The organism is Xanthomonas sp. D-36-1 (assembly GCF_017746155.1).
Classification (GTDB): domain Bacteria; phylum Pseudomonadota; class Gammaproteobacteria; order Xanthomonadales; family Xanthomonadaceae; genus Xanthomonas; species Xanthomonas cissicola.
This window is the reverse complement of sequence record NZ_JAGHWR010000003.1, coordinates 1-115,343: the sequence shown is the minus strand read 5'-3', so window position 1 is coordinate 115,343 and position 115,343 is coordinate 1. Positions and strand designations below refer to the sequence as shown.

Genomic DNA, 115,343 nt, shown 5'->3' with positions numbered 1-115,343 from the left:
CGCTGCTGGCGCGCGCCAACGGCAATCCGATCAAGGCCGTGTATATCTACTCGCGCCCGGAATGGATCGCGCTGGCGGTCGGCAGGAATTCGCCGATCCGGCAGCTGACCGAACTCAAAGGCAAACGCATCGCCGCCACCAAGGGCACCGACGCCTACCTGTTCCTGCTGCGCGCGCTGCGGCAGGCCGGGTTGAGCAAGAGTGCGGTGGATATCGTGCATCTGCAGCATCCCGACGGACGCACTGCACTGGAACGCGGCGATGTGGACGCGTGGTCCGGCCTGGACCCGCACCTGGCCGCAAGCCAGATCGAGGCCGGCTCGCGCTTGATCTACCGCAACACCGCCTTCAATTCGCGCGGCTTCTTGAATGTCAGCGAGACGTTCGCCTCCGCGTACCCCGAGCAGATTCCGCTGGTGATCCAGGCCTACGAAAAAGCACGCCAGTGGGCGATCGCGCACCCGGGCGAACTGGCCGCGCTGATCGCCGCCGAGGCCCGGCTGTCGCCCCAGGTGGCCACGCTGCAGCTGCAACGCACCGACCTGCGCAATCCGGTCATTGGTCCGGAAGAGAGGGCGGCGCTGCAGAGCGCCGCGCCGATCCTGCTCGAAGAGGGCCTGGTCCGTCCCGGCACCGATCTGGGCAAGGTGCTGGCTGCGCTGATCGATCCCAGCTACGCCAAGCGCGCAGGCGTGGCGCAGGCCTGAGCACGACGATGAACGACACCTCCTTGCGCGTTTCCGCCTCCGTGGCCGGCACCCCGCCGCAACCGCGCCTCAGGCTGCCCGCCAGCAGCCTGGGCTGGCTACTGCCGCTGATCTTCTTCGCCGGACTCGAACTCGCCTCGGCGCTGGGCTGGACACCGAGTTACCTGCTGCCGCCGCCCAGCCAGATCCTGCGCACGCTTGCCGACGAGGCAAACCGCGGACTGGCCAGTCATGTTGGCGCCAGTGTGTTGCGGGTGCTGGCGGGCTTCTCCATCGGCGCCGGGCTCGGCCTGCTGGTCGGCGTGGCGGTGGGCCTGAGCCGCTGGCTGGAACGCCTGCTCGACCCCAGCTTCCAGGCGCTGCGCGCAGTGCCCAGCCTGGCCTGGGTGCCGTTGCTGCTGCTGTGGATGGGCATCGACGAAGCGCCCAAGATCACCCTGATCGCCATCGGCGCGTTTTTTCCCGTGTATCTGGACGTGGTCAGCGGCCTGCGCCAGGTCGACCGCACGCTGGTGGAGCTGGGCGAAAGCTACGGGCTGTCCAAACCACGCCTGGTGCGGCGCATCCTGCTGCCGGCGGCGCTGCCGTCCATCTTCACCGGGCTGCGCACCAGCCTGAGTCTGGCCTGGATGTTCCTGGTTGCCGCCGAGCTGATCGCTGCCACCCGCGGGCTGGGTTATCTGCTGAGCGACGGGCGCGAAACCTCGCGACCGGACATCGTGATCGGCGCCATCGTATTGCTCGCACTGCTCGGCAAACTCAGCGATGGCCTACTCAAGAGCATCGAATCGCGCACCTTGCGCTGGCGCGACAACCTGCAGAATCGCAGCGCGTCCGGCCACCCTGGGAGCCCTACGTGAGCAGCTCCGGCCTGCAGCTGCACATCGCCGGCAAACGTTTCGGCACCCGCCAGGTGCTGCGCGATATCGACCTGCAGCTGGCACCCGGCGAGATCGTCAGCTTGATCGGCGCCAGCGGCTGCGGCAAAAGCACCCTGTTGCGTATCCTGGCCGGCCTGGAACGCGACTACGCCGGCGAGGTGGCGCTGGATGGTGCCCGCGTGCGTGGCGTGGACCGGCAGATCGGCTTCATCTTCCAGGAGCCGCGGCTACTGCCGTGGCTGGATGTAGCCGCCAATGTCGCTTTCGCCGACGAGGCCGATCTATCGCCGGCGGCCGCGCGGCAATCTGCGCGCGTGCAGCAGTTGCTGGCCCAGGTCGGCCTGCTGGATTACGCAACCGCGCTGCCCAAACAGCTGTCCGGCGGCCAGGCGCAGCGCGTGGCGCTGGCACGCGGGCTGTACCGGCAACCGCGCGTGCTGCTGCTCGACGAACCCTTCAGCGCGGTGGATGCCTTCACCCGCATCAAGCTGCAGGACCTGCTGCTGCGCCTGGCCGGCGAACATGGCTTCAGCGTGCTGCTGGTCACCCACGACATCGACGAAGCGGTCTACCTGAGCGACCGCGTCATCGTCATCGGTGGCCAGCCCGGAACGATCGCGCATGCACAGCGTCTGGAGATGCCGCGTCCGCGCAATCGCCAGGCGCATGAGGCGGCGCTGCGGCAGGCCCGCCAGGACCTGCTTGCGGCCTTGCACAGCCTCCATGTGTTCTGAGCGCTGGCCGGCGCTGGAATGCCTTCCGGGATACGGCATGCCCAGCTGGCGATCTTCCGCACGACGTGCCGACCATTGTCCGGTCAGCGCCCCACTCCTTCGCATCTGCACAAGGCCACCGCGCATGACCAGCCGCCAACCGCAACCGACCCTGCTCAATCCGCTGCAGACCGCCCAGCGCCTGGCGGCCGGGTTCGCCGACACCGCGATCGAGCGCGATGCGCGCGGCGGCACTCCCAAGGCCGAGCGCGATGCATTGCGCGCCAGCGGCCTGCTGGCGCTCAGCATTCCGGTGCAGTACGGCGGCCTGGGCGCCAGCTGGAGCGAGGTGCTGCAGGTCGTGCGCACCTTCGCCAAGGTCGACAGCTCCATCGCGCATGTGTTCGGCTTCCATCATCTGATGCTCGCCACCGTGCGGCTGTTTGGCCAGCCCGCGCAGTGGCAGCCGTGGCTGGAGCAGACCGCGCGCAAGCAGTGGTTCTGGGGCAATGCGCTCAACCCCCTGGATACCCGCACCGTCGCCGTGCAATGCGAAGGCTGGCGCGAATTTTCCGGCAGAAAGAGTTTCTGTTCCGGCGCCATCGATTCGCAGATGCTGATCGCCTCGGCCCTGGACGAGCGCAGCGGCAACTTGTTGATCGGTGCGATTCCCACCGCGCGCAGCGGCATCACGCTCGGCCACGATTGGGACAACATCGGCCAGCGCCAGACCGACAGCGGCAGCACCACCTTCGAGCGCGTCCGCGTGGAAGAAAGCGAGCTACTGCTGGATCCCGGTCCGTTGAGCACTCCGTTCGCCTGTCTGCGCCCACTGATCGCGCAGTTGCTGTTCGCGCATCTGTTCCTGGGGATTGCCGAGGGCGCATTCGAGGAAGCGCGCAGCTACACCCTGGGCGAAGCCCGCGCCTGGCACCGCTCCGGGGTCGAACAAGCCAGCGAAGACCCCTACATCCTGGCCCATTACGGCGAGTTCTGGCTGGGCCTGGAAAGCGCCCGACTGCTGACCGAACGCGCTGCCGGATTGCTCGACGCCGCCTGGCGCAAGGAGCATGCGCTCGGCCGCGACGAGCGCGCGCAAGTCGCCTTGGCGGTGGCCGCCGCCAAGGTCGCCACCACACGCGTCGGGCTGGAGGTGTGCAGCAAACTCTTCGAGGTCACCGGCGCGCGTGCCACGCATGCAGCGCTGCGGCTGGACCGCTACTGGCGCAACCTGCGCACCCAGACGCTGCACGATCCGGTCGATTACAAGCTGCGCGAACTTGGCGAATGGGCGCTGCGGCACCAGCCACCCACTCCCAGTTTCTATTCCTGAGCCAGACGATGCGTCACCTGCATTTCCGACTCGGACCTCGCGTCCCGCCGTGTTGAACCGACGCCGCCTCGCGCCCTTTTCTCCCCCACGCACGAGCCCGTCCCATGTCCGAGGTCCGCTTGCTCACCCTGCCTGCAGCGCAGCAACACGTGCTCACCGGCAACGCCGTGCGCGCCACCGCGCACGTGTTCGAAGACCCGTCTTCCCAGGCATTGCTGACGCACCTCGAACGGGTTGCGCCGAGCGAGGCCAGCGTGCTGATCGTCGGCGAATCCGGCACCGGCAAAGAGCTGGTCGCACGTCACATCCATCATCGCAGCGCGCGGGCCCGCCATCCGTTCGTAGCGGTCAACTGCGGCGCCTTCAGCGAGTCGCTGGTCGATGCCGAACTGTTCGGGCATGAGAAAGGTGCGTTCACCGGCGCCCTCAGCGCCAAGGCCGGCTGGTTCGAGGAGGCCAACGGCGGCACCTTGTTTCTGGATGAAATCGGCGACCTGCCGATGCCGATCCAGGTCAAGCTGCTGCGCGTACTGCAGGAGCGCGAAGTGGTACGGCTGGGCTCGCGCCGCAGCGTGCCGATCGATGTGCGCGTACTGGCCGCCACCAACGTGCCGCTGGACCACGCCATCCAGCATGGATATTTCCGCCAGGACCTGTTCTATCGCCTCAACGTGGTGGGCGTGGAGCTCAAGCCGCTGCGCGAACGCCCCGGCGACATTCCGCCGCTGATCCGCCACTTCGTCGATATCTACAGCCAGCGCCTGGGACACGGCCGCGTGACCATCAGCGCGGATGCCGAGCACCTGTTGGTCGAGTACCCGTGGCCAGGCAATATCCGCGAGCTGGAGAACGTCATCCACCACACCTTGCTGATCCACCGCGACGGCGTGGTGCGCGCCGAAGACATCCGCCTGTCGCAACTGCGCTTGCCAGGCCAGGCAGGCGGCGACCCGCACGAAGACGGCCAGGCCCTGCTCGAACGCGCCTTCGACAGCCTGTTCGAAAGCGCCGGTGGCGCGCTGCATGCGACGGTGGAAGATCAACTGTTCCGTGCCGCGTATCGGCACTGCCACCACAACCAGGTCAAGACTGCCGCGCTGCTGGGGCTGAGCCGCAACATCGTGCGCGCGCGGCTGATCGAACTGGGCGAGCTGGTGGTGAACAAACGCCTGGGGTAGTCACGCCTGGCTGCTTGCGAGACGACGCTGCGCATAGCACGGCTCACATGACGCGCTGCTACGGTGCGGTCACCGCAGACGCAGCGCGCTTCGGTCGCTCACGCAAGGGCGTCAACGCCGCCGATAGTCCACATAGTCGAATGCGAACGCATGCCGGGCATCGGCCGCGTGCGATTCGCGCTGCACGGCCTCCCACAGCGCAGGATCGATCGGCGGGAAATGCGTATCGGCGCCATCCACTACCGTGTCTACTTCAGTCACCGCCAGCAGATCGGCACGTTGCATGGTCAGCCGATACACCTCGCCGCCGCCGATCACGCACAGCTCCTGCGCGCCATCCTGCGCAGCGCGCTCGATCGCCTGTTCCACCGATGCCACCGCATGCATGCCCTCGAACGGCACCTGCCCCGAACGCGTCAGCACCAGATTCACTCGCCCCGGCAACGCACGCCCCAGCGATTGCGCCGTTTTGCGCCCCATCAGGATCGGCTTGCCCAGCGTCAGCGACTTGAAGCGTTTGAGATCGTCCGGCAATTTCCACGGCAGATCGTTATCGCGGCCGATGGCGTTGTTGCGGTCGAAGGCGACGATCAGGGTCAGTTTCATCGGTCCGGATACAGCGTGTCGTAGATCTTCATCGCGGCGTGCCGGCCCATCATGCCAAGGCAGAAAGCCGCAAGGTACAACAGGGCAATCACCGCCAGCGCCGCCGAAGACTGCCCACCGAAGACGTTCGTCAGCTGCAGGGGTTCACCCTTGTACAAGGCAATACCGAAAAAGCCGATCGGTGCGATGAGCAGGATGCTCGTGAGATTCACCAACAGGCTGGCCTGCATTGCCATCAGCGAATCAGCCAGTTTTTCCCGTGCCTTGATCGAATGCTTGGCCATCACAGTGCTGTCGTCTCAAGTGGATACCAGCGGACCATGCCGCAACTCGCTCGTCACACCGCCACCGGCGCCTTGATCGCCGGATGCGGGTCGTAGCCTTCGATGGCGATGTCTTCGAAGCGGAACGCGAACAGGTCGGTGACCTCGGGATTCAGACGCAAGGTGGGCAGCGCGCGCGGTGCGCGCGTCAGCTGCTCGCGCGCCTGCTCGAAGTGATTGGAATACAGGTGCGCATCGCCCAGCGTGTGCACGAAATCGCCAACGCCCAGGCCGGTGGCCTGCGCCACCATGTGCGTCAGCAGCGCATAGCTGGCGATATTGAACGGCACGCCCAGAAAGATGTCGCCGCTGCGCTGATAAAGCTGGCAACTGAGCTTGCCGTTCACCACGTAGAACTGGAACAGGCTGTGGCACGGCATCAGCGCCATCTGCGGCAGCTCGCCGACATTCCAGGCGCTGATCACCAGACGACGCGAATCCGGGTTGCGCCTGATCTCATCCACCAGCCACTGCATCTGGTCGATCTCGACACCGTCCGGGCCACTCCAGCGCCGCCACTGCTTGCCGTACACCGGACCGAGATCGCCATTGTCGTCGGCCCATTCGTCCCAGATGCGCACCTGGTTGTCGCTGAGGTAGCCGATATTGGTGTCGCCCTTCAGGAACCACAGCAACTCATGGATGATCGAGCGCAGGTGCAGCTTCTTGGTGGTCACCAACGGAAAGCCGTCGTTGAGATCGAAGCGCATCTGCCAGCCGAACACGCTGCGCGTGCCGGTACCGGTGCGGTCGGACTTCTCTGCGCCGTGTTCCAGCACGTGCTGCAACAACTCCAGATACGGCTTCACTTGGCAGCCTCCACGCCCACGATCACCGGCAGCACCGGCTGCAACACCGGCGCGCGACGCGACATCGCCAGCAACACCAGGCCGACCGCAATCAACGGCAGGCTCAGAATCTGGCCCATCGTCAGCCAGTTGAAGGCCAGGTAGCCGATCGGCGCGTCGGGTACGCGCACGAATTCGACGATGAAACGGAACACGCCATACAGCAATGCGAACAGGCCGGAGACCGCATACCGTGCGCGCGGCTTCATCGAGAACGTCCACAACACCACGAACATCACTACCCCTTCCAGCGCAGCTTCATAGAGCTGCGAGGGGTGGCGTGCGAACTGATTCAAGGCGCCAGCGGCGTACTGCGCCTGGATCTGCGCGGGCAAGCGGTCGGCCAGCTCCGGCGCATGCGGAAAGATCACGCCCCAGCCGGCCTGGGTGAATTTTCCCCACAATTCGCCGCCGACGAAATTGCCGAGCCTCCCGAAACCAAGACCCAGCGGCACCAGCGGGGCGACAAAGTCCATCACATCGAAGAAGTGCAACCGGTGCTTGCGCGCCCACAACAAGCAAGCGATCAACACGCCAAGCAGGCCACCGTGGAAGCTCATGCCGCCTTCCCAGACCTTGAACAGGATCAGCGGGTTGGCCAGGAAGGTCTCGAACGCATAGAACAGCATGTAGCCGATGCGCCCGCCCAACACCACGCCAAGCATGCCGTAGAACAGCAGGTCGGAAAAACCATCCATGTCTACCCCGGGCAGGCGACCGCGCAGGATGCGCGAACGGCCCAGGGCCCAGGCCGAGAAAAACGCCGCCAAGTACATCAAGCCGTACCAGTGCACCTGCACCGGGCCGAGCGAGAAGGCGATGGGGTCGATGGCGTGCAGATAGATCATGCGGACCGCGTATCACGTAGAGCGAGGCCGCTATTCTGACACCTCGCACGCGCTCAACCTAAAATCCGCGGCCGGTCAGGTAGCTCGTCTTCATGCTGCGCCCCGTCACTGGCCGGGAAATGTTCGGCCAACAACTCGGTCACCGCCTCGATGCCGGCCAGGACAGCCGCTTCGTGCTGGCCTTCGCGCAGAAACTGCTGCATGCGCCGGCACACTTCTGCCCAACGCGCTTCCGGCACCCGGCTGCGCAGGCCGCGGTCCGCCACCACCTCGATGGCGTGGTCGGCCAGCAGCAGGTAAATCAGCACCCCGTTGTTGGCTTCGGTATCCCAGGTCCGCAGCTGGGCGAAGGCCTGCTCGGCGCGCTGCCGCGCGCTGTGCCCGCGCCACAACGCCTCCAGTGGCAGGTCGGCCTCGACCGCGACCATGATCTGGCCGGTGTGCGAGCGCTCGCTGGCCGTCACCGCCGCCGCAATGGCGTCCATGCATGCGGCTGGAAATGTGCGCTGCGCCGAGGGCGCGAAGATATGCCTGAGCCACCGCATTACCAGCTCCCCGAGGCGCCACCGCCTCCTGATGACCCGCCGCCACCGCCCCAGCCACCACCGCCGCCGAAACCGCCACGGCCGCCGCCGCCAAATCCACCGAAGCCGCCGCCGCCCCAACCGCCGCCGCCGACAAAGCGGCCCGGCGAGCCGGAGGACAGGCCCGCCAGCAAGCCGATCACCGCCGCACCCGCGCTGGCGAACAGCAACGACGTCAATAGCAATGCCGCACCGCCGGCGGCAACGCCGGTCAGCACGGCGCGCAGCGGGCGCGGCAGCGCGCCCAGGATGCCGCGCGCCACCATGGCCACTACCAAGCCGATGAACAGCGCCATGATCCAGCCGCCGCCGCCCGCGCCGTTGCCGCCCTCGGCATGCCCGCTGACCGGCGCCGGCAGGGCCTCGCCTTCGATCAGGCCGGCCAGGGTTGCGGTCGCCGCCGCGATGCCGCCAGCGTAATCGCCCTCACGGAAGCGCGGCGCCAGATACTCCTGGATGATGCGGTTGGCAGTGATGTCCGGAATGGCGCCTTCCAGGCCGTAACCCGGCTGGATGCGGACGCGACGGTCGTCCTTGGCCACCAGCAGCAGCACGCCGTCGTCCACGCCCTTGCGGCCGATCTTCCATTGGTCGAACACGCGCTGGGTGTATTGCTCGATCGCTTCCGGCTGCGTGGTCGGCACGATCAAGATCTGCAGCTGCGCGCCCTTGCGCTGCTGCAAGGCCAGCGCCTGTTGCTCGAGTTGCTGGATCTGCCCCGCATCCAGGGTGCCGGTGACGTCGACCACCGGCGAGCGCAGCGGCGGGATGGCAGCCAACTCCTGCGCCAGCAACGACGCCGGCAACAGCAACAACGCCATCATCCACACCACTCGCAAAGCCATTCGCCGCATTGCCAACTCCTAGGTGATGCGCGCCGATCGTCGATCAACGCTGGGTTTTGCCAAGCCCTCTCCCTGCGCGACAATGCCTCCTACAGAGAGAGGGTTTGCCCGAAGCGAAGCCACGGGTGGTTGGGACGATTACAAGGCCTGGCACCGTCCCCTCACCCAACCGCTTTCCCCGATGGAAGAGCGGCTTGCTCTCGCCTCAAACGTCCTGTTGGTGTGGTCCGCAGATCGTGCTGATGTGCCGCTTGGCATGCGTTGCTTTGGCTTGTGCCTGTGCGTCTTTCGACAGCGCGTGCTGCGCTTGCTGGCGACGACCGCACAGGCACGCACCGCCGCTGATTACTGCGCAGGCTGCGGCGCAGGCTGCGGCGCGGGTTGTTGCTGCGGCGTCTGCTGTGGCGCCTGCTGCGTGCCGAAATCCACCTGCGGAGCGCGCGAGATCTGCGCTTCGTTTTCCACGCTGAAATTGGGCTTGGGCTGGTATCCGAAGATCTTGGCCGTGATCACCTGCGGAAACGAGCGGATGTAGGTGTTGTAGTCCTGCACGGTCTGGATATAGCGGCCACGCGCCACGGTAATACGGTTCTCGGTGCCTTCCAGCTGCACCTGCAGGTCGCGGAACGACTGGTCCGACTTGAGCTGCGGATAGTTTTCGCTGACCACCAACAACCGCGACAGCGCGCTACCCAGCTCGCCTTGCGCCTGCTGGAACTGCTTCAACGACGCTTCGTCATCGGCGTTGACCTGGATCTGGCCGACGCGCGCGCGCGCATTGGTCACTTCGGTCAGGACCTGGCGTTCCTGCTGGGCGTAGCCCTGCACGGTGCGTACCAGGTTGGGAATCAGATCGGCGCGGCGCTGATACTGATTGAGCACCTCCGACCAACCGGCCTTGACGCCCTCTTCCTTCTGCTGGATCGCGTTATAGCCGCAACCGGACAGCGACGCGGTCAGGATCAGCAACACCAGGGCGCGAATCAGGACAGGCATGCAGGCGATTCCGTTGGAAGAGAGCCCGAGCATGCCACGTGCCAAGTCAAGCCCGCATGCACACGCCCCTGACCGGTTCCCTGCCCACCGTGCGTCACCACAGCCGCGGCAGCAGGATCAATCCCCAGCACAACAGCACATTGATCAGCAGCACGAATACCGCGGCCGAGCCCATGTCCTTGGCACGCCCGGCCAATACGTGGTGTTCCGGGCCGTAGCGTTCGATCACCGCTTCGATGGCCGAGTTCAGCAGTTCGGCAGCCAGCACGATCAACAGTGGTGCAATCAGTGCAATGCGCTCGAGTCCCGACTGCCCGAGCCACAGACCGAGCGGTACCAGCACCGCCGCCAGACAGACCTCCAGACGGAACGAGGATTCGTGCAGCCACGCCGCGCGCAATCCCTGCCATGACCAGATCGCCGCCTTGAGCATGCGGCGCGGGCCGCGCGGAACGTGCCCCAATTGATCGGCCATGCGTCAGTGCGTCCTGCCGCATGGGCGAAGAAGGGAACAAGTCGAACGCATGGCATTGTCGCTGCTGGGGAAAGTGCGAATCTTGCACCGTGGCGCCCCGCCCCGCCAGCTGCCGGCAGGTTTGCCCTCAGCTTCCAGCCTGGCGCACCATGGGAGCCCGCTTCACTGTCGAAGGTTCCTGCATGACCATCCATCGCCTGCGCAGCGTGCTGTGCGCCCTAGCCTTTCTGTCCGGCCATGTGCACGCCGACGCCCTGCACACCGCTCCGGCGGTGCCGGCGCAGGTCTCCAATGCCGCTTGGGAAGAAGACATGCAACGCTTCGCCGAAAGCGACGCGCGTCAGCCGCCGCCCAAGCACGGCATCGTGTTCGTCGGCAGCTCATCGATCCGGTTCTGGGAGACATTGGCACAGGATTTCCCTGGCAAGCCGGTGATCAATCGCGGTTTCGGCGGCTCGGAAGTGCGTGACAGCACCTGGTACACAGACCGCATCGTGATTCCATACGCGCCACGCCAGGTGGTGCTGTACGCCGGCGACAACGACCTCAACAGCGGCCGCACGCCCGAACAGGTGCGCGATGACGTGCTGGCATTCGTGGCACGTGTACGCCGCGACCTGCCCGAGGCACGCATCAGCTATCTGTCGATCAAGCCCAGCCCGTCGCGCGCGCAACTGCTGCCGGCCGTGATCACGGCCAACCGCCTGATCAAGGACGCGCTAGCCCCGCTGCCGCATGTGGACTTCGTGGACATCTATACGCCGATGCTCGATGCCAGCGGCAAGCCGCGCGCAGAACTGTTCCGCGCCGACAGGCTGCATATGACGGCCGATGGGTACGCGATCTGGCGCAAGGTCGTGGCACCGGTATTGGAACAACGCTAGAACACAACCGAGCCGATCCGGCGCCTGTCGCCGGATCGCCGGTCTGCAGGTGAGACGTTGGCTGCCGCTCCAGGGCAGCACGTTGCATCGTGGCGGCAAACTGCCGGGTGGCGGCAAACTGCCGGTCCTGTCCCACACAACTGACGTAGGCGTCTGCGATTAAGGCCCGCGGCGACCGCGTTGGCGGTGCGCGAGCGATGCCAGGCCTCTGCAACGTCGCCAAACACGCCGCAAGCGCGTACGCGTCGCGCGCTGCACTGTTGACGCCACGTTGCGCGTTCCGGCTGCCGAGCAGGAAACATAGCGGGCCACGCGGTTATCCAATACCCGTGCGGCAGCCGTTCGTCGTTTCCTGCCATCGCTGCCTGACTACTTGGCCGGCAGCAAGGCGTCATCAGCACGCGCCAGGACCACCGAATGCCGCCTCAGGCGACGACCACCGCCACGGACGTACCGACGCCGGCTTCGCTCTGCAGTTCGATACGCCAGCCGAAGCGATCGCACAGCCGACGGACGATCGACAGGCCAAGCCCAGTGCCTTGCGGGCGGGTGGGGTCGGCGCGGAAGAACGGCTCGAACGCGCGTGCCCGCGCTTCTTCGCTCATGCCAATGCCGGTATCGCGGACCACGATGCGGTCGTGTGTCACCTCGACCTCGATGCTGCCGGTATCGGTGTAAGCGCAGGCGTTGCGCAACAGATTGCTGAGCACCACTCGCATCACCCTGGGCGGGGCGAACATCTGAAGGCTGCGGTCGCCGACCATGCGCAACGACACCGGTTTATCGCCAAGCAGCTCACGCGCGCTTTTCAGTTCTTCGCTGGCAAGCTCGGCCACATCGAAGTTTTCGCTCTGCGGGTCGATCTCGGCTTCGCGTGCCAGGATCAGGAACGCATCGATCACCGCCTCCATATCGTGGCCGGCGCGCTGGATGCGGCGCAGGCTGCGCTGCGTGCGCGCGGACAATTCGTCGTCGGCCAAGGCCATGTCGCTGGCCACGCGAATCACCGTGAGCGGAGTGCGCAATTCATGGCTGGCATCGCGGGTGAAGTTGCGTTCGCGCGCAACATGCTCGCTGACGCGCAGCCCCAGCGCATGCAGCGCGGCGGCCAGCTGGCGCGTTTCGCCCTGCAGTTCGGCAGGCAGCCGCTCCGGAGCCAGTTCGTCCACATCCGGGTTGCGCGGGTCCCAATGCGACACGCGCCGGGCCAGCCAGCTGATCGGCGAGACCAGCCGCTTGGAAACCCGGTAGGTGAACCAGGACACGCCATAGATCGCCACCAACACCACAATCGCCGGCACCACACCGAACCACAACGTCAGATGCGCCGCGCGCGAGCGCGGAAACACCAGATACAGCCGCCCCTCCGGGCGTTGATCGACATACACCAGCGCATCGGCGGCAGCCACTTCGCTGAAGCCCGGAGACAGGTGACGCAGCGCGGCTGGAGCGGCCTCGGCGGCGGTACCGGTGGGCAAAAAATATCCCTGGATGTTGCGCGTATTCGGCGGCCGGTTGTCCGGCGCGCTCTTTTGCATCTGCCAGAAATGCACGGCCTCGTCGGCGAGCACGGTGCGCACCAGGCTGTATTTGATAACGAACGACACCAAGTACCCGGCTAGCACAAGCGCCAGGCTCGCCAGCGCGACCTGCAGCAGGAAGGCGAGACGTATTTTTCTCGGGAGCCCGTGTGGCATTGCTGCATCCAGGGAAGTGCGCCGGAGTATAGGCAACACTTCCGTGAGTCCTTCGTGCAACCAGCCGGCAGCACAGGAGATCGATCGGCGCGTGAGCGCCTGCACAGCGGCCGGCCGCCAGAACGGCGGCCGGCGCGCATGACATCACGCCATCGGTTGGGCGATGTCGGCGATGCGATAGCCGGCGCTCTGCACGGTGTGCAGCAGCGGACGGTCGAACGGCTTGTCGATGATCTTGCGCAGGTTGTACAGATGGCTGCGCAGGGTGTCCGAATCCGGCAAGCCATTGCCCCAGATTTCGCGCTCGATTTCCTGGCGGGTGACCACACGCGGCGACTCGCGCATCAGGATGGTCAACAGGCGCAGGCCGATCGGCGAAAGCTGCAGCTCGGTGCCGGCACGGGTGGCGCGCATGCTCACCGGGTCAAGCACCAGATCGGCGACCTTGAGCACTTCCGAGCCCACCTGGCGACGCTCGCGACGGATCAGGGCACGCAGGCGCGCTTCCAGTTCCTGAATCGCGAACGGCTTGGTCAGGTAATCGTCGGCACCGAATCCCAGGCCGGTGAGCTTGTCGTCCAGCGTATCGCGGGCGGTCAGCATCAACACCGGGGTGGACTTGCGTGCGTCGTTACGCAGGCGGCGACACACTTCGATGCCGTCCAGGCGTGGCAGCATGAGATCCAGCACGACCACGTCGTAGCTGTTCTCCGCTGCAAGACGATAGCCGTCCAGGCCGTCCTGCGCGTAGTCGACCTCGAAGCCACGGCCTTCCAGGTACTCGCCGATCATTTCGGAGATATTGCGGTTGTCTTCGACGACCAGCACGAGGCCGGACGTTTCCTTGGTCTGACGCATGGACTTTCCTCGGTCTTCAGCTTTGTGAAACATGCCGGATCGCCGGTGGAAAGGGCGTGAAGACTGGCTCACGTTTTGCGTTGTCCGGCAATTAGCGGCCGAGCAGCGGGCGCAACGCCGGCCACACCGTCTCCAGCACCTTCGGTTGCGCAGCGGCGGTGGGGTGCAGACCGTCTGCCTGCATCAGGCCGGGCTGCAGCGCGACCTTTTCCAGGAAGAACGGCACCAGCGCGGTCTTGTACTGTTTGGAAAGGTCCGCATAGGTCGCCTTGAGCCGCTCGCGGTAGGCTGGGCCGTAATTGGGCGGTACGTCGATCCCGAGCAGCAGTACCTTGGCGCCGGCTTGCTGACTGAGCTGGATCATCTTTTCCAGATTGCCCTTGAGCTGGGCGGGAGTCAGCCCACGCAGCGCGTCGTTGCCGCCGAGTTCGATGACCACCACCCCGGGGCGGTGCTTTTCCAGCAGGCCCGGCAGCCGGGTCAGCGCGCCGGAGGTGGTTTCGCCGCTGATGCTGGCATTGACGACCGCCGGTGGCGTCGCCATGTCACGCTTCAGGCGTTGGTCCAATAAAGTCACCCAACTGGACTGCACCGGGATGTTGTACGCAGCGCTCAGGCTGTCGCCGACGACCAGGATCGGCGCGGTGGCAACCGGACTTTTGGCAGAGGCGATCCCCGGCGCAAGCAGGGAGAGTGTCAGCAGCCACAGGACCAGCACGCCATATCGCAGTGTTCTTTCACGCATTCGGAGATTCCTCATCGACAGTCTGGCCCCCCGCTCTAGCACCCGCACCGCCATCGACGTTCGCGAGGTCGGCAAGTCCGTCAGTGGCCCGGAGGGAACGCTCCACATCCTCGACAACGTGAGCTTGACGGTCAGTGAAGGCGACAGCATCGCCATCGTCGGTGCGTCCGGTTCGGGCAAGACCACCCTGCTCGGCTTGCTGGCCGGGTTGGACCTGCCCAGCCGCGGCAGCATCGTGCTGGCGGGCCAGGACCTGGGCCAGCTCGACGAAGAGGCACGCGCCGCGCTGCGCGCCCGCGACGTCGGCTTCGTGTTCCAGAGCTTTCACCTGCTGCCGGCGCTGACTGCCGAAGAAAACATCGCACTGCCGCTGGAACTGGCCGGGCGCGAGGATTCCGCGCGGGTGCGCGAAGTCCTGGAGGCCGTGGGCCTGAGCGCACGTGCGCGGCATTATCCGCGCCAGCTGTCCGGCGGCGAGCAGCAGCGCGTGGCGTTGGCGCGTGCATTCGTGGCGCGCCCGCGCATCCTGTTCGCCGATGAACCCACCGGCAGCCTCGACCAGGCCACAGGCGCGCAGATCAGCGACCTGTTGTTCGCGCTCAATGCCACCAGCGACACCACGCTGGTCCTGGTCACGCATGACATGACGCTGGCGCAGCGTTGTCGCCACATCTACCGCATCGACAGCGGCCGCCTGCACGCACAGACCGGTCCGGCCGCATGAACGTCGTGCGACAAGCCGCGCGCGCAGTGCGCCGCGAATTCCTGGCCGGTGACCTGCTGACCGTGTTCGCCGCGCTGGTGCTGGGCGTGGCGGTGATGACCGCGGTGGGCACCCTGGTCGACCGGGTGACGCTCGCGCTGACCTCCAGCGCGGCCGAAGTGCTCGGCGGCGATCTGGGCGTGACCGGGCGGCAGGAAATCCCGGCCGACTTCGCCGAAGAAGCCAAACGACGCGGCCTGCAGAGTACGCGCATGGTCAGCTTCCCTAGCGTGTTGTTCCATGGCGATGCCAGCCAGATGGCCAATATCCGCGGCGTCGGCGCCGGCTACCCGCTGCGTGGGCAGTTGCTGGTGTCCAAGAACGGCACCGGGACGGAAGGCAGCGTCGCCAGCGCACCGCCGCCGGGCCAGGCCTATGCCGATCCGCGCCTGCTCGAAGCGCTGGGCCTGCGCGTAAGCGAGCAACTGGAATTCGGCGCCGGCCATCTGACCATCACCGGTGTGTTGCGCGCCGAACCCGATGCCTCCGGTGAGCTGATGCAACTCTCGCCGCCGCTGCTGGTCAATCGCGCCGATATCGAAGGCGCCGGCCTGCTCGGCCCCGGCAGCCGCGCCTCCTATCGGTTGATGTTCGCCGGCGCACCGGATGCCATCGCCGATTTGCGCGCTTGGTTGAAACCACGCGCCAGCGAGTATCGCTTGGTCGGTATCGAAGACACCCAGCGCGGCATGCGTGCAGCGTTTGATCGCGCCGGCCGCTTCCTGGCCTTGTCGGCGTTGCTGGCGGTGCTGTTGTCCGGCGTGGCCACGGCCCTGGCAGCGAACCGGTTTGCGATGCGACGCATCGACACCGTGGCGGTCCTGCGCTGCCTGGGTGCCCGCCAGCGCGACATCCTGGCGATGCTGTCGCTGCAATTGCTGCTGACCGCGATCCCGGCCTGCCTGGTCGGTATCGGGCTTGGCATGCTCGCGCAGGAAGGCCTGGTGCAGGCGCTGGGCAGTCTGATCCCGAACCGGTTGCCGCTGCCACAGGCCACCCCTGCCCTGGCCGGTGCCGGTATTGGCCTGGTGCTGTTGCTGGGCTTCGGCCTGCCGCCGCTGCTACGGCTGCGCAACGTGCCGCCGATGCGCGTGCTCAACCGCAGCTTTGCTGCAGTGCCGCCCAGCTCGCTGCTGGTGTATGGCGCAGCCCTGGCCGCCACGCTGGCGCTCACCGTCTATGCCACCGGCAATCTGATGTTGGCCGGCTGGGTGCTGGGCGGCCTGGCCGCGCTGGCACTGGTGGCGATGTTGCTGGGGCTGGCCCTGCTCGCGTTGCTGCGACCGATCCAGCACCGCCTGCGCGGGGCCTGGAAACTTGGCCTGGCCTCGCTGACCCGGCGCCGCGGCTTGAGCGTGGTGCAGCTGGTCGGGCTGTCGCTGTCGTTATGCGCGCTGTTGCTGCTGGCGGTGGTCGGCCCGGGCCTGCTCGGTCAATGGCGCGACCGCCTGCCGGCGGACACGCCCAACTACTTCCTGATGAACATCCAGCCCGAACAAACCCAGCCGGTGCTGCAGACGCTGCGCGGTCTGGGGGTGAACGATGCGGCCGTGGAGCCGTTCTCCACCGGGCGCCTGGTCGCCATCAACGACAAACCGCCGGTGCGCGGCGACCGCGACCCGGCCGACGATGGCGACGGCGACAACCGCCCGGTGAATTTCTCCTGGCGCCATGCATTCCCGCCCGCAAATACGCTGCTGCAGGGCAAGTTCTGGGCGGCCGACAGCACCGCGGCGGAAGCCTCGGTGGAAGAAGGCTGGGCGCAGCGCTACCAGCTCAAACTGGGCGATCGCATCACCTTGCTGCTGGGCGAACAGCAACGCACGTTCACCGTGACCAGCATCCGCAAGGCCGACTGGGATTCGTTCCGGGTCAACTTCTTCCTGCTGCTCAATCAAGGGTCGGTCGGCGATGCGCCGTACAACCTGATTTCCGCCTTCCACCTGCCGCCGGGCAATGCGTCCAAGCTGGCGGCGCTGAGTCGCGACTATCCGAACATTTCGTTGCTGGATATCGACGCCATCCTTGGGCGCGTGCGCGAGGTCATCGACCAGGTGGCACAGGCGGTGCAATTGGTGATGGGCTTCAGCCTGCTGGCCGGCGTGCTGGTGTTGCTGGCCGCGTTGCAGGCCACCGCGGGCGAACGCCGTTACGACAGCGCGGTGTTGCGCACCCTGGGCGCACGCCGTGGCCAGCTACGCGGTGCGGTGCTGGTGGAATTCGGCGCGCTTGGCTTGCTGGCGGCGACGCTGGCAGTGTCCGCTGCGGCCGTGATCGGCGCGGTCGTGGGGACGCAGGCGTTCGAGATTGCGTTGACGCCGGATTGGCCGCGACTGCTGCTCGGCGGCGCATTCGGGCTGGCGTTGAGCCTGTTGGCGGGTTGGTCGGGCACCCGGCGCATCTTGTCCACGCCGCCGGCGTTGGCATTGCGGAGCGAGTAAGCACGGGTAACACGCGTCGCATGCGGGCAACGGCGTGCGACGCGCGGCCTGGTAGCTGGGCTGCAGGCCAGGTAACGGACGCCGTGGCGCGCCGCGTGAGACGCCTCGCCCGTCGCTGAGTGCAGCATATGTCTGCAGCGCATAAGCACCTTGCAAATCGTACGTTCGCAGCGGTGGCACGACTGCCTACAGTGGTGTGTCCGGCCGCCGGCCCAGGCGGCCTTTCGTTGCCGTCGAGGTGCCACGCCATGGCCAGCATCACTTCCGCAGCGCGCGTGCACACGCCGCGCGATGCGTCCTCCCCCGTGCAGACCTCCAGTGTCCGGATCGTGCCCTTCGACGCGCCGCTGGGCGCTGAGGTGATCGGCCTGGACCTTGCGCAACCGCTGGATGCCGCCACCTTCGCGCGTATCCATCGCGCGCATCTGGATCACCACGTGCTGGTGTTTCGCGATCAACGCATCACACCGGCGCAGCAGGTGGAATTCAGCCGTCGCTTCGGGCCGCTGCAGATCCATGTGCTGCGCAACTTTCAACTGCGCGGGCAGCCGGAAGTGCTGGTGGTGTCCAACATCAAGGAGAACGGCGAGCCGATCGGCCTGGGCGACGCCGGGCATTACTGGCACTCGGATCTGTCGTACAAGCAAACCCCGAGCCTGGGGTCGCTGCTGCATGCGCAGGAGTTGCCCAGCGAAGGCGGCGACACGCTGTTTGCCAACCAGCACCTGGCATGGCAGACGCTGCCCGAATCGCTCAAGCGCACGGTGCAGGACCTGCGTGCCGAACACAGTTATCTGGCCAAGTACGAAGAGTTGCGCGCCCGCAATCCGTGGCGCCCGGCACTGACGCCGGAGCAGATTGCCGAAGTGACGCCGGTGCAGCACCCGGTGGTGCGCACGCATCCGGAAACCGGCCGCAAGGCGCTGTTCGTCAGCGAGCATTTCACCACTCGCATCGTCGGCCTGCCCGAGGACGAAAGCCGCGCGCTGTTGCAGACGCTGTTCGAACACTCCACGCATGCTGCGCTGGTGTATCGGCATCGCTGGCAGCCGCGCGACATGGTGTTCTGGGACAACCGCTCGGTGATGCATCTGGCTGCGGGTACGCCGGATCATCTGCGCCGTCGGCTCAACCGCACCACCATCGAAGGCGATGCGCCTTTTTGAGCATCACCTGTTCCCTCCCCCTTCTCGACTGGAGCGCCGCATGCGTTTGACCGTCTCTTCCCACGCTCCTTTGCCGCACCGGCGTTTTTCGCGGCGCATCGCGCTGTTGGTGTTGGCCACGTTGCCGCTGTTGCATAGCGCGCATGCGCAAGCCGAAGGCAAGCTGCGGATCGCCAAGCAATTCGGCATCGTTTACCTGCTGCTGGACGTGGCGCAGGACCAGAAGTTGATCGAACAGCAGGGCAAGGCCGCCGGCGTGGACATCGACGTGCAGTTCCTGCAGCTCTCCGGCGGGGCGGCGGTCAACGATGCGTTGTTGACCGGTTCGATCGATGTCGCCGGTGCCGGCGTCGGCCCGCTGTTCACCATCTGGGACCGCACGCGCGGCCGCCAGAATGTCCGCGGCGTCGCCTCGCTGGGCAATTTCCCGTACTACCTGATCAGCAACAATCCGCGCATCAAGTCCATCGGCGATTTCACGCCGAAGGACCGCATTGCAGTGCCGGCGACAGGTGTCTCGGTGCAGTCGCGGTTTCTGCAGCATGCCTCGCAACAACGCTGGGGCGACAAGGGCACCCATCAGCTCGATGCGCTGCAGGTCGCGTTGCCGCATCCGGATGCCGCCGCGGCGATCATCCGTGGGCGCAGCGAAATCACCGCGCATTTTGCCAGTCCGCCGTTTCAGGAGCAGGAACTGGCACGCAACCCGGCCGCGCATATCGTCACCAGTTCGTACGAGATCGAAGGCGGCCCGTCGTCGGCAACGGTGCTGTACGCCACGGAAAAATTCCGCAAGGACAATCCCAAGACCTATCGCGCATTTGTCGCCGCGCTGGACCAGGCAGCAAAGTTCGTCACTGCCCATCCGGAGCAGGCAGCCGATATCTTCCTGCGTCGTAATGGCTCGGGCATCGACCGCGCGTTGGTGCTGCAGATCCTCAAGGATCCGAAGGTGCAGTTCACCGTGGCGCCGCAGAACACGCTGGGGCTGGGCAAGTTCATGCAGCACAGCGGGGCGATCAAGCAGGCACCGGGCAAGGTGGGCGATTACTTTTTCGACGACCCGCTGATTGCGGGCGGGAGCTGAGCGATGTCGACGCCCCTGCTGCAGGTCGATCATGTCAGCCTGGAATATGCCTCCGCCCAGCGCGTGGTGCGCGCGACCCATCGCGTGCGCTTCGATGTGCACGAAGCCGACCGCTTCGTGCTGCTCGGGCCATCGGGCTGCGGCAAATCCACATTGCTCAAGGCGGTTGCCGGTTTCGTTACGCCGCGCGAAGGACAGATCCGTCTGGAGGGGCATGCGGTCACCGGCCCCGGGCCCGACCGGGTCGTCGTATTCCAGGAATTCGATCAGTTGGCGCCATGGAAAACCGTGCGCGAGAACGTGGTGTTCGGGCTGCGCGCGGCGCGCAAGCTCGGCCGCGCCGAAGCGCGCGAGCGGGCAGACGAAAGTCTGGCCCAGGTCGGGCTGAGCGGATTTGCAGATGCCTACCCGCACACCTTGTCCGGCGGCATGAAGCAGCGCGTGGCCATTGCACGCGCCCTGGCGATGCGTCCGCGTGTCCTGCTGATGGACGAACCGTTCGCGGCACTGGATGCGCTGACGCGTTCGCGCATGCAGGAGCAGGTGCTGGAATTGTGGGAACAATTGCGCTTCACGCTGCTGTTCGTCACCCATTCCATCGAAGAGGCCTTGGTGGTCGGCAACCGGGTCTTGCTGTTGTCGCCGCACCCGGGCCAGGTGCGCGCCGAACTCAACGCGCACGCCTTCGGCCCGCACAGTGCCGGCAGCGTGGCATTCCAGCAGACCGCGCAGCGTATTCACCGGTTGCTGTTCGATCTGCCCGATGAAACGCTGGATGACGACAAGGTGGCACCGCTGCGTCGCCCGTCCCTGCGCCAACGCGAGGCGCTGACATGAGCCGCAGCACTGCAAGCGCATTGCCGCCGATTCCACCGGTGCGACCCGAGTACGAAGTGGCGCTGACGCCGCTGGACCCTGCCCTGGTTGCCGCGACCACGCCCACGCGTTGGCAGGCACCACCGTGGCTGCGCAAGGCACTGGTGCTGGCGGTCTTGGTCGCGGCATGGGAAATCGCCGCGCGGCTGGTCGGCGACGATCTGATGCTGCCCGGCGCAGGGCAGACCGCGCGCGCGTTCTACGACGGGCTGCTGTCCGGCGAACTGCTGCGCCGGGTCGGTGCCTCATTGCGCGTGCTGGCGCAGGGTTATGCGCTGGGCGTGCTGCTGGCGTTCGTGCTGACCGCACTGGCCGCTTCCACACGCTGGGGCCGCGATGTGCTCGGCACGCTGACCGCCATGTTCAACCCGCTGCCGGCCATTGCGCTGTTGCCGCTGGCCTTGCTGTGGTTCGGGCTGGGCACCGGCAGCCTGGTGTTCGTGCTGGTGCACTCGGTGCTGTGGCCGCTGGCGCTGACCACCTACGCCGGCTTCCAGGCAGTGCCGGACACGCTGCGCATGGCCGGGCGCAACTACGGCCTGCGCGGCCCGCGCTATGTGGCGCAACTGCTGATTCCGGCAGCGCTACCGGCGATCCTGTCCGGGCTGAAGATCGGATGGGCGTTCGCCTGGCGCACCTTGATCGCTGCCGAACTGGTCTTCGGCGCCACCTCCGGCCAGGGCGGCCTGGGCTGGTACATCTTCCAGAACCGCAACGAGCTTTATACCGACAAGGTGTTCGCGGGGCTGGCGATGGTGATCGTGCTGGGATTGCTGGTGGAGGGCGTGGTGTTCCAGGCGGTCGAGCGGCTGACGGTGCGCCGCTGGGGCATGCAGCGCTAGAGCGGCCTCGGCGGTCCGGTCGCGTGCGCTTAACGAGGTTGGCTTATGCTTCGGCCCCCATTCTCTGCCGCTCGCCGCCATGCCCACTGCCCCCTTCACCGCCTACCTGTATCCGGTCCTGCTGCTGATCGCCAGCAACGTGTTCATGACCTTCGCCTGGTACGGACACCTGAAGTACAAGACCACGCCGCTGATGATCGCCATCCTGGTCAGCTGGGGCATCGCGTTTTTCGAATACTGCCTGCAGGTGCCTGGCAACCGTCTGGGCAGCGCGGTGTATTCGGCGCCGCAGCTCAAGGGCATGCAGGAAGTGATCACGCTGCTGGTCTTTGCCGGTTTCTCCACCTTCTACCTGGGGCAGTCGCTGAAGTGGAACCATTGGGCCGCGTTCGGCCTGATCCTGGTGGCGGCGTTTTTGATGTTCAAGGAGTAACGACAAGCGCCGTCTCGCTCCTAGGAGCGCACCCGGGCGCGACCTCGCAAGCGCGTCCCGCGGCGCGATTGGCCTTATCGGGAATGCCATGTCGCGCCCGGATGCGCTCCTGCGGCATCGGGGTGCCTAGTTCGCCGCCTCGACCCACTGCGCGAACACCGCATCGATTTGCGCGTCCTTGACCCGCTTGCCCTTCTGCACTGACTCGGCCTGCTCGAACATCGGCACGATCATCGCCATGCCGTCCGGCTTGGTTTTCAGATGCAGGCCCGGTGGTGTTTGCAGGAATGAGGCCCAGCGCGTGCGCACCCGGGCCCAATAGGCTTGGGTGCCCTTCCAGTACGCATAGGCCGGGGCGAAGTCCACCTCGGTGGTCTTGCGGTAATCGTTGAAGCCGAACTCGCGCGCAATCGTTTCCTGGGTGCCGTCGGGCTTGCGCAACACCTTGGTGTTGAATTGTTCGTGGGTCCAGCCATTCGGCGTCAGCGTGTGCCGGTTGATCACCGATAGCGCGTTGTAGTCGCTGCGCTTGGTGTACTCGCGCCGCGGCAACGGGCGCCAGCTTAGATCGCTGGTCCAGGTGGGGTGGCCATCGGCGTAGTCCCAGCGGCCGGTGCCGCAATAACGTGGCGCGTCGCTGACTTCATACACGCATTGGGTCCAGGCACCGGCGCTCACGGCCGGCGGCAGCGCGTGCACCGTCCAGGTCTGCTCGGCGGTGAATTCAAACCGTTGCGGTGCCTCGAAGGTCCAGTCCTGCCGCCAGTGCTTGGTCACATGCCCGGTCTTTTCGTCGACCAGCACGTGCTGCAGCACCAGCTTGCGCGGCGAATCCTCCACCACGATGACCACTTCGCTGGCGCCGCTGCGCATCGCCGAGGCACGCTCGTAGCCGGGCTTGAGCAGCACGGTTTCGTCGAAGGCAAAGTCCACCGCGTATTCGCCCTGCATCGCCAGGATGCTTTGCCGATCACGCTGAGCATCGGCGGCGGCAAGCAACGGCAACAGGCTCAGTGTGGCGGCAACACAGCGGGAGAACAATCGGCTCATCGGCACTCTCGGTTTTCATCGGGGAACATCAGGGGCGTGCGCGCAGCAGCAACAGTCGTCCACGACCACGCGGCCGTCGATGCCCTCTTCGCGCGCCAACCGTGCAGCAACCTCAGCGCCCAGCGCAGAGACGGTGGCCAGGCTGGCGGTGATGGGATGCTCGTGGCTGGCCGCAGGCTGCAAGCGCAGTGCGCTCAAGCGCCATGCATCGCCGCGCATGCGCCCGGCCAGGCGGCGCCATAGCCGTTCGCCGACGCCCAGTTGGTGCGTGTCCATTGGCAGTGGTGGCAGCCGCGAGACCAGGCGGTCCCAGCTCAGGAAATCGCTGTCCGGCAACAGGCAGAGCCGCCAGCAGCAGTGTCCTGCGACATCGAAGAACCAGATGCTTTCGTGCACGCCGTCGCTATCCACCCGACGGGACGCGGCCGCAGCGACTGCGTGCTGCCAACCATCCAGTTCGTTGCCCAACGCTGGCCGATACAGGCAGAGTACCGTCCCCAGGGCAGCCAATTGCTGTGGTCGCGGCAGTGCCGCGCAGGTCGCGCGTGCATGCAAGGACAACGGGACTGCGCGGACGTTGGGCATGGCCGCTACCAGTTCACGGCCAGGCTGACCGAAGCGGTGCGCCCGGCGCCGGTGAAGCGGTCCAGCACCGTGCTGCTGGCCAGCGTGCCGTTAGGCAGCGCGTTCCAGTCCACGTAACGGCGATCGGCCAAATTGAAGATGCCGGCAGTGACCTTGGCGCCAGGCGCGAATTCCCAGTGGCCCATCAGATCCAGCGTGGCGTAGCCGGCCGGAGCGTAGTAGCTGTCCAGCTGCGGGCGACGTTTGCGGGCCACAAAGGTGCCGATCAATTCCGCCCCCCAGCGCTCGCCGTCGAAGGCCACGCCAAGCGTGCCGCGCAACGGGTCGACCGAATTGAGCGGGGTGCCGTCGGTGAGGTTGTCGCCTTCCGCATAGGCAACCGCACTGTTCACCGACCAGCCCTGCCAACCCGCCAGCGCGCCCAGATCGATCCCGCCGCGCGCTTCGGCGCCCTTGATCACTACATCGTCCACGTTGCGTGACTGGAACAGCGCCAGCCCGTCGGCATTCACGCCAGCCGGCGCATACGATTCGATGAAGTTGCGGTAGTCGGTGTAGTACACGGCGAGCCCGAAATAGCCGACCGCATCGTTGAAACGCAGGCCAAGTTCGCCACCGCGACTGGTCTCCGATTTCAGGTCCGGATTGGCGATGGCGGTATAGCGCGCCTGCAGATTGGTGAAGCCGATATTGACGTCGTTGTACGGCGGCGCGCGAAAGCCATGCGCATAGTTGGCGTACGCCGACCACGCATCGGAGAACCGCCACACCGCGCCGAACTTGGGCGAGAGCTGGGTGTCGTCGAGAGTCTCAGCGGCCACGCCTGGATTGTCCTCGCGGAAGATATCGTCCACCTGCGGCGACAGGCGGAAATCATCCACGCGCACGCCCGGCGTCAGCGACAAGCGGCCATCGAGCAGGCCGATTTCGTCCTGCGCATACAACCCGAGCTTGGTGGTTTCGCTCATGGGAAAATCGCGCACCGGGAACACGTCCTGACCGACGCGGTTGGTCACCACGCCATTGGCCAGATTGACCGAATAGCCGTCGCGCTTGGCCCGCGTGTCGGTCCAGGTGCCATCCAGGCCATAGGTGATCTGGTGACTGAGCGTGTCGGTGTCGATGAATTTATGCGCGTTCACCAGCAGCCCGTAAACACGCTGATCGAAGGTGTGTTCGTTATGCCGGCGCGTGTTGTTGCCACGCAACTCGTTGGTGCGCTGCAGGCTCTCGCTATCCTGGCGATACAGTTGCCACTGCAGATCGTCGGCCAATGCGGAATCCAGCGCATCGATTTCATGCCGCAGCGATACCCGCGCACGGGTCTGATGATCGCGTCCCTGCTGCGACAGGATGCGCAGCGAAGCAGTCGGGCTACGCGTGTCGACTCCCGTCAGCGCGTCGATGCGGCCGTAGTCTTCGTTGCCTTCGACGGTGAATTTGAAGCGCTGTTGCGCGCTAGGCGCGTACACCAGTTTGGCGAGCACGCTGCGGCCATCGATGCGCTGCGGATTGGCCGCGGTGCGGGTGAAATCGCGGCTGCGGTGATCGCCCTGGTTTTGCGTTTCCTGACCCTGGCGATGACTCACCGCCACCATGCCGCTCCAGCGTTCGCCACCGAACGCGCCGGTGGCACCGGCGAACAATCCATTCCAGTCGCCTTCATAGCCGAACTTCAGGCCGACGTAGCTGTGCTTGGCGGCGCTCAGATAGTCCGACGGATCCTTGGTGACGAAGGCGACCACACCGCCCAATGCGTCCGAGCCGTACAACGAACTGGCCGGTCCGCGTACCACTTCCACGCGCTTGAGCGTTTCCAGGTCGACGAAGTTGCGGTTGGCGTTGAGATAGCTGCCGAAGCTGAAGCTGTCCGGCACCGGCACGTTATCCACCAACATCGCCACGCGGTTGCCATCCAGCCCGCGGATGCGGATGCCGCTGGCACCGGTGAAGCGGCCGCTGGTGCTGGTGACCGATACCCCCGGCGTGTAGCGGAACAGGTCCTTGAGTTCGCGCACCAGTTGGTTGTCGAGCTGTTCGCGATCGATCACATCCACCGTGCTGGGCACATCCACCAGTGCGCGCTGGGTGCGTGTGGCGGTGACCTGTAGCCGATCGAAGTCGTGCACCTCACGCGCAGCCTCCGCTCCGGCATCGCGTTCGGCAGCACGGGCACACAGGGAAATAGCAGGCAGCGCCAGCGACAGCGCGACCACCAGCGGATGCAGGCGGATCATCCGGAACCTTTACGCGTCCCCGGCAGCGCGCGTTGCGGCATAGGCCGCGCGCGGCAGGGAAGAGGGAGTGGAGTGGCGGGCGGCGGCGGCAGCGCCCGCTGCGATCTTTGCGCACACGCATCGAGCGAGTGCGGCAGATGGGATGCGATGGCCATCGAGCGTTGCGCGCGGAGCAGGATCGCGTCATCGGCACTCAAGGCGCACGATGAGCGTTGCGGCAGCGGCTGCGCACAATGGCTGTGCGCAGCCCAGCTCGTGGCTGGAATTACTTGGTCAGGATCAGCTTGTCGTTGCTGGTGTGGCGCAGGCGATAGACGCGATCGCCGTGCTGGATCAGCACTTCACGCCGGCCCTTGAGCAGCGCCTCGCTGCTGATGAGGTCTTCGGCGGGCACGGCACGCGGCGTGGCGCGGTCGCGCAGATTGACCGGTTCGGAGCGAAGCAGCACGGGGTGAGCGGTCATGATCTGGTTCTCCAGTCGGTTGGCCAGACAAATAATAACCATTCTCATTTAATGATCAAGAGCCATTCTCATTTGATGAGCCTGATCTTTGAATTGCTCTCTGATTTTCGATTCATGACACAAATCGATGGGTGTCGATGGTTCAGCTGCGGCGACCGCCACAAGACATCCACCGCAGCACGCGATCGACCCAGGCTCAGCGCGTGCTCGACTCCACCCGCGCCCAGCCGGCGTCATCGACCTGATCCAGGGTGTCCAGGGCACCGAGGTTTTCTTCCAGCTGCGTGACCCGGCTCGCGCCCAGGATCACGCTGGACACATGCCGGTTGCGCAGGCACCAGGCGATGGCCAACTGCGCCGGCGACTGGCCAAGCTCGGCCGCCACCGCACAGAACGCGCGGGCGCGCTCCAGCCGGCGCGCTTCAGGCGCGCCCAGCACTTCGTCCTGCAACCATTGGTTGCCCGGCTGGCCCAGCCGGCTGTCGGCCTCCACGCCCGCGTTGTACTTGCCGGTCAGCAGGCCCGAGGCCAGCGGCGACCAGATCGTGGTGCCCAGCCCGTTCTCGCACAGTGGCGCGTATTCGCGCTCCAGCCGCTCGCGGTGCAGCAGGTTGTATTGCGGCTGTTCCATCGCCGGCGCATGCAGATGTTCGCGTTCGGCAATGGCGAAGGCCTCGCGCAACTGCGCGGCGCTCCATTCGGACGTGCCCCAGTACAGCACCTTGCCCTGGCGGATCAGCGCATCCATGGCGCGTACGGTTTCCTGGATCGGGGTCTCCGGATCCGGTCGATGGCAGTAATAGAGATCCAGGTACTCCACGCGCAGGCGCTTGAGCGCGGCGTGACAGGCATCGGTGACATGCTTGCGCGAGAGCCCGCGCTGGGTCGGCCGCGGGCTGTCGACCGCACCGAAGAACACCTTGCTCGACACGCAAAAGCCATCGCGCGGCAAACGCAGATCGGCGATCACATCGCCCATCACTTCCTCGGCGCGACCGCGCGCGTAGACCTCGGCGTTATCGAAGAAGTTGATGCCGTTGTCCCAGGCGGCAGCAATCAGATTGCGCGCTTCGCTGCGCCCGATCTGTTTGCCGAAAGTGACCCAGGCCCCGAACGACAAGGCCGATAGCTGCAGCCCGGTGGAACCCAGACGACGGTAAAGCATGGCGAACTCCCACAACCTCCAGGGCACCTGCCCCGGACCGGAGTGCGCAGTGTAGTCGGGCAGGCACAGCGCGCGACGTGTACGGCGCCGTACATCGACCTGTTCCCGGCTCGACTGCCTGTTCGCAGCACCGCCTGCACTGCGCATGCACCGTGATCGGTGCTTGCGTCGGTGCTGGTCTGCCGTTGGTGGTTACCTGCACCGAATGCTTCGGCTTGCATGGGCGTTTCCACACCTACATGCGTGATGCGTCACCATCAATCCACAGGTGACAGACGCGACGCCTTGCTGCAGCGACTGCTTGCCGGTAACAGGCAAAATCGCCGGCGTGTGGCGTCGCAATCAGGGTGGGGCCATTGGTGGCATGCATGCGCCAGCCAGCCGCATGGACGGATTGACGGCGTGCCCCGACACCGGATGCGGCACCGTGCCTGGATACACCAGCGCATGACGCCGGCGGACATGCGTGCAACGGTCAGCAGCACTCGCGCACAAACGCCAACAGTCCCAGGCCATCTGCGCCAGAGACACCCCGCCCAATGAAGCGGATACAGCAACGACAGCCGTAGCAGTCGCAGCAGTAGATCGAATCACGCGCTTCAGCCACTGCAGGCTGCGCGGCAGTTCCCCCGAACGCTGACGCATGACGGTGAACACCTCATTCGGGCGCGGCCACGACAGCCGCCAGCCGCGCCGCCACGCTGTGAAATGCCGCCACCTCGTCCAAGCGAACTCCCGACTTTGCGCAAGCACGGTCCCACGGCGCGCCAACGCGGGCCTGCCCGAGCCCGCCGCCTCTCGCCTGTGGGTCGACCGAGGCCATCTGAATGCCCCTCGCCTTGCCCCCTGTCACCCCCTGCTCTAGGCTTCCCGTTTTGCCATCAGCAGCCCGGGGATTGGAATGGTCGAAGGTTTGGGAAGGATCGGTTTCGGCCTGTTCGGTCTGGCGGTGCTCATCGGCATCACCTGGCTGTTTTCGAGCAACCGCCGCGCGATCGACTGGAAGCTGGTCGCCACCGGTCTGGCCCTGCAGATTTCGTTCGCCGCACTGGTGCTGCTGGTGCCGGGCGGGCGCGACGTGTTCGACGCGCTGGGCAAGGGCTTCGTCAAGGTGCTGAGTTTCGTCAATGAGGGGTCCACCTTCATTTTCGGCAACCTGATGAACATCGACAGCTACGGCTTCATCTTTGCGTTCCAGGTGCTGCCCACCATCATTTTCTTCTCGGCGCTGATGGGCGTGCTTTACCACCTGGGCGTGATGCAGATGGTGGTGCGTGCGATGGCGTGGGCAATCACCAAGGTGATGCGCGTTTCCGGTGCGGAAACCACCAGCGTGTGCGCCAGCGTCTTCATCGGCCAGACCGAAGCGCCGCTGACGGTGCGCCCGTATATCCCCAAGATGACCCAGTCCGAGCTGCTGACGATGATGATCGGCGGCATGGCGCATATCGCCGGTGGCGTGCTGGCTGCATACGTCGGCATGCTCGGCGGCAGCGATCCGGCGCAGCAGGCGTTTTATGCCAAGCATCTGCTGGCCGCCAGCATCATGGCCGCGCCCGCCACGCTGGTGGTCGCCAAGCTGTTGGTGCCGGAAACCGGCACTCCGCTGACCCGCGGCACGGTGAAGATGGAAGTGGAAAAAACCACCAGCAATGTCATCGATGCGGCTGCGGCCGGTGCCGGCGACGGCCTGCGCCTGGCGCTGAACATCGGCGCGATGCTGCTGGCCTTCATCGCGCTGATTGCGCTGATCAACGCACCGCTGACCTGGCTGGGCGAGGTCACCGGCGCCGCCGCGCTGCTGGGCCGCCCGACCAACCTGTCGACGATCTTCGGCTACGTGCTGGCGCCGATCGCCTGGGTGATCGGCACCCCGTGGGTGGATGCCACCACGGTCGGTTCGTTGATCGGTCAGAAGGTGGTGATCAACGAGTTCGTCGCCTACAGCGAGCTGTCGCGCATCGTCAAGGGCGAATTGCCGGGCGTGGGCCTGAGCGCCGAGGGCCGCCTGATCGCCACCTACGCGCTGTGCGGCTTCGCCAATTTCAGCTCGATCGCGATCCAGATCGGTGGGATCGGCGGGCTGGCGCCGGAACGTCGTCACGATCTGGCCAAGTTCGGCCTGCGCGCGGTGCTCGGCGGTTCGATCGCCACCTTCATGACCGCTACCATTGCCGGTGTGCTGTCGCATTTCGGTTGAGGCGGTGCGGGTTCATCGGCGTGACGGTCTAATCACTGCACGCCGCGTTTCATCCAGTCATTCAAGTCAGTCATTCAAGGCAAGGTATTTATGAGTTCGGTCGTCGTTGTCGGGTCCTTCAATGTCGATCACGTGTGGCGCTGCGATACCTTGCCGGTGCCGGGCGCGACCATCGCCGGGCGCTACAGCACCGGCCCGGGTGGCAAGGGCTTCAATCAGGCGGTTGCGGCCGCACGTGCTGGCGCCAAGACGCATTTCCTGTGCGCACTGGGCGATGACGCCGGTGGTGCGCTGGCGCGCTCGCTGGCCGCGCAGGACGGCTTTGCGCTGATCGCCGAGCCCAGCAACGAACCGACCGGCACCGGCGGCATCTATGTCGACGGGCATGGCCGCAACACCATCGTGATCGGTGCCGGCGCCAACGCCGTGTTGAGCCCGGCCTTCATCGAGAATCAACGCCCGCTGGTCGCTGCGGCAAAGGTGCTGCTGGCGCAGCTGGAATCCCCGGCCGAGACGGTCGAGTCTGCCCTGGCGTTGGCGCACGAATGCGGCGTGCTCACCGTACTCAATGCCGCACCGGCCAATGCACCGACCTCGATTGGCCTGCTCAAGCTTTCGGATGTGCTGACGCCCAACGAAACCGAATTCGCCGCACTGCTCGGTCGCCATGTCGGCGAGCGCATCAATGCCGACGACGTCGCCGCGCTGGACGGCAATACGCTGCATTCGCTGTGCCGCAAGCTGCTGCCGGGCGGTACCGTGGTGGTGACGCTGGGCGCGGTGGGCGCCTTCATTTCGCACGCCGAAGAACAACTGCGCGGCGACACCCAGGCGCATTACCGCGTGGGCGCGGAAAGCGCGCAGACCATCGACACCACCGGTGCCGGCGACGCGTTCAACGGTGCGCTGGTTGCCTCGCTGGCGCAGGTACCGGCTGCAAGCTTCGCCACCCACGTGCGCTTTGCCACGCGTTATGCGGCGCGCTCCACCGAAGTGGAAGGTGCGGCGGTATCGATGCCGCGGCTACGCGCGGACGAGTGAGACCGCGGCTCATTGCGATTGGCGTGCCCTGGTTTTCTGCAAGCATGCGCGCGCATGTCTCGTACCAACGATGACTGTGGCTAGCGGCTAGCGGCCTCTTACCGCGTCGAGTCGAGTCGAGTCGAGTCGCGTCGCACCGCATCGCGCCGAGCGATGTGACACTGCCATGACTGCATATCTGTTTTCGCCGCGCTGCGCACGCGCTGCTGCCGACCTCACGCCACCAGCTGCGCCATCGCAGCGCCACGTGACCCAGCGCTGTTTTCTGTGTTCGAAAAGCGAAAGCGCATCGCATAAAGCGCGCTGACCGGCTGCACGCGCTAGCGCGTTGTCTGCGCTTGCCTACTATCGCCGCACCACCGGGCGCACCACGACCATTGCCTGCTGTCATGCGAGGACGCTCCTGGCGGCGCGGCTTGCCGAGATGCGGCTGCATCGTCGACTGGCGCACCACCGCGTCACGCAATGCAGTCACGCGTGTGCCTGGCCCTGCCCCCTCCCAAGCTCAACGGAACAACCGATGATCCTGCGTCGATCGCGCTCGCCATTCCTGCTGCCCTGCGTCTTGCTGCCCTGCCTACTCAGCTCCTGCGGCGGCGAGGATGCCGCCGATGCCGTCGCCGCTGCGACCCCATCGCCGGCGGCGACGGTCACCGTGAGTGCCCCGCGCGCCATGCCGCCAGCCACGACGCAGGCGTCCACGGCAACGGCGAGCGCCAGTACCGACCCGGCATTCCGGCGCAGCCTCGCGCCCGACAAGCCGATGTTCGTGATCCATGCCGACACCTGGAACGCCGCCGATCCGCAGAAGATCATCGACCTGATTCCTGCAGACCTGCGTCCTTACACGGTGCTGCTGATCTCGCTCTCGATCAGTCACAACGGCGCCACCAACAATCAGTGCAACTGGAACCAGGTGGAGAACGGCATCGAGACGGCACGCTCGTGGATCAAGACCGCGGCAGCCAACGGCGTCTGGGCGATGGTCCAGCCTTCCAGCGGCGGCTTCAGCCACTTCCCCGACTATCCCAACGGCACCGATCTCGAATCGACGGTGTACGGTGAATTCTTCCGCGACTATCCGAACTTCCTTGGCTTCAACTATGCCGAGCAGTTCTGGGGATTCGATCAACCGTGCTCGGTGTCGGCGGCGCAGCGCTGGGAGCATTGGGCCAACCTGCTCAAGCTGACCAACAAGTACGGCGGCTATCTGGCGGTGAGCTTCACTGGCGGCTTCTGGGGCGCCAACATCAATCCGCTGGCGATGGTCAAGCGTAACGATGCCTTGCGCAGCTCGCTCACCAGCTATGCCAAGAACTTCATCATCGAAGAAAAGTTCACGATGAACTATGGCTACCACGACATCGAAAGTGTCAGCCTGGGCATGTTCTTGTCGGGATTCGCGGGCCATTACGGCATCCGTCCGGACAGCAGCGGCTGGTACGCCGCCGATGGCAGCGCCTATCCGATCCCGGCAGGCGCCCCGCATCTGATCGAGCACCTGACGCTGACCGGCGAAACCTACTTCGACGGCCCGGAACTGATCTGGACCGACAGCGTGCAAAGCCTGCCCAACGGCACCACCGCCGACGGCTACAACACCCGTCGCTGGCAGTTCTTCCCGCAGTTCAAGAACATCCACATGGATGTCTATCGCAAGATCCTCGACGGCACCTTGCACATCCTCGATCGCCAGCAGGTCATCGACCGCACCAAGGTCGTGGTGGTCGACGATGTCACCACCGGTAACGACCGTGCCGTGTACGCGACGCCAGAGACGCTGTTCTCCGGTCTCTACCTGATGGATGACGACGGCACGTACCTCAACCAGCACAGCTGGTACAAGAAGACCGGGCGCTACCCCGCCATTCCCACCGTGTGGCAGTTGAACGACGACCTGGCCAAGTCCTTCCCTGTACAGATCAAGCGCAGCGCATACGACAGCCGCTGGCCCTCCATCGCCGCCAAGACCCAGGAATTGAATGCGCTGTTCCCGCAGGAATCCACCGGCGACCTCTACGTCGGGCGCCAGGACAACACCTGGGTCACCTACAACCCCTACAAGACCAACAAGACCAACAAGACCAACAAGACCGCCAGCGGTGCGTTCAACCTCAAGTACAACAGTTGCGCCGCGCTCAGCATGACGTATGGCCCCTACACCACGGGCGTGGTCAAAGAGTTCGCCAACTCGGTGTCGATCTACCTGACCAATTTCGATTCCGAAACCGGCCCGCTCAAGACCGACACCATCGCCATCAGCGGCGCCAGCAGCACGCCGACCTATACGTTTACCGATCGCGGCGAGCACCAGCCCAGTAGTGTGACCGCCACACCCAGCAACGGGGGTCTGACTCTGAACGTCGCCCACAACGGGCCGCTGGACATCACCATCCAGTGCTCCGGCGCGGCTACCGGGCGCGCAAGTGCCGCGGCGGTCACGCCACTGCAGGCACCGGCCGCGCCGCCGGCCTATACGGGCGTGCGGCAATACGAGGCGGAGAACTTCGACTTCCTGCGCATCGGCAGCCTTGTCGCCAATGGTGTCTCCGGCGCGGTGCACAACTTCCAGGGCCTGGGATATGTCGACTTCGGCGGCAATCCCGGCGCACGTCTGCGGACCACCATCAACGTGCCGCAGGCCGGAACCTACACGTTGGCCACGCGCTATTCCGCACCGGGCGCCAGCGTCGCCACCGTGGACCTGTACGTCAACGGCGTGCGTGTCGGTACCCCGGCCTTCGCCCAGACCAGCTCGGCCAGCGATTGGGCCAGCAGTCCGCTGACGGCGACCTTGAATGCCGGCGATAACGTGGTCGAGTACCGCGCCAGCGCGGGCACCCAGGCCAAGCTGTACCTGGATAATTTGGCCGTCTCGCAGTAGGCGATACCAGCGGCGGTGCCGGCCCGGCCGCCGCAGGGTTGGCGGTACGAAGGGCTGTCACCGCTGACGTTACACTAGCGCCATGCAGATCGGCCCCTACTCCATCGCTCCGAAGGTGATCCTCGCGCCCATGGCGGGCGTCACCGACAAGCCGTTCCGGCTGCTGTGCAAGCGGCTGGGCGCGGACCTGGCGGTGTCGGAAATGACCATTTCCGACCCGCGTTTCTGGGGCACGCGCAAATCGCTGCACCGCATGGATCATGCCGGCGAGCCGGACCCGATCAGCGTGCAGATCGCCGGCACCGAGCCGCAGCAACTGGCCGAGGCAGCGCGCTACAACGTCGACCACGGTGCGCAGTTGATCGACATCAACATGGGTTGCCCGGCCAAGAAGGTCTGCAACGCCTGGGCCGGCTCGGCGCTGATGCGCGATGAAGACCTGGTGGCGCGCATCCTGACCGCGGTGGTACAGGCAGTGAACGTGCCGGTGACGTTGAAGATCCGCACAGGTTGGGATTGCGACCACCGCAACGGCCCGACCATCGCGCGGATCGCGCAGGACTGCGGCATCGCCGCGCTCGCCGTACACGGGCGCACCCGCGACCAGCATTACACCGGCAGCGCCGAGTACGCGACGATTGCGCAGATCAAGGACGCGCTGCAGATCCCGGTGGTTGCCAATGGCGATATCGACTCGCCGCAGAAAGCCGCCCAGGTGCTGCGCGACACCGGCGCCGATGCGGTGATGATCGGCCGCGCCGCGCAAGGCCGCCCGTGGATCTTCGGCGAAGTGGCGCATTTCTTGGCCACCGGCGAGGTATTGCCGCCACCGTCGCTGGCGTTCGTGCGCGACACCTTGCTCGGCCACCTGGAAGCGCTGCACGCGTTTTATGGCCAACCGCAGGGCGTGCGCATCGCACGCAAGCATCTGGGGTGGTATGCCAAGGACCATCCGCAAAGCGCCGACTTCCGGGCGGTGGTCAATCGCGCCGAAACCCCCGACGCGCAGTTGATCCTGACGCGCGATTACTTCGATGCCTTGATCGCCGGCGTACCGCCCGCACTATCGGACGCTGCCTGAGGTTTTCTGTCCTGCTGGAGCCGCACGCATGAGCGCACCGAGCGACACCCCGACCTATCTGCACGGCTTTTCCGCCACCGAACAGGCCCGTCTGCTCAAACAGGCACGCTTGCTGGAAACCACGCTGTTCAATGAGATCGACTACAGCGGCGCGCGGCGCCTGCTGGAAGTGGGCAGCGGCGTCGGCGCACAGACCGAAATCCTGTTGCGCCGTTTTCCCGAGCTGCATGTCACCGGCGTGGATTTGAGCGAAGCGCAACTGGGCGCGGCACGCGCAAACCTCGAGCGGCTGGCATGGTGCCGCGCGCGCTACACCCTGCAACAGGCCGATGCCAGCGACCTGCCGTTCGAAGCGCGCCAGTTCGATGCGGCGTTTCTGTGCTGGGTGCTCGAACACGTGCCCTCGCCTGCGCGCGTACTCAACGAAGTGCGGCGCGTGCTGCTGCCCGGCTCGCCGGTGTATGTGACCGAGGTGATGAATGCCTCGTTCCTGCTGCACCCGTATTCGCCCAACCTGTGGCGCTACTGGATGGCCTTCAACGATTTCCAGCACGACCAGGGTGGCGACCCGTTCGTCGGCGCCAAGCTGGGCAACCTGCTGCTGGCCGGGGGCTTTCGCGATGTGCACACCCAGATCAAGACGCTGCACTTGGACAACCGCGAACCGGGCCGGCGCAAGACCATGATCGGGTTCTGGGAAGAAGTGCTGCTCTCGGCGGCCGACCAATTACTGCAGGCCGGCGCGGTCGAGGCCGCCACCGTGGAGGGCATGCACCGCGAGCTGGCGCAGGTGCACAGCGACCCGGACGCCGTGTTTTTCTATTCGTTCGTGCAGGCGCGCGCCACGGTCTATTGAGTGGCCGATGCGGGCGCGGCGACCGGGGGGCCGATATGTTCCAGGTCGCCGGTCAGCACGGTGCTGCGCGGTTCGTGCCAGATGCGATGCCACATCTGCCCCAGCACCGCGCCGATCTGATCGCGGGCCACCGGCGCACGGTACGCCGCCTGCACCTGCCGCGGCACGATCGGCTGCCAGGTTCCGTTGTCGCGATGGGCCACCACGAAGTTGAAGTTGTAGTCCGGTTCCAGGCCCATGCGCAGGTCGCTGAGCATCAGGTCATCGTCGACCAGGCGCGCGCGCATGAAGCCGCGATTGAACCAGGTCAGCCGACGCACCGAATCGAAGCTGGCCACTTCGCCCAAAGCCTGGGTGTTGCTGGAAAACCCACGGAAGTGCATCGGGCCGGTGTCGGCCACCAGCGAACGCTCGCCGATGACATAGCCGTTGGGCGTCATCGCCACCACGCGCCACAGCAAGGTGTTGAGCGGCATCGGGACCGAGAACCGCGGCGCATCGGCCAGGCCCATCGCCGCCAGCGCACGGTCGGCCTGGCGGTCGACCAGTTGCTTGGCAATCAATGACCAGCCCAGATACGCGGTACTGGCCACCAACCCGATCACCAGCACGTGTTGCGCAAGCGGGCGCGCACGCGCAAACCAGGCCACCGCACAGGCGAGCAACAGCCACAACGTGTAGGCCGGGTCGATGATGAACACGCTCGACCACATCGTCGGATGCGGCTGCAACGGCCACCACAGCTGGGTGCCGTAGACAGTGAACGCATCCAGCAGCGGATGCGTGATCAAGGCCAGCTGGATCGCCCAGAACCAGCGCGTGGGTGCGCTGGCCACGCGTCCATTGCCGTAGCGGCGGAACAGCCACCAGATCAACCAGCCCACCAGCGGCAGCACGAACAACGAATGGCTGACGCTGCGGTGCACGGTCATCAGGGTGACCGGGTCGTCGGTCAGCGGCAGCAAGGCCAGCGCGTCGAGGTCGGGCAAGGTGCCCAGTGCCGCGCCGGCCAACAAGGCGGCGCGCCGCTGTCCGGGCGGCGCGATGGCGGCAGCGATGGCGCCGCCAAGAACGATCTGGGTCAATGAATCCATCGGCCGATGCTAGCAGGCCGGACATGCACGGATCGGGATGTTCGACGCGGCATACGGCCGGCCGGCACCGCTGCGTCACCGGCCAGTTAATCGTCACCGCAATGCACAGGCCCGTGCTTCCGGCCAGGGGACCGACGTCGGCTTAACCCCAAAGCGATCCATTCAGGCGCACAATGCAACCGACACACGGGGCGTGTATCATCCGCACCCATCTTTTCATCCGAATTAAGGGATATAAGCCTGATGTCCAGCTACCTGTTCACCTCCGAATCGGTCTCCGAAGGCCATCCGGACAAGATCGCCGACCAGATCTCCGACGCAGTGCTGGACGCCATCCTGGCCCAGGACAAGCGCGCCCGCGTGGCCTGCGAGACGATGGTCAAGACCGGCGTTGCGATCGTGGCCGGCGAAGTGACCACCAGTGCCTGGATCGATCTGGAAGCGCTGACCCGCAAGGTCATCCTGGACATCGGCTACAACAGCTCCGAGGTCGGCTTCGACGGCGAGACCTGTGGCGTGCTCAACCTGATCGGCAAGCAGTCGCCGGACATCAACCAGGGCGTGGATCGCAAGAACCCCGAGCAGCAGGGTGCGGGCGACCAGGGCCTGATGTTTGGCTATGCCACCAACGAAACCGACAGCTTCATGCCGGCGGCGATCCACCTCTCGCACCGCCTGGTCGAGCAGCAGGCCAAGATCCGCAAGAAGAAGAACTCGGCGCTGTCCTGGCTGCGTCCGGACGCCAAGTCGCAGGTCACCCTGCGCTATGAAGACGGCGTGGCGACGGCGATCGATGCGGTGGTGCTGTCGACCCAGCACGACCCGGGCGTGAAGCAGAAGGACCTGATCGAAGCGGTGCGCGAGGAAATCCTCAAGCCGGTACTGCCGGCCAAGTGGCTGCACAAGGGCACCAAGTTCCACATCAACCCGACCGGCAAGTTCGTGATCGGCGGCCCGGTGGGCGATTGCGGCCTGACCGGTCGCAAGATCATCGTCGACACCTACGGCGGCTGGGCGCGTCACGGTGGTGGCGCGTTCTCCGGCAAGGATCCGTCCAAGGTCGACCGTTCGGCTGCCTATGCCGCGCGCTACGTCGCCAAGAATGTGGTGGCCGCCGGCCTGGCCGACCGTTGCGAAGTGCAGGTCTCCTACGCTATCGGCGTGGCCGAGCCGACCTCGATTTCGGTCACCACCTTCGGCACCGGCAAGATTGCCGACGAGCAGATCGAAAAGCTGATCCGCAAGCATTTCGACCTGCGTCCGTTCGGCATCATCCAGATGCTCGACCTGATCCACCCGATGTATCAGCAGACCGCGTCTTACGGCCACTTCGGCCGCAAGCCGAAGGACTTCACCTACACCGACGGCACCGGCGCGCAGCACAGCGCGACCTCGTTCTCGTGGGAAAAGACCGATCGCGCCGACGCACTGCGTGCGGCCGCCAAGCTGAAATAATCGCCCCGCTCCTGCGGGAGCTAGGTAGACGCATAACGACTGGGCCGCTGATGCGGCCCAGTTGCGGTTTTGGGGTCGTCGGTGGGTTGCCCACGCCAGGAAGTGGCAGGTTGCGAAGGCATCGGCTAACGGCGGACCCGCACGCGTACGGGCGTGACGAAATAGAGTCTCTCTCCCCGCGTGAGAGAGATTGGGGTGAGGGTAAGGGGCGAAGCCACTCACCTGCCGAATCGCACGTGGCTGCGCACGCGCCCTCATCCGCCCCTACGGGGCACCTTCTCCCGCCTTGCGGGAGAAGGGACAACGACACCATCGCCGCTCAAGCCCCTCTCCCCACGGGAGAGGGGTTGGGGTGAGGGTACGGGCGAAGCCACTCATCCGCCCAATCACACGTGGCTGCGCACGCGCCCTCATCCGCCCCTACGGGGCACCTTCTCCCGCCTTGCGGGAGAAGGGACAACGACGCCGCCGCCGCTCAAGCCCCTCTCCCCGCGGAAGAGGGGTTGGGGTGAGGGTACGGGGCGAAGCCACATGCCATGTGGACCACCGCAGAACAGCGGTCGCGAACCTGTTGCTATCGATCGAGCTGTAACTGCTGTTCAAGCGCCATCGCAAAATCCGCCAATGGGCAGGCCATACGTTGCTCCGGAGCGCACAAGCCCAGCGACAGTTCCTGCTGCAACGGCGGATGGGCCAGATCCAGCGGTGCCAGGGTGCGCAGTTGATCCAGCGATTGGGCCAGGTATTGGGCGCGCACCACCCGCTCGCCGCCGGGTTCGCGCCACAGACCAAGCAACAAGGCGCCGCCCGGTGGCGGGTCGTCGGCGCCGTAGCCGGGCAGATGGAAATGCACATCCAGCAGGCCGCTCAACGCGGCGATGTGGGTGTCGCTGCCGACGAACACCGAGACCTTCGGCGCCTGCGCGTCGCCGAAACGTTGCAAGACCTCGCGCGCCAGCGGTGCGCCCGAACGCGAGGCCATGTAGTGCGGCCGTGCGTAAATGTCGAACAGCAATGCGTGCAAGCGTGAGACCTGGGCCAGGCGCTCGGGCGTCGCACGGCCCCAACCGACCTGCGCGAGCGGCAGGCCCTCTGCGTATTGCAGCAGCAACACCTCGCCGGTGCCGGAGGTCAGGTCAATGGGCCCACCTAACTTAAGCCCGCGCCCGTTTGCCGACGGCGCCAGCGTGGAAGGCATCTGCGCGAAATCGCAGGGCGTGCGCGTACAGCCCAGAATCTGCTGCAGTGCCTGCAGCTCGGCAGCATGGCCTTGCAGCAAGGCGGCAGGGCCTCCGGTCTGTTGCTGGATCGATGCGACCGCTGCCGCCGCATCGAACGGCAACGTGCCGGCTTCGATCGGTCGAAACAGCGGGTCGTTGCTGCCAGCCTCCCGATGCCCGGCGACGACGCCGCAGCCGGGTGCGAGCGCGTCGGCCAGCAGGGCGCCACTCTCGATGGTGCGTTGATCGGTATTGGCCCACACCGACATGCTGCCGGTTGCCGGACACCCGCTGCGCGGCAACAGCGCCTGCTGCACCAACCACTGGCGCAGATACTCGCCACTCAAACGCACGCCTTGACGACCATGCGGAGTGAGCAGGCTGGCAGGCGTGGACCACTGCGGCCAGGGTTGGTCGGCATAGTGCGCGGCGGCCGCCTCGCCTTGCAGCGGCGCGCGCACGCCATGCCGGAACACCACCACGACGCGCTCCAGCTGCGCGGTCTGCGCGGATGCCGGCGCTTCGGTGCCCACCTGTTTGCCGGCGGTGCCGTTCGATTGATCGCCACTGCGTGTGGATGCGCGCGCTGTGGACACGCTCGGGATCGATGCGGTGCAGCCGCCCAACGCCAACGCAGCCGCCAACACCAGGCACAGCACGCTGCCGGTTGCCACCGGCGTGCCACGGGGCGTACAAGCCCTCGGTGCAATGCCGACCCACTGCCTGCGCCTTGCCTGCCGCGTGGGTGCCGCGATCCCCATCGCGGCACCCACGCTCGCGACAACGCGGGCAGCCCATCCCAGCTCCCCACCGCTGGCCGGCAACGCGCGTTGCAATGCCCACTGCCCCGTTCCATCGCAAGCGCGTGCGCGGTCTGCGCCATGCCGCGCGTCCGTCATGACATCTGCATCTTGCTGCGCGCCTGGCAGGTCGGCGCATGCGAATCGTGCGCGCTCAGAACACATACTTGGCGGTCAACAGGCTGGTCATGCCGGAATCGACGATGTCGGAGATCGCATCGGTCTCGTGGCCGACGTGTGCCCAGTAGCTGTGCTGCTTGGTGAGGTTGGCCACCGACAGATCCACGCGCAGGTGATCGTTCGGTGCATAGCCCAGATGCAGGTCCACGCGGGTGATCGGCTTGATCCACAGGTTGTCCCAGTTTGCGCCCTGATTGAGATAGTCGTACACCGACACGTATTGGCCGGAGTAGTGATAGCTCAGGTTGACCGACCACGGCCCCTTTTCGTAGAACAGCTCCGCATTGGCGAGCAGGTTCGGCGCGTTCTGGATACGTTCGTGCGCGAAACCTTCTTCTCCCAGGTCCACCCGCGTGGTCTGGCGGGTAATGTTGGCACCGATGCCGAAGCCATCCAGCGGTGCGGGCAGGCCCTGGAAGGTTTGCCGCACGGCCGCTTCGATGCCCAGCACGCGGCCGTCGCCGCCGTTTTGCGGACGCACGAAACGGATAGTGCCGCTTTCGCTTTCGCCGGCATTGGCGGCGTTCGAACCGCTCTCGTAGATGTAATCGGTGAGGCGCTTGTAATAGCCGGCCAGCATGGCGTGGCCGCCGCTGTCGTTCTGCCATTCGCCCGACAGGTCCACGTTGAGCGACTTGATCGGTTTCAGATCCGGGTTGCCTTCGGTGATGGTGGTCTGGCCATCGCTGGAGATGTCGGTGGAGCGGCCGCCGCCCAGTTGTACGAAGGCCGGGCGCGTGTAGCTGGTCCACACCGAGCCGCGATACACCGCGCCATCGCCATCGGGCCGGTAATTGACGAACACGCTGGGCAAGGCGACGTTGTAGCGCGTGTGGTTCTTGGCGAATGCGCCGACCTGCTCGGCACCGTTGATGGCGGCCGGCTGCGCCCAGAACGTGTTGGTGATGGCGGTATGTTCGAAGCGTACGCCGGGCAGGATTTCCCAGTTACCGCTGCGCAAGGTGGCCATTGCATAGGCAGCGCTCACCGCTTCGGTGGCGCGCATGGTATTGCAGTTGAGGTTGTTGATCGCCAACTGGCCGCAACTGTCGAAGCTGGCGGGGGTGAGCGTGCGTGCGATCAGGTCGTTGAGCGCTGCATTGCTCAGGCGCACGGTGGGAAACGCGTATTGGCCTGGATAAACCGCATCGTAGCGCTGCGCGATCAGGCCGGTATCGCGCAACAAGGTACCGTCGGTGTACTTGGCATTGGTCCAATCGCGATCGGTAAAGCTGCGCGAGCTGTCGACATACTTCACGCCAAAGGCAATGCGGCTGAGCAGCCCCGCATCGACGTCATATGCCACGTCGAACTTGCCGCCGCCCTTGTCCTGGCCGCTGTATTGCTTGGAAATCTGCCCGGTGCGTCGCGCATACAGGCTACCCACGTCCGAGGCCTGCGCCTGCATGGCCGGGGTGAGCAATGGAATCGGGAAACCATCGCCGTTGTAGCTGATGAAACGGTTGGCGCCGTAGGCGAAGTTGGTCGAACTGTACTGGTCGTTGCGCGCGGAGATTTCCACGTGATCCGGGCGGTCGTTATTACCGGTGCCGTAGAAGATGTTGGGCGCGAATGTCCAATGTCCAAACTGCTTTTCTGCGCCGAACTGCACGGTGGCAAGGTCGGCCTGTTCCGGGTTGGTTTCGTACCAGTAACGCACTGCGACGCGATTGATCTGCGGCTGATACACGCCGCTGCTGCCGATTTGCGTGAAGCTGACATTGGCCGGCACGAACTGCGTGTAGCCGGTGTTCTGCTCGGTCTTGGCGAAGGCGTAGGTCATGCGTGCATACAGATGCAAGCTGGGATCCACGCGCCAATCGAAGGCCGCGTTGCCGCCGTAGCGGCGTGTATCGCCCTGCGAGTAACCGATATTGACGCCAGTGCTCTGCAGGACCTCTTGCGGGTCGGCGCCGGCGGCCAGATTGCCGCTGGCATCGGCACGTGCGAATTTCCATGCGCCATCGTTGCGTGCAGCCGAGGCAGAGGCCACTTCGCTGTTCACGAAATGGCGCTCGTCGTAGTACGCACTGACCGACACGCCGAACTGCCCGGCATCGCCGAAACGCGCATGCCAGTCGCCGGCTGCGCCACTGCCCAGCCCGGAATCGCCGTAGTCGCGTGCACGGCTTTCCAGGCGTCCACTCAAGGTCACGCTGCCGCCCTGGCGATCGGGCGAATCGAATGCGCTGGGCGTGCGGTAATCGATGGTGCCGCCGATCGCATCGCCGTCCATGTCGGCGGTGGAGGTCTTGTTCAACACGATGGTCTGCAGGCCCGAAGGCGGCAGCAGGCTCAATTGCACGCCGCGGCTGTACGGCATGCCTTGCGCGACGTTGATGCCGTTGATCAGGTTGACGTTGTATTCGGCATTGAGGCCGCGCACCGATGAGAACATGCCCTCGCCGCGCGCGGCGCCGTCGATGCCGCCGAAATACGACTGCCCGGTATTGATCACGTTGACGCCCGGCATCAGGCCCAGCGCTTCGGCGACGTTGTGCACGGCGGTGGTCTTGAGATCATCGGCCGACAACACGTTGACCGTATTGGTGGCGGCCATCTGCATGTCGGTCGCGTTATAGCGCGTGGCGGCGACAGTGACCTTGTCCAGCGTGGCCATCTCGCCCTGTGCGGGCGTGGTGGCCTGCGTCTGTTGGGCCGCAGCATGGCCGTACAGGGCGCACAACGACAAACACAGCGCCTGCGACAACCGCGAAGGACGCAACAGCGAACAACGAACGATCATGAGCGAATCCGATGAATGCAGCAGCGCACCAAGACTGCGCCGCCGCGAATGTGAGGAAGCGACGCAGCCAGCGGAGGCGGAACTGCATCAGGCCTGCAAGCAGGCGCCGCGCATGGTGGTGATGCGGCATGTCAGTTTGGTGACCGTAATTGCGAACATGACAAATGCGCGCAACGCATGCGCAAGTCCGCACAGTCGTTGCCGTATGGAGGCGAAAATTGTCGACGGAGTGCGCTGCCTGCCTGGCGCATACATCCACCGACAGCAGGGCATGCGCGCTGGCGACGCGATGCACGGGCCCTGGTTGTGGCGCAGACGCATCTCAATCATGTGATGGTTGCGCACGCGGACGGCGGGTGTAGCCGGCAGCCTCCGGCCACCAGCCAGCCTGCGACCGACGCGCGTCACGGTGCACGCGAGGCAATCGGCACCAACGCGGTCAAGCCCGCTCCGCGCCCGCCACGCCTGCGTCAGGTACGCAGGAAGATCTCCACCCGTCGATTGAGCTGCCGCCCGCCCGGGTTGTCCTGGCCGTTGACGGTATTGGGCGCCACCGGCTGCGATTCGCCATAGCCCTTTGCGTTGGCCGACTGCGCGGCGCCACGGGCGCGCAACGCCGCCAGCACGGCATTGGCGCGGCGCTCGGACAGCGCCTGGTTGTAATCATCGCTGCCCTTGGCATCGGTGTGCCCGCGCACCTGCATGTCTTTTGCCGTGACCTTGCTCAGTGCGGCGCCCAGGGTGTCGAGCACGCGCGCCGCGTCGGCGCGGATGTCGGATTTGTCGAAGTCGAACAGGATGCGGTCGTTCAGGGTGATCAGGTAACCGCAGGGTGTGCCGGGCGGCACGAACTTTTGCAGCGGCGGGAAGCGGCCTGCTGGCGGCACTTTCGGTAATGGTGGCATGCGGACTTCGCGCGGCGGCGTACCGAGCGTGCCGGTGCCGTCGCCGCGGTTCTGCACCAGGCCATCAGGACCGTTCCAGGTGCCCGAGCCGTCGGCGTTGATGGTGACCAGCCCGCGTGGCCCGTTCCAGGTGCCGCTGCCATCGCCCCGATTGTCGACAAGCCCGCTCTTTTCGCTGTTCCAGGTGCCGGCGCCCTTGCCGTCCAGACTGATCAAGCCGGCCGGGCCGTTGTAGGTGCCGCCACCATCAGACTGCACATCGATGAGCGCCCCACCGGACCCACCGTCGCCGGTCGCATTGATGGTGCCGCTGCCATCGGCATTGACGTTGACCAACCCGCCCTCGAAGTTGGCGGTGCCACTGCCGTCGGCCTTGAGATCGAACAGGCCGCCCTCGCCATTGCGCACCAGGTTGCCGTTGGCGTCGACGCTGGTGATGCCGGCATCGGTGATCAGGTTACCGCCATCGCCGCAGCGTGCCGGGGCCAGGCTGACGCCTTGGATCGGGTCGAGAATGTCCTGCAGCGATGCTTCCAGTGCACGTTGCGCGGGAGTGACGCCGACGATGTCGGGCACCACGATGGTCGGGATGGCCGGAAATTCCGGTGCGGCCTGGTCGACCGCCGCTGCAGCGTTGGATGCGCCCGCAGGCTGCACCGGTGCAGGGCCGGTTGCACTGACAGCAGCGCTGGCGTCCTTTGGAGCTTCGCCATGCCCGCATCCGACCAACAACACCGGCACCCACAACATCGCCGACCGCTTGCGCATCGCCTCTTCCTTGTTCGAGCCTGTACGAGACCCGCCTGGATAGCACGCGCGCGGTCAACATGGCGCTAAGACACGGGGCTCGCGGGCTGCATGCCGGTGCCGCCAGTGGAGCACGCGAATCTGGATCGGCCGACCTGCAGCCTAGCGGCCCGGCGCGTGCGAGGCCTGTTGCTCCGCCTGCAACTGCACATGCAGGATGCGGCGAATCTCCAGAATGGCCTGCGGCGTTTCCTGCACGCTGTGCCAGGAGGTCACCACCAGTTCCGAGGCCGCGCCATCCAGATGCGCGCTGCGATACGGCACCAGGCCGTCGTCGGAATCGGCCAGTGGTACCTGCGGCTTCTCGCGCCCGATGATGGTGTGGTACTGCACGTTTGGAGAGATCGGCAGGTCCATCGTGGCGCGCACGAACGGATCGGTGTCGCGCAGGTTGTCGATGCTGGTGGGCACCAGCGCGCGGTCTTTGCGGCGGGGAGCGCCGCCCGGATCGTCGCGTTCGCTGTTGGCCAGGTCCTGCATCACATCGCCGAAGCGATCCAGCAACGCGCCCGGCAGGCGTATCAATTTACCGACAAACCGCCCCAGCCCGCCCTCGGCCAATGGCGTACCGCGATGCGGCGCGGCGATGAAGATGGCGCGGTCGACTTGCGGCATCGGCGAGAAGTGCAGCAATGGCCACAACTTGGCGCGGATACGCGCGCCGCGTTCGCCGTCCAGCCGGTAGTTCTGCAGCAGCGAATCCCACAATTGCTCACCAGAGGACGACACCAGCAACCGCCCGATCACCCCGCCCATGCTGTGCCCCACCAACACCATGTCGTGCGAGGCGATCGCACGGCCGGACGGATCGAAGTGCTGCAGGCTACGGTCCACCAGCGACTGAATTTCCGCACGAGTGATCGCCATCGGCGCATTGGTCGGGTAATACACCTGCCAGATCTGGTAACGCTGGCGCAGCGTTTCATCGCCCATCACTTCGTTGGCCACATTGACCCAGGCCTCCGGGCTGCTGGCCAAGCCGTGCAGCATCAGCAGCACGCGTCGGTCGGGATCGTAGGGCTGCATCAGATACAGGTGCGGACGATCGATACCGCGTGCGCTGCCCAGCATCGACCGCAGCGACTGCTCCGCAAATCCGGATTTGGCCAGCCACAATCCATACGCGGCAGTGAAGTTGCCGGACAGCGGCACCCGTTGACCATGCAGCACCACTTCGTTCTGGCGATACGGGTCGTACGGCACCACGGTGACCAGGTGGCTGCGCAACACCTCGGCGAGCGTCTCGCCCTCGAAACGCAGCAAGATCGTTGCCGGCGCGTACGGCATTTCGCTGAACGTCGGTAACGGGCGATCGGTCGCCGCACCCGCCGCGACAGCCTGCTGCAACGCCAGCCCAGCGGGGTCGCCAACCACTTGCGGGTCCACTTCCGCGACTAGCTCGGCGCCGAATCCATCGCGCCGGTAGGTGCTGCGCAGGCCATTGAAGCGCAGCGCCGAGGCGGCAAAGATCGCACGTGGTGCATTGCCGTCACCCGGCAGCCGGTAGGCGGACAGATCGACGTCGAGCTGCCAGCGCCCGACCGTGGTGGATGCCGGGGTGGTTTCGCCGGCTTGTTGCGACCGTGCGAACAGGCGCTCCACCACCTGCTGCACGGCGTAATTGTAGTAATCGCGCACCTGCGACTGGCGGTTCTCGAACGCCCGCGCGCTGGGCGCGCGCGCGGTAAAAAACAGGTACGCATACGCATGCCGCGCTGCTTCCAACCAGGCCTCCACCGCGGCATCGCTCATCGTGGTGGGGTTGCGCCCGCTCAGCGCGATGGCACGCGCGGTCCACAATTCCGCCTGCGTGGCCAAACGCCGCTCATCGCCGATACCGGCCTCACTGGTGAGCTGCTGCAGGCACGGCAGCGGTGCGGTGCGGCAAGCCTTGGGCTGCAGGCCGGCAACCTGCAAGGTCTCGCTGCCGGACTGACTCAATTCACCGGTGCTCAGCACATCGCCACGCGTTTGCGCGATGTAGTCGCCGCTGTTGCGCGACTGCACCGTCACCATGGCGCAGCCGCTCAACCACACACTTGCCAGCACTCCCGCCAGGAATGCGGCGGCACGGGACCGGGGCATGCGCGGCATCATCGTGGCGTGGTCGCTGTTGCGCCTGGCGCCGGCGCCGGCGCCAGCGGCATGCCGGCACGGATGCGCGCCGAAAAATCCGTGGCCTTGTCGGCGGCGATCGCACGCGCGGTGAAATGCCCGTGCTGCTTCAAGGTGGCGAAGGAATAACCGGGCATCAGGCCGTGATGGTCGTAGGCGTATTGGTCAACATAGCCGGACAGCAGCAGGCGGTGATCCAGCGGCAATGTGGGCTGCAATTGCCGCACCAGCGCAAATACGATCGTGGTGCAGTTGCTGGTGAGCGTGTTGTAGAACGCCGGCTTGCGATCGAGTTCGTTGGCCAGCTCCACGTAACCCATGAACATGCGGCGCAATCCGGCCTTGGGAATCACCAGGCGATACAGGTACATGTCTTCGCCACGCACGTTGGTGCGTACGCGCAGGATGTCGCGTTCGTCGGCGGCCACCAGGGTTTCTTCGAAACTGCGGAAGAATCCGCCCAACGCGGAAAACGATTCGCCACGTTGCTTGCGGATTTCCAGCGAAAACACCACGTGCGAACCGTCATCGAAGCCGAACGACACCAGCGTGTGCGCAATCGCCGGTCCCATCCAGTACGAGAGCGCAAGATCTGCGCTGACCAGGCGGTTCAGATCGTAGTGCCGCGTCTCCCAATGCGGCACGTAGTCGGTCTCGCTGCGCCAGTCGAAATTGCGCACGTTGTGCAGGGTGACGATGCTTCCCTGCACCTGCGGCTGCAGACGCTGGGCGACATCGTCGGCCCAGTCGCGGTCCTGGCTGGGCTGCATCATCCACCACGACACCGCAAGCACCACGAATGCGGCACTGAAGATGCCCACCAGGGCCCAGTTCTCGCGGCCGCGACGCAGCCCCCATAACGCTGCCACCGCCATCGCGCACCACGAGGCCACCCACCCGGCGCGGACGAAGGCGTTGCCGCTCAGTGCGTAATAAATCGCCAGGCCACCCCATCCGGCGGCCAGCACCAGCGCAACGCGCAGTGCCCAGCGACCGATGCGGGCGCGGGTGGCCGGTGTCATCGCGTGCCGCCTACGGGCACCTGCATGCCCAGCGCATGCATCAACAGATCGGCCGAGCGATGCGCAAGCCGTTTGCGTTCTGCCTCATCGTTGCCGCGCAGACAGCTCCCCAGCATGTCGATCACCAACAGCACTTGCTCCTCGTCGACATCGGCCCGGCACAGCCCGGCGTCGCGGGCGCGATGGACGAATGGCAGAAAGATGCCGACCGCACGCCGATCTGCTGCCTCCACCGCCGGGTGCGCGCGTTCGATCGAGCGCCAGAAATCCACCAGCGGCGACGACTGGGCGATGTGCTCGGCGACATCGTGCAGCAGCACCGCCAGGCCATCCGGACGGTCGGCGAGGTCGGCGGCAAGGCGCTCCAGCCCATCCAGGCCACGCGCCATCAATGCCGTCATCAGCGCCAGCCGATCGGGGAAATTGCGATAGAGCGTGGCGCGCCCCAATCCGGCGCGCTCCACCACCAGCTCTAGCGGGGCATTGACGCCATGTTCGCTGAACACCTCGTCGGCGGCATCGAGAATCTGCCGGCGGCGCAGCGCGGCATCGGGGCGGGAAGTCATCATGCCGGCATTATCGGACAGATTTGTCCGTTAACGCCAGAGTCCGCTTGCCGTGTGTGCGCGTTCTCCGACCAACGGCATGGTCGCCGTTGGCTTGCGGTGGATCTGTTCCCTGCCCGCCCCTGCAGCCGGGCCTGCAATCAGCCGGTGTTCTGCACGCCTTGCGAGACGCCATTGACGCAGGCCACCAGCGCACGCAGCAGCGCTTGGTCTTCGCCATCGGTGGCGCGCCAGCGTTGCAGCAGATCCACCTGCAGCACGCTGATCGGGTCGATGTAGGGATTGCGCAGGCGGATCGACAACGCCAGCCGCGGGTCGTGCTGCAACAGCGATCGTTGTTGCAGCAGCGCCTTCACCCAGCCCTTGGTCAATGCCAGTTCGTCGCCAATCAGCGGGAAAAACCGCGTGTGCAGGTCGCCGGACAAGCGCGAGAACAGCTCGGCGATGTTCAGATCGCCCTTGGACAAGACCATGGCGATGTCGTCCAGAAAGGTGCGGAAGAACGGCCAGTCCTGCGCCATTTCGCGCAAGGTATCTTCATGCCCGGCATCCACCGCCGCCTGCAGGCCGCTGCCCACGCCGTACCAGCCGGGAATCACCGCACGCGCCTGGCTCCACGCAAATACCCATGGAATCGCACGCAGGTTGGACAGCGCCGCGTCCTGGCCCAGCCGCCGCGACGGGCGCGAACCCAGCGTCATGCGTTCGATCACATCGATCGGCGTGGCCAGGCGGAAGTACTGCATGAACTCCGGCGCGCCAACGAAGGCGCGATACGCGACCGTGCTGCGTTCGGCCACCAGATCCATCACCGGGCGCCAACGCGCCTCCCGCGGCTCGGGCGCACGCGGGCGCAGGCTCGAGAGCAACACCGCGCCGGTCATCTGCTCCAGCGAGCGCAACGCCAATGCGCGAATGCCATATTTGCGGTGGATTACCTCGCCCTGCTCGGTGACGCGCAAGCGTCCATCCACGCTGCCGCGCGGTGCGGCATCCAGCGCGCGGCTGGTCTTGCCGCCGCCGCGCGCGATCGAGCCGCCCCGGCCGTGGAAGAAGGTGAGCCGTACGCCCAGCTCGGCGGCCGCTTCCAGCAGCTCGACCTGCGCGCGTTGCAGACCCCAGCGCGAGGCGGCGATGCCGCCGTCCTTGCCGCTGTCCGAATAGCCCAGCATCACCATCTGGGTATCGCCGCGCGCGGCCAGATGCTGGCGATAGACCGGGTCGGCCAGCAGGTCCTGCACGGTGCCGGTGCCACCACGCAGATCGTCCACGGTTTCGAACAGCGGCACGATATCCAGCGGCACAGCGCCGGCGTTGTCGACCAGGCCGCCACGACGCGCCAGTGCCAGCACGGTCAAGACGTCGGCGCGGTTATGCGCCATCGAGATGATGTAGCTGCCCAATGCATCGGCGCCGTGGCGCGTACGTGCATCGGCAAGCGCGGCGAATACCGCATCCAACCGTGCATTGCCTTCATCTTCCACGCGCGGCAAGGGGTCTTGCCCTGCGGCATACGGGCCGAGCACGGCGGCGCGCTGGGCGGCGTCCTGTGCGTCCCAGTCGGTCTGGTCCAGGGCATCGGCCACTGCGCGCGCATGCACGCTCGATTCCTGGCGCACGTCCAGCCGCGCCAGATGGAAACCAAAGCTGCGCACGCGCCACAACAGGCGTCGTACCGCGAACCACCCGGCATGCAGGCCCTTGTTGGCCTGCAGGCTGTCCAGGATCAGCTGCAGATCGTGTTCGAGCTCCGATGGAGCGGCATAGGCACCATCGGCATCGTCCAGGGTGGCCTGCAGGCGCGCGCGCATCAGGTCGTTGAGCAGGCGGTACGGCATGTCGCCATGGCGCGGGCGCGAACGCGCTGCGGCGTCGGGGAGCAACGCGCGGTAGCGTTCCAGCTGCGCGGTGAGTTCGCCGCTCACCTGCACCAGCGTGGTCGATTGGCTGAGCAGGCTGGCCAACTGCCAGAGTTCTTTTTGATAGCGGTCCAGCACCGCGCGCCGCTGCGCGTCCAGCGTCCCGGCGATGGTGGTGGCATCCACGTTGGGATTGCCGTCCATGTCGCCGCCCACCCAGGTGCCGAAGCGCAGCAGGCGCGGCAATGCCGGCACGCTACCGTAGGTTTCTTCGATGGCGTGTTCGAGCGTTTCGTACATCACCGGGACGATGCGGTAGAGCACCTGGGTGAGGTAGAAGCCCACATGCTCGCGCTCGTCGTCCACGGTGGGGCGCACCGGCGAGGAATCGGCGGTCTGCCACGACGCGGTCAGGGCCATGCGAAAGCGCGCGGCATCGCTGGCGCGTTCGTTGGGCGTGCGCATGCCGTCCAGGTTGTCGACCAGGCTGGCGACCATCAGCTGCTCTTTCTCCAGCAGCGCGCGCCGTACCGCCTCGGTGGGATGCGCGGTGAACACCGGCTCCACGTCGATGCGCGGCAACCATTGGCTGAGTTCGTCCAGGGTCACGCCCTGCGCCTTGAGCCGGCGCAATGCGTCGTGCAGGCCATCGGGCTGCGGCGTGTCGGTGCCGCTCCGCTGGTATTCGCGACGGCGGCGGATGCGGTGCACGCGCTCGGCGATATTGACCACCTGGAAATACGTACTGAATGCCCGGACCAGCGCTTCGGCGTCGCGCGGCTCGCGCCCGGCCAATTGCTCGCTCAACGTGGACGGCGGGGCATCGCTTTCACGCCGCGAAATGGCGGTGGTGCGCACGCGTTCGATTTCATCGAGGAATTCCGCAGAGACCTGCTCGGCGAGCAGATCACCCACCAGTGCACCGAGCCGACGCACATCGTCGCGCAAGGGAAGATCGGGGGTAGCGAACACAAGACTGCTGCGGTACTCGTTCATCGGAAACGCACACCCTCTTCAAGCGCAAAGTCGTCGAAGACTAACCCAAAAGGATTAGATGATCGCGACGCGCAGGACGGTTTCAGACCAAACCATCCTGCATCAAGTGCCGCCCACGTTCGTGCGCGCCATTGGAATCCGTCGCCCGGCGCCGGCAAGCAATGCGTAGGAGCGCACCCGGGCGCGATGGAGCTTTACCGGTAACGCCTGGTCGCGCCCGGGTGCGCTCCTAGGTGCGGTGCGACGATCCGAGTTGCGTTCGCACCGCATTGCGCGCGCCGACGATCAACGCTTGGACGGCACTTCCGCCTGCGCGGGATCGCCGACATTGGTCTTCAACCACTGCTCGCTTTCGGCCAGCATCTGCATGATCGATTGCCGCGCGCGGTAGGCATGCGATTCGTTGGGCAACAGTACCAGGCGCGCAGTGCCGCCCAGGCCCTTGATCGCGGCGAACATGCGCTCGCTCTGGATCGGAAAGGTGCCGGTATTGTTGTCGTCCTGGCCGTGGATCAGCAGCAGCGGGTCCTTGATCTTGTCGGCGTAATTGAATGGCGACATCGCCTGGTACACCGATTGCGCCTGCCAGTAATTGCGCTCCTCGGCCTGGAAACCGAATGGAGTGAGCGTGCGGTTATAGGCGCCGCTCCGTGCGATGCCGGCCTTGAACAGGCGCGTGTGCGCGAGCAGGTTGGCGGTCATGAAGGCACCGTAGGAATGCCCGCCGATGGCGATGTGCTCGCGGTCGGTGACGCCGCGCCGCACCACTTCGTCCACGGCCGCCTGCGCATCGGCGATCAGCTGCGGCACATAGGTGTCGTTGGGTTCGGCATCGCCTTCGCCCACGATCGGCATGCTCGGGTTGTTGAGCACCACATAGCCGATCGCCAGAAACGCCTGCGGCCCCCAGTAACTGATCGCGTTGAAACGGTACGGCGAGTCGGTGACCTGGCTGGCGGTGTCGGCGCTTTTGAATTCGCCCGGGTAGGCCCACATCAGCAACGGCCGTGGGCCATCGCGCTTGGGGTCGTAACCAGGTGGCAGCAAGAGTGTGGCAGTGAGGTCCACGCCATCGGCACGCTTGTAGCGGATCTGCTCCTTCTGCACGCCGCGCAATTGCGGCAGCGGGTGTGCGAAGTGCGTCAACGCGCGCACCGCGGCGGCGCCATCGCCCAGCGATTGCACGACATAGTTGGCCGGTTCCTCCGGCGATTCGCGGCTGAGCAGCAGTTGCGTGGGCTGCGCGTCCAGCAAGGCCAGCGGTGCCGAATAGGCCGGCGCCTGCGAGTGGAACAGCCGTGTGGCCTGCTTGCTGCGCAGATCGAATCGATCGACGAAGGGGCGATCGCCTTCCGGCGAAGCGCCCTTGCCGAACAGGAACAGACTGTTGCCATCGCTGCTGGTCTGCAGCAGCGGGTGGCCCTTGCCGTCGGCCACCGTCGCCGGCGTGCCCGGGTCCTTGTAGCGGTCCTGCGAGGAGCGGTCCCACAACAGTTCGGGCGCGCGTTGCGGTTGATCCGGTGCGATGCGCCATTGCTTGGTGCGGCAAGTCTTCCACCAGCTTTCGCTCAAGATCGCCAGATCGCCGCGGCCCCACTGGATGCCTTCGAACCGGCTGCCCAACTGCGCCAGCGTCACCGGTGTGCGGTTGAACGGCGCGGCCTGCATCCGCACCGCATCGCGGACCTTGCTCTCGCGTGCCGGGTCGCCACCGTCCTGCGCTTCGGCCCACACCAGCGTGGCCGGTGCATCGTGCCGCCAGGCGATATCGCGCACCCCGACCGGTACCGCGTCGTTACCGGTCGGCAGGCCTTCCACCAACGACAGCTGCGCGATCTGGCGCACCAGTTTGCCCTGCAGGTCCAGCACCTCGATGCGGCGCGCGAAGTTGTCAACCGGCACCAGATACGAGAACGGCCGCTCGCTGCGTTCGCTCAGGATGTAACGGCCATCCGGCGACACCGACAGGTTGAGATAGATGCCCGGCGTGGCGATCGGGCGCACCTGCCCGGCCACCGTGACGATGATCGGCTGGCCGGTGGCGTAGTACTCGAACACGCGCGCATCGGCTTCATTGCGCAGCAGATCCTGGTAGGTGGGCAGCGAGCGCACCCCGGCGGCCGCACTGGTCTGCTGGGTGGCCGGGCCGGTCGGCGTCGCATCGCGGCTCGGTGGCGTGCCCTGCCCGGCGACTTGCTGCTGCAGCAGCAAACCGCTGCCATCGGGCAACCAACGCACGTCGTCGTTGACGCTGGTGTTCAAGCCGGCCACCAGCCGCCGCGCCTGCCCGGCCGCCACGTCTACCAGCCACAGTTCGTTGGCACCGCTGGCAGCATCTTCGCGGCGGAACGCCAGATGGCGTTGGTCGGGCGACCAGCTCAGATCGGCCAGCGACAACGGCGAGGGCAACCCGGCGATCTGCCGCTCGCTGCCGTCGGCCACCGATAGCAGCCACAGCTTGCTGGCGAACGAAAAGCGGCTGGCCGCGAAGGTCTTCGGATGGATGCGCAGGCCGGCCAGCTTCAGCTCCGGCTGGGCCACCTCGGCGATGTCCGGCAGTGCCGGCAGTTGCAGCATCGCGGCCAGATCGCGCCTGGGCGAGAGCTGCAGCAGCGGCGCACGCGGGGCGTCCACCACCGCCTGCAGCGCCTTGGAGGGCAGTTGATAACCGCCGCCTGGCGCAGGGCCTGGTTGCACGACTGCCACATTGGTCGCGGCCGGGCTAGCCGCCCCGGCCATCACCGGTGCGCTCAATGCCAGCGCCCCTGCCAACGCCCATGTGTGCTGCCGCCAGCCTTGCGCATGCCGTTTCGCCCGCATTGTCCGTCCCCGCTGATGATCGACTCCGGACCATAGCAGCCGCCTGTCGGCCGCTCCCCTGCCGTTGGTAGGGGGTCGGCCGCAATTCATGCCACGCGGGGGTGCTGCCGATATAATCGGGCCCTCTCGTCGAGGGGCGCTGCGACCGGTAGGGCGGACTGATCCGCTCACTGCACCACAGGTGCAGGTACACGGCCAGGCTCGACCAGCAGTTACCGTTCAACGGCGCCCGGCATTGCAGACATTCGTTTGCCTACCGGAGCCATTGCATGAACGCTGTCACAAAGATCACCCCGCACACCGACTACAAGATTGCCGATATCTCCCTGGCCGATTGGGGCCGCAAGGAGCTGGACATCGCCGAGCACGAAATGCCGGGCCTGATGTCGATCCGCCGCAAGCACGCGCAGACCAAGCCGCTGAAGGACGTGCGCATCACCGGCTCGCTGCACATGACCATCCAGACCGCCGTGCTGATCGAAACGCTCAAGGACATCGGTGCCGATGTGCGCTGGGCCTCGTGCAACATCTTCTCCACGCAGGACCACGCCGCCGCGGCGATCGCCGCGACCGGCACCCCCGTGTTCGCCTGGAAGGGCGAGACGCTGGAAGAGTACTGGGACTGCACCCTGGACGCGCTGACCTTCACCCTGCCCGACGGCACCCTCACCGGCCCCGAGCTGGTGGTGGACGACGGCGGCGACGTCACCCTGCTGATCCACAAGGGCTACGAGCTCGAAAATGGCAGCACCTGGGTGGACGAGCCGGCCTCCTCGCACGAGGAGGGCGTCATCAAGGCGTTGCTCAAGCGCGTCGCCGTGGAGCGCCCGGGCTACTGGGGCCGCGTGGTCAAGGACTGGAAGGGCGTCTCCGAAGAGACCACCACTGGCGTGCACCGCCTGTACCAGATCGCCGAAGCCGGCAAGCTGCTGATCCCGGCTATCAACGTCAACGACTCGGTCACCAAGAGCAAGTTCGACAACCTCTACGGCTGCCGCGAGTCGCTGGCCGATGGCCTCAAGCGCGCAATGGACGTGATGCTGGCCGGCAAGGTCGCCGTGGTCTGCGGCTACGGCGATGTCGGCAAGGGCAGCGCTGCCTCGCTGCGCGCCTATGGCGCCCGCGTGATCGTCACTGAAATCGACCCGATCTGCGCATTGCAGGCGTCGATGGAAGGCTTCGAAGTCAACACCATCGAATCCACCCTGGGCCGTGCCGACATCTACGTCACCACCACCGGCAACAAGGACATCATCACCGTCGAGCACCTGCAGGCGATGAAGGACCAGGCCATCGTGTGCAACATCGGCCACTTCGACAACGAGATCCAGGTCGATGCGCTCAAGGCGCTGAAGGACGTGCAGAAGATCAACATCAAGCCGCAGGTGGACAAGTACGTGTTCCCCAACGGCAACGCGATCTTCCTGCTGGCCGACGGCCGCCTGGTGAACCTGGGCTGCGCCACCGGCCACCCGAGCTTCGTGATGTCCAACTCGTTCGCCAACCAGACCCTGGCCCAGATCGACCTGTGGGAAAAGCGCGACACCTACGAGAAGAAGGTCTACATCCTGCCCAAGCACCTGGATGAAGAAGTCGCGCGTCTGCACCTGGAAAAGATCGGCGTGAAGCTGACCACCCTCACCAAGGACCAGGCCGACTACCTCGGCGTGGACGTGACTGGCCCGTACAAGCCGGATCATTACCGCTACTGATCCATCGGCAAACCATCGCCATGCACACAAAACGGGCGCCGCAAGGCGCCCGTTTTGTGTGATCAGCGGGAACCATGCCTGACTGAGATGCTGTGCCACACCTGAGCTAGGTCAGCCTACCCCTCACCACCGCAAGCCCGTAGAAGCATCACCACAACCATCGGCCTGCCGGACTAGCCACCTTCCACCGCTTGCAGCGAAACAGCACCAGGGCCTCACTGCATGACTGTATCCGCCAACACGTACACCGAGATCTGGATGCGGCTGCGCGCGTCATACGGCTCGCGGCCCCAACCGCCCCATCGAGCGTGCAGTCGCAAACCCGCGATCTGCGCCATCAGGTCGAGTTCCGACGGCCAAACGTAGCGTCGACGCTCGGAAAAGATGCGCGTCCCATCCTCGCTCATGACGACCACCCGTTGATCGATTCGCTGTTTCACCGGATCGGGTTGCGAGCACACCAGCATGACGGCGGCGCCCTCGCTCTGCGTCTCCGGAAGGTCGAGCACCTGGCTTATCTTTCCGCTACCGTCGAACACTTCGGCGCCAGGGACCGCGCTCTGGATCACGAGCATGCCGTCGGGCGCAAGGCAACGCGTGGCATTGACGACGCAGCGCAACTGCTCGGCCTGGGTGAGCAGGTACCCAAACGAATTCACCGTGTAGATCAGACCAAACGCCCCACTCAACGGCATGTCGGCAAAATCAGCGCAGATCAGTTGTAGCTGATCGCTGCCAGGTTTGGTACGCAATACGTCGAGCATTGCGCGCGCATTGTCGATGCCGGTCACTGGCACGCCACATTGGGCCAACGGCAGTGCGATACGCCCGCTGCCGATGCCCAACTCCAGCGATGCACGTCCATCGGCGAGGTCGGCCAGGGTTTGCACGCATCGCTGCAGTGCCTGTGTCGGCCAACGATCATGGAAGCCATCGTAGAACGCAGCCATCCGATCGTATTGAGAATTGCCGGGCATACTGCGCGCTCGCGTTTAAAACAGTATGGCGATAGTACGCGGCGATGAAGCTGGGGCGTTCGCGGCGGAGACAATGAATCGAAATACTACGTCTACCGCGACGGGTTTGCGCAATCGGGTTTGACCAATGCAGGTCATAGCTAGTCTATTGACACGTCGCTGGACAACCATTCGTCCTCAACGACATTCCACAAATCAGCATGCCGTTGACTTCGACCTTACAAGGAGACCGTGATGAAACGTCTTTTTCATGCTCTGCGGCGCTGGATCCAGGCCATCGGCGGCCGCAAGCTCGGTTACATCTACACCTATTAACCTCCCACGCTGTCACGGGGGAGAGGCCTCCCGTGACAGCGTGGTATCGCTGCTGGTCCGCTCTGCGTCCATATAGCGCACCGCCTGCTGGGTCGTCGGCAACAGCCAAACACGCATGAACTCAGGTCGCAGGCACGCACTTCCCCCTGGCCCGGTTGGACACTGGGCATTCGGCAACCGCCGGCAGTTCTCTGAAGATCCCTTGGCGTTCCTGCAATCGTGCGCGCGCATGCATGGCGACGTGGTCAGGGTCGCAAGACACACGTATCTGCTCGCCGCACCGGCCACGATCGCTACGGTGCTGAGTGATGACGGGACGCTTTACGGCAAGACCGATCCTGACCCGAGCGCACGACGCGCGGCATTTCCCGCTTCGGTGATGAATAGCACTGGCTCAGTCTGGCGGCACAAGCGGCAGATGCTGCAGCCTGCGTTTCGTGCAGCCCTAGTGCGCGACTCTGCAGCACAGGCATCGGCTGCCACGATGGCGCTTCTACGCGACCAGTGCCAGTGCGTCGCTGCACAGGACATGCGCGCGCTGATGACTGAACTATGCGCGCAACTGGGCGCCGGCTTTCTGCTTGGGAATCCGGCACATGCACCTGACCTGCTGCGCATGCTGCCGATGGTCGATGCGATTCTGCAGCAGACGCGCGATCAATCCCCGGCGCCGGCATGGTGGCCATCGGCGCATCGACAGCGCATGCGCCGCGCACGCGCGGATCTCGACATGGCGCTGGAACAAATTTTGATGCGCGCCAGGCAGCAGCCCCCACATCCGGCATCGGTCCTGTCTCTGTTACTGGCCGACGCTGCACAAGGTGGCAGCGGCTGGTGCCGCGACGAGGCAGCGGCGATGCTGATGTCGGCGCTGGAACCGATGGCGGCCGCACTGACCTGGACCTTGCTGCTGCTTGCGCAGCATCCAAACGTGGCACGGCACGTTGCACAGGAAGCAGACGGACTGGACGACGCTGATACCGGCATCGGGTTGCTCGACCGCTTGCCGCAGGCGCGGGCCTGCCTGAAAGAGGCCATGCGCCTGTATCCGCCAGCCTGGATGACCGCGAGGATTGCGCAACGCGACACCTCTCTGGATGGCTTCCACGTCCCAAGCGGCACCCAACTGCTGATCAGCCCGTGGGTCGTACACCGCGACGAACGTCATTTTCCCGATCCGGAGGCTTTCCTGCCCGCACGCTGGCTAGACGACAGCGCCACCCATTCGCTGGCACGCTACAGCTACTTCCCATTCGGCGGCGGCCCACGTAGTTGCATCGGCAGCATGCTGGCCCTGACCCAGATGACCGCAGTCATCGCCACCGTGTTGCGTGCGCGCAGCCTGCATCTGGCTGCCGACGCTCACCCCACGCCGTTCCCTGCGCTCGTGTTGCGGCCACTGGATGTACGCATCGCACTGCGGCCACGACCCGACGACATCGCGTCTCGCTAGGCACCGCCACATGAACGATCCACAGATTCGTAAAAAGAGCAGGGAATATCCAAACCGATTCTTCGACTCCAGCGTCTGGAACGATCTGGCCCTGCGCGAAGGCGATATCGTGATCGCCAGTTATGCCAAGGCTGGCACGACCTGGCTGCAGCAGATCGTGGCGCAACTGATCTTCGGCGGCGAAGCGCAGGTTGATGTCTCGGCCATTTCACCCTGGGTCGACGGCGTTTATCCGGATAAGGCGAGCAAGCTCGCGCTGCTGGACGCGCAGAGGCACCGACGCTTCATGAAGACACACCTGCCAGCTGATGCACTGGTCACCAGCGCGCGTGCCAAGTATCTGTACATTGGCCGCGATGGACGCGACATTGCGCTGAGTCTGTATGACCACCAATGCGCGTTGAGCCAGGAGGCGCAGGCACGTCTGGATGCCGGCGGTGCCGAGCCCGGCAAGCTGCGCGTGCCGCCGCCACCGCGTCTGACGCGCGATGCCTATGTGGCGCATTGGCTGGAACATGATGGCGCGCCCTTCTGGCCGTTATGGGAAGGCGTCCGTTCGTGGTGGGAGCGGCGCGAAGATGCGAACGTGCTGCACCTTCATTACAACGACCTGCTCGACGACCTGCCCGGCGAGGTCCGCCGCATCGCCGCCTTTCTCGACATTCCAGTTCCACCCGGCCAATGGGACAGGATCGTGGCGCACTGCCGCTTCGACTACATGCGACAGCACGCCGCGCGCTACGTGCCGCACGGTACCGGGCTGTGGCGCGAAGGCGGCAAGGCATTCTTCAACCAGGGCCGCTGTGGCCGCTGGCGTACTGTCCTGCCGAGTGCACTCAGTCGCGCGTATGTGCAGCGCGCACATGCGGAACTCGGCGGAGACGCCGCGCAGTGGCTGGCCCACGGCCAGGCGCGAACGTCGTGAGCCTCCAACTTATTGGCGCCGGTCTGGGCCGCACCGGTACCCTCTCCCTGAAGCTGGCGCTTGAGCGGCTCGGTGTGGGCCGCTGCTACCATGCAATGGAACTGGCAGCGAATCTGCGTCAACACTTGCCGCGCTGGGAGGCGGCGATCGACGGGCACCCGGATTGGGACGCACTGTTCGCCGGCTATGCGGCGACGACCGACTACCCCGGCTGCTGTTTCTGGGAGGAATTGTCCGCGCACTTTCCGCACGCCAAGGTGATCCTGACCGTGCGCGATCCCGACGCGTGGTTCGATTCGGTCAGCGCGACGATCTTCTCCGGCGACGGCAGTGTGCCGTCGCTGTTTGGCGCCGATGGCCAACGCTTGAGTCGCTTCTTGCGTCGCGACATGGAGGCACGCCTCGGTGACCGTGCCTTCATGACCGATTACTTCCGTCGCTGGAACCAGAGCGTGATCGAGCGAGTACCGGCGCCTCGCCTCTTGCTGCTCGATGCCGACGCCGAATCGCACTGGGAACGCCTGTGCGCATTTCTGGGCTTGCCAGTGCCGGCGCTGCCGTATCCCCGCGTCCATGCCCGCGGCGTCGGTGGCGCACAGGCGCGTCGGCTGCCAACGGAGCCGGCACTGATCGAACACTGCATGCGCAACTATCTGGAACGGCTCGCCGAAGAGGCCTTCCTGCCACCGGCCGCCCCGTAACTGCTGCGGCGAGCATGGATCATGCTAGGCCAAACGCAGCGTCCAACGCGGCGAGCGCAGGCAGATGACACCAATCAGGTCTTCCATCAAAGCCGCTGCAGTCATGGACTGGTGGTGAACCACACCGGTGGCCTGTGGCGATCCGCCATTGCACTGCCAGCGGACGAGTCAGGGCCGCCAGTTCGCGTTCGCTTCCCAGAACGCGACGCTACGCCGATACGCATCGCGGTCCAGCGGCGTACCCGAGCCACCCTCTTCCACGCCCAGGGCATTGCGCAACATGGTGATCGGTGCCATCGGAATCTCGTCCGGCTCTGCGGTGTAGAGACAACCGACCACACCCCAGTCTGCCTCGACGGGCGTGCCTTCCTTGGCCAACTGCTCGCGGCTGTAGAGGATGGGCAGCAGATAGGCGGCCACCGGTGGCTCGACACCTTCGAACCAACGCACCAGCACGGCCAATTCCTGCGTGCTGCGCGCCTCGTAGCCGGAACGCAGCAGGTGCCGGTTGTCATCGGTGATGGGAATGGTGAGGCGGCGGGTCGAAGTCCAGTTGCGGTGCACATGCAATTGGCAAAACGGCGCATAGCCCTCGATCACGCGTAGCGGCGCCTCGTCGTTGAGCCGCTGGATGAACTGCTCAGGCCTGCAGTCCTGGATGGCATTGCGACGCCCATCGCGCGGAAACAGGCGGGCGCGGGCGAACGGGGTCAAGACGATCGACATGAGCAGACTGTGCGGCGACAAAGAGCGCCAGGGTAGCGCGCATGCGTTCGCACGACTACGTTGAATCACCATCAACGACCGCGCGGCGATCGGACTGGCCCGAGTGCTTAGGATGGTTCCCAGCAGTCACCAAGCACCCACCGACAGCATGCAGGTACGCATCACGCAGCGGTGTGGCGCATGCGGTGGAGCTGGATCCGTCTGGCAACCACCCAATGCGGGGGTTCGCCGGCGCTACCAGATCAAATCGTCCGGCACCTTGAACTGGCTGTAGTACTCGTCATCGCTGTCGGGCGCGGCCGGCGCGCTGTTGCGTCCGTGGTCCAGCACCACGGCATCGGCATCGCGGCTGTAAACCTTGTCGGCGGCCGCGCGCGGAATCAGCTCAACACCATCACCGTACCGCACGATCACCAGCGCGCCGCTGGCCAACTGGCTGCGCAACGCCGTGTTCACCAGCACGCTGCGGATCACGCTGCCGTCGTTGAAGCGGTAATCGATCTCGCCTTCGCGCTTGACCTTGTTGGTCTCCACGATCTGCCGCACCTGGGCAAGCACTTCCTGTCGGCGCACCTGCACGTTGCGCTCTTCGGCCAGCGCACGATCGCGCTCGGCACGTTCGGCTTGCAGGCGCGCCGCATCAACCTTGTCCGTCGCCGCCGGCTGCACCGCCGCGCCCTTGGCATGGCGCTGCTTGACCTGTTCGCGTGCAACCTTGTCCACCTGGGCTTTTTTCACCAGGCCGGCCTTGAGCAGCTGTTCTTGCAATGGATTGCGCATCGGGAGGCTGGGGCAGTGGACTGGCGGCTAGTTTAACGCGGCCAGCGCCGCCCCATCGTCGTAGCCGGGCCGAGCCGTTGGCAATGCCGGTGGTCCGGATCGTGGCCGTGCCGCTGCCAGCCGCCCATTCCGGCTTTCGCCGATGCGGTGGGCCATTGACGCGCGGCGCGATACCGGCGAAGCACCTGAGGCACGCGATGGTCACCTTGGCATTGCCGCACAAGGGCGGCGAGGCGTGCAACGGTGACGTGCACGCTGCCGGCAGCAGCGCGAAGCAGCTGACCTATGTCACCAGCGACGGTATGGCGAGATGCCGCCGTCGTACGCGCTGCTTGCCGACGATGAGCTTGGCCTATCGCCAGGCCTTGATTGAGATGGCCGATGCGGTGGATTGCAACGCCCGCATAGTTCACTGCTTTTTTGCGACCAATCGCGCCGTTGGCGCCGAACCCTGCGCCCAGTTTGCCGGACCTCGGCAGTGAATACGTATGCACAACACCAATGCTGCGCCGCGATGCGCGCTTAGCATCACCGCGCGCTGCACACCGTGCGCGCGCTTTCCGGAACAGGGGCCGGAAGCCTTGATGCGGGCATCGCGCAGTGCGCGTCGGCCTGCGCTTACCACTGGAGATCGATCCAATGCGCAACACGCCTGCTCATGCTCCACCTTCACTGATACAACGCAGTGTCCGTCTCTTGCTGACTGCATTGGTCCTGCTGGTGACCACCGCCAATGCGCAGGCCGATGTCATCCTGCACGCCTTCAACTGGCCGTATGCCACCGTCGAAGCCCGCGCCAAGCAGATTGCCGATGCCGGCTATCGCAAGGTATTGGTCGCCCCCGCGTACCGCTCCGAAGGAAGTGCCTGGTGGGCGCGCTATCAACCCCAGGACATCCGCCTGATCGACAATCCGCTCGGCGACACCGCTGCATTCAAGAAGATGGTCCAGGCGCTGGCCAGCAACGGCGTGGAAACCTATGCCGACATCGTGTTCAACCACATGGCCAACGAAGCGGCCACGCGCGCGGACCTCAATTACCCAGGCAGTGCGGTCCTGTCGCAGTACGCCGCAAACCCCGGCCGTTACGATTCGCTGCGCTTGTTCGGCACGCTGCAGTCAAACTTCCTCAGCACCAGCGATTTCGGCCCGGGGCAGTGCATCAGCAACTACAACGACGCTTACCAGGTGCGCAATTACCGCATCTGCGGCGGCGGCAGCGATCCAGGCCTGCCGGATTTGCTGGGCAACGACTGGGTGGTGCAGCAGCAACGCGCCTATCTGCAGGCGCTCAAGAGCATCGGCGTGACCGGCTTCCGGGTGGATGCGGCCAATCACATGACGTTCGACCATCTCAATCGCGTCTTCGATGCCGGCATCCGATCGGGTGTGTATGTCTTCGGCGAAGTGATCACCGGCGGCGGTACGGGCAATGGCGATTACGACCAGTTCCTGGCGCCGTACCTGCAATCCACCCCGCATGCGGCCTACGACTTTCCGCTGTTCAATGCGGTGCGCAACGCGTTCGCCATTGGCGCCAGCATGCAGCAGCTGGTGGATCCAGCCGCGTCCGGACAGGCATTGCCGGGCAATCGCGCCGTGACCTTTGCAGTGACCCACGACATTCCCAACAACGCCGGATTCCGCTATGCGATTCTCGACCCGGTAGATGAAACGCTGGCCTACGCGTACCTGATCGGTCGCAACGGCGGAATGCCGATGCTTTATACCGACAACAACGAAAGTGGCGACAACCGCTGGGTCAACGCCTATCTACGCGACGACCTGCGCCGCATGATCGGCTTCCATAATGGCGTGCAGGGCACCGACATGCAGGTCTTGTCGTCCAGCTCCTGCCACATCCTGTTCCGTCGCGGCAGCCTGGGCATCGTGGGCATCAACAAGTGCGGCAACCCGGTCACCACCACGGTGGGAATGAACAACAGCGTGTTGTACTGGAATGCCGATTACGTGGATGCCTTGGGCTCGGGCAACGTAGTGCGCATTTCCAGTAGTTCCTACACCTTTACGCTGCCGGCGCGTGGCGCGCGCATGTGGCGCCGCTGAGCGGCCACCACAAGATGGCGATGACACGACGTTGCAGTGTTCTCGTCGCTTGAAACGGTGACTGCGACGTGCCTTGCGACTTCGCACGACGATGCTGCAACACGATCAAGACCAGGCACCCGACGCGAACCGGCGTCGGGGCTTCGTTGTTCCTACGAGCTCGCGTCGATCGACTGCGCCAGGATGCCGTTGGGTGCAGCGCACATACGCGCTCGCATCGATGGACCGCTCCACGCGTTGCAGCCGGCGCGTTTCGTGCGGCACCACGCACTGCGGTGGGCGAACGAGGCTGGCAGCGGCGCACGACTTGTGCGCGCCGAACCCAACTTCTGCAGATGGCGTACGGCCGCAGGACTGCTGGCGTTGACTGGCGTTGACCAGCGGTGTTCACCGTTGGGCAAGCGGATTGACCGACCTACCAGGCGAACGGTGCGGTGACCTGGCGTGCGCCGAGCATGAACGCATCTGCCACGTGCACGAATGGTGCAATATCCACTTCCGATTGGCCCGCGCGCACCAGCTGCACGAAGCGCCCATACAAGCCGTCGTATTCGCTGGACGCAGGCAGCGCCTGCAGTTGCCCCTCGATGCGCAACGTGGCTCCGCCTTCGCTGAGCATGAGCATGCCCGCGGTGGTTTCCACTTCGATATCCCAGCGCTGGTGCCCGGTCTGCAGGAAATCGAATTCTGCCGTTACCGGGAGTCCTGCGGTGTCGACGAACGCGAGCCTGGCATACAGCGGCGCCTGACGGTTCTCCGGAGTGTGCAGTTCGGCATCGCGCAGCGCCAAGCTGCGCGGCAGCAGATGGGTCGCGATGGAGAGCGCATTGATGCCGGGGTCGAACACACCCATGCCGCCGGGTTCCAGAATCCAGTCCTGGCCCGGATGCCAGTGGCGAATGTCTTCCTTCCAGGTGATGTGCGCCCGCACGAGTTGCTTGTCGGCCAGCCATGCACGGGCAGGCTCGACACCGGCGGCGCAGCGCGAATGCCAGCTGGTGAACACGGTGCGTTGTGCACGCTGCGCCACGTCTTGCAGATCATGAATTTCGGCGAGCGTGGCGGCCGGCGGTTTTTCCAGAAACACGTGGCGGCCGGCCATCAACGCGGCCTGCGCCAATGCGTGCCGTCCGACCGGTGGTGTGCACAAGGCCACCGCCTCGATCTGCGGCTGGGCGGCAAATGCGTCTTCCAGGGTGTGATAGGCGGGCACACCGTCGACCGTGCCATGCCGGCTCACGGTGGCCACCAGCTGCACATCGTCGCGCGCCGCGATGGTCGGCACGTGCTGGTCGCGGGCGATCTTGCCGATCCCGACAAGGGCAATACGCAATGCGTCTGGATGCTTCATCGAAACCTTCGTGCTGGTAGGAGGTGGCAAGCGGCGCAAGCACCTGCTCACGCACACGGCTTGGGCAACGCTGCAGGGGCGCGATGCGGGGAGCCCACGCGACGGCGCAGTGTAAGGTCAGGGCGCGACCCACCGCGAGACATCGCTCCTGCTTGTTTTGCTATACCTGCGCTGGTCGTTGCGTACGGGCCGGCCTGCTTGCACCACCAATGGCGTGGAGGGCTGCAGGCGCACTGGGCACGGCAGCGACGCGTGGCGCCACTGACCACCACGCCACCGACACGCCATTGACGCTGGCCCGCATGCAGACCAGCATCGCCACGGCACGCCGCTGTGCCGTCACCCTTGCAGGCTGCACCGATGTTGCATCACGTTTCGCTGGGCGTTCGCGCAATCGACGCCTCGGCAACCTTTTACGACGCGGCGCTGGGCGCGCTTGGCTATGTGCGGGTGTGGTCGGATCTGGAGCCGGGCACGCGCGACCAGGCGGTCGGCTACGGCAGGCCCGGCTGCGAAGACTGCCTGGCGTTGAAGCAACGTCAGGCCGCACGGTGCGCTCCGGGGGCCGGCTTCCACCTGGCATTTTCGTCCACCGATGCGTCAGCGGTGGACGCCTTCCATCGCGCTGCGCTACAGCACGGCGGCCGCTGCAATGGCGCGCCAGGCTTGCGACCGGACTACGGCGACGATTATTACGCCGCGTTCGTCATCGACCCCGACGGGCACCACATCGAAGCGGTGGTCGCCCGCAAGCCGCCACGCTAGGCGTCAGCATCGTTACCCAAGACCGGAATGGCGGTGGTTGGAGTCCCGCACGCGCGGCACGCTCACCGCGCAGTGAAGGTCATGGCGATGCCTGCGTCAGGAACCGGTCGAAGTCGCCGATGTTCATGCTGCCCCAGCCCGACGCGAAGTCCCAACCGTAGCTCGCGTTGTATCCATCGCGATACAGGCCATTGCTGCCGACCACGACGTCATGGGCGCGCTGCGCATCGTGGCGCTGGCTCGCATACTGATAGATCTGCGGCGCGACGAAGCCCAAATTGGGATGCGACTGCAACAGCCGGGCGATATAGCCGGCGAAGGTCGGGGTAGCGGCACTGGTACCCCACACATACCAGGCAGCCTCGTTACCCTGCGCATCGGTGCCGCGGATCTGCGCACTGCTGTAGAACGAGCCGTTGAAGCTGACATCGGGTACCGCGCGGTAGCCGGAGGCCGTCTGCCCCGGCAGCAGGGTGCGCTGCCACTGCGGTGCATAGGCAATCTTGCTGACGCCGCCCTGGCTGAGTTGGCGGCCGACACCGGCATTCCAGACGCGCTCGGAGGCGTAGCTGCCGGGATTGCCGCCCTGGGTCAGCAACTCGGTGGCGCCCACCGCAATCGCGTAGCGGTGCGACGCCGGCCAACCGACCTGGCGCAGGTCCGGGCGCCCCGCCAGCGTATCGTAATAAGGCGCGTTGGCGCGTGCGCTCAGCGGCAGGTAGACGCCGTCGTCGCCGCTGCAGATCACGAAATTCTGCCCCTGGCGCACCGCCTTGGTCAGGCTGGCGTCCATGGCCTGGAAGACCGCGTCGTTGACCTGGATTTCCTGCCCGTAGATCGACATGCTGACCACGCGGGCCAGGTTGTCGTCGGCCGCGCGTGCCATACCATCAATGATGCTCTTCCAGGAAAAATCCGGGATGTTGTAGATGACCAGGCGTTTCAACCCGCCGGCGCTACCGACCAGCAACTGGGTATCCATGTCCCACTCGACTTCGGAATCCTTGCTGGCAGCATTGGACTGATAACCCGGTGCACCGGGGTCGCCCACCATCACTACCGCGACCGGGGTGTGCAGGCCGTGCAGTGCCTGGAAGCTCTGCAGCCGCGCGAGGGTATTTTCCAGATTGCCGGCGGCAATGACCGCGCCGACGATATCGCTGGCCGGTGCCAGCGTATCGGCGCCGTAGGCGCTATTGAGCTCTTCGATGCTGTGGCGCACGACTTCTGCGCCGCTGCTCTTGGCGGCCACCACGGCGCTGCTGTTCAACAACGATGTGCGCGCGGCGGCTAGCGGCGCCCCGTGCGGCGCGACTTTTGCGCCGGCGGTACCGTCCAGGCCAACCACGCCTTGCACCACGGCCTGCAAGCCGGCCGGCACTGCGACCGCGCCCTGCGCGGCGGCAACGCCGACGCGGCCATCGGCACTCACTACACGCAGCGGGGTGCCAAGGGCGGCCTGCAACGCCGCCGCTGTTGCACGGACTTGCAGCAAGCGTCCATCGGTGGCCTGGCGCACATCGGTGATGCCATACCGGCTCAGATAGGCCTTGACCTGCGCGATCGCGCTGGTGGAAGCAGCCGATGCGCGGGCCAGTTGACCGCGCAATAGCGGATCGCCGCCATCGCGCATCAACCACTGCTCCACCGCAGCATGTTGCTGGCGCATGGCCACCTGCGGCTTGAGCACCAATCCCACCTGCAGGATGCGTTGCGGCGCCAGCGCGCCACCGACGCCAAGTTGCGCAGGTGCCTGTTCGGCTGCCTGCGCGATACCGGTCATACCCAGGGCGACGGCGCAGGCCAGGACGGCCTGAGAGAAAGAGCGCGTCATCATTCGTTTGCCGCCATTGATCGTGAGTTAACAGGCTGCGGATTCTCACGAGGCGGCAGTGGTTTCAGACGCAACAGTGCGAACTCTGTGTGCGTGAAACGATGCGGCCGCGAACTGACACGCGAATCTCGTGCCGAGCGCCCTGTCCGATTGCGCGCCAGGGCGCGGCCGCGGCTTGTCGATCGCCGGGCGCACGGCGCCTGCAGCCGCTGGCGCCGATCCTGGCGATGCCAGTGGCTGCGTCCTACATCTCCAGCACCACCTTACCCAGGTGACTGCCCTGCTCCAGGTAACGATGTGCCGCAGCCGCTTCGCTCAGCGGGAAGCGCTTGTCGAGCAACACGCGCAGCTTGCCCTGTTCGATCCAGGGCCACACCACGCGTTCCACTTCTGCGGCCAACCGGGCTTTCTCATCGGCATGGCGCGGGCGCAGCGTCGAGCCGGTAATGACCGCCTGCTTGCGCATCAGCACCGGAATCGGCACCTCGATGGTGGCGCCGGCCTGCGAGGCGATGTAGACGATGCGTCCGCGCGGGTTCAGCGCTTCCAGGGTGTCGGCGAACACCGCAGCGCCCACCATGTCGAGCGCAACGTCCACGCCGCCGTGCGCCTTGGCCACCTCGACAAACGACGCAGTGGTGGAATCGATCGCCACATCGGCGCCCAACTCGCGCGCCTGTGCCGCCTTGCTGGCCGAGCGCGCGGTGGCCAGCACGTGTGCGCGCCCGCCGCCTTGGCCATCTGGATCGCCGTGACGCCGATGCCCGAGGTCGCACCATGCAATAGCAGCCATTGGCCTGCCGCGAGCCGACCGTGTTCGAACAGATTGGCGTAGGCAGTGAAGATGGTTTCCGGCAACGCCGCCGCGTGCACCAGATCCATGCCGGCGGGGATCGGCAGGACGTGACGCGCATCGACGGCGGCGTATTGCGCGTAGCCGCCGCCACCCAGCAGTGCGCACACGCGGTCGCCTACTTTCCAGCGACCGGCCGGTTCGACGATCTCGCCAGCGATTTCCAGTCCCAGCGTCTCCGGTGCGCCAGGCGGCGGCGGATAGTGCCCGGCGCGTTGCAGCAGATCGGGGCGATTGATGCCGGCGGCATGCACGCGGACCAGCACCTGCCCTGGCGCAGGACGCGGGCGCGGTTGCTCGGTGGCGTACAGCGCGTCGGCGTCGCCCTTGCCGTCGCGGATGGCGATGGCGGTCATCGTGGTATCGCTCATGAAGGCGCTCCATGGAAAGTGCGCCCAGTGTAGGCGGGCAGACGTCAACGCCTGGCGCAGATGCACCCCACGGTTTCCAGCAGGCATTGCCGCAGCGGCGGCAAGCGAGCGAGCGATGGTGTGTCTTCGATGACGTCGTGGTGCTCCGTCGTGTTCGAAGGGACAGTGCGCACTGGACAAGCGGTCATCGTCGACAGCATCGCAAGGATGCACGCCCACAATCGGGCGGCTGCAGCCAGGCCATGCACTCGCAATGCAGATGCCGTCTACCTTGTCTTCGTCGAATCGACAGCCGCCAACGCCACATCGCACGCAGTGGTTGGCCGGGTTTCGACGACAGGCCTGAGAAAGGTAACCGCCATGCGGCAACATCGCTCAGCAGCGTGGCGCCATCCACCTTGGGTTGCGCGGCCAATGCAGGCACAAGGTCGTCGACGCTGTGCGCCAACGCGCCCTTAGCCGATGCCAGGATTCGGCGCCAAGCCCACCGCCTCTTCTTGCGTGTCGCATTGCGACCAAATGGCGCGAAATGCTTGCGCTCACCGAATGCGCCGCAGGTTCAAGCACACAAGCGGCGCGCGATTGCAGCCACGATGCCCCAGAACCGGATGCGATTGCCCGCAAGCAACCCCAACCAGGCAGATGCTGCGCGGCCGCCCGCACTTCGGTGTCCCGGCCTATGCTGGTGTCTTGCTGACCACCAGGAGTCGCCATGCAACTGCCATGGAACGCGCGCGTCATCGCCCTCTACATGCTTGCACTATCCGCGAGCACGCAGGTAAGCGCGGCGCAGGTGCGCATTGCGCAGGAAGCACACGGCTACCGCTTGTTGGTGGATGGCGCTCCCTTCGTGATCAAGGGTGCCGGCCTGGGCAATGGCAGCATGGAAACGCTGGCCGCACGCGGGGGCAATGCATTGCGCACCTGGCGCGTGGATCCAGACGCCCAACGCCAGCGCGCCCTGCTCGATCGCGCACAACGCAACGGCCTGAAAGTGGCGGTCGGCATCGAGCTCGGCAACCAGCGACATGGCTTCGATTACGACGATGCAGCGGCGGTAAAACAGCAACTGCAGCGCGTCCTCGCGCAGGTACGGCAATCGGCGGCGCATCCGGCGGTGCTGATGTGGGTGGTCGGTAACGAACTCAATCTGGATTACACCAATCCCAAGGTCTGGAACGCGGTCGGCGAGATCGCCGAGGCGATCCATGCCATCGACCCGGATCATCCGGTCACCACCACGCTGGCCGGTTTCGACAAGCAACTGATCGACCAACTCAAGACGCGCGCCCCGGCACTGGACCTGATCGCCGTGCAGCTTTACGGCGATATCGCAGCGCTGCCGCAGAAGCTGCACGAGAGCGGGTGGCGCGGCCCTTACGTGGTCACCGAGTGGGGCCCCACCGGGCATTGGGAATCGCCGACCACTCGCTGGGGCGCACCGATCGAGGACGACAGCACGCGCAAGGCGCTATTGCTGGAACAGCGCTACCGCAGCTACATCGCCAGCGACACCCGCCAGGGGCTGGGCTCGTTCGTGTTCCTGTGGGGCGACAAGCAGGAGCGCACGCCCACCTAGTATGGCTTGTTCCTGCCGTCGGGCGAGGCCACGCCCAGCGTGGACACATTGCAACTGCTGTGGACCGGCCGGTGGCCGGCCAGCCGTGCGCCGGCGGTGTCGGCACTCACGCTGGCTGGCCAACGCGCTACCGACAGCGTGCGCCTTCGCCCGGGCCAGACCGTGATCGCAAGCATTCGTGCCAGCGGCGCATCCGTACTTCGCTACGACTGGCATGTGCGCACCGAAAGCACCGCGCGCAGCATCGGTGGCGATCCCGAGACGCTGCCACCGCTGGTCGATGCCGCCATTGCGCCAAACCGCGTGGCCGGTGATCGCAGCGGCGCACGCGGTACGGCCGAGGAGGTGCGTTTGATCGCGCCAGCGCCGGGCAACTACCGTTTGTTTGTGGAAGTGCGCGATAACGCCGGCCGCGCCGGCTATGCCAACCTGCCGTTCCGCGTGCTGCCGCCCTCGCCCGCCCCGCGAAAAGGCGCGTCGGAACCGTCGCAGCAAGATATGCATTCATCGCGATGAAGCGATATTATCTCCAGACGATCCGCCGGAACCGCCGCGATGACGCATCTCAGTTTCGAGTTCTATCCGCCCAAGACCGATGATCAGCGCGCGCAACTGGACCGCACCGCAGCCAGGTTGAAGGGCTACGCGCCGGAGTACGTGTCGTGCACCTTCGGCGCCGGCGGCTCCACGCTCAGCTACACCTCCGAAACGGTGCGCCACCTCAAGCAGAAGCATGGCTTCGAAGCGGCGCCGCATCTGTCCTGCGTCGGCGGCAGCCGGCAGGAGATCCGCGAGCTGCTCAAGCTGTATCGCGCCATCGGCTGCACCCGCATCGTCGCGCTGCGTGGCGACCTGCCCTCGGGCATGGGCCATCCCGGCGACCTGCGTTACGCCTCGGACCTGATCGCCTTCATCCGCGCCGAACACGGCGATGCGTTCCGGATCGAGGTCGGCGCCTATCCGGAAACCCATCCGCAGGCGGCCGACGCGCTCAGCGACCTGCGCTATTTCAAGGCCAAGGTCGATGCCGGCGCCGATGCGGCCATCACCCAGTATTTCTACAACGCCGATGCCTACTTTCATTTCCGCGACGCAGTGCAGCGGATGGGCGTGGAGATACCGATCATTCCCGGCATCATGCCGATCTCCAATTTCTCGCAGCTGCGGCGGTTTTCCGAGCAGTGCGGCGCAGAGATTCCACGCTGGATCGGCAAGAAGATGCAGTCCTACGGCGACGACGCCGACGCGGTGCGCGCCTTCGGCGCAGAGGTCGTGGCGGCCTTGTGCGAGCGCCTGATCGCAGGCGGCGCGCCGGCATTGCATTTCTACACCCTCAATCTGGCCAAGCCGACCACGCAGGTGTTGCAGCTGCTCGGACGCTGAGCACCTGCTTCGCATTCCAGTCCTCGCCCTCGCACACCCGCGCGCATGCATGTCGCCAGCTCACACGCGCCCGGCTACGCTGCGCCGATGCATCGCCTTCTGCCCCTGGTGTTCTCGCTCTGCGCCTGTCCCGCCGCGCGCGTGCAGGCGCAGGAAATCCATCGCTGCGTCGCGCCGGACGGGCAAACCCTGTTCACCGACCGGCGCTGCGAAGACGTCGGCGCGGCCAGCCGCGCACCGCCTGCCATCCGCCCGCAGGGCAGTACCGGCCTGTATCGCTACGGCTGCCCGCGGCGGCTGAGCGAACTGGTGTCGTTGCTGCAACTGGCGGTCGACAGCCGCGACGTCAACCGCCTGTCCAGCCTGTATCTATGGAGCGGACAATCCGATGCCGCCGCCAATCAGGTGCTGAGCCGCCTGGAAGCCATCGTGCAGCGCCCATTGCTGGACATCGTGCCGATGTATCCGCAAAGCGACACCCCGACCTGGGACGCCGACACCACCACGCCCACACCGTCGCTGGATGGCAGCGCCATCGACGCGCCGCTCCCTACTCCGCCCAGCCGCCCGCGCCCCTGGGGACTGCGGCTGGAACAGAACCTCGCCAGCGGCACGCCGGCGCGCAGCGTGCTGCGGCTACGCCGGCAATACAACTGCTTCTGGGTGACGTTCTAGCGGCGTCTGCGTGGCATCGGGGCTGCGCGCGCAACCACCGCTGGATCGCTGTACGCCGCGGCAGGTAGCGAGGGCATTGCGCTGGCGGTTCGGCGGTCAGACGCTGCGGTGCACTCATTGCGGCCAGAGCGCGCGGATCGCCGCGATGCCCTGGCCGCCATGCGAGCGCGCCTTCCGCACATCTTCGATCTGCATGCCGCCGAGCGCGTAGATCGGCAGCGAGACCTGTTCGCGCAAGGTCTCGAAACCGTCCCAGCCGATGGGTGTGGCGCCCGGATGCGATGCGGTCGCCTGCACCGGGCCCAGCACCGCGAAGTCGCAGCCGATCCGTTGGGCGTGGCGCAAGTCGTCCAAGCCATGACATGACGCAGCCACGAGTTGCTCTGCGGGCAGCGGGCGTTCCTGCAAACCGGCCAGCTGCTCCGATCCCAGATGCACGCCGATACCAAGATCCGCGGCCTGGGCGATATCGCGATTGAGCAACAGTTGCGCACGCGCGCGGCCACGCAAGCGCATCGCCTGCTGCAACAGCGCCTGCCAACGCGCAGGCGCAAGCTGCCGCGCACGTAGCTGGATCCGCGTGATCCCGTTGTGCAATGCGAGCTCCAGGCCCTCCAGCCAGCGCGCGTCGTCCTCCGGTTCGGGCGTGATCAGGTAACGGTCGGGCTGACGTAGCGCGCCCACCACCGGCACGTCGGCCGGCGGCATCGAATAACGCGCCAGCTTGTCTGCCGCCACCCAGGTCATGGCCTGCCCTTCGCGGCCGCGCGGGCTGCCTTTCCAGCTCGTGATATGACGCACTTCCAGGCGCAGCCGCTTGTCCGGATAGAGCTGCGGCACATCCATCACCCAATCGCCCACCTGCGCCTCGATGCCGAGCTCTTCGTTGAGCTCGCGCACCAGCGCTTGTTCGGAGGTCTCGCCAGGCTCGCGCTTGCCGCCCGGAAATTCCCACAGGCCAGGCATGTCGCGAGTTTCGGTGCGGCGGGTGAGCAGGATGCGCCCGCGTGGGTCGGTGATCACGCCGGCAACGACGTGAATGGATCGAAGAGAATCAGGCATGGCTGCAAGAGTGCCGCGAGTGGGCCGTTCGGCGCAATGAGGCCGGGACGCGGGATTCGGGATTGGCTAACGCAGGCGTTGCACAGGTATCGCCAATACCAATGCCGAATCCCAAAGTCCTAATCTCCGCCTCAGCGGCGAACCAACGCCGCACTTACCGCCCAACTCCCCGACTAGCAAAAAACTATCGCCGTATTCCGAAAGCAAAGCCCCCTTGGTAAGGGGGGCGCGCCGAAGGCGCAGGGGATCGGAAGCAGCACCGTGAGCCCGCTATCCGCAACGCGGATAGCGGGTGAGCAGCCCGCAAAGCGGGCTGCTCCACGGTCAACTCAGCATCAGCTGAGTTGACCGTGGCAGTGCTTGTACTTCTTGCCGCTGCCGCAGGGGCATGGGTCGTTGCGGCCCACCTTGGGTTCGTCGCGAGTGACCTGCGAGACCGGGACCGGCGCGTTGCCGCCCTGCATCTGCTCCACTTCCTCGTCGGCACCGTAGCCGCCCGCCTCCTGGTGCTGGAATTGCGAGGCCATCAAGCGCGCCTGCGCCTGCAGCCGTTCCTGCTCTTCCAGTTCGGCCACTTCTTCTTCGCTGCGAATGCGCACGCGCGCCAGCAAATTGATCACCTCGCGCTGGACGTTCTCCAGCATCTCGGAGAACAGCTCGAAGGCTTCCTTCTTGTATTCCTGCTTGGGCTGCTTCTGCGCATAACCGCGCAGATAGATGCCCTGGCGCAGGTAATCCATCTTGGCAAGATGCTCCTTCCAGCCCTGGTCCAGCACGGTCAGCATCACGTGCTTTTCCAGCGCGCGCATGGTGTCCGCGCCGATGGCGGCCTCCTTCTCGGCGAAGTGCGCATCCACCGCTGTCTGCACCTTGGCAGCGATCTGCTCGGCATCGATTTCTTCCTGCGCGCGCACCATGTCTGTCAGCGACAAGGTCATGCCCAGCTCCGACTCCAGCGTGGCCTCCAGGCCCTTCAGGTCCCACTGTTCGTCGACCGAATTGGGCGGCACGAAGCGTGCGACCAGGTCGTAGATCACATCGCCGCGAATGCCGTCGACATTGTCCTTGACCGACTCGGCGTCCAGCAATTCGTCGCGCTGTGCGTAGATCACCTTGCGCTGGTCGTTGTTGACGTCGTCGAAATCCAGCAGGTTCTTGCGAATGTCGAAATTATGCGCTTCCACCTTGCGCTGCGCCTTTTCGATCTGCCGGCTGACCAGGCGATCTTCAATGACGTCGTCTTCCTTCATGCCCATCATGCGCATCGCCTTCTGGACCCAGTCCGAGGCGAAGATGCGCATCAGATTGTCTTCCAGCGACAGATAGAAGCGCGACGAACCCGGGTCGCCCTGACGACCGGCGCGGCCGCGCAGCTGGTTGTCGATACGCCGCGATTCGTGGCGTTCGGTACCGATGATGTGCAGGCCGCCAGCCGCCTTGACCGCGTCATGACGACGCTGCCAGTCGGTCTTGATCTTGAAGCGCGCGTCTTCGGTGGCGTCTTCGCCGAGGGCGTGATACTCCGATTCCAGCGAACCGCCCAGCACGATATCGGTACCACGACCGGCCATATTGGTGGCGATGGTCACCGCGCCAGGCTGGCCGGCGTTGGCCACGATGGTGGCCTCGCGCTCGTGCTGCTTGGCGTTGAGCACTTCGTGCTTCACCCCGGCCTTGCGCAGATGCTCGGACAGCATCTCCGAGGTCTCGATCGAGGTGGTACCCACCAGCACCGGCTGGCCGCGCTTGGCGCAGTCTTCGATGTCGGCCAGCACCGCATTGAACTTGCCCTTGCGGTTGAGGAACACCTGGTCCGGATGATCCTTACGCACGGTCGGGCGGTTGGTCGGAATCACCACCACTTCCAGGCCGTAGATGCTCTGGAATTCGTAGGCTTCGGTATCGGCCGTACCGGTCATGCCGGACAGCTTCTTGTACATGCGGAACAGGTTCTGGAAGGTGATGCTGGCCAGGGTCTGGTTCTCGCGCTGTACCGGCACGCCTTCCTTCGCTTCGACCGCCTGATGCAGGCCGTCCGACCAGCGACGCCCGGACAGCGTACGGCCGGTGAATTCGTCCACGATCACCACTTCGCCATCGCGCACGATGTAATCCACATCGCGCTGATAGATGGCATGCGCGCGCAGCGCCGCGTTGAGGTGGTGCACCACGCTCAGGTTCTGCGCGGCATACAGCCCGTCTTCGGCGTTTTCCAGGATGCCGGCCTGCAACAGCAACTCTTCGGCGTGGCCCATGCCCGCCTCGGACAGATGCACCTGCTTGCCCTTTTCGTCGATCCAGAAATCGCCTTCGCCTTCTTCGCTTTCCTGCCGGGTCAGCTGCGGCACGATGCGATTGACGCGGATGTACAGCTCCGGCGACTCGTCGGCCGGGCCGGAGATGATCAGCGGGGTGCGTGCTTCGTCGATCAGGATCGAGTCGACCTCGTCGACGATCGCGTAATGCAGGGTGCGCTGGTAACGGTCGGCGCGCGACAGCGCCATGTTGTCGCGCAGGTAATCGAAGCCGAATTCGTTATTGGTGCCGTAGGTGATGTCCGCGCCGTAGGCCTCGCGCTTGTCGCTGTGCGGCATGCCCGGATACACCACGCCCACGCTCAGGCCCAGCCAGTTGTACAGCTTGCCCATCTGCGCAGCGTCGCGGCGCGCCAGGTAGTCGTTGACCGTAACCACATGCACGCCCTCGCCCTGCAGCGCGTTGAGGTACACCGGCAGCGTGGCCACCAGGGTCTTGCCTTCGCCGGTGCGCATCTCGGCGATCTTGCCCAGGTGCAACACCATGCCGCCGATCAGCTGCACATCGTAATGGCGCATGCCCAGCACGCGTCGGCTGGCCTCGCGGCATACCGCGAAGGCTTCGGGAAGAATCTTGTCCAGGGACTCGCCGGCGGCAAGCCGCTGCTTGAACTCCGGAGTCTTGGCTTGCAGCTCGGCGTCGGAGAGCTTCTCGATCGTCGGCTCCAGCGCATTGATCTGGGTGACGAGGCGGTTGAGCTGGCGCAGCTGGCGTTCGTTACGACTGCCAAAGACACGGGTAAGCAGACTGTTGATCATTGAAGAAACCGGTTGAAAAGGAACGGTTTGACCGACGCCGGTCCCCACAGACCCGACCGCCGTAAACGAAACAGGGCGCACTGCGCCCTGTCGATGGCAACACCCTATTGTAGCTTGGGGCGGGCCTTCACGAATCAAGCGCGGCCCGCGCCCTCGTCAACCACGCCCCTGACGTCCCACCGGCGTGGTTTCCCCCAGGAATTTGCGCGGATTGACCACGCGCCCGTCCGCCCACACCTCGAAATGCACGTGTGCACCGGTGGAGCGGCCGCTGGAACCGGCACGGGCGACCTGCTGGCCGGCGCGCACCAGATCGCCCACCTTCACCACCAGGCGCGAGTTGTGCGCGTAGCGGGTCACATAGCCGTTGCCGTGATCCACTTCGACCACGTTGCCGTAACCGCCGCGTACGCCGGCGTAGCTGACCACGCCATCGGCAACCGACAGCACCGGGTCGCCCACGTTGGCATGGAAGTCCACGCCCTTGTGGAAGGCCGAACCGCCGTCGAACGGGTCGGCGCGACCGCCGAAACCGGAGGTGATGTAGGTGTTGCGGATCGGCATCCGCGAGGGCACCGAATTCTGCTCCAGCTGATGATCGAACATCAGCGAGGCCAACACGTTCAATTGCTGGCCCGAGGCGGAGAACTGCTGCTCCACCTGCCCTAGCGTTTCCTTGAAGTCTTGCACCGGCATGTCGCTGACCGGCTCATCGCCGCCACCGACGCCGACCGGCTCGTCGAAGTCGAACTCGCCGTCCTTCAACTTGCCCATTTCGGTGAGGCGCTCGCCCAACGCGTTGAGGCGGGTGGCCTGCGCCTGCAGCTCGCCCAGACGGGCGGCCAGCGCATTGACCTGCGCCTGCGAGGCGCGCTGCGCCTGGGCCAGCTCGACCTGCTGCTGCGCAACCTTGGCCTGCAGCGCCGAATTGGTCACCATGCCCGTGGCGGTGCTTGCACCGACGCCGATCAACATGCCCAGGCCCAGCACCGCGCCAAGCACCACCATCGGTCGATCCGCTGCAAAGTCCTGGAACTGTCGGGCCACACGCTGCGCCCGGGTCTGCCGCGATTTGATTACAACTTTGTTCAACGCCATATGAGTGTCATGTCCAAGCCCAAGTCCAACGCACGCAACCCTTCCACTCCACAACCGGCCATCGAGGCCGCGCTGGGGGAAAAGGCTGGCGACCCCTTGCGCCGAGCCTTGTGGCTCGATGCGCTGGACCGGCAGTTGCGCCCCCTGTTACCACCTCATGTGTCCACCCGTTGCCGGTTGGCCAATGTCCGAGGCGAACAGCTCGTTTTTCTGGTGGATTCGCCGGTCTGGCACGCCAAGGTGCGGCTTGCCGAAACCCAAATCCTGGATGCCGCCCGATCCGTCGGACTGAAGGCCACCGCGGTGACCGTCAAGACCGCAACCGTGCCGCTGCATTCCCCAACGCAGCAGAACCGCGACCGTCCCAAACCTGTATCCGAGGCGACGCACAAAGGCTTGCGCGACGCGTTGGCTTCTCTGCAGGACGTCTTACCGACCAAACGGTGAAGCCTCGCCGCCCATCCGGGGCGGCCGCCAGTGCGTGAAAGAGTTGCGAAGACCGCACATGACCCGACGCATCCTAGCGGGCATGTGGCCCGCAGGAGTTAGAGAAGCCTTAAATAAATGTTAAGAACGGGCCGGAAATACGACCGGGTTCACACTTCGAACGCCAACCAGGGCATTCCCTGAGATCAAGCGTAGACAGGGCTGGCGTAGGTCACCGGCGGCTGCTCGGTGCCTTCCGGGAAGCTGACCCATTCCCAGGCGGCCTGGTCGGCCAACAGCGCACGCACCAGTTTGTTGTTGAGGGCATGGCCGGATTTGAAGCCTTCATAGGCGCCGAGGATGGCGCCGCCAGCCAGATACAGGTCGCCGATGGCGTCCAGAATCTTGTGCCGGACGAATTCGTTGGTGTAGCGCAGGCCGTCTTCGTTGAGCACGCGGAACTCGTCCAGCACGATGGCGTTGTCCATCGAGCCGCCCAGGCCCAGATTGCGCTCGCGCATGTACTCCAGGTCGCGCATGAAACCGAAGGTGCGCGCGCGCGAGATTTCCTTGACGTAGGCCGAGGTGGAAAACTCGATTTCCTGGCGCGACTGCTTGGCCGGAATCATCGGGTGATTGAATTCGATGGTGAAGCCGAGCTTGTAGCCCTCGTAGGGCTCAAAGCGGGCCACCTTGTCGCCGTCGCGCACTTCCACGGTCTGCCTGATCCGGATGAAGCGCTTGGGCTTGTTCTGTTCGACGATGCCTGCCGACTGCAGCAGGAACACGAACGGGCCGGACGAGCCATCCATGATCGGCAACTCGGCCGAGGACAGTTCGACGATGACGTTGTCCACACCCAGGCCCGCCAATGCGGACATCAGATGTTCGACGGTCTGGATCTTGGCGCCGTTGCAGGTCAGCCCGGTGCACAGCGTGGTCTCGGTGACCAGTTCGGCATCTGCGGGGACTTCGACGACCGGTTCCAGGTCCACCCGTCGGAACACCACGCCATGATCGACCGGAGCCGGCCGTAACGTCATGTACACCTTGTCGCCGCTGTGCAGGCCGACGCCGGTGGCGCGAATGGTGTTCTTGAGAGTGCGTTGCTGGGTCATATGCGAAGTCTGGATGAACAATGCAGACAGACGCTGAACCGACTGTCTAATCCGCTGAGATTATCCGAATTTTAACAAGTCGCGCGTGACGGCAACCGTAATCAGTCAGTCACGCGATGACAAAAGCTGCTGGGTCGGCCCCGACCCGGCAGAAATGACATGACATGGCAGTGCAACCCGAAGCGGGCTTCGGGCAGGGCGGGCTGCGCCACCGTAGCGACGCAGCCGGCGCTCCTCAGTCGGCCTGGCGGCGCAAGAACGCCGGGATATCCAGGTAATCGTTGGGCAGGTCTGCCGCCGGTGTCGAGGAGCCACCGCTGTTGTGGCTGCCGCTGCCGACCGAGTCGCTGCTCGGACGACGCAGGCCCAGCCCCATGCTGCCGCCGACCGCCTTGGAGACCGCGTCGCCGCTGGTGGTGTCGAAGTCGCCGAATTCCGGCTGGCCGGTGGTGGCATTGCGCACCAGCTTGATCGGTGCACGCTGATCCGGACGCTGGGTCTGACGGGCAACCGCACGGTTCAGGCCGGTGGCCACCACGGTCACGCGCACTTCGTCCTGCATGTCCGGGTCGAGTACGGTACCGACGACCACGGTGGCATCTTCCGACGCGAAGGCTTCGATGGTGCGGCCGATCTCGTCGAACTCGGACATGGTGAAGTCCGGGCCGGCGGTGATGTTGACCAGGATGCCATTGGCACCGGCCAGGTTCACATCGTCCAGCAGCGGGTTCTGGATGGCGGCTTCGGCAGCGGCCTGCGCGCGATCATCGCCGCGTGCCGAACCGGTGCCCATCATGGCCAGACCCATTTCCGACATCACGGTGCGCACGTCGGCGAAGTCGACGTTGATCAGGCCGGGGCGCACGATCAGGTCGGCGATGCCCTGCACGGCGCCCTGCAGCACGTCATTGGCTGCGCGGAACGCCTGGATCATAGTGGCGTTGCGGCCCAGCACGGTGATCAGCTTTTCATTGGGGATGGTGATCAGCGAGTCGCAATGCTGGCTCAGTTCCTCGATGCCCTTCAGCGCCACCTGCATGCGACGACGGCCTTCGAACGGGAATGGCTTGGTGACCACGGCCACGGTCAGGATGCCCATCTCCTTGGCCAGCTGCGCCACCACCGGTGCGGCGCCGGTGCCGGTGCCGCCGCCCATGCCGGCGGTGATGAAGACCATGTCCGCACCCTGCAGCGCGTCCATGATGCGCTCGCGATCTTCCAGCGCAGCCTGACGGCCGACTTCCGGATTGGCGCCTGCGCCCAGGCCCTTGGTGACGTTGGTGCCGAGCTGCAGCTGCAGCTTGGCGCCGCAGTTCTTGATCGCCTGCGAGTCGGTGTTGGCGGTGATGAATTCCACGCCATCGACGTTGGTGTTGACCATGTGCGCGACGGCATTGCCACCGCCGCCGCCGACGCCAACCACCTTGATGACCGCGTTGGGAGCCATTTTTTCAATCAGTTCGAAATGTGCCATGTCAGTGTCCTCTTGAGCCGGGATTGGGAAATGGGGATTGGGGAGTCGCAAAAGCGCTGGTCCCTGCCCCACTCCGCATCACGGCGAGTGTTGTTGTTTGAAAGTCGGGATTCGTGTGCCTGGGCCATGGATGCGCTGTTGCGCTCTACGACTCACCGCACCTACTCCTCGACGCAATGCCTGCAAAAAATTTTACCGCCTACCCGCTCGCCGCTCTCCACTTAATCGTTGCTGCCACTCTGCTTTTCTTTCGCTCTTGCCAATCCCGAATCCCGAATTCCCAATCCCGGCGCCTCAGAATTCCCCGCGATACCAATTCTTCAATTTCTTGAACAGGCTGCCTGCGCGCCCGGTCGGAATCGATGGCCGGCGCGGGTGTTCGATCTGGCTGCCCATCAGCAACAGGCCAACGCCGGAGGCGTGCACCGGGTTGCCGACGACTTCGCCCAGGCCGGTGACGTGCTGCGGGATGCCCACGCGCACCGGCATCTGCAGCATTTCTTCGGCCAGTTCCACCACGCCTTCCATCTTCGAGGCGCCGCCGGTGAGCACCATGCCGGCGCGCACCATTTCCTCGAAACCGGAGCGGCGCAGTTCGGCCTGCACCATCTCGAAGATTTCTTCGTAACGGCCCTGTACTGCCTGCGCGAGTGCGTGGCGCGGCATGCGTCGCGGCGGGCGGTCGCCCACCGAGGGCACCTGGATGCTTTCTTCGGCGGTGGCCAGCTGCGCCAGCGCGCAGGCGTAGCGGACCTTGATCTGCTCGGCTTCCGGCGTGGGCGTGCGCAGCATGTGCGCGATGTCGTTGGTGACGTGGTCGCCGGCGATCGGCAACGAAGCGGTGTGGCAGATCGCGCCTTGCACGTACACCGCCAGATCGGTGGTGCCGGCGCCGATATCCACCAGCACCACGCCCAGCTCGCGTTCGTCGGCGGTCAACACCGCCACCGACGATGCCAGCGACGACAGCACCAGATCGTCGACCTGCAGGCCGCACTTCTGTACGCACTTGGTGATGTTGGCCGCCGCCGACTGCGCGCACACCACCAGGTGCGCATGCACCTCCAGGCGCACGCCGGTCATGCCGACCGGGTTGCGGATGCCTTCCTGCGAATCGTCCAGCACGTACTCGCGCGGAATCGCATGCAGGATGCGCTGATCGGCCGGAATGGCCACGGCCTTGGCGGCATCGAGCACGCGCTCCAGATCGCTCCAGGTCACTTCGCCATCGCGGATCGGCACGATGCCGGGGGAGTTCTTGCACTGCACGTGGTTGCCGGAAATCGAGGCGTACACCGAGCGGATCTCGCAGCCGGCCATCAGCTCGGCCTCTTCCACCGCGCGCTGGATCGACTGCACGGTGGATTCGATATCCACCACCACGCCGCGCTTGAGACCGCGCGATTCATGCGAACCGATGCCAATCACTTCGATCGGATTGCCGGGCGAGTATTCGCCGACCAGCGCGACGACCTTGGAGGTGCCGATGTCCAGTCCAACGATGAGGGATTTGTCGCCTTTGCGGTTCATGTCTTAAAGCCGGGATTCGAGATTCGGGATTCGGGATTGGGAGAACGCGGGAGAGCCAGGGCGACGGGAGGTCCAGAAGATGCTGCGCGATGCCGGGGCTGCGCTTTTTCCAATCCCGAATCCCCACTCTCCAATCCCCGCCGTTCAACGGTAAATCCGTTGGTGTAGCGCAAGTCGGCGCGGGCGATCGGGCGCAGTGGGTCGGACAGCTGCGGCAGCACGCGTGCGAAGCGCTGCAGCCGTGCGCGTGCATCGTCGCGGCCGACCACGATCTGTACGCCATTGCTCAGCCCTAGCGACCAGCTGCCGCGCGCGTCCATCTCAAGGCGCTCCACATCCAGCCCGGTCGGTGCGAACAGGGCGCGTGATTCGTTGTACAGCGCCACCACATCCTGGGTCTTGCTGTCCGGACCACCCAGCTGCGGCAACTTGAAATCCTTCAACAGCGGCGGGGTGCGAAACAGCCGGCCCTGCTCGGACAGCATGCGGTCGGTACCCCAGCGCGCGAACGGCTTGTGCTCGGTCACATGCACTTCCAGCACATCTGGCCAGCGCTTGCGCACCTGCGCACTTTCCACCCACGGCAAACGCGCGATGGCATCCTGCGCCTGCTGCAGTTTCACCGCGAAAAAGCCGGCACGCGCATACGGCAACACCACTGCACGCAACTCTTCGGCCGGCACCCGCTTGAAGTCGCCGGACACACGCAACTTCGCCAACGGCCAGCGCTCGGCACCCACCCAGCCATTGAGCACAGCCACCACCGGCAGCGCGACCAACGCCAGCGCGAGCAACCAGGCCAGGATGCGCAGGGTGGCGTTCATGGGCGCGCTCCGCGCGCGGGAATTGGGAATCGGGAATAGGGAATCGCAACGGCAACAGCGCATCCGCTGTTACCCATTCCCGATTCACGATTCACGATTCCCGGCGTCACAGCGTCTGCTCCAGCACGCGCCAGACCAGCGTTTCGAAATCGATGCCGAGCTGGCTGGCAGCCTTGGGCACCAGCGAGTGGCTGGTCATGCCGGGAGCGGTGTTGACTTCGAGCAGATACAGCTGGCCACTGCTGCCATCACGCATCACGTCCACGCGGCCCCAGCCACGGCAGCCGGCCGCGTGGAAAGCGTCCAGCGCGAGTTGGCGGATCTGCGCTTCAGCCTCGCCTTCCAGCCCCGGGCACAGGTACTGCGTGTCTTCGGCGATGTACTTGGCGTTGTAGTCGTACCACTGGCCCTTGGGCACGATGCGGATCGACGGCAATGCGGTGTCGCCGAGCACGGCCACGGTGAGTTCGTCGCCTTCGATCAGTTGCTCCATCAACAGCGCGCCGTCGTAGCGCGCCGCCAGGGTCACCGCTTCTTCGAGCTGTGCCTGGTCGAACACGCGGCTGACGCCGACGCTGGAACCTTCATTGGCCGGCTTGACGATGATCGGCAACCCGATCTGGCGTGCAGCGGCATGAATGTCCTCTGCGCTCGCGCCGGCGGCCAGCCGCGCATAGCGCGGCGTCGACAGGCCCAGCGACAACCACACCTGCTTGGTGCGGATCTTGTCCATGCTCAGCGCCGAACCCAGCACATCCGAGCCGGTATATGGCACGCCGAAGGCTTCCATCAGGCCCTGCACGATGCCGTCTTCGCCGCCGCCGTTATGTCCGTGCAGCACGTTGAACACCCGATCGAACTGCTGCGCGACCAATGCCTTGGCCAACGCCGCAATGCCATCCACCGGCTGCGCATCGACGCCGCGTGCGCGTAGCGCTTCCAGCACGTTGCTGCCGGAATTCAACGACACCTCGCGCTCGGACGAGGTGCCGCCGAGCAGCACGGCGACACGGCCAAAGGTTGCCGGATCGCTGGTGCGGGCGTTGCCGACCAACGCGCTCATGCCTGCTCTCCGACAAACCCGTTGTTGATGATGTGCTGGGCCACATAACCGATATCGCCGGCGCCCATCATCAACAGCAGATCGCCGTCTTGCAGGACGTCCGGCAACACTTCGGCTAGACCGGCAATCTGGCCGACCACCACCGGTTCGCTGCGGCCGCGCGCACGGATGGCGCGCGCCAGTGCGCGCGAGTCGGCACCCGGAATCAGCGCTTCGCCGGCGGGGTAGACCTCGCTCAGCACCAATGCGTCGACAGTGCTGAGCACTGCGGCAAAGGCATCGAACTGATCGCGGGTGCGGCTATAGCGGTGCGGCTGGAAGGCGACGACCAGACGCTTGTCCGGCCAGCCGCCACGTGCTGCAGCGAACACGGCTTCGAGTTCGCGCGGGTGATGGCCGTAATCGTCGACCACGCGCACGCGCGCGCCTGTGCCGGTGGTGACTTCGCCCAGATCGTTGAACCGACGGCCGATGCCGGCAAAGTTTTCCAGCGCGCGCGCAATGGTGTCCGGCGCCACGCCGAGCTGCCAGCCGATTGCGGCAGCCGCCAGCGCATTGAGCACGTTGTGGCGGCCCGGCAGTGCAAGCGTCACCGGCGTGGTGGTGCCTTCGGGCAGGCGCAGCGTAAAGCGCATGCGCGGGCCGTCCTGCACCACATCTTCGGCGCGCACGTCGGCGTTTTCGCTCATGCCGTAGCTCATCACGTGGCGCGGCGTCTTGCCGGCCAGTGCAGCCACTTCCGGGTCGTCGATGCACAGCAACGCCAGGCCGTAGAACGGCAGGCGCTGCAGGAATTCGGCGAATGCGGCCTGCACGCGGGCGAAATCGTTGCCGTAGTTTTCCAGGTGATCCGCATCGATGTTGGTGATGACCGCCATCAACGGATTCAGGCGCAGGAAGCTGCCATCGCTCTCGTCGGCTTCGGCCACCAGCCATTGGCCGCCACCGAGCTTGGCGTTGGCGCCTGCGGCCAGCAGTTGGCCACCGATCACGAACGTCGGGTCCAACCCGCCTTCGCTCAGCACCGCAGCCGCCAGGCTGGTGGTGGTGGTCTTGCCGTGCGTGCCGGCCACCGCAATGCCGCGACGGAAACGCATCAGCTCGGCCAGCATCGCCGCGCGCGGCATGATCGGAATACGCTGGCTGCGCGCTTCCATCAGCTCGGGGTTGTCTTCGCGGATGGCGCTGGACACCACCACGCAATCGGTGCCCAGCACGTTGGCCGCCGAATGGCCGCGCATCACGCGCGCACCCAGCTTGGCCAGCCGGCGCGTGGCCGCGTTGTCGGCGTTGTCCGAGCCGGACACTTCATAGCCCAGCGTGAGCATCACCTCGGCAATGCCGCTCATGCCGGTTCCGCCGATGCCGACGAAATGCACGCGCGGGAACGCACGCACCAGATCGCCACTGTCTTGCAGACGGCGGATCACGCTGCACCTCCTGCGGTGGCGCAAATCGGGAATCGGGAATCGGGAATCGTATGGAGCTGAGCGCCAGCGGCGACGGATGCTTGGTCGGTGCGCTTGTCTGCGTGCATCAAGATGTGTTCCTGCGTTTGTTCTGAGCTCTGCCCATTCCCCATTCCCGATTCACCACTCCCGGCTTCTTGCAGAATGATGTCGGCGATGCGCTCGGCGGCGTCCGGCTTGGCCAGGGTGCGGGCGGCGATGGCCATCGACAGGCGCCGGGCCGGGTCGGCGAGCAGGGTCTGCAGCACCTGCTGCAAGTGCACTGCCAGGCTGTCGTCCTGCTTGAGCAGCACGGCGGCGTTGGCGCCGACCAGGTATTGGGCATTGCGGGTTTGATGGTCGTCGACGGCGGCGGCAAATGGCACCAGCACGCTGCCGACACCGGCGGCGCACAGTTCGGCCAGGGTGGACGCGCCGGCGCGGCACACCACCAGATCTGCCCAGGCATAGGCAGCGGCCATGTCGGCGATGAAGGGTTCGACGCTGGCGTTGACGCCTGCCTGTGCATAGGCCGCTTCGGCCTCGGCGCGCAGCTTTTCGCCGCACTGATGGCGCACCTCGATCGCCGGATGGCCGAGTGCGACCAGCGCAGCCGGCAGCGCCTGATTCAACACGCGCGCGCCCTGGCTGCCGCCCAGCACCAGCACGCGTACCGGGCCGGTGCGACCGACCAAACGATCGGCCGGCGCAGGCAATGCGGCGATCTCCGCGCGCACCGGGTTGCCCACTGCTTCTTCGCCAGCGAAGCTGCCCGGAAAACCGGTCAGCACGCGGCGCGCGAAACGCGACAACACCTTGTTGGTCATGCCGGGTGCGCGATTCTGTTCGTGCACCAGCAATGGCGCACCGAGCAGGCGCGCGGCCAGGCCGCCCGGGCCGGCCGCAAAGCCGCCAAAGCTGATCACCGCACGCGGTTGGCGCTTGCGCAGCACGAAGCCGGCAGCGCGCACCGCGCGCATCACCCGCACCGGCGCACCGAGCAACTTCACCACGCCCTTGCCGCGCAAGCCGCTGATGGCCAGCGTATCGATGGGAATATCGTGCTGCGGCACCAGGCGGGTTTCCATGGCGCCATCGGCGCCCAGCCAGGTCACCGGCACGCCGCGCGCGCGCAGCACCTTGGCCACGGCCAAGCCCGGGAAGATGTGCCCGCCGGTGCCGCCGGCCAGAATCATGACCGGCCGCAGCACCGCAGATGGCTGTGCGTGCGTTTGCGCGGCATTGGCAGAAACGCTCACGCAATCCTCCCGAACGTCGGTTCCACACGCGGTTGCATGCGGCTGGTGCCGCGCAGGATGGCCGACGCCGGCGCTACGTAGGCGGCGGCAACCGGGGCGGCGGCCGGTGCGGGCGCGGCGGCAGTGTCGCGTTGCGGCCTGTGCGCAGGCGCGTACGCCGGCGGCACCGAATCGACCACCGGCTCGGCCGGCTCGGCTGACGAGCTGGCCGCGCCCTGCGGAGACAACTTGCTGCGCAGGCGCTCGGCGCGATCGGCCTCGTAGGACACCCGCAGCAGCACGCCCATCGCAAGACAGGTCATCAGCACCGACGAGCCGCCTGACGAAATCAGCGGCAGGGTCAGTCCCTTGGTCGGCAGGATGCCCAGGTTGACGCCGATCGACACGAAGCTCTGCATCGCGATCCACAGGCCGATGCCGAAAGCGATGTAGCCGGAGAAGTGCCGCTTCATTTCCACGCAGCGCATGCCCAGCCAGAAGGCGCGACCGACCAGCAGCGCATATAGCCCGATCACGCCGCACACGCCCACAAAGCCCAATTCCTCGGCGATCACCGAGAAGATGAAGTCGGTATGCGATTCGGGGAGATAGTTGAGCTTCTGTACCGAAGCGCCCAGGCCCACGCCGGTCCACTGGCCGCGGCCGATGGCCATCAGCGCGTTGGACAGCTGGTAACCGGAGCCCAGCTGATCTACCCACGGGTCCATGAAGGAGGTCACGCGCCGCATGCGGTACGGCTCGAAGATCACCAATGCCACCAGCGCCGGCAGCAACAGCAGGATCGGCAGGATGATGCGCCCGATCGGTGCACCGCCGAGCACGAGCATGCAGGCGGTCACGCTCAGCAGCAGCATCGAGGAGCCGAAGTCCGGCTGCAGCAGCAACAGGCCGACCAGGAAGCCGACCACGAATACCGGCTTGAGCATCGCCTGCCAGGTCGCGTTGACCTCGTCGCGGAAACGCACCAGATAGCTTGCCAGCCAGATGATGTAGAACACCTTCACCGATTCGACCACCTGGAACCGCGACACGCCCAGGTTGATCCAGCGCTTGGCGCCATTGACGGTGCTGCCCAGGCCAGGCACGAACACCACCACGAGCAGCACAAAGCAGGCCAGCAACAACATCTGGTTGTGCTGTTCGATGGTCTTCAGCTCGGTGCGCATCGCCCAGAATGCCAGCGCGATGCCGCCCCCCAGGAACAGCAGGTGGCGGGTCAGGTAGTAGAACGGGCTGGCTTCCAGCTCGATCGAACTGGACGCCACCATCACCACACCCAGCGACGCGAGCGTGACTGCGGCCCCGAGCAGCCACGGGTCGTAGCGGCCGCCGATGGCGTCCAGTCGTGTGGCCTGGCGGGACATGTCGTTCATCAGCGCACCTTCAACGTGGCAAGGCCGATCAGCACCAGCACCACCGAAATGATCCAGAAGCGCACGATCACGCGCGGCTCCGGCCAACCCTTGAGCTCGAAATGATGGTGGATCGGCGCCATGCGGAACACGCGCTTGCCGGTCAGCTTGAAGCTGGCCACCTGGATCATCACCGACAGCGTTTCGATCACGAACACGCCGCCCATGATCACCAGCACCATCTCCTGACGCACGATCACCGCGATGGTGCCGAGCACCGCGCCCAGCGACAGCGCGCCGATGTCGCCCATGAACACCATCGCCGGGTAGGTGTTGAACCACAAAAAGCCCAAGCCTGCCCCCGCAATCGCCGAGCAGATGATGATCAGCTCGCCGGCACCTGGAATCAGCGGAATTTTCAGGTATTCGGCGAACACCACGTTGCCCGACGCATACGCGAACACGCCCAGCGCGCAGGCCACCAGCACGGTCGGCATGATGGCCAATCCATCCAGGCCATCGGTGAGGTTCACCGCGTTGGAGAAGCCCACGATCCAGAAGTAGGCGATCACCACGAAGCTCACGCCGGCCAGCGGCAGCGCGATCGACTTGAACATCGGGATGTAGAACGTGATCGCCGCCGGCACGTCGGCGGTGTAGTACAGGAACAAGCCAGCGGCCAGACCGAAGATCGACTGCAGCAGATACTTCCAGCGCGACTTCAAACCATTGGGATCGCGTTTGACGATCTTGATCCAGTCGTCGTACCAGCCGATCGCACCGAAGCAGATCATGACCGCCAGCACCAACCACACGTAGCGGTTGCGCAGGTCGCCCCACAGCAGCACCGACAAGGTGACGGTGAGCAGGATCAGCGAACCGCCCATGGTCGGCGTGCCGGCCTTGGAAAAATGCGTTTGCGGGCCGTCCTGGCGGATCGGCTGGCCGCCCTTGAACTGGGCGAGCTTGCGGATCACCGCAGGGCCCATCCACAACGACAGGAACAGCGCCGTCAGCGCAGCCAAGATGCCGCGGAAGGTCAGATAGTTGAACAGCCCGAACAGGCTCTCCAGTTGCTGCAGCCAACGGGCCAGCTCAAGCAGCATGGGATGCGCCCTCCGCCGATGCGAGCAGCGCGGTGACGACGCGGTCCATCGCGCTACCGCGCGAGCCCTTCACCAGGATCGTGATGGGGGCGGCGCCGGAAAGAGCGGCCACAGACGGCGATTGCTGTTCTTGATTCACTGCATGTTCCTGCGTATTTCCTGATGCGTGTTGCTGCATTTGCTGTTGCTGGCTGGCGGCTCCGACCAGATCCGCCTGCAAGGCGTCGATCAACTCGGCATGCGTGGCGAACACGCGGCCACCTTCGCCGAATGCCTGCGCCGCGGCGGCGCTAAGTTCGCCCAGCGCGTACAGCCGCTGCAGCTTGGCCGCACGCGCGCGACGTCCCGCAGCGGCATGCAATGCGACGCCTTCGGCACCGAGTTCGCGCATGTCGCCCAGCACCAGCCAGCCTTCGCCCGGTGCCGCGGCCAAGGCGTCGATGGCCGCATCCAGCGAGCCCGGGTTGGCGTTGTAGCTGTCGTCGATCAGTACCGCGCCATTGGGCAAGGTCTGTGCGATCTGCCGGCCGGCGACCGGGCGCGCCTGCGCCAGACCGGCCGCGATCACCGGCAAGGCGATGCCGGCACCGAGTGCAAGGCCGGTTGCCGCCAGTGCGTTGAGCACGTTGTGGCGGCCCGGCAACGGCAGCGCAATCTGCGCTTCGCCCTGCGGCGTCACCAGGGTGAACTGCGCACCGCCAGGGTGCAGACGCAGTTGCCGCGCAGTGATCTCGGCACTGGCCTGCACGCCATAGCGCAGCACGCGACGTCCCTGCACCGGCTGGCTCTGCAACTGCTGTTCGAACCACATGCCGAAAGCGTCGTCGGCGTTGATCACCGCCACACCATCGGCGGGCAATGCGGCGTAGATGGCGCCCTTGGTCTGTGCGACGCCGAGCAAGCTGCCCAGGCGTTCCAGATGCGCGGGCGCGATGTTGTTGACCAGTGCCACATGCGGCTGCGCAATCTCGGTGAGATAGGCGATATCGCCCGGCTTGCCGGCGCCCATTTCGTAGATCGCAACGTCCGCATCGTCGGGCGCGGCAAGCACCGCCAGCGGCAGGCCGATCTCGTTGTTCCGGTTGCCCGGCGTGGCGTACACGGTGGTGCCATCCACGCGCCCGGCTTCCTGCAGGATCGACAGCAGCAGCGCCTTGACGCTGGTCTTACCGTTGGAGCCGGTCAGCGCGAGCACGCGCGTGGCACGGTCGCGCTGCATGCCGGCGGCGATGCGCGCCAACGCCAGCTCGGTGTTGTTCACCACCACCTGCGGCACGCTCAGCGCCGGCAGCAGGCGATCGACCAGCACACCGCTGGCGCCGCACGCCACCGCCTCGGCGGCGAAGTCGTGCCCATCGAAGCGCTCGCCGCGCAGCGCCACATACAGGCTGCCGTCGGCGAGCGTGCGGGTGTCGTTGCCGACCGCATCGATCATGGCGTCGTCGCCGTGCAGCTCGCCGCCGGCCCAATGGGCAATCAACGACAGGGGCGTGAGCTTCATGGGCGCACTCCCAACACGGTCCGCGGCAGCAGCGCCTGCGCCGCCACGAGGGCGTCGTCGAAGGCGTGCCGCACGCCGGCAACTTCCTGATACGGCTCGTGGCCCTTGCCGGCGATCAACACGATGTCCGATGGGCTGGCCATGCCGATGGCCTGATGGATCGCAGCGGCGCGGTCGCGCTGCACGATGGCCGCATCCGGTCGCGCGAAGCCGCGCAAAATATCGGCCACGATCGCATTGCCGTCTTCGCCACGCGGGTTGTCGTCGGTCACGATCGCCACGTCGGCCTTGAGCTCGGCGATCGCCGCCATCTGCGGGCGCTTGCCGGTGTCGCGCTCGCCACCGCAGCCGAACACGCAGATCAGGCGGTCCTGCGCATGCGAGCGCAGGCTGCTCAATGCCTGCTCCAGCGCATCGGGCGTATGTGCGTAATCGACCACCACCAACGGTGCGCCATGTGCGCCACCCAAGCGGTTCATGCGGCCATGGATGGGCTGCAACTGGCCGAGCACGCTGGCGATCTGCGCAGGCGCAAACTCCATCGCCCACAACGCGCCGGCCACGGCCAGCAGGTTATCCACGTTGAAACGGCCCAGCAGCGGCGAATGCACCGGATGCACCTGGCCCCGGATATTGAGCGCGAAATTGATGCCGTTGTGGTCCAGCTGCAGTGCCTGCGCGCTCACGCTGGCGTCGGCATGCGCGCGCGAGCTCACACCGATGGCGCGCAGCGCGGGATCGAGCGCCGCGAACAGGGTGTGGCCGAATGCATCGTCCAGGTTCACCACGGCCGCTTTCAACCCCGCGCGGGCGAACAGCTTGGCCTTCGCCGCGCCGTACTGCGCCATGTCGCCGTGGTAATCGAGATGGTCGCGGGTGAGATTGGTGAACACCGCCACGTCGAAATGCACCGCATCCACACGGCCCTGATCGAGCGCGTGCGAGCTGACTTCCATCGCCACGGCCTGCGCGCCGTCTTCGCGCAACTGCGCCAGCAAGGCATGCGTGGGCAACACCAGCGGTGTGGTGAATCCGGTCGGCACGGCCGCGCCATACAGGCCGACGCCCAAGGTGCCGAGCGTGCCGGTGGGCGTACCGAGCAGCGTCAATGCCTGCGCCAGCAGCTGCACGGTGGAGGTCTTGCCGTTGGTCCCGGTGACGCCGACCATGCGCATCGCCTGCGACGGCCGGCCATGGAATTGATCGGCCATCACGCTGAGGCGCGCGCGCAAACCGGGCACGGCAATCGCATCGGCCGGGACCGGCAATCCATCGGGAGCCGGCGGCTCGAACAACACCGCCGCTGCGCCATTGGCGCGCGCCTGTTCGACAAAGCCCAGACCATGCGCACCGAAACCGGCGATTGCCACGAATGCATCGCCCGGACGCACGGCACGGCTATCCATCACCAGCCCGGACACCTGCACGTCGTGCGTCAACGCCACGTCCGGCAGCAACTGCGAGAGCGCCATGGAGCGGATCACTGGCGGCTCTCCTGCAACGGCGCGGGCTGCGCTGGTGCGGCAGCCGGCGCAGGCGCCAGGGCGGTCGGGATGCCGGCAGAGACTTCATCCACCGGGTCCGGCACCAGCGCCGGGTCCGGATCGACCGACTGCGGTTTGACCACCGGCTGGCCGGTCTTGCCGGCAGCCTGTGCGGCCAGCCACGACTGGATATCGTCCGGCGGCACGTCCATCAAGCGCAGCGCGCCTTCCATCACGCGATGGAACACCGGCGCCGACACCAGGCCGCCGTAATACACCTTGCCTTGCGGATCGTTGATGACGATCACCGTGGCAAAGCGCGGGCGCGTGGCCGGCACCAGCCCGGCGAACAGGGCGTTGTAATGCCCGCGCTCGTAGCCGTTGGCGCCGTTCTTGCGCGCCGTGCCGGTCTTGCCGGCCACGTGGTACCCCAGAATTGCCGCACCCTTGGCGCCGCCCTGGGTCACCACGGTCTCCATCATGTCGATGACCTGACGCGCCACTTCCGGCGTGATCACCTGACGGGTTTCGTTGTGCTGGCCGCGCACGAAGGTCGGCGGGGTGAGCTTGCCGCCGTTGCCGAGCGTGGCGTACGCCTGCGCAATCTGCAGCGGCGTCACCGACAGGCCGTAGCCGTAGGACATCGTGGTCTTGGACGGGCCGCTCCAGCGCGCCGGCTGCAGCACCACGCCGGCCGATTCGCCGGGGAACCCGCTATGCGGCGCACTGCCGTAACCGAAGTTGCGGATCGACTGGTAGAAGGTCTGGTCCGGCACCTTGGCCGCGATCTTGGCCGCACCGATGTTCGAGCTGCGGGTGATCACGCCGGTGACGTTGAGCACGCCGTTGTTGCGCGGCACATCGCGAATGGTGAAGCGCCCCACCGACATGTAGCCGGGGTTGGTATCGATGACGGTGTCCTTGGTCACCACGCCGGCGGTCAGCGCGGTGGCCACGGTCAGCGGCTTCATCGTCGAACCCGGCTCGACCAGATCGGTGACCGCACGGTTGCGGCGGGCCGACGGATTGATGCCGGTGACCGAATTGGGGTTGTAGGTGGGCAGGTTGACCATCGCCAGCACTTCGCCGGTGGTCACGTCCATCACCACCATCGAACCGCCGGCCGCGTTGTTTTCGACCAAGGCATTGCGCAGTTCCTTGTAGGCAAGGAACTGGATGCGGCGGTCGATGCTCAGCGTCAGGTCCTTGCCCGGCTGCGCCGGACGCACCAGGTCCACGCTTTCCACGATGGCGCCGCGCGCATCGCGCACCACCTTCTTGGAACCGGGCTTGCCGCGCAGCCATTCGTCGAAAGCCAGCTCCAGGCCTTCCTGGCCACGGTCGTCGATGTTGGTGAAGCCCAGCACATGGGCCATCGCCTCGCCTTGCGGATAGAAGCGACGGAACTCGCGCTGCGAGAACACGCCAGGAATCTTCAGATCGACAATCGCATGCGCCTTGTCCGGATTGATCCGGCGCTGCAGGTACATGAATTCCTTGCCGGCCTTCTGTGCCAGCTTGGCGTTCAAATCGTCCAGCGGCTGCCCCAGCGCTTTTGCCAGCTCGGGAATGCGGTCCGGGTTGCGCAGCAGTTCCTGCGGATTGACCCAGATCGATTCCACCGGCGTGGACACCGCCAGCGGCTCGCCGTTGCGGTCGGTGATCATGCCGCGCGAGGTGGCGATGGGCAGTTCGCGCAGGTAACGCGCTTCGCCCTGACGCTGGTAAAAATCGCGATTGACCAGCTGCACGTAGGCCGCGCGCCCGATCAGCGTCACCGAGCACAGGCCGAGCGCGATACCAACCAGGGTCAGGCGACCACGGAGATTGAAATTGCTACGGGGACGGTTGCGGCCGGTTTTCATGGCGCACCTCCGTGTGCGCCACCCTGCGGGCAGCTGCGCTGTGCAAAACGGCTGTCCTGCCGTTTTGTCATGGCGGCACCTGCAGAAGCGCCACCCTGTGGGCGGCTGCGCCGTGCAAAACGGCTGTCCTGCCGTTTTGTCATGGGCGCACCTGCATAAGCGCCACCCTGCGGGCGGCTGCGCCGTGCAAAACGGCTGTCTTGCCGCATGCTCATGGGCGCACCACCACGATGTCGTTGGTCTCCGGGAACTTCATCCCGATGCGCGCACGCGCGACCTGGTCGACCCGGTTGCTTTCCGCCCACGTGGCCTGCTCCAGCTGCAGCCGGCCGAATTCGATATTCAATTCGTCGCGTGTGTGTTCGAGCTTGGACAACTGCACGAACAGCTTGCGATGCATGTGGCGCATGTACACCACACCGATCGCCGAGGCGATGCTGCAGGCAAGCAGCACGACGAGCAGCAAGCGGCTCATTGGGCGTCTCCTGGAGACGCCGGGATTGGGGATTGGGGATTGGGGATTCGCGCAGAGCACCTCTCCAACCCCGAATCCTGAATCCCGAATCCCAGCTTTTCAGCCACCCGCAATACCGCGCTGCGTGCGCGCGGGTTGACGTGCAATTCGGCGTCGTCGGCCTTGATCGCGCCGCTCACCAGTTGCAGCGTGGCAACGAACGGCTGGGCTTCGGGCAAGCGGCGGTTGCTCGGCGGCGCCTTGGCGTAACGAGCCATGAATTGTTTGACGATGCGGTCTTCCAGCGAGTGGAAGCTGATCACCGCTAGACGGCCGCCCGGCTTGAGCGCGCCCAGGGCGGCATCCAGCCCGGCTTCCAGATCGGCCAGCTCGCGGTTGATGTGGATGCGGATGGCCTGGAAGCTGCGTGTGGCCGGGTGGGTCTTGCTGTCGCCGCGCGGCATCACCGAAGCGATCAGGTCGGCCAGTTGCGCGGTGCGCAGCAGCGGCTGTTCGGCGCGCCGCGCCACGATGGCGCGCGCGATACGGCGGCTCTGGCGTTCTTCGCCATAGGTCCACAGCACATCGGCGATCTCGCGGTCGCTGGCCTGCGCCAGCCACTCGGCTGCGCTCTGGCCGCTGTCCGGATCCATGCGCATGTCCAGCGGGCCGTCCTTGCCGAAACTGAAACCGCGCTCGGCCACGTCCAGCTGCGGCGAAGACACGCCCAGATCCAGCAGGATGCCGTCGACGGTGGCGGCGGCAACCACCTGGCCGAGTCCGGCAAAACTGCCGCGATGGATGGACACGCGCGCATCGCCACCGAAGCTGTGTTCGGCCACCGCGATCGCGTCGGGGTCCTTGTCCATCACCAGCAGTCGACCTCCCGGGCCAAGGTGTTCCAGCACGCCGCGCGCGTGCCCGCCACGCCCGAACGTGCCATCCAGATACGTTCCGTTTTCGGTCACTTGCAGGCCATCCAGCACCTGCGTGTACAGCACCGGCACATGGGCCGCCGGGGACTGCGACACCGGGTGACCGGGCTGCGCTTCACCGCGCATCCGGGCACCCCGGCTCACAACCTGAGATCGAGCAATTCATCGCCCAGATCCCCGTCAGACAATGTCTGCTGGATCAGTGCGCGATGTGCCTGCTCGCTCCAGAGTTCGAACTTGTCGCCCATGCCCAGCAGCACGGCTTTTTTCTCGATGCCCACTGCATTGCGATGGCTGGCCGGAATGCTCAGACGGCAGTTGGCGTCCAGCTCGAGCACCGCCGAAGAACCCACCAGTTTCTGCTGCAGCGTGCGGACCACGCGCTGGGTATTGGGCTTGGACATCACGTCGTCGCGCACCCGCTCCCACTCCTTTTCCGCATATAGCCACAGGCATCCGGCTTCGAACGGGTTGTAGGTGAGGACCAGACGGTTGCCGCTGACACGCGCAACGAGGTCGCGGTATGCGGTTGGCACCGCCATACGCCCCTTGTCGTCCACCGTGATGGCAGTCTCGCCCTGAAACACCGAATGCAACCTCGAATACCCGCTGGGGGATCATTGAACCACGAAAAACCACAAAACACCTGGTTTTCCCTCCGTTGCCCACCTTAGCAGCGCGTCAAAGGTTGTCAACAACTTTGAGGACCACAAATCGCCAGTCGCATCAATGAGTTGCGGCACTCTTTAGAGACTTGTTCAAAGGTTATCCACAAGTTGCTGTTTCATCTCATATTTTGAGATTGAACGGAAATTCAGGGCGGTGAAGGCCATGTAAACCCGACTGCCGTCTCACTTCACATTGCGCCAGCTACGTATCTCAACTGCGCAAACAAGGTGACAATCGGCGACATGTGTCTGGTCGCTCTTGCCTGGAAGGTCCACCCGCGCTGGCGTTTGCTGCTGGCAGGCAACCGTGACGAATTCCACGAACGTCCCACTGCGGCACTGGCGCGCTGGGCGGCGCCGGCCGACAACCTGCTGGCTGGCCGCGACCTGCGCTCCGGTGGCAGTTGGGTTGGCCTGGGTCGGGACGGACGCGCTGCGGTGGTCACCAATGTGCGCGACCCGCTCGCCACTTCTTCGGGGCACTCGCGCGGGCATCTGATCGCCGACTATCTGTCCGGCAGCCTGGGCGCTACCGTGTACGCCGACGCACTGGCCGGCGCCGCCCACGCCTTCCCACCGTTCAACCTGTTGCTGTGCGACGCCGACCGTTGCGAGCACCTGAGCAACCACCCGCCACTGGCGCGGCAACTGGCTGCGGGCATCCATGGCATGTCCAACGGGCCGCTGGATGCGCCGTGGCCCAAGACCGCTGCGCTGACCCAGGTGCTGCACCGCTGGTGCGCCGACGGCGATGAAGACCTGCAGCCGCTGTGGGCCGCCCTGGGCAACCCGGCCATCGCCCCCCACGCTGCGCTACCGCAGACCGGCGTGGACCTGGTGACCGAACGCCTGCTCTCGGCCGCCTTCATCAGCGGCCCCAGCTACGGCACCCGGGCCAGCACCATCGTTGCGGTGGACCATCACGGCCATGGCTTCATCCACGAACGACGCTTCGGGCCGAATGGGATTTTCCAGGGCGAGGCGCGCCTGGAGATCCCTGGCTCGCGTTGACAAGCCACACTCATGCGCATAGCCGAGGAGTCGGCGCATGAACCCACTATTCCGCTGTTTCTGCGCCAAAAAACCATCGAATCTGGCCACCAATGCCGACCTGGCGGCGCAAGTCCGCGCGATTCACCCGCTCGTTCGGCTAGCGCCAAACACGGCGGCAGGCGTTACGAATTGCGTGCCCCCATCCGCCCTTCGGGCACCTTCCCCCGCAGGCGGTGGAAGGGAGTCGATCGCATAGCGAGAGCCTCGACCAACGGCCTACCTGCAAGTCCCCTTCAGTCAAGGGGGCGCGGCGACAGCCGCGGGGATGTGGCATGCCCGGAGCCGGGACCCGCGTTTTGTACCGCCTGCGCAGTACGAAGCGTGGCCGCCTTTTTTAGGCCTACGCCCAAAAAAGGCGGCGGAGCCGGCCGATAAGCCGGGTTCTGTCGTGGACAGTCATTCGTCTAGGCGCTACGTCACCGCAGCGCTCAAGCAACCTACCCGGATCCAGCGCGGGCCACGCCAATGGATCCCTATTTGGTCTTGCTCCAGGTGGGGTTTGCCGTGCCGGTCCGTTACCGGACTCGCGGTGCGCTCTTACCGCACCATTTCACCCTTACCGGCCCCTCGCCACCCCTCTGCGGCCTCCGGGCGCACTTGGCGATGCGATGCATCGCCGGCACGTTCCAGCGGCGGCAGAGGGGTGACGAGGGACGTAGGCGGTATCTTTCTGTTGCACTTTCCGTCGGCTTGCGCCGCCCAGGCGTTACCTGGCACCTTGCCCTATGGAGCCCGGACTTTCCTCGGCACTCTTGCGAGTGACGCGACTGTCTGGCCGACTCCGCCGGGGCGCATTCTACGCTATCGCTGCCGTGCAGAACGGCGCGGCAATTTCAAGCTTGCCATTGCCCTGCAGTAGCGCACCCGGGCGCGAGAGGCGGTACCGATCAACCACCGTCGCATCCAGCCACGGTCCTGCGATGACCGCATTAGCCGCCATACAACGCCTTCCGCGGCGCGCCCGTGAGCTCGGCAGCGAGCTTGGCGGCGGTGGACGGCGGGAGGTGCTCGGCGAGCTTGGCGTAGACGCGGCGGCCTTCGGCGAGCTGGCCTTCGGCGGCGTCGGCGGCGCCCTGCACCATCACCACGAATTCGCCCTTGCGCTGGTTGTCGTCGGCTTCGACCTGGGCCTGCAGCTGCGCCAGGCTGCCGTCGAGCACGGTTTCGAAGAGTTTGGTCAATTCGCGGGCGATCACTGCCGGGCGCTCGTCGCCGAAGGCAAAGCGCAGGTCGGCCAACGATTCGACGATGCGGTGCGCCGATTCGTAGAACACCAGGGTGCGGGTCTCCCCTGCCAACCGCGCCAGGCGCTCGCGACGGGCGGCGCTCTTGGCTGGCAGAAAGCCTTCGAAGCCGAAGCGGTCGCTGGGCAGGCCAGCCACGCTGAGCGCAGCGATTGCCGCGCAGGCGCCCGGGACCGGGCTGACCTTGATGCCGGCGGCGCGCGCGGCGCGCACCAGTTTGAACCCCGGGTCGCTGACCAGCGGGGTGCCGGCGTCGCTGACGATGGCCAGCGACTCGCCTTCGCGCAGGCGCGCCACGATGCGTTCGGACATGGCGTCTTCGTTGTGGTCGTGCAGCGCCAGCAGCGGGCGGTCGATGCCGAAATGGCCGAGCAACTGGCGGGTATGGCGGGTGTCTTCGGCGCAGATCGCGGCCACGCCACGCAACACCTCCTGCGCGCGCGGCGACAGGTCGGCCAGGTTGCCGATCGGCGTGGCGACCACGTGCAGGGTTCCAGGGGACGTCATCAGCGGTTTTCCGGGGGCAAAGGGTAGAATCGTAGCGTTTTTAACGGTCCGCCCCGGCGGCCCCTGTCCAATGGATCTGAAATGAACAAGCGTGTTGCAAGGATCTCTGCCCTTTCGCTGATGATGATGCTGGCCGCCGGTTGCGCCACCAGCAGCGTCACGCCGACCGCCTCGCCGACGCAGAGCGCAGCGCTGGCACTGCTGGATCAGGGCAAACCGCGCGACGCCGCGCAGCAGCTGGAAGCCGAAGCTGCCAGTGCCAGCGGCGCGCAACGCAGCCGGCTGCTGGCTGCCGCGGCGTTCGGCTGGCACGACGCTGGCGACGATGCGCGCGCCCGCACGCTGCTGGCGCAGGTCAACGCGCGCCACCTGAGCGGCGAGGAGCGGGCCCGCTTCGGGCTGCTCACCGGCGAGCTGGCGGTGCTCGACAAGCAGGGCGCACAGGCATTGCAGGCCCTGGGCGACAGCCCGCAGGGGCTGACCCAGCCGCTGCAGACGCGCTGGCTGGTGGCCCGCGCTGCGGCGCTGGAAGCCACCGGCGACCTGTTCGGTGCCGCCGCCGACCGCGCGCGCGCCGATGCCAGCCTGACCGGCACCGCGCGCAGCGACAACCAGCGCGCCATCGTGCGCCTGCTTGCCGCGCTCGACGACGCCACCCTCAAGGGCCGCACCGCTGCGTTGCCGGCAGGCGACCCGTTGTACAACTTTGCCGGGCGCGCGTTGATCAGCCGCGGCCTGGCATTGCCGCGCGCCTTCGAGCGCGATGCACAGTGGGGCTTCGACACCAGCAAGCGCCCACCCGCCGAGCGCGATGGCTACCGCCCACCGGTCAAGCTGGGCGTGCTGCTGCCGATCACCGGCAACCTGGCCACCGCCGCCGCGCCGGTACGCGATGGCCTGCTGGCCGGCTACTACGCGGAAACCCGCCGCCGCCCGGAGGTGCAGTTCTTCGACACCGCCGGCACCGCCGCCGGTGCCAATGCCGCCTACGACAAGGCGGTGAGCGCCGGGGTGGATTACGTGGTCGGCCCGCTGGGGCGCGACGAAGTCAGCGCGTTGTTCGCGCGCGGCCAGCTGGCGGTGCCGGTGCTGGCACTGAACCGTCCCAGCGACAACAAGGCCCCGCCCACCGGCAGCGCAGGCTTCTCGCTGGCGCCGGAAGACGACGGCATCATGGCCGCCGAATACCTGCTCTCGCGCGAACGCCGCAACGTGCTGATCGTCGGCACCAGCGACGACAACGGCAAGCGCACCATCAAGGCCTTCCGCGACCGTTTCAGCGAACGCGGCGGCACGGTGGCCGGCAGCATCAGCGTGGCCGACGCGCCGGGCGACATCGGCGCGCAGCTGCGCAATTACGGCACCGCCGACGCGGTGTTCCTGGCGGTGCGCGGCAACACCGCGCGTGCTTTGGCGCCGCAGCTGGCGCTGGCCGGATTCGCCGGCAAGTCGCGCGTGGGCACCTCGCAACTAGTGGCCGGCACTGGCAAGGTCGAAGACGATCTGGCGCTGGATGGCATCGTCTATCCGAGCGAAACCTGGACCGCCCTGGGCGTGTCCGGCCTGCCGGCGGTCAGTCAGGTGGCCAGCACCCTGCCCAGCGCACGCGGCCCGGCCGCCCGCCTGTTCGCGTTCGGCTACGACGCCTGGAAGATCACGGCGTACCTGGAGAAACTCGCCACCGGCACCGATGGCGGCCTGCGCGGCGCCACCGGCACCCTGCACCTGGATGGCTTCGGCAACGTGCTGCGTACGCCGGCCTGGTCCACCTTCAGCGGTGGCCGCCCAACGCCGATCGCCGACGGCCGCTGAGCCATGCCGGTGGCGCGTCAGCAGCGTGGTGCGGCGGTCGAGGCGGCCGCACGCGCGTTGCTGGAGCAGGCCGGGCTACGGCTGGTGGTCGGCAACGCCAACTACCGCGGCGGCGAACTGGATCTGGTGATGCACGATGGGCCATCGCTGGTGTTTGTGGAAGTGCGCTACCGGCGCGACGACCGCTTCGGCGGCGGTGCGGCATCGGTGGACTGGCGCAAGCGTCGCAAGCTGGTGTTGGCCGCGCAGTTGTTTCTTGGCGCTCACCCGGCCCTGGCGGCGCTGCCGTGCCGCTTCGATGTGGTCGATGCCAGCGGCGAACCGCCGGTATTGCACTGGATCCGCGACGCGTTCCGCGCCGACGATTGCTGACCGCCACCGACGCTCACGCCAACGTTTCTTATGCCAACCATCATGACCCATGCTGCCGTGCCATTGGCGCTGTGGTGGGCCAGCGAACGCGGCCGCATCTCGCCGCTCCTGCTCGCGGCCGGCGTGGCGGCGGCGATGCTGCCCGATGCCGATGTGCTGGCGTTCGCGCTGCACATTCCCTACGCCGATGCATTCGGCCATCGCGGCGCCAGCCACTCGCTGTTGTTCGCCAGCGTCATCGCACTGCTCGGCGCCGCGGCGCATCGCAGCCTGCGTGCGGATGCCGTGCAGGCGTCCGTATTTTTGTTCGTCTGCGCCGCATCGCACCCGCTGCTGGATGCGATGACCTCCGGCGGCCTGGGCGTTGCGCTGGGCTGGCCGTGGAGCCAGACGCGCTGGTTCGCACCATGGCGGCCGATTCGGGTGTCGCCATTCGCGACCGGCTTCTTCAACGCGCGCGGCCTGAGCACGTTGCTCTCCGAGCTGCGCTGGGTCTGGTTGCCGCTCACCGTCGCCGTGCTGGGGTGGAAATGCATCCAGCGCGCGGCACCACAGGATCGCATGTCATGACCGATGTACTTCCCACCGCACTTGCCGAGGTGTTGGCCGCGCGCCTGGGTACCGATGGCTGGTTGACTGGCGACGATGCGCGCCGCCGCTATGGCGAAGACGATTCGCGCCGCTGGGCACTGCCCGCCGCGGTGGCGTTGCCGCGCGACACCGACGAGGTGGTGGCGATCGTGCAGGCGTGCCGCGCGCACGGCGTGCCGATCGTGGCGCGCGGCGCCGGCACCGGCACCACCGGCGCGGCGGTGCCGTTTTCCGGCGGCGTGGTGGTGTCGATGGCGCGCATGCATCGCCTCATTGCGCTGCGCCCGGAAGACCGCTGCGCGGTGGTGCAACCGGGCCTGCTCAATGGTGACCTGCAACAGGCGCTGCAGCCGCATGGCTTGTTCTGGCCGCCGGATCCGTCCAGCGCGGAGATCTGCAGTATCGGCGGTAATCTATCCACCAACGCCGGCGGCCCGCGCGCGGTGAAGTACGGCGCCACCCGCGACAACGTGCTCGGCCTGGTGGCGGTGACCGGCACCGGCGAGGTGATCCGCTGCGGCGGCGCGTACACCAAGAACTCCACCGGTTACGACCTCACCCATTTGCTGGTCGGCAGCGAGGGCACCCTGGCGATCATCGTCGAGGCGACCTTGAAGCTGACCCCGCGCGCGATTGCGCAGGCCGGCCTGCGCGCGCTGTACCGCGATGCGTCCAGCGCCGCAGCCGCGGTGTCGCGGCTGATGGCGCAGCCGACCACGCCGACCATGCTGGAATTCATGGATGCCAGTGCGATCGCGCTGCTGCGCCGCAATGGCAGCGATGTGCCCGACGCCGGCGCCATGCTGTTGATCGAAGCCGACGGCGATCACGACACCTTGCCGTACGCGCTGCAAGCGTTGCACGACGCCGCCGATGGCGAGGGTGTCTTGAGCCTGGACGTGGCCACCGATGGCAGCGCACGCGACAAGCTGTGGGCCGCACGCCGCGCCTTGTCGCCTGCCCTGCGCACCATCAAGCCGGGCAAGATCAACGAAGACGTGGTGGTGCCGGTGTCGCGCATCCCCGAACTCGTCGCCGGCGTGGAAGCGCTCGCTGCGGAATTCGCGCTGCCCATCGTCGCCTTCGGCCATGCCGGCAACGGCAACCTGCACGTCAACATCATGTACGACCCGGCCGATGCCGACGAAAATGCCCGTGCGCATGCCGCCCTGCCGCGGCTGTTTACGCTGGTGCTGGCGCTGGAAGGCACGCTCTCCGGCGAGCACGGTATCGGCGTGGCCAAGCGCGATTTCATGAGCCAGGCGTTCAGCGCACCGACCTTGGCGGCGATGCGCGCGATCAAGGCCGCGCTGGATCCGGATGGGATCTTGAATCCGGGCAAGGTGTTGCCGCCCGCTTAGTGGCGCGCCCGGATCAGCGCGTGACGCCGATAAAGCGCAGGCCCACGCCGAGCTCGGTGACGATGTAGTGCGGGTCGGCGGCATCGTCGTGCAGTTTCTGGCGCAGCTTGCCGACCAAAATGCGCAGGTAATGGGTGTCTTCTTCGTGGGTCGGGCCCCACACTTCGCGCAGCAACTGCGGTTGGGTGACCACGCGGCCGGCGTGTTTGAGCAGCAGTGCGAGCAGGGCGTATTCCTTGCGGCTCAGCGGCACGGGCTCGCCGTTGAGGGTGACCTCGCGCAGGCCCAGGTGGATATGCAAGCGGCCGTCGTCGAACACGCTTTCTTCCACCGTGCTGCCGGCGCCGGCCTGGCGCAGCAGCGAGCGGATGCGGGCCATCAATTCCTGCACGCCGAAGGGTTTGGTGACGTAGTCGTTGGCGCCGGCATCGAGCGCGGCGACCTTTTCGGTTTCGCCGGCGCGCACGGTGAGCATGATCACCGGCACGTTGGACCACTGGCGGATCTCGTGCAGCACTTCATGCCCATCGCGATCGGGCAGGCCGATGTCCAGCACCACCAGTTCGGCGCCCTGCCCGGCCAGCAAGGCCAGGCCTTCTTCGCCGGTGCCGGCCTGCAGCACACGATAGCCCTGCGCACGCAGGCTGATGTCGAGGAAACGGCGGATCTGCGGCTCGTCGTCGACGATCAGCACGCGGGCGGGCGGGATGGCGGTGAGGTCAGTCGGCATCGGGGCGAGGTGGCGCGGCGGGAACGAGCAACGGCAGCGTAATGCGGATGGTGGTGCCGTGACCATGCGCGCCTGCCAATGCTTCCACGCTGCCCCCGTGCGCGCCGATCATGCCCTGGCAGATGGCAAGACCCAAGCCGGTGCCGTTGCGCCCGCGGTCGCCGCGCTCCACGCTGTAGAACATGTCGAAGATCCGCGCGCGCTCGTCTTCGGGAATACCCGGACCCTGGTCGCCGATGTCGACCTGCAACGCGCCGGCACGCAGCTGCGCGTGCACGGTCACCGGCACGCCGGCTGGCGAAAATTTCGCCGCATTTTCCAGCACGTTGAAGATGGCCTGTTCCACCAGCGCCGGATGCACCCAGATCGCCGGCAGGTCGGCGGCCAGGTCCAATTGCAGGCGCACCTCTTGCTGGTAGCGCTGCAGGCGGCGGGCGGCCGAGCCAATCAATTCGTCGACGCCGATCCAGTCGCGATTCAAGGTCAGGCCAGTGTGGCCGAGCCGGGTCATGTCGAGCAGGTTCTGGATGTAGCGATCCAGCCGCTCGCCTTCGAGCTGGATGGTGTCGAGCAGACTGTGGCGGTCGTGCGCGTCCATCGCATCGCCGTAGCTGGCCAGGCTGCTGGCCGAGCCGATCATCGAGGCCAGCGGCGAGCGTAGATCGTGCGAGACCGACGAGAGCAAGGCAGAACGCAGGCGCTCGGTTTCGCCGCTGACGCGTGCGCCTTCCAGATCGGCGACCAGGCGCGTGCGCAGCGCTGCCTGGCCGATGTCTTCCACCATCGCTTCGGCCAGGCGGCGTTGTTCCAGGCCGGGCCGTTGCAGAGCCTGTCGAAAGCGCAGCGCGGCCACACCCAGGGTGCCGCGCTCGTGGCGCACCGGCAGGCACCACCACTGCGCCCCGGCCAGGGTATCGGTGAAGCGGCCGGCCGGTTGGCCGTGGCGCTGGGTCCAATCGGCGGCGCTGCGATCGAGCGCACCGAAGCTGCTGGGTGCGTCGCTTTCGCGCTGCTCCAGGCGTAGCCAGACCTCGGCATCCAGCGCAGTGGTCAGCGCGCGACGGCCGGCTTCCAGCACCTGCCCCAGATCGGCGGCGGTGCTGAGTTGGCGGGCCAGCGCCTGCAAGGCGTTGGCATGCGCATTGGCCGCGCGCAAGGCCAGGACCTGGCTGCGCAAACGCGAGGCCAGCCGGCCGGCGACCAGCGCGGCGATCAGGAACATGCACACCGTCACCACGCCCTGGCGTGCGCTGATCTGCAAGGTGAAACGCGGCTCGATGAAGAAGAAGTTGTAGGCGACAAAACTCAACAATGCGGCAACCACCGCAGCGGCCATGCGCGTGCGCGACGCCACCAGCACCACCGCGACGATGAACACCATCGACAGGTCGTCGATATCGGTCCAGCGTTGCAGCAACCACGCCACCCCCACCGCACCAGCGGCCGCGATCGCAGCGAACGCCATGTCGTAACGCTGCAGCCATTGGCGCGGGTTGCGCCAGCGTTGGCGCGCACGTGCGCGCGCATCGGCGGAGCTGACGATCACCAGTTCGTAATGCGCGCCACGTTGCAGCAATTGCTGGGTCAGCGTGCGGTTGAACATGCGCGCCAGCGGGCGCTCGCGGGTGCGCCCCAGCACCAGGGTGGAGATGCCGTTTTGCGAGGCGAAATCCAGCAAGGCATCGGCGACGTTGGCGCCGTGCAGCAGCGCGGTGTCGCCACCGAGGCGATGGGCGAGCGCGAATGCGCGATCGATTTCCAGCTGCCAGGCTGCATCGGTCACGGTGCGGGCCTGCACGGTGACCACCGTCCACGGTGCATCGCGCCGCTCCGACAGACGCCGCGCCACGCGCACCAGATAATCCGAGCTGCCGCGGCCATCGATGGCCACCACCACGCGGCGTCGCAACGCGGCGGTGCCAGGCAGGCCGCGCGCGGCCTGGGTATCGCGCAGATCGCTGTCGACGCGGTCGGCAGCGGTCTGCATCGCCAGCTCGCGCAACGCGGTGAGGTTGGAAGGCGAGAAAAACTCCTGCAATGCCTGCGTGGCCTGCTCGGGCAGATACACCTTGCCCTGCTGCAGGCGCTCGATCAGTTCGCGTGGCGGCAGGTCCACCAGCACGATGTCGCGCAGCCGGTCGAAGACGGCATCGGGCACGGTCTCGGACACGCGCACGCCGGTGATGCGCAGCACGATGTCGTTGAGGCTTTCCAGGTGCTGGATATTGACCGTGGTGTAGACGTCGATTCCGGCATCGAGCAACTCTACGATGTCTTGCCAGCGTCGCTCATGGCGGCTGCCGGGCACGTTGCGGTGCGCCAGCTCGTCGATCAGGGCCAGCCGCGGTTTGCGTGCCAGCAACGCATCCAGGTCGAGTTCTTCCAGCATGCGGCCCTGGTAACTCACGCGGGCGCGCGGCAGCAGCGGCAGGCCTTCCAGCAGCGCCGCGGTTTCGCTGCGCCCGTGCGTTTCCACCACGCCGGCCACCACATCCATGCCCTGGCGCAGGCGCTCGCGCGCCCGCGACAACATGGCGTAGGTCTTGCCGACCCCGGGCGCGGCGCCCAGGAACACCGTCAACCGCCCGCCGTGTTCGCGCTGTAATTGGCCGATCAGGGCATCGGCTTGCTGGGTACGGGCGTCGTTCATCGGGAATCGGGAATCGGGAATCGCAGAGCGTACAGCTGCGTGATGATCCTAGTGCGCCTGCTTCACACCATTCTCCAGTCCCGACGCCCCATTCCCGGCTTGATCGAGCGCCAGATTCAAGGCGAGCACATTCACCCGTGGCTGCCCAAGCAGTCCGAACTGGGGTGCTTCGGTGGCCGCCTGCACCAGGGCGGCAACGCGTTGCTCGGGCCAGCCGCGCGCGGCGGCCACGCGGCGGATCTGCACCCGTGCGCCGGCCGGGCTCAGGTGCGGGTCCAGGCCGCTGCCGGATTGGGTCAGCAGCTCGCCCGGTACGGCCTCAGGGGCGATGCCGTCGCGTGCGACCACTTGCGCACGCGTGGTGGCGATGCGGGCCAGCAGCTCAGGATTGGAGCGGGCCTGGTTGCTGCCAGCCGCGGCGGTGAGGTCGTACTTGGCAGCCGACGGACGCGGCTGGAAATAGCGCGCATCGGTAAACGGCTGGGCCACCAAGGCCGAACCAACCACGCGCGCATCGACGCGCATCAGCGACCCGGTGGCCTGCTCGGAGAACAGCGCACCGGTGATGCCGGTGGCGATCAGCGAGTAGGCCAGGCCCAACCCGAACAAGGTGAACACCGCGAGCACGAGCGAACCGCGCAGGACGCCGTCGTCGCGTAACGGCAAGGAAGAAGACATGGACATGTTCCCGGAAGAAGAAAGGGGCATCACGCGTGGCTCAGGCACCGAGGACGGCAACCAGCGCCAGATCGATCACTTTGATCGCAGCGAACGGCAGCAACACGCCACCCACGCCGTAGATCAGCATGTTCCGGCGCAACAGCGCGGTGGCGCTGGAAGGACGAAAACGCACACCGCGCAACGCCAGCGGAATCAAGGCCGGAATGATCAACGCATTGAAGATCAGCGCCGCCAGCACCGCATGGCGCGGGCTGGAGAGCTGCATCACGTTGAGCGCTGCCATCGACGGGATGGCGGCAGCGAACAGCGCCGGCAGGATCGCGAAATACTTGGAAACGTCGTTGGCCAGCGAGAACGTGGTCAGCGCGCCACGCGTGATCAGCTGCTGCTTGCCCACCTCCACCACCGCCAGCAGCTTGGCCGGATCCGAATCCAGATCCACCATGTTGCCGGCTTCCTTGGCAGCCTGCGTGCCGGAGTTCATTGCCAGGCCCACGTCGGCCTGCGCGAGCGCCGGGGCGTCGTTGGTGCCGTCGCCGACCATCGCCACCAGTCGCCCGCCCGTCTGTTCGGCACGGATGCGTGCCAGCTTGTCTTCCGGGCGAGCCTGGGCGATGTAGTCGTCCACGCCGGCTTCGGCAGCGATCGCGGCTGCGGTGAGCGGGTTGTCGCCGGTGATCATCACCGTCTTGATGCCCATCGCACGCAACTGCGCGAACTTTTCCTTGATGCCCTGCTTGACCACGTCGCTCAACTCGACCACACCGAGCACATGACGGCCTTCGGCCACCACCAACGGTGTGGCACCGCCACGTGCGACTTCTTCGATACGGCCCTGCAGTTCCGGCGAGACCGTCGCGCCCTGCGCCTGCACATACGCCACGATCGAATCGCCGGCGCCCTTGCGGATGCTGCGCCCGCCGATATCCACGCCGGACATGCGCGTCTGCGCGGTGAACGCGATGAAATTCCCACCCTCCGCCTCCGCTGCGATGGCACCTTGCTGACGCGCCAGCTTGACGATGGATTTCCCTTCCGGCGTCGGATCGGCCAGCGAGGCGAGCATGGCCGCATCGCGCAATTGCGCGCGGTCGACGCCGGCCAGCGGATGGAACGCAGTGGCCTGGCGGTCGCCGTAGGTAATGGTGCCGGTCTTGTCGAGCAGCAGCACATCCACGTCGCCGGCCACTTCCACGGCCTTGCCGGATTTGGCCAACACATTGGCCGACAGCGCGCGGTTCATGCCGGCGATGCCAATTGCCGGCAACAGCCCGCCGATGGTGGTCGGGATCAGGCACACCAGCAACGCGATCAGCAGCAGCGGATCCAGCGTGACGCCGACAAAACCCGCGATCGCCGGCAACGATGCCACCACGATCAGGAACGTCAGCGTCATCGCGGCCAGCAACAAGGTCAGCGCAATTTCGTTCGGCGTCTTTTGCCGGTTGGCGCCTTCCACCAACGCGATCATGCGATCGAGAAAGCTGTGCCCCGGCTCGGCGGTGACCTTGAACACGATCTCGTCGGAGAGCACGCGCGTGCCACCGATGACGCCGCTGCGATCGGTGCCGGCCTCGCGCAGCACCGGCGCCGATTCGCCGGTTACCGCCGCTTCGTTAATGGTGGCAACACCCCGCACGATCTCGCCATCGGCCGGCACGAATTCGCCTTCGGACACCATGACGTAATCGCCCGGGCGCAACTCCGCTGCCGGCACGCGCGTTTCGCGGCCACCGAGTACGGTTTCCACCCTGCGTGCCACCAGGTCCTTGCGCGCACGCCGCAGCGATGCGGCCTGGCCGCGGCCGCGCGCTTCGGCGATGGCCTCGGCAAAATTGCCGAACAGCACGGTGATGAACAGAATCGCCGTCACCGCCCAGCCGAAGCCGGCATGCGAATGCCCGCTGGCGGTGATCACCGCCGCCAGCAAGGTACCACCCATCACCACCGCCATCACCGGGCTGCGCAGCAGATGCCGCGGCGCCAACTTGGCGAACGCCGCACGCATCGCCGCAGCCAGCACGGCGGCATCGAACAACGCTGCGTCACCGCGCTCGCGTTTTTCAGTCGTATCGATCGTAGACATTGCTCAGAATTCTCAGGACGCCGCCAGGGCGAGGTGTTCAGCGATAGGACCCAGCACCAGTGCCGGCATGAACTGCAGCACGGTCAGCACGATCACGATCGCCATCAGGGTCAGCGCAAAGGTGGGCGTTTCGACCTGCAGGCTGCCGGCCGACTCCGGTGCACGCCGCTTCACTGCCATGCGTGCGGCCACCATCAACGGCAGGATCAATGCCGGATACCGTCCCAGCGCCAGCACCACCGAGCAGCTCAGATTCCACCAGTACGTGGCATCGCCCAGGCCTTCGAAACCCGAGCCATTGTTGGCGAACGCAGAGGTGTACTCGTAGAACACCTGGCTGATGCCGTGGAAGCCGGGGTTGGAATTGGCAGTCAATGCCGGGACTGCCAGCGCCACTGCAGTAAAGCCCAGCACCACCAGCGGCTGCAGCAGGATCAACAGCGCCAGCAACTGCACTTCGCGCGATTCGATCTTGCGACCGAACAACTCCGGCGTGCGTCCGGTCATCAAGCCGGCCAGAAACACGCTCAGCAACAGATACACCACGAATTGCTGCAGGCCGCAGCCGATGCCGCCCCAGATGGCGTTGATCAGCATGTCGACCAACGTGACCAGGCCACTCAGCGGCGCCAACGAATCGTGCATCGCATTGACCGAGCCATTGGAGGTCTGCGTGGTCAACGCCGCCCACAATGCCGAGGCGTCCGCACCGATGCGCACTTCCTTGCCTTCCATCAACGCCGGCGAGCTTGCGGTGGCCGAGTGCGCTTCAGACCACAGCAAGAGCGCGGTGGATGCGGCCGACATCGTCAACATCGTGCCGAACACCAACGCCGTGAGCCGCTTGCGCCCGGTCAGGTAGCCGACCATGAACACCACGCTCATCGGCAGCAAGACCAAGGCGAGGGTTTCAAGCAGATTGCTCAACGGCGTAGGGTTTTCCAGCGCCACCGAACTGTTGGGGCCATACCAGCCACCGCCGTTGGTACCGAGCTGTTTCACCGCCACCATCGCCGCAACCGGGCCCACCGCAATGGTCTGCTTGGGCATGCCGGCGCTGCTATCCAATGGCGTCGCCGTCGCTGCGCCCTGTAGCGTGGATGGCACGCCCTGCCAGCCGAGCAGCACGGTCCACAGCAGGCACAGCGGCAACAACACGCGTACGCTGGAGCGGACCACGTCGGCCCAATAATTGCCGACGTCGGCTTCAGGCAGCGCTTCCAGGCCGGAACCCGTGTGCTGGCGTCCCTGACGCGACACTTCCGGCTCCGAAATCTACGCCACAGCCGTCGTGTCCAGAATCGGAGCAGCAATCGACGCCTGTTTGGCTACGCGCCCACCGAACAAGGCGCGCAGCGTCGCAACCGCCAATGCCAATCCCATCATCGGCGTCACCACCTGCAGGCCGACGATGCCGGTCATCTGCGCCAGATACGACAACTGCGCCTGGCCGGAATAATGCTGCTGATTGGTATTGGTGACGAACGACACCATGGTGTGCAGCGCGGTATCCCACCGCATGTTGGGGATGGCATCCGGGTTGAACGGCAGCCATGCCTGGGTCATGAACACCACCCAGGTCAGCAAACCAACGACAAGGTTGCTGAGCAGAAAGGCCATGCTGTAGCCGCGCCACGACATGCCCTGCTGCGGGCGTGTGCCGAGCAGTGCGTACAACGGCCGTTCGATCCAGCCGAACAGCGCATCGCCACGCATCGGTGCGCCGCGCATCACCGCGGCCATGTAACGGCCCAGGGGCCACGCCAGCACGATGGCCAGCGCGTACACAAGAAAGGTTTCAGTCATTGGAGCGCACTCGGATCAGAAGTCTTCGGGCCGCAGCACCACGTACAGCAGGTACGCAGCAGCAACGAGTACGGCCACGCCGCACAACAGGGACAACCAGCCAGGCATGTCGGTCACTCCCCCATCTGCGCGCACGGCGGCGCGATCAATGCGATGTGCAACGACGTAGGCAGCGTATGCGTGCCCACATGGCAAAGCGCTGCCGCACCGTGCGCGCAGCGCCGATGGAGCAGACAGGTCAAGGGATGCATCGGGATCGTCCACGGCGGAACCGCTCCGCCAATCTGCGCAGTCTCTGCCTGGGCCGCGTAAAGTCGCTATGGACCTGCCGCGGGCGCGACGTAAAGTCCGCATAAAATGCGCCGGGCAGCCCTGCGCCTCAACCAGATAACCCTCTGGGCGCTCCGACTGCTGGCTCCCCCGACTGCGCGGGCCTGACGGCGCGCAGATGGCAGCCATGCTGTGAAGCCCCATCTGCTCTAGGTCGCGCCGGACAGGGTGGCACCAGGCAGATGCACGTCTGCTGGTGTGACCACAGCACACTCAATCAAACAGTGCTCACATGTCCAGATACCTGCGCGACACAGTCGCAAGCATCATGCTGGCCGTGGCGATCGCGTCATCGCATCTGGCGATGAGTTCAGCGGCCTGGTTCGGAATCGCAGCGGCCTGCGCACGGACAGCGGCGATGACCGGTATCTGCTCGCTCGGGAAGAGGCTCCCCGCCGCTGCAAGCACATCCAGGCTGCACAGATAACGCACCGCGGCAGGCTGGTGTGGCAACGCTCCGGCCAACCGCCTCAGCACCGCAGCGCCACTCTCGGTGCTGTCCAATGCGTGCACGGCCCGCGTCAATTCCCTGAAGGCGGCCTGGCGCACTCCCGGATTGGGCAGTCTGTTCAACAAGGCCACCAAGTGGGTCAAGGCTTCGGCTCCATCGCCCGAACGCGCGAGGTACTCGGCAAGCTGCGCATACGCCTGCTGGAATCGATGGATCGGCTCCAATCCGACAAGATGCAGGCGTAGGGTCACCTCCGCCAGCAGGCGGGGGCCGGTCTGGAGCGCGGCAGCCTCGGTGATCGCCAGATTGACTGCCTCCTCGGGCAGCTGCCTGATCGCAGAGGCCAGCAAATGAAACGGAAGTGCTCCGCCGATGCCTCCGGCAGCGCCGCCCTGGGCCGGAGCCACGGCGCCTTGCGCGCCTGGCTCAGCATCACCTTGCACGCCCCCTGCATCAGCCTCTGCTACTGCCCCCATATGGCCACCGTGCGCTGCTCCGGCAGCAGCCTGCAGCGCCTGCCTTCGCGTGGCAATCAAACTGGGCAAGATTGCATGGAAGGCGAGCGCGCGCAGGTCCTCGGGCAAGCATCCCAGGTCATCCGTCAAGCGCGCCACCACGCGAAATGCCATATTCCCGGAATAGCGGGTGGCGTGATTCAACACCTCGGTAAACGCCTCAAATCGCTGCGCCTGCGGCAAGGATGGAATCCGCGCCGCAAGCCTTCCGTATCCGCGCAATATCTGCTCGCTGCGATCCTCATCGTCCGGATAAGGGAAATGCGTCACCTCGTCCAGGGCGACACGCATGCTCTCTGCACTATGGACGGCCCCGAACTCCAAGCTCGGGTCATAGCGCGGCCGCGCGGTCAGGAACGCTCGCATCCCGCTGGTGTCTTCCGCCATCTGCCGCGAGACGCTACCCAGGCGCGCGAGGCTGCGTGGTCCGCACCGCTGCAAAATCTCGCGACGGAGATCATTCGGCACGCTGGGTTGGCACTGTGCCTGGATCGAGGACTCCTTGGCTCCCCGAAGCCTGTGACGTCAACGCCTCCTGCGTTTGGCTGGTTGACTCCACAGCATGCGGCAGACCGGTTCGATTGATCGGCATCTCGGGGCTCCTGCGGTGTGCCGCAGCAGCGGCATCGAGTTAGGCTTCGTGCCTACTTTCCCGAAAGCGGCATCATCTGCGCGCGCACTGTCAGAAATCGCGTTCGCCTGAACGAACGCGACGTGACCGGTGCAGATGTGGGTTCTGCGGATGGCCTGCCATCGGCCGCTGTTCGCCAGTACCGCGGCGGGCGACCTGGGATCGATGCAGATGCGGCGTGCCGCCCTACCGCAGCGGCACGTTCAACACGGACGGCGCTGCAACTGGCGAGGTGAATGTCACCGTGCCACCGCCCTCGCTGGCATCGGTATAGCGCGCGTCGCGGGTGTCGATCACCAAGACCAGTCGCTGCCCTGCGGGAATCTCGGTTGCCGCCGCCTGCAGCGGCCAGTCCAGCGTGACTGCGCGCCCCGATGTGGCATCGCGCAACGAATACGGCGCATGCGTAATCAGTTTCGCCACGCCCAGCGCATCCATGCAGTAGAGATACGCGAAAAGGCTGACGTTGGACTGACTGGGCACCACTGTGACGCGTAGCGACGGGCTACCGGCCAGGCGCCGGGTGCTGTTCGATGGCGAGCCGACCCACACTGCGGCGCCGGCGCGGTTGACCAGCGGAATGGAGGTGCTCACCGGCAGGCCGATGCCCTGCAGCAAACCGCTGACCAGCACCACCCCGGAATCGGCCACGGTCGGCACGTCGGTGGCGATGCGCGATTGCCAACCGCTCGACGTCCCGCCGGTCAATCCACCAGTGGGGCTCAGCAACCCTGCTGGTGCCGACAGACCAAGCTGTGTCGTGGCCTGTTGGACCGATGCCCAGTCCGGATAGTCCAGCCATTGACCCGCACGTGGCGAGAGCCGCACTGGCGCTTCTGCATCCACGCCGTTGCGAAGCTGCTTGAGATGGCGATCGAACCAGCGCGTGGTCGCGGTATAGATCTCATTCGGTAACCCCAATGCGCCGGGCAGCTCTGCGGTGGCGTGATCGCCCTGGCTGAGCAGCAGTTGTTTGGGGCCACGCAACTGGTTGAAGAACGCAATGGTCTGATTGGGCGGAAACAATCCGTCGTTGAAGGCATTACCCAACAGGACCGCGGTACCACGCGCATTGAGCGCTGCCACATCGGTCGAAGGGCTGCGCGAGGCGGCCTGCGGCAGGAAGCCCTGCACCGCGCCGTCGTAATCGCCTTGCGCCACGCGTGCGCCGATCTGCGCCGATCTGCGCCAGATCCGGGCCGGCCCGGCCGGTCAGGGCGCCCGCACCCACCAGCAATCCCACGCCCTGCTGGCTCACCGTGCGATTGGAATACAGCGAGGCTTCCAGATCGGCCCAACCGCTGAGCGCGGCCACTGCCTTGATACGCGGGTCGCGCTCGGCCGCCAGCAGGCTGATGCCTGCCCCGTACGAAATGCCCGACGCGCCGATCGCATTGGGATTGGCCGGTGTATGCGCCAATGCCCAGTCGATCACCGCACTGACGTCTTCCACCGTGTCCGGCCCGGCGATATCGATCTGCCCAGCCGAATCCCAGAATCCACGCGAGGTATAGCTGACCACCACGTAGCCGTCGCTGGCCAGTTGGGTAGCGCGCCCCAGATATTCCAGATTGGGCAACGACCAGCTGGCCGGCATCACGATCAGCGGAAACGGCCCGGCGCCCTGCCCTTGCGGTACCAGCACCAATGCGCCCATTTGGGCGCCGTCCCAGCCTGGAATGCGTTCATAGGTCTTGCTGAAGGCGCCCGCCACGGCCGACGCCGATGCCAACAGCAACGCCAGTGCGGCGATGCTCCCGATCCAACGCTTGCTCATGCTGCTGTCTCCCATGCAAAGCCGGGCCGGGATGGCCCAGCGGCAACTGCGATGCATCCGTGGTTGGGGGGGAGAACGTGGCGAACGTACCAGACGGTACGGTATGGCTCAAGGGCCGGGATTCGGGATTCGGGATTCGGGATTCGGGATTCGGGATTCGGGATTCGGGATTCGGGATTCGGGATTCGGGATTCGGGATTCGGGATTCGGGATTCGGGATTCGGGATTCGGGATTCGGGATTCGGGATTCGGGATTCGGGAT

General features: G+C 65.9%; 88 protein-coding genes, 1 other RNA gene, 6 pseudogenes and 1 riboswitch (1 of these 96 running past the window's edge). Of the genes and pseudogenes, 36 read left to right on the top strand and 59 right to left on the bottom strand.

What is annotated here, in order from left to right; translation table 11 throughout:
- The 5 genes from J7367_RS01220 to J7367_RS01200 form a co-directional block, all read left to right on the top strand.
- Positions 1-707, top strand: the 3' portion of a protein-coding gene (locus J7367_RS01220; protein ID WP_057660489.1) for an aliphatic sulfonate ABC transporter substrate-binding protein. It extends 298 nt beyond the left edge of the window; only the last 707 of its 1,005 coding nucleotides appear in the window; its start codon lies beyond the left edge, outside the window; its stop codon occupies positions 705-707.
- 8 nt (positions 708-715) lie between these two features.
- The gene (locus J7367_RS01215; protein ID WP_057660491.1) at positions 716-1,567 is read left to right on the top strand and encodes an ABC transporter permease; all 852 of its coding nucleotides are present in this window, start codon (positions 716-718) and stop codon (positions 1,565-1,567) included.
- Entirely contained in the window at positions 1,564-2,322 is a 759-nt protein-coding gene (locus tag J7367_RS01210; RefSeq protein WP_022558351.1) for an ABC transporter ATP-binding protein, read from the top strand. Before J7367_RS01215 ends, J7367_RS01210 begins: the two co-directional genes overlap by 4 nt.
- Positions 2,323-2,446: 124 nt before the next feature.
- On the top strand, positions 2,447-3,634 hold the full coding sequence (locus J7367_RS01205) for an acyl-CoA dehydrogenase family protein (RefSeq protein WP_007965791.1): 1,188 nt from the start codon (positions 2,447-2,449) through the stop codon (positions 3,632-3,634).
- Positions 3,635-3,738: 104 nt separating this feature from the next.
- Positions 3,739-4,812 (top strand): sigma-54 dependent transcriptional regulator, encoded by a 1,074-nt coding sequence (locus J7367_RS01200; RefSeq protein ID WP_057660494.1) that lies wholly within the window; start codon positions 3,739-3,741, stop codon positions 4,810-4,812.
- A 111-nt stretch (positions 4,813-4,923) separates the two neighbouring features.
- On the opposite strand, the gene J7367_RS01195 is transcribed toward J7367_RS01200, so the two are convergent.
- From J7367_RS01195 to J7367_RS01160, 8 genes are all read right to left on the bottom strand, one after another.
- Positions 4,924-5,418, bottom strand: coding sequence for a dihydrofolate reductase (locus J7367_RS01195; RefSeq protein ID WP_007965795.1), 495 nt, complete (start codon positions 5,416-5,418; stop codon positions 4,924-4,926).
- Positions 5,415-5,702 (bottom strand): hypothetical protein, encoded by a 288-nt coding sequence (locus tag J7367_RS01190; protein WP_033481460.1) that lies wholly within the window; start codon positions 5,700-5,702, stop codon positions 5,415-5,417. Before J7367_RS01190 ends, J7367_RS01195 begins: the two co-directional genes overlap by 4 nt.
- 53 nt (positions 5,703-5,755) lie before the next feature.
- Positions 5,756-6,550, bottom strand: coding sequence for a thymidylate synthase (locus J7367_RS01185; protein ID WP_007965797.1), 795 nt, complete (start codon positions 6,548-6,550; stop codon positions 5,756-5,758).
- The gene (lgt, locus tag J7367_RS01180; protein ID WP_057660495.1) at positions 6,547-7,437 is read right to left on the bottom strand and encodes a prolipoprotein diacylglyceryl transferase; all 891 of its coding nucleotides are present in this window, start codon (positions 7,435-7,437) and stop codon (positions 6,547-6,549) included. The genes J7367_RS01185 and lgt overlap by 4 nt, the downstream gene beginning before the upstream one ends.
- Before the next feature lie 53 nt (positions 7,438-7,490).
- Positions 7,491-7,982, bottom strand: coding sequence for a TPM domain-containing protein (locus J7367_RS01175; protein ID WP_007972126.1), 492 nt, complete (start codon positions 7,980-7,982; stop codon positions 7,491-7,493).
- Positions 7,982-8,875, bottom strand: a complete 894-nt coding sequence (locus J7367_RS01170; protein ID WP_057660497.1) for a TPM domain-containing protein — start codon at positions 8,873-8,875, stop codon at positions 7,982-7,984. The genes J7367_RS01175 and J7367_RS01170 overlap by 1 nt, the downstream gene beginning before the upstream one ends.
- Positions 8,876-9,211: 336 nt before the next feature.
- Entirely contained in the window at positions 9,212-9,862 is a 651-nt protein-coding gene (locus J7367_RS01165) for a LemA family protein (RefSeq protein WP_057660499.1), read from the bottom strand.
- Between the two features lie 94 nt (positions 9,863-9,956).
- On the bottom strand, positions 9,957-10,337 hold the full coding sequence (locus J7367_RS01160; RefSeq protein ID WP_005910722.1) for a diacylglycerol kinase: 381 nt from the start codon (positions 10,335-10,337) through the stop codon (positions 9,957-9,959).
- A gap of 182 nt (positions 10,338-10,519) precedes the next feature.
- Between J7367_RS01160 and J7367_RS01155 the strand changes: the two genes are divergently transcribed.
- Positions 10,520-11,221, top strand: coding sequence for an SGNH/GDSL hydrolase family protein (locus J7367_RS01155; RefSeq protein WP_057660500.1), 702 nt, complete (start codon positions 10,520-10,522; stop codon positions 11,219-11,221).
- Positions 11,222-11,646: 425 nt separating this feature from the next.
- Here the strand turns inward: J7367_RS01155 and J7367_RS01150 are convergent, their stop codons facing one another.
- From J7367_RS01150 to J7367_RS01140, 3 genes are all read right to left on the bottom strand, one after another.
- Positions 11,647-12,918, bottom strand: a complete 1,272-nt coding sequence (locus J7367_RS01150) for a HAMP domain-containing sensor histidine kinase (protein WP_057660502.1) — start codon at positions 12,916-12,918, stop codon at positions 11,647-11,649.
- Between the two features lie 144 nt (positions 12,919-13,062).
- Positions 13,063-13,776 (bottom strand): response regulator transcription factor, encoded by a 714-nt coding sequence (locus tag J7367_RS01145; protein ID WP_002811889.1) that lies wholly within the window; start codon positions 13,774-13,776, stop codon positions 13,063-13,065.
- Between the two features lie 91 nt (positions 13,777-13,867).
- Positions 13,868-14,536 (bottom strand): arylesterase, encoded by a 669-nt coding sequence (locus tag J7367_RS01140; RefSeq protein WP_176215011.1) that lies wholly within the window; start codon positions 14,534-14,536, stop codon positions 13,868-13,870.
- 103 nt (positions 14,537-14,639) lie between these two features.
- Here J7367_RS01140 and J7367_RS01135 point away from each other — a divergent pair, with 103 nt between their 5' ends.
- The 7 genes from J7367_RS01135 (at position 14,640) to J7367_RS01105 (ending at position 22,129) form a co-directional block, all read left to right on the top strand.
- Complete coding sequence (locus J7367_RS01135) at positions 14,640-15,245, top strand: ATP-binding cassette domain-containing protein (RefSeq protein WP_007965808.1); 606 nt, start codon at positions 14,640-14,642, stop codon at positions 15,243-15,245.
- Entirely contained in the window at positions 15,242-17,725 is a 2,484-nt protein-coding gene (locus J7367_RS01130) for an FtsX-like permease family protein (protein WP_057660505.1), read from the top strand. Before J7367_RS01135 ends, J7367_RS01130 begins: the two co-directional genes overlap by 4 nt.
- Positions 17,726-17,973: 248 nt before the next feature.
- Entirely contained in the window at positions 17,974-18,891 is a 918-nt protein-coding gene (locus J7367_RS01125) for a TauD/TfdA family dioxygenase (RefSeq protein WP_057660507.1), read from the top strand.
- Positions 18,892-18,931: 40 nt separating this feature from the next.
- The gene (locus J7367_RS01120; RefSeq protein ID WP_007972118.1) at positions 18,932-19,978 is read left to right on the top strand and encodes an ABC transporter substrate-binding protein; all 1,047 of its coding nucleotides are present in this window, start codon (positions 18,932-18,934) and stop codon (positions 19,976-19,978) included.
- Between the two features lie 3 nt (positions 19,979-19,981).
- The gene (locus J7367_RS01115; RefSeq protein ID WP_057660509.1) at positions 19,982-20,815 is read left to right on the top strand and encodes an ABC transporter ATP-binding protein; all 834 of its coding nucleotides are present in this window, start codon (positions 19,982-19,984) and stop codon (positions 20,813-20,815) included.
- Complete coding sequence (locus J7367_RS01110) at positions 20,812-21,696, top strand: ABC transporter permease (RefSeq protein WP_033483786.1); 885 nt, start codon at positions 20,812-20,814, stop codon at positions 21,694-21,696. The genes J7367_RS01115 and J7367_RS01110 overlap by 4 nt, the downstream gene beginning before the upstream one ends.
- Positions 21,697-21,775: 79 nt before the next feature.
- Complete coding sequence (locus tag J7367_RS01105; protein WP_005910790.1) at positions 21,776-22,129, top strand: DMT family protein; 354 nt, start codon at positions 21,776-21,778, stop codon at positions 22,127-22,129.
- Positions 22,130-22,255: 126 nt separating this feature from the next.
- Here the strand turns inward: J7367_RS01105 and J7367_RS01100 are convergent, their stop codons facing one another.
- From J7367_RS01100 to J7367_RS01080, 5 genes are all read right to left on the bottom strand, one after another.
- On the bottom strand, positions 22,256-23,179 hold the full coding sequence (locus J7367_RS01100; RefSeq protein WP_007972115.1) for a DUF6607 family protein: 924 nt from the start codon (positions 23,177-23,179) through the stop codon (positions 22,256-22,258).
- 15 nt (positions 23,180-23,194) lie between these two features.
- Positions 23,195-23,764, bottom strand: a complete 570-nt coding sequence (locus tag J7367_RS01095) for a hypothetical protein (RefSeq protein ID WP_057660510.1) — start codon at positions 23,762-23,764, stop codon at positions 23,195-23,197.
- Positions 23,765-23,769: 5 nt separating this feature from the next.
- Positions 23,770-26,001, bottom strand: a complete 2,232-nt coding sequence (locus tag J7367_RS01090; RefSeq protein ID WP_057660514.1) for a TonB-dependent hemoglobin/transferrin/lactoferrin family receptor — start codon at positions 25,999-26,001, stop codon at positions 23,770-23,772.
- A 265-nt stretch (positions 26,002-26,266) separates the two neighbouring features.
- Positions 26,267-26,506 (bottom strand): hemin uptake protein HemP, encoded by a 240-nt coding sequence (locus tag J7367_RS01085; protein ID WP_003485179.1) that lies wholly within the window; start codon positions 26,504-26,506, stop codon positions 26,267-26,269.
- A gap of 154 nt (positions 26,507-26,660) precedes the next feature.
- Positions 26,661-27,629 carry an aldo/keto reductase gene (locus J7367_RS01080; RefSeq protein WP_033473935.1) on the bottom strand — a complete coding sequence of 323 codons (969 nt, stop codon included), beginning with the start codon at positions 27,627-27,629 and terminating at the stop codon, positions 26,661-26,663.
- Between the two features lie 901 nt (positions 27,630-28,530).
- On the opposite strand from J7367_RS01080, the gene J7367_RS01075 reads away from it, so the two are divergent.
- The 5 genes from J7367_RS01075 (at position 28,531) to J7367_RS01055 (ending at position 35,691) form a co-directional block, all read left to right on the top strand.
- Positions 28,531-29,829 (top strand): nucleoside transporter C-terminal domain-containing protein, encoded by a 1,299-nt coding sequence (locus tag J7367_RS01075; protein ID WP_057660516.1) that lies wholly within the window; start codon positions 28,531-28,533, stop codon positions 29,827-29,829.
- Positions 29,830-29,919: 90 nt separating this feature from the next.
- Positions 29,920-30,870: a ribokinase gene (locus tag J7367_RS01070; protein ID WP_017157336.1), complete on the top strand. Its 951-nt coding sequence runs from the start codon at positions 29,920-29,922 to the stop codon at positions 30,868-30,870.
- Positions 30,871-31,390: 520 nt separating this feature from the next.
- Positions 31,391-33,754 carry a glycoside hydrolase family 98 domain-containing protein gene (locus J7367_RS01065; RefSeq protein WP_209028891.1) on the top strand — a complete coding sequence of 788 codons (2,364 nt, stop codon included), beginning with the start codon at positions 31,391-31,393 and terminating at the stop codon, positions 33,752-33,754.
- An 82-nt stretch (positions 33,755-33,836) separates the two neighbouring features.
- Positions 33,837-34,835, top strand: coding sequence for a tRNA dihydrouridine synthase DusB (gene dusB, locus J7367_RS01060; RefSeq protein WP_057660523.1), 999 nt, complete (start codon positions 33,837-33,839; stop codon positions 34,833-34,835).
- 28 nt (positions 34,836-34,863) lie between these two features.
- The gene (locus J7367_RS01055; protein ID WP_017157339.1) at positions 34,864-35,691 is read left to right on the top strand and encodes a class I SAM-dependent methyltransferase; all 828 of its coding nucleotides are present in this window, start codon (positions 34,864-34,866) and stop codon (positions 35,689-35,691) included.
- On the opposite strand, the gene J7367_RS01050 is transcribed toward J7367_RS01055, so the two are convergent.
- A complete protein-coding gene (locus J7367_RS01050; RefSeq protein ID WP_057660524.1) occupies positions 35,685-36,785 on the bottom strand; it encodes a metal-dependent hydrolase in 1,101 nt (366 codons plus the stop codon). The two genes, J7367_RS01055 and J7367_RS01050, sit on opposite strands and share 7 nt — an antisense overlap.
- 243 nt (positions 36,786-37,028) lie before the next feature.
- Between J7367_RS01050 and metK the strand changes: the two genes are divergently transcribed.
- Complete coding sequence (gene metK, locus J7367_RS01045) at positions 37,029-38,240, top strand: methionine adenosyltransferase (RefSeq protein ID WP_007970627.1); 1,212 nt, start codon at positions 37,029-37,031, stop codon at positions 38,238-38,240.
- 574 nt (positions 38,241-38,814) lie between these two features.
- Here the strand turns inward: metK and J7367_RS01040 are convergent.
- A complete protein-coding gene (locus tag J7367_RS01040) occupies positions 38,815-40,425 on the bottom strand; it encodes a histidine-type phosphatase (protein ID WP_057660526.1) in 1,611 nt (536 codons plus the stop codon).
- Positions 40,415-43,186 (bottom strand): TonB-dependent receptor, encoded by a 2,772-nt coding sequence (locus tag J7367_RS01035; RefSeq protein WP_007962759.1) that lies wholly within the window; start codon positions 43,184-43,186, stop codon positions 40,415-40,417. Before J7367_RS01035 ends, J7367_RS01040 begins: the two co-directional genes overlap by 11 nt.
- Here J7367_RS01035 and J7367_RS01030 point away from each other — a divergent pair.
- A pseudogene (locus tag J7367_RS01030) lies at positions 43,185-43,510 on the top strand (hypothetical protein); the annotation flags it as partial. The gene J7367_RS01035 and the pseudogene J7367_RS01030 overlap by 2 nt on opposite strands.
- A gap of 146 nt (positions 43,511-43,656) precedes the next feature.
- Here the strand turns inward: J7367_RS01030 and J7367_RS01025 are convergent.
- The 6 genes from J7367_RS01025 to J7367_RS01000 all read right to left on the bottom strand — a co-directional run bounded on the left by J7367_RS01025 (position 43,657) and on the right by J7367_RS01000 (position 54,276).
- Positions 43,657-44,859 carry an OmpA family protein gene (locus J7367_RS01025; protein ID WP_057660528.1) on the bottom strand — a complete coding sequence of 401 codons (1,203 nt, stop codon included), beginning with the start codon at positions 44,857-44,859 and terminating at the stop codon, positions 43,657-43,659.
- 141 nt (positions 44,860-45,000) lie between these two features.
- Positions 45,001-46,995, bottom strand: coding sequence for a hypothetical protein (locus tag J7367_RS01020; protein ID WP_057660530.1), 1,995 nt, complete (start codon positions 46,993-46,995; stop codon positions 45,001-45,003).
- Positions 46,992-48,035 carry a DUF4105 domain-containing protein gene (locus J7367_RS01015; RefSeq protein WP_057660532.1) on the bottom strand — a complete coding sequence of 348 codons (1,044 nt, stop codon included), beginning with the start codon at positions 48,033-48,035 and terminating at the stop codon, positions 46,992-46,994. Before J7367_RS01015 ends, J7367_RS01020 begins: the two co-directional genes overlap by 4 nt.
- A complete protein-coding gene (locus J7367_RS01010; protein WP_005910834.1) occupies positions 48,032-48,604 on the bottom strand; it encodes a TetR/AcrR family transcriptional regulator in 573 nt (190 codons plus the stop codon). Before J7367_RS01010 ends, J7367_RS01015 begins: the two co-directional genes overlap by 4 nt.
- Before the next feature lie 137 nt (positions 48,605-48,741).
- Positions 48,742-51,456 carry a phosphoenolpyruvate carboxylase gene (gene ppc, locus J7367_RS01005; RefSeq protein ID WP_057660535.1) on the bottom strand — a complete coding sequence of 905 codons (2,715 nt, stop codon included), beginning with the start codon at positions 51,454-51,456 and terminating at the stop codon, positions 48,742-48,744.
- 285 nt (positions 51,457-51,741) lie between these two features.
- Complete coding sequence (locus J7367_RS01000) at positions 51,742-54,276, bottom strand: prolyl oligopeptidase family serine peptidase (protein ID WP_057660538.1); 2,535 nt, start codon at positions 54,274-54,276, stop codon at positions 51,742-51,744.
- A 125-nt stretch (positions 54,277-54,401) separates the two neighbouring features.
- A riboswitch (S-adenosyl-L-homocysteine riboswitch) is annotated at positions 54,402-54,514 on the top strand.
- A gap of 31 nt (positions 54,515-54,545) precedes the next feature.
- Between J7367_RS01000 and ahcY the strand changes: the two genes are divergently transcribed.
- Positions 54,546-55,988: an adenosylhomocysteinase gene (ahcY, locus tag J7367_RS00995; protein WP_057660540.1), complete on the top strand. Its 1,443-nt coding sequence runs from the start codon at positions 54,546-54,548 to the stop codon at positions 55,986-55,988.
- 215 nt (positions 55,989-56,203) lie between these two features.
- Here the strand turns inward: ahcY and J7367_RS00990 are convergent, their stop codons facing one another.
- A complete protein-coding gene (locus tag J7367_RS00990; protein ID WP_057660542.1) occupies positions 56,204-56,965 on the bottom strand; it encodes a class I SAM-dependent methyltransferase in 762 nt (253 codons plus the stop codon).
- Positions 56,966-57,395: 430 nt separating this feature from the next.
- Between J7367_RS00990 and J7367_RS00985 the strand changes: the two genes are divergently transcribed.
- Genes J7367_RS00985 through J7367_RS00975 form a run of 3 tightly spaced genes read left to right on the top strand, consistent with a single transcriptional unit; the run spans position 57,396 to position 60,359 of the window.
- Positions 57,396-58,733 carry a cytochrome P450 gene (locus J7367_RS00985; RefSeq protein ID WP_081027593.1) on the top strand — a complete coding sequence of 446 codons (1,338 nt, stop codon included), beginning with the start codon at positions 57,396-57,398 and terminating at the stop codon, positions 58,731-58,733.
- Positions 58,734-58,743: 10 nt separating this feature from the next.
- The gene (locus J7367_RS00980) at positions 58,744-59,658 is read left to right on the top strand and encodes a sulfotransferase domain-containing protein (RefSeq protein WP_057660546.1); all 915 of its coding nucleotides are present in this window, start codon (positions 58,744-58,746) and stop codon (positions 59,656-59,658) included.
- On the top strand, positions 59,655-60,359 hold the full coding sequence (locus J7367_RS00975; RefSeq protein WP_007973176.1) for a sulfotransferase family protein: 705 nt from the start codon (positions 59,655-59,657) through the stop codon (positions 60,357-60,359). The genes J7367_RS00980 and J7367_RS00975 overlap by 4 nt, the downstream gene beginning before the upstream one ends.
- Positions 60,360-60,527: 168 nt before the next feature.
- On the opposite strand, the gene J7367_RS00970 is transcribed toward J7367_RS00975, so the two are convergent.
- Both J7367_RS00970 and J7367_RS00965 read right to left on the bottom strand, forming a co-directional pair.
- Positions 60,528-61,085: a DUF3228 family protein gene (locus tag J7367_RS00970; protein ID WP_057660591.1), complete on the bottom strand. Its 558-nt coding sequence runs from the start codon at positions 61,083-61,085 to the stop codon at positions 60,528-60,530.
- 234 nt (positions 61,086-61,319) lie between these two features.
- Entirely contained in the window at positions 61,320-61,865 is a 546-nt protein-coding gene (locus J7367_RS00965; protein ID WP_007968732.1) for a DUF2058 domain-containing protein, read from the bottom strand.
- An 83-nt stretch (positions 61,866-61,948) separates the two neighbouring features.
- Between J7367_RS00965 and J7367_RS00960 the strand changes: the two genes are divergently transcribed.
- Both J7367_RS00960 and J7367_RS00955 read left to right on the top strand, forming a co-directional pair.
- Complete coding sequence (locus J7367_RS00960) at positions 61,949-62,347, top strand: hypothetical protein (protein WP_176215009.1); 399 nt, start codon at positions 61,949-61,951, stop codon at positions 62,345-62,347.
- A 214-nt stretch (positions 62,348-62,561) separates the two neighbouring features.
- Positions 62,562-63,932, top strand: a complete 1,371-nt coding sequence (locus tag J7367_RS00955; RefSeq protein ID WP_176215010.1) for an alpha-amylase family protein — start codon at positions 62,562-62,564, stop codon at positions 63,930-63,932.
- A gap of 415 nt (positions 63,933-64,347) precedes the next feature.
- On the opposite strand, the gene J7367_RS00950 is transcribed toward J7367_RS00955, so the two are convergent.
- Positions 64,348-65,283, bottom strand: a complete 936-nt coding sequence (locus J7367_RS00950) for a Gfo/Idh/MocA family oxidoreductase (RefSeq protein ID WP_007968729.1) — start codon at positions 65,281-65,283, stop codon at positions 64,348-64,350.
- Between the two features lie 360 nt (positions 65,284-65,643).
- Between J7367_RS00950 and J7367_RS00945 the strand changes: the two genes are divergently transcribed.
- Positions 65,644-66,048 (top strand): VOC family protein, encoded by a 405-nt coding sequence (locus J7367_RS00945; protein WP_057660548.1) that lies wholly within the window; start codon positions 65,644-65,646, stop codon positions 66,046-66,048.
- A gap of 79 nt (positions 66,049-66,127) precedes the next feature.
- Here J7367_RS00945 and J7367_RS00940 read toward each other — a convergent pair whose 3' ends face one another.
- The gene (locus tag J7367_RS00940) at positions 66,128-67,885 is read right to left on the bottom strand and encodes a S53 family peptidase (protein WP_057660550.1); all 1,758 of its coding nucleotides are present in this window, start codon (positions 67,883-67,885) and stop codon (positions 66,128-66,130) included.
- 241 nt (positions 67,886-68,126) lie between these two features.
- Positions 68,127-69,106 (bottom strand): annotated as a pseudogene (locus J7367_RS00935) (NAD(P)H-quinone oxidoreductase).
- Positions 69,107-69,818: 712 nt separating this feature from the next.
- On the opposite strand from J7367_RS00935, the pseudogene J7367_RS00930 reads away from it, so the two are divergent.
- The 3 genes and pseudogenes from J7367_RS00930 to J7367_RS00920 all read left to right on the top strand — a co-directional run bounded on the left by J7367_RS00930 (position 69,819) and on the right by J7367_RS00920 (position 72,743).
- Positions 69,819-71,201 (top strand): annotated as a pseudogene (locus J7367_RS00930) (glycoside hydrolase family 2 TIM barrel-domain containing protein).
- 39 nt (positions 71,202-71,240) lie between these two features.
- A complete protein-coding gene (gene metF, locus J7367_RS00925; protein ID WP_005910875.1) occupies positions 71,241-72,068 on the top strand; it encodes a methylenetetrahydrofolate reductase [NAD(P)H] in 828 nt (275 codons plus the stop codon).
- A 45-nt stretch (positions 72,069-72,113) separates the two neighbouring features.
- Positions 72,114-72,743 (top strand): hypothetical protein, encoded by a 630-nt coding sequence (locus J7367_RS00920; protein WP_057660554.1) that lies wholly within the window; start codon positions 72,114-72,116, stop codon positions 72,741-72,743.
- A gap of 114 nt (positions 72,744-72,857) precedes the next feature.
- Here the strand turns inward: J7367_RS00920 and J7367_RS00915 are convergent, their stop codons facing one another.
- The 3 genes from J7367_RS00915 to J7367_RS00905 all read right to left on the bottom strand — a co-directional run bounded on the left by J7367_RS00915 (position 72,858) and on the right by J7367_RS00905 (position 77,977).
- Complete coding sequence (locus J7367_RS00915; RefSeq protein ID WP_007973163.1) at positions 72,858-73,805, bottom strand: Nudix family hydrolase; 948 nt, start codon at positions 73,803-73,805, stop codon at positions 72,858-72,860.
- A 335-nt stretch (positions 73,806-74,140) separates the two neighbouring features.
- Positions 74,141-76,879, bottom strand: a complete 2,739-nt coding sequence (gene secA / locus J7367_RS00910; RefSeq protein ID WP_057660556.1) for a preprotein translocase subunit SecA — start codon at positions 76,877-76,879, stop codon at positions 74,141-74,143.
- Between the two features lie 156 nt (positions 76,880-77,035).
- The gene (locus tag J7367_RS00905) at positions 77,036-77,977 is read right to left on the bottom strand and encodes a M23 family metallopeptidase (RefSeq protein WP_007968721.1); all 942 of its coding nucleotides are present in this window, start codon (positions 77,975-77,977) and stop codon (positions 77,036-77,038) included.
- Here J7367_RS00905 and J7367_RS00900 point away from each other — a divergent pair, their 5' ends adjacent.
- Positions 77,978-78,424 carry a DUF721 domain-containing protein gene (locus tag J7367_RS00900; protein WP_081027599.1) on the top strand — a complete coding sequence of 149 codons (447 nt, stop codon included), beginning with the start codon at positions 77,978-77,980 and terminating at the stop codon, positions 78,422-78,424.
- A 185-nt stretch (positions 78,425-78,609) separates the two neighbouring features.
- On the opposite strand, the gene lpxC is transcribed toward J7367_RS00900, so the two are convergent.
- The 15 genes and pseudogenes from lpxC to J7367_RS00825 all read right to left on the bottom strand — a co-directional run bounded on the left by lpxC (position 78,610) and on the right by J7367_RS00825 (position 96,412).
- Positions 78,610-79,521 (bottom strand): UDP-3-O-acyl-N-acetylglucosamine deacetylase, encoded by a 912-nt coding sequence (gene lpxC / locus J7367_RS00895; protein WP_007968718.1) that lies wholly within the window; start codon positions 79,519-79,521, stop codon positions 78,610-78,612.
- A 235-nt stretch (positions 79,522-79,756) separates the two neighbouring features.
- Positions 79,757-80,995 carry a cell division protein FtsZ gene (gene ftsZ, locus J7367_RS00890; protein ID WP_003485270.1) on the bottom strand — a complete coding sequence of 413 codons (1,239 nt, stop codon included), beginning with the start codon at positions 80,993-80,995 and terminating at the stop codon, positions 79,757-79,759.
- A gap of 294 nt (positions 80,996-81,289) precedes the next feature.
- Positions 81,290-82,525 carry a cell division protein FtsA gene (ftsA, locus tag J7367_RS00885; protein WP_003485272.1) on the bottom strand — a complete coding sequence of 412 codons (1,236 nt, stop codon included), beginning with the start codon at positions 82,523-82,525 and terminating at the stop codon, positions 81,290-81,292.
- Between the two features lie 104 nt (positions 82,526-82,629).
- Positions 82,630-83,349, bottom strand: a pseudogene (locus J7367_RS00880) (cell division protein FtsQ/DivIB); the annotation flags it as partial.
- 106 nt (positions 83,350-83,455) lie between these two features.
- The gene (locus J7367_RS00875; RefSeq protein WP_057660557.1) at positions 83,456-84,412 is read right to left on the bottom strand and encodes a D-alanine--D-alanine ligase; all 957 of its coding nucleotides are present in this window, start codon (positions 84,410-84,412) and stop codon (positions 83,456-83,458) included.
- Complete coding sequence (gene murC, locus J7367_RS00870) at positions 84,409-85,842, bottom strand: UDP-N-acetylmuramate--L-alanine ligase (protein ID WP_057660560.1); 1,434 nt, start codon at positions 85,840-85,842, stop codon at positions 84,409-84,411. The genes J7367_RS00875 and murC overlap by 4 nt, the downstream gene beginning before the upstream one ends.
- A complete protein-coding gene (murG, locus tag J7367_RS00865; protein WP_057660562.1) occupies positions 85,839-87,119 on the bottom strand; it encodes an undecaprenyldiphospho-muramoylpentapeptide beta-N-acetylglucosaminyltransferase in 1,281 nt (426 codons plus the stop codon). Before murG ends, murC begins: the two co-directional genes overlap by 4 nt.
- Positions 87,116-88,492, bottom strand: a complete 1,377-nt coding sequence (gene ftsW, locus J7367_RS00860) for a putative lipid II flippase FtsW (protein ID WP_057660564.1) — start codon at positions 88,490-88,492, stop codon at positions 87,116-87,118. Before ftsW ends, murG begins: the two co-directional genes overlap by 4 nt.
- Positions 88,492-89,577, bottom strand: coding sequence for a phospho-N-acetylmuramoyl-pentapeptide-transferase (gene mraY / locus J7367_RS00855; protein WP_003485285.1), 1,086 nt, complete (start codon positions 89,575-89,577; stop codon positions 88,492-88,494). Before mraY ends, ftsW begins: the two co-directional genes overlap by 1 nt.
- Positions 89,567-91,078, bottom strand: coding sequence for a UDP-N-acetylmuramoyl-tripeptide--D-alanyl-D-alanine ligase (murF, locus tag J7367_RS00850; protein ID WP_022558304.1), 1,512 nt, complete (start codon positions 91,076-91,078; stop codon positions 89,567-89,569). The genes mraY and murF overlap by 11 nt, the downstream gene beginning before the upstream one ends.
- On the bottom strand, positions 91,075-92,550 hold the full coding sequence (locus J7367_RS00845) for a UDP-N-acetylmuramoyl-L-alanyl-D-glutamate--2,6-diaminopimelate ligase (protein WP_176215014.1): 1,476 nt from the start codon (positions 92,548-92,550) through the stop codon (positions 91,075-91,077). Before J7367_RS00845 ends, murF begins: the two co-directional genes overlap by 4 nt.
- A gap of 8 nt (positions 92,551-92,558) precedes the next feature.
- Positions 92,559-94,427: a penicillin-binding protein 2 gene (locus tag J7367_RS00840; protein ID WP_057660568.1), complete on the bottom strand. Its 1,869-nt coding sequence runs from the start codon at positions 94,425-94,427 to the stop codon at positions 92,559-92,561.
- A 211-nt stretch (positions 94,428-94,638) separates the two neighbouring features.
- The gene (gene ftsL, locus J7367_RS00835; protein ID WP_005910928.1) at positions 94,639-94,902 is read right to left on the bottom strand and encodes a cell division protein FtsL; all 264 of its coding nucleotides are present in this window, start codon (positions 94,900-94,902) and stop codon (positions 94,639-94,641) included.
- Positions 94,899-95,942, bottom strand: coding sequence for a 16S rRNA (cytosine(1402)-N(4))-methyltransferase RsmH (rsmH, locus tag J7367_RS00830; protein ID WP_057660570.1), 1,044 nt, complete (start codon positions 95,940-95,942; stop codon positions 94,899-94,901). The genes ftsL and rsmH overlap by 4 nt, the downstream gene beginning before the upstream one ends.
- 14 nt (positions 95,943-95,956) lie before the next feature.
- Positions 95,957-96,412: a division/cell wall cluster transcriptional repressor MraZ gene (locus J7367_RS00825; RefSeq protein ID WP_081027600.1), complete on the bottom strand. Its 456-nt coding sequence runs from the start codon at positions 96,410-96,412 to the stop codon at positions 95,957-95,959.
- Positions 96,413-96,727: 315 nt separating this feature from the next.
- On the opposite strand from J7367_RS00825, the gene J7367_RS00820 reads away from it, so the two are divergent.
- Positions 96,728-97,495: an NRDE family protein gene (locus J7367_RS00820; protein WP_057660572.1), complete on the top strand. Its 768-nt coding sequence runs from the start codon at positions 96,728-96,730 to the stop codon at positions 97,493-97,495.
- Positions 97,496-97,893: 398 nt separating this feature from the next.
- Here the strand turns inward: J7367_RS00820 and rnpB are convergent.
- An RNA gene (gene rnpB, locus J7367_RS00815) (RNase P RNA component class A) lies at positions 97,894-98,320 on the bottom strand.
- Positions 98,321-98,466: 146 nt separating this feature from the next.
- The gene (rsmI, locus tag J7367_RS00810; protein ID WP_005910936.1) at positions 98,467-99,288 is read right to left on the bottom strand and encodes a 16S rRNA (cytidine(1402)-2'-O)-methyltransferase; all 822 of its coding nucleotides are present in this window, start codon (positions 99,286-99,288) and stop codon (positions 98,467-98,469) included.
- Positions 99,289-99,408: 120 nt separating this feature from the next.
- Here rsmI and J7367_RS00805 point away from each other — a divergent pair, with 120 nt between their 5' ends.
- Genes J7367_RS00805 through J7367_RS00790 form a run of 4 tightly spaced genes read left to right on the top strand, consistent with a single transcriptional unit; the run spans position 99,409 to position 103,424 of the window.
- The gene (locus tag J7367_RS00805) at positions 99,409-101,100 is read left to right on the top strand and encodes a penicillin-binding protein activator (protein ID WP_176215015.1); all 1,692 of its coding nucleotides are present in this window, start codon (positions 99,409-99,411) and stop codon (positions 101,098-101,100) included.
- A 3-nt stretch (positions 101,101-101,103) separates the two neighbouring features.
- Entirely contained in the window at positions 101,104-101,472 is a 369-nt protein-coding gene (locus J7367_RS00800; protein WP_007968683.1) for a YraN family protein, read from the top strand.
- Positions 101,473-101,502: 30 nt separating this feature from the next.
- Positions 101,503-102,042 carry a metal-dependent hydrolase gene (locus J7367_RS00795; RefSeq protein WP_057660577.1) on the top strand — a complete coding sequence of 180 codons (540 nt, stop codon included), beginning with the start codon at positions 101,503-101,505 and terminating at the stop codon, positions 102,040-102,042.
- Positions 102,039-103,424, top strand: coding sequence for an FAD-linked oxidase C-terminal domain-containing protein (locus tag J7367_RS00790; protein WP_057660579.1), 1,386 nt, complete (start codon positions 102,039-102,041; stop codon positions 103,422-103,424). Before J7367_RS00795 ends, J7367_RS00790 begins: the two co-directional genes overlap by 4 nt.
- A gap of 13 nt (positions 103,425-103,437) precedes the next feature.
- Here the strand turns inward: J7367_RS00790 and J7367_RS00785 are convergent, their stop codons facing one another.
- The 8 genes and pseudogenes from J7367_RS00785 to J7367_RS00750 all read right to left on the bottom strand — a co-directional run bounded on the left by J7367_RS00785 (position 103,438) and on the right by J7367_RS00750 (position 115,081).
- Positions 103,438-104,154 carry a response regulator transcription factor gene (locus tag J7367_RS00785; RefSeq protein WP_057660581.1) on the bottom strand — a complete coding sequence of 239 codons (717 nt, stop codon included), beginning with the start codon at positions 104,152-104,154 and terminating at the stop codon, positions 103,438-103,440.
- Positions 104,144-106,804, bottom strand: a complete 2,661-nt coding sequence (locus tag J7367_RS00780) for a sensor histidine kinase KdpD (protein WP_057660583.1) — start codon at positions 106,802-106,804, stop codon at positions 104,144-104,146. Before J7367_RS00780 ends, J7367_RS00785 begins: the two co-directional genes overlap by 11 nt.
- A gap of 48 nt (positions 106,805-106,852) precedes the next feature.
- Positions 106,853-107,482: a potassium-transporting ATPase subunit KdpC gene (kdpC, locus tag J7367_RS00775; protein ID WP_022558294.1), complete on the bottom strand. Its 630-nt coding sequence runs from the start codon at positions 107,480-107,482 to the stop codon at positions 106,853-106,855.
- Positions 107,483-107,522: 40 nt separating this feature from the next.
- Complete coding sequence (gene kdpB / locus J7367_RS00770; RefSeq protein ID WP_057663139.1) at positions 107,523-109,571, bottom strand: potassium-transporting ATPase subunit KdpB; 2,049 nt, start codon at positions 109,569-109,571, stop codon at positions 107,523-107,525.
- A 12-nt stretch (positions 109,572-109,583) separates the two neighbouring features.
- A pseudogene (kdpA, locus tag J7367_RS00765) lies at positions 109,584-111,377 on the bottom strand (potassium-transporting ATPase subunit KdpA).
- A 15-nt stretch (positions 111,378-111,392) separates the two neighbouring features.
- On the bottom strand, positions 111,393-111,485 hold the full coding sequence (locus tag J7367_RS00760) for a potassium-transporting ATPase subunit F (protein WP_005910961.1): 93 nt from the start codon (positions 111,483-111,485) through the stop codon (positions 111,393-111,395).
- A 450-nt stretch (positions 111,486-111,935) separates the two neighbouring features.
- Positions 111,936-113,141 (bottom strand): type III secretion system effector F-box protein XopI, encoded by a 1,206-nt coding sequence (gene xopI, locus J7367_RS00755; protein WP_254894365.1) that lies wholly within the window; start codon positions 113,139-113,141, stop codon positions 111,936-111,938.
- A gap of 349 nt (positions 113,142-113,490) precedes the next feature.
- Positions 113,491-115,081: pseudogene (locus J7367_RS00750) on the bottom strand (CocE/NonD family hydrolase).
- Between the last annotated feature and the right edge of the window lie 262 nt (positions 115,082-115,343).

Excerpts from the sequence above, each read along its gene's own strand:
- J7367_RS01215 (WP_057660491.1), top strand. The coding sequence starts at position 716 with ATGAACGACACCTCCTTGCGCGTTTCCGCCTCCGTGGCCGGCACCCCG.
- J7367_RS01205 (WP_007965791.1), top strand. The coding sequence starts at position 2,447 with ATGACCAGCCGCCAACCGCAACCGACCCTGCTCAATCCGCTGCAGACC.
- J7367_RS01200 (WP_057660494.1), top strand. The coding sequence starts at position 3,739 with ATGTCCGAGGTCCGCTTGCTCACCCTGCCTGCAGCGCAGCAACACGTG.
- J7367_RS01195 (WP_007965795.1), bottom strand. The coding sequence starts at position 5,418 with ATGAAACTGACCCTGATCGTCGCCTTCGACCGCAACAACGCCATCGGC.
- J7367_RS01190 (WP_033481460.1), bottom strand. The coding sequence starts at position 5,702 with ATGGCCAAGCATTCGATCAAGGCACGGGAAAAACTGGCTGATTCGCTG.
- lgt (WP_057660495.1), bottom strand. The coding sequence starts at position 7,437 with ATGATCTATCTGCACGCCATCGACCCCATCGCCTTCTCGCTCGGCCCG.
- J7367_RS01175 (WP_007972126.1), bottom strand. The coding sequence starts at position 7,982 with ATGCGGTGGCTCAGGCATATCTTCGCGCCCTCGGCGCAGCGCACATTT.
- J7367_RS01170 (WP_057660497.1), bottom strand. The coding sequence starts at position 8,875 with ATGCGGCGAATGGCTTTGCGAGTGGTGTGGATGATGGCGTTGTTGCTG.
- J7367_RS01165 (WP_057660499.1), bottom strand. The coding sequence starts at position 9,862 with ATGCCTGTCCTGATTCGCGCCCTGGTGTTGCTGATCCTGACCGCGTCG.
- J7367_RS01160 (WP_005910722.1), bottom strand. The coding sequence starts at position 10,337 with ATGGCCGATCAATTGGGGCACGTTCCGCGCGGCCCGCGCCGCATGCTC.
- J7367_RS01155 (WP_057660500.1), top strand. The coding sequence starts at position 10,520 with ATGACCATCCATCGCCTGCGCAGCGTGCTGTGCGCCCTAGCCTTTCTG.
- J7367_RS01150 (WP_057660502.1), bottom strand. The coding sequence starts at position 12,918 with ATGCCACACGGGCTCCCGAGAAAAATACGTCTCGCCTTCCTGCTGCAG.
- J7367_RS01145 (WP_002811889.1), bottom strand. The coding sequence starts at position 13,776 with ATGCGTCAGACCAAGGAAACGTCCGGCCTCGTGCTGGTCGTCGAAGAC.
- J7367_RS01140 (WP_176215011.1), bottom strand. The coding sequence starts at position 14,536 with ATGAGGAATCTCCGAATGCGTGAAAGAACACTGCGATATGGCGTGCTG.
- J7367_RS01130 (WP_057660505.1), top strand. The coding sequence starts at position 15,242 with ATGAACGTCGTGCGACAAGCCGCGCGCGCAGTGCGCCGCGAATTCCTG.
- J7367_RS01125 (WP_057660507.1), top strand. The coding sequence starts at position 17,974 with ATGGCCAGCATCACTTCCGCAGCGCGCGTGCACACGCCGCGCGATGCG.
- J7367_RS01120 (WP_007972118.1), top strand. The coding sequence starts at position 18,932 with ATGCGTTTGACCGTCTCTTCCCACGCTCCTTTGCCGCACCGGCGTTTT.
- J7367_RS01115 (WP_057660509.1), top strand. The coding sequence starts at position 19,982 with ATGTCGACGCCCCTGCTGCAGGTCGATCATGTCAGCCTGGAATATGCC.
- J7367_RS01110 (WP_033483786.1), top strand. The coding sequence starts at position 20,812 with ATGAGCCGCAGCACTGCAAGCGCATTGCCGCCGATTCCACCGGTGCGA.
- J7367_RS01105 (WP_005910790.1), top strand. The coding sequence starts at position 21,776 with ATGCCCACTGCCCCCTTCACCGCCTACCTGTATCCGGTCCTGCTGCTG.
- J7367_RS01100 (WP_007972115.1), bottom strand. The coding sequence starts at position 23,179 with ATGAGCCGATTGTTCTCCCGCTGTGTTGCCGCCACACTGAGCCTGTTG.
- J7367_RS01095 (WP_057660510.1), bottom strand. The coding sequence starts at position 23,764 with ATGCCCAACGTCCGCGCAGTCCCGTTGTCCTTGCATGCACGCGCGACC.
- J7367_RS01090 (WP_057660514.1), bottom strand. The coding sequence starts at position 26,001 with ATGATCCGCCTGCATCCGCTGGTGGTCGCGCTGTCGCTGGCGCTGCCT.
- J7367_RS01085 (WP_003485179.1), bottom strand. The coding sequence starts at position 26,506 with ATGGTTATTATTTGTCTGGCCAACCGACTGGAGAACCAGATCATGACC.
- J7367_RS01080 (WP_033473935.1), bottom strand. The coding sequence starts at position 27,629 with ATGCTTTACCGTCGTCTGGGTTCCACCGGGCTGCAGCTATCGGCCTTG.
- J7367_RS01075 (WP_057660516.1), top strand. The coding sequence starts at position 28,531 with ATGGTCGAAGGTTTGGGAAGGATCGGTTTCGGCCTGTTCGGTCTGGCG.
- J7367_RS01070 (WP_017157336.1), top strand. The coding sequence starts at position 29,920 with ATGAGTTCGGTCGTCGTTGTCGGGTCCTTCAATGTCGATCACGTGTGG.
- J7367_RS01065 (WP_209028891.1), top strand. The coding sequence starts at position 31,391 with ATGATCCTGCGTCGATCGCGCTCGCCATTCCTGCTGCCCTGCGTCTTG.
- dusB (WP_057660523.1), top strand. The coding sequence starts at position 33,837 with ATGCAGATCGGCCCCTACTCCATCGCTCCGAAGGTGATCCTCGCGCCC.
- J7367_RS01055 (WP_017157339.1), top strand. The coding sequence starts at position 34,864 with ATGAGCGCACCGAGCGACACCCCGACCTATCTGCACGGCTTTTCCGCC.
- J7367_RS01050 (WP_057660524.1), bottom strand. The coding sequence starts at position 36,785 with ATGGATTCATTGACCCAGATCGTTCTTGGCGGCGCCATCGCTGCCGCC.
- metK (WP_007970627.1), top strand. The coding sequence starts at position 37,029 with ATGTCCAGCTACCTGTTCACCTCCGAATCGGTCTCCGAAGGCCATCCG.
- J7367_RS01040 (WP_057660526.1), bottom strand. The coding sequence starts at position 40,425 with ATGTGTTCTGAGCGCGCACGATTCGCATGCGCCGACCTGCCAGGCGCG.
- J7367_RS01035 (WP_007962759.1), bottom strand. The coding sequence starts at position 43,186 with ATGATCGTTCGTTGTTCGCTGTTGCGTCCTTCGCGGTTGTCGCAGGCG.
- J7367_RS01025 (WP_057660528.1), bottom strand. The coding sequence starts at position 44,859 with ATGCGCAAGCGGTCGGCGATGTTGTGGGTGCCGGTGTTGTTGGTCGGA.
- J7367_RS01020 (WP_057660530.1), bottom strand. The coding sequence starts at position 46,995 with ATGATGCCGCGCATGCCCCGGTCCCGTGCCGCCGCATTCCTGGCGGGA.
- J7367_RS01015 (WP_057660532.1), bottom strand. The coding sequence starts at position 48,035 with ATGACACCGGCCACCCGCGCCCGCATCGGTCGCTGGGCACTGCGCGTT.
- J7367_RS01010 (WP_005910834.1), bottom strand. The coding sequence starts at position 48,604 with ATGATGACTTCCCGCCCCGATGCCGCGCTGCGCCGCCGGCAGATTCTC.
- ppc (WP_057660535.1), bottom strand. The coding sequence starts at position 51,456 with ATGAACGAGTACCGCAGCAGTCTTGTGTTCGCTACCCCCGATCTTCCC.
- J7367_RS01000 (WP_057660538.1), bottom strand. The coding sequence starts at position 54,276 with ATGCGGGCGAAACGGCATGCGCAAGGCTGGCGGCAGCACACATGGGCG.
- ahcY (WP_057660540.1), top strand. The coding sequence starts at position 54,546 with ATGAACGCTGTCACAAAGATCACCCCGCACACCGACTACAAGATTGCC.
- J7367_RS00990 (WP_057660542.1), bottom strand. The coding sequence starts at position 56,965 with ATGCCCGGCAATTCTCAATACGATCGGATGGCTGCGTTCTACGATGGC.
- J7367_RS00985 (WP_081027593.1), top strand. The coding sequence starts at position 57,396 with ATGAACTCAGGTCGCAGGCACGCACTTCCCCCTGGCCCGGTTGGACAC.
- J7367_RS00980 (WP_057660546.1), top strand. The coding sequence starts at position 58,744 with ATGAACGATCCACAGATTCGTAAAAAGAGCAGGGAATATCCAAACCGA.
- J7367_RS00970 (WP_057660591.1), bottom strand. The coding sequence starts at position 61,085 with ATGTCGATCGTCTTGACCCCGTTCGCCCGCGCCCGCCTGTTTCCGCGC.
- J7367_RS00965 (WP_007968732.1), bottom strand. The coding sequence starts at position 61,865 with ATGCGCAATCCATTGCAAGAACAGCTGCTCAAGGCCGGCCTGGTGAAA.
- J7367_RS00960 (WP_176215009.1), top strand. The coding sequence starts at position 61,949 with ATGCCGGTGGTCCGGATCGTGGCCGTGCCGCTGCCAGCCGCCCATTCC.
- J7367_RS00950 (WP_007968729.1), bottom strand. The coding sequence starts at position 65,283 with ATGAAGCATCCAGACGCATTGCGTATTGCCCTTGTCGGGATCGGCAAG.
- J7367_RS00945 (WP_057660548.1), top strand. The coding sequence starts at position 65,644 with ATGTTGCATCACGTTTCGCTGGGCGTTCGCGCAATCGACGCCTCGGCA.
- J7367_RS00940 (WP_057660550.1), bottom strand. The coding sequence starts at position 67,885 with ATGATGACGCGCTCTTTCTCTCAGGCCGTCCTGGCCTGCGCCGTCGCC.
- metF (WP_005910875.1), top strand. The coding sequence starts at position 71,241 with ATGACGCATCTCAGTTTCGAGTTCTATCCGCCCAAGACCGATGATCAG.
- J7367_RS00920 (WP_057660554.1), top strand. The coding sequence starts at position 72,114 with ATGCATGTCGCCAGCTCACACGCGCCCGGCTACGCTGCGCCGATGCAT.
- J7367_RS00915 (WP_007973163.1), bottom strand. The coding sequence starts at position 73,805 with ATGCCTGATTCTCTTCGATCCATTCACGTCGTTGCCGGCGTGATCACC.
- secA (WP_057660556.1), bottom strand. The coding sequence starts at position 76,879 with ATGATCAACAGTCTGCTTACCCGTGTCTTTGGCAGTCGTAACGAACGC.
- J7367_RS00905 (WP_007968721.1), bottom strand. The coding sequence starts at position 77,977 with ATGGCGTTGAACAAAGTTGTAATCAAATCGCGGCAGACCCGGGCGCAG.
- J7367_RS00900 (WP_081027599.1), top strand. The coding sequence starts at position 77,978 with ATGAGTGTCATGTCCAAGCCCAAGTCCAACGCACGCAACCCTTCCACT.
- lpxC (WP_007968718.1), bottom strand. The coding sequence starts at position 79,521 with ATGACCCAGCAACGCACTCTCAAGAACACCATTCGCGCCACCGGCGTC.
- ftsZ (WP_003485270.1), bottom strand. The coding sequence starts at position 80,995 with ATGGCACATTTCGAACTGATTGAAAAAATGGCTCCCAACGCGGTCATC.
- ftsA (WP_003485272.1), bottom strand. The coding sequence starts at position 82,525 with ATGAACCGCAAAGGCGACAAATCCCTCATCGTTGGACTGGACATCGGC.
- J7367_RS00875 (WP_057660557.1), bottom strand. The coding sequence starts at position 84,412 with ATGAGCGCGTTGGTCGGCAACGCCCGCACCAGCGATCCGGCAACCTTT.
- ftsW (WP_057660564.1), bottom strand. The coding sequence starts at position 88,492 with ATGAACGACATGTCCCGCCAGGCCACACGACTGGACGCCATCGGCGGC.
- mraY (WP_003485285.1), bottom strand. The coding sequence starts at position 89,577 with ATGCTGCTTGAGCTGGCCCGTTGGCTGCAGCAACTGGAGAGCCTGTTC.
- murF (WP_022558304.1), bottom strand. The coding sequence starts at position 91,078 with ATGAAGCTCACGCCCCTGTCGTTGATTGCCCATTGGGCCGGCGGCGAG.
- J7367_RS00845 (WP_176215014.1), bottom strand. The coding sequence starts at position 92,550 with ATGGCGCTCTCGCAGTTGCTGCCGGACGTGGCGTTGACGCACGACGTG.
- J7367_RS00840 (WP_057660568.1), bottom strand. The coding sequence starts at position 94,427 with ATGAAAACCGGCCGCAACCGTCCCCGTAGCAATTTCAATCTCCGTGGT.
- ftsL (WP_005910928.1), bottom strand. The coding sequence starts at position 94,902 with ATGAGCCGCTTGCTGCTCGTCGTGCTGCTTGCCTGCAGCATCGCCTCG.
- rsmH (WP_057660570.1), bottom strand. The coding sequence starts at position 95,942 with ATGCGCGGTGAAGCGCAGCCCGGTCACCCGGTGTCGCAGTCCCCGGCG.
- J7367_RS00820 (WP_057660572.1), top strand. The coding sequence starts at position 96,728 with ATGTGTCTGGTCGCTCTTGCCTGGAAGGTCCACCCGCGCTGGCGTTTG.
- rsmI (WP_005910936.1), bottom strand. The coding sequence starts at position 99,288 with ATGACGTCCCCTGGAACCCTGCACGTGGTCGCCACGCCGATCGGCAAC.
- J7367_RS00805 (WP_176215015.1), top strand. The coding sequence starts at position 99,409 with ATGATGATGCTGGCCGCCGGTTGCGCCACCAGCAGCGTCACGCCGACC.
- J7367_RS00800 (WP_007968683.1), top strand. The coding sequence starts at position 101,104 with ATGCCGGTGGCGCGTCAGCAGCGTGGTGCGGCGGTCGAGGCGGCCGCA.
- J7367_RS00795 (WP_057660577.1), top strand. The coding sequence starts at position 101,503 with ATGCCAACCATCATGACCCATGCTGCCGTGCCATTGGCGCTGTGGTGG.
- J7367_RS00790 (WP_057660579.1), top strand. The coding sequence starts at position 102,039 with ATGACCGATGTACTTCCCACCGCACTTGCCGAGGTGTTGGCCGCGCGC.
- J7367_RS00785 (WP_057660581.1), bottom strand. The coding sequence starts at position 104,154 with ATGCCGACTGACCTCACCGCCATCCCGCCCGCCCGCGTGCTGATCGTC.
- J7367_RS00780 (WP_057660583.1), bottom strand. The coding sequence starts at position 106,804 with ATGAACGACGCCCGTACCCAGCAAGCCGATGCCCTGATCGGCCAATTA.
- kdpC (WP_022558294.1), bottom strand. The coding sequence starts at position 107,482 with ATGTCTTCTTCCTTGCCGTTACGCGACGACGGCGTCCTGCGCGGTTCG.
- kdpB (WP_057663139.1), bottom strand. The coding sequence starts at position 109,571 with ATGTCTACGATCGATACGACTGAAAAACGCGAGCGCGGTGACGCAGCG.
- J7367_RS00760 (WP_005910961.1), bottom strand. The coding sequence starts at position 111,485 with ATGCCTGGCTGGTTGTCCCTGTTGTGCGGCGTGGCCGTACTCGTTGCT.